This is a genomic window from Janthinobacterium lividum (assembly GCF_034424625.1).
Lineage (GTDB): Bacteria > Pseudomonadota > Gammaproteobacteria > Burkholderiales > Burkholderiaceae_D > Janthinobacterium > Janthinobacterium lividum.
Genome location: NZ_CP139976.1, coordinates 3,080,948 through 3,196,290, shown reverse-complemented (window position 1 = coordinate 3,196,290; position 115,343 = coordinate 3,080,948). Strand labels below are relative to the sequence as shown.

The 115,343-nt window shown below is 65.5% G+C and carries 83 protein-coding genes (2 of these 83 running past the window's edge); 33 read left to right on the top strand and 50 right to left on the bottom strand.

What is annotated here, in order from left to right; translation table 11 throughout:
• On the bottom strand, positions 1-653 hold the beginning of the coding sequence (locus tag U0004_RS14430; RefSeq protein ID WP_070256316.1) for a TonB-dependent siderophore receptor. It extends 1,492 nt beyond the left edge of the window; the window shows 653 of its 2,145 coding nt (coding positions 1-653); the start codon lies at positions 651-653; its stop codon lies off the left edge, out of view.
• 247 nt (positions 654-900) lie between these two features.
• On the opposite strand from U0004_RS14430, the gene U0004_RS14425 reads away from it, so the two are divergent.
• Positions 901-4,389, top strand: a complete 3,489-nt coding sequence (locus U0004_RS14425) for a DUF748 domain-containing protein (RefSeq protein ID WP_231958228.1) — start codon at positions 901-903, stop codon at positions 4,387-4,389.
• Positions 4,390-4,446: 57 nt separating this feature from the next.
• On the opposite strand, the gene U0004_RS14420 is transcribed toward U0004_RS14425, so the two are convergent.
• Positions 4,447-5,115 carry a hypothetical protein gene (locus U0004_RS14420; protein WP_070256319.1) on the bottom strand — a complete coding sequence of 223 codons (669 nt, stop codon included), beginning with the start codon at positions 5,113-5,115 and terminating at the stop codon, positions 4,447-4,449.
• A 149-nt stretch (positions 5,116-5,264) separates the two neighbouring features.
• Positions 5,265-7,715: a membrane-bound PQQ-dependent dehydrogenase, glucose/quinate/shikimate family gene (locus U0004_RS14415; RefSeq protein ID WP_070256322.1), complete on the bottom strand. Its 2,451-nt coding sequence runs from the start codon at positions 7,713-7,715 to the stop codon at positions 5,265-5,267.
• 325 nt (positions 7,716-8,040) lie between these two features.
• On the opposite strand from U0004_RS14415, the gene U0004_RS14410 reads away from it, so the two are divergent.
• From U0004_RS14410 to U0004_RS14390, 5 genes are all read left to right on the top strand, one after another.
• Positions 8,041-8,685, top strand: coding sequence for a hypothetical protein (locus U0004_RS14410; protein WP_070256325.1), 645 nt, complete (start codon positions 8,041-8,043; stop codon positions 8,683-8,685).
• A 128-nt stretch (positions 8,686-8,813) separates the two neighbouring features.
• Positions 8,814-9,440: a response regulator gene (locus U0004_RS14405; RefSeq protein ID WP_070256326.1), complete on the top strand. Its 627-nt coding sequence runs from the start codon at positions 8,814-8,816 to the stop codon at positions 9,438-9,440.
• Between the two features lie 35 nt (positions 9,441-9,475).
• The gene (locus U0004_RS14400; protein ID WP_052140072.1) at positions 9,476-9,838 is read left to right on the top strand and encodes an Hpt domain-containing protein; all 363 of its coding nucleotides are present in this window, start codon (positions 9,476-9,478) and stop codon (positions 9,836-9,838) included.
• The gene (locus tag U0004_RS14395; protein WP_070256328.1) at positions 9,835-11,289 is read left to right on the top strand and encodes a response regulator; all 1,455 of its coding nucleotides are present in this window, start codon (positions 9,835-9,837) and stop codon (positions 11,287-11,289) included. The genes U0004_RS14400 and U0004_RS14395 overlap by 4 nt, the downstream gene beginning before the upstream one ends.
• Before the next feature lie 97 nt (positions 11,290-11,386).
• A complete protein-coding gene (locus tag U0004_RS14390; RefSeq protein WP_081345608.1) occupies positions 11,387-14,827 on the top strand; it encodes a response regulator in 3,441 nt (1,146 codons plus the stop codon).
• Here U0004_RS14390 and U0004_RS14385 read toward each other — a convergent pair.
• The 9 genes from U0004_RS14385 to U0004_RS14345 all read right to left on the bottom strand — a co-directional run bounded on the left by U0004_RS14385 (position 14,824) and on the right by U0004_RS14345 (position 27,267).
• On the bottom strand, positions 14,824-16,035 hold the full coding sequence (locus tag U0004_RS14385) for an NnrS family protein (RefSeq protein ID WP_081345609.1): 1,212 nt from the start codon (positions 16,033-16,035) through the stop codon (positions 14,824-14,826). The two genes, U0004_RS14390 and U0004_RS14385, sit on opposite strands and share 4 nt — an antisense overlap.
• A 133-nt stretch (positions 16,036-16,168) precedes the next feature.
• Positions 16,169-16,831 carry a response regulator gene (locus tag U0004_RS14380; RefSeq protein WP_034781594.1) on the bottom strand — a complete coding sequence of 221 codons (663 nt, stop codon included), beginning with the start codon at positions 16,829-16,831 and terminating at the stop codon, positions 16,169-16,171.
• 23 nt (positions 16,832-16,854) lie between these two features.
• A complete protein-coding gene (locus U0004_RS14375) occupies positions 16,855-18,741 on the bottom strand; it encodes a type IV pili methyl-accepting chemotaxis transducer N-terminal domain-containing protein (RefSeq protein WP_327076237.1) in 1,887 nt (628 codons plus the stop codon).
• A 44-nt stretch (positions 18,742-18,785) separates the two neighbouring features.
• Positions 18,786-19,772 (bottom strand): GTP 3',8-cyclase MoaA, encoded by a 987-nt coding sequence (gene moaA / locus U0004_RS14370; protein ID WP_070256333.1) that lies wholly within the window; start codon positions 19,770-19,772, stop codon positions 18,786-18,788.
• A gap of 102 nt (positions 19,773-19,874) precedes the next feature.
• Positions 19,875-20,621: a peptidylprolyl isomerase gene (locus U0004_RS14365; RefSeq protein WP_034781603.1), complete on the bottom strand. Its 747-nt coding sequence runs from the start codon at positions 20,619-20,621 to the stop codon at positions 19,875-19,877.
• A 15-nt stretch (positions 20,622-20,636) separates the two neighbouring features.
• Complete coding sequence (gene narI / locus U0004_RS14360; RefSeq protein ID WP_070256335.1) at positions 20,637-21,323, bottom strand: respiratory nitrate reductase subunit gamma; 687 nt, start codon at positions 21,321-21,323, stop codon at positions 20,637-20,639.
• 27 nt (positions 21,324-21,350) lie between these two features.
• The gene (gene narJ / locus U0004_RS14355; protein WP_231958226.1) at positions 21,351-22,007 is read right to left on the bottom strand and encodes a nitrate reductase molybdenum cofactor assembly chaperone; all 657 of its coding nucleotides are present in this window, start codon (positions 22,005-22,007) and stop codon (positions 21,351-21,353) included.
• A gap of 9 nt (positions 22,008-22,016) precedes the next feature.
• The gene (narH, locus tag U0004_RS14350; protein WP_070256337.1) at positions 22,017-23,567 is read right to left on the bottom strand and encodes a nitrate reductase subunit beta; all 1,551 of its coding nucleotides are present in this window, start codon (positions 23,565-23,567) and stop codon (positions 22,017-22,019) included.
• Between the two features lies 1 nt (position 23,568).
• Complete coding sequence (locus U0004_RS14345; protein WP_070256339.1) at positions 23,569-27,267, bottom strand: nitrate reductase subunit alpha; 3,699 nt, start codon at positions 27,265-27,267, stop codon at positions 23,569-23,571.
• Between the two features lie 245 nt (positions 27,268-27,512).
• Here U0004_RS14345 and U0004_RS14340 point away from each other — a divergent pair, with 245 nt between their 5' ends.
• Positions 27,513-27,884, top strand: coding sequence for a hypothetical protein (locus tag U0004_RS14340; RefSeq protein WP_034781616.1), 372 nt, complete (start codon positions 27,513-27,515; stop codon positions 27,882-27,884).
• On the opposite strand, the gene U0004_RS14335 is transcribed toward U0004_RS14340, so the two are convergent.
• The 3 genes from U0004_RS14335 to U0004_RS14325 all read right to left on the bottom strand — a co-directional run bounded on the left by U0004_RS14335 (position 27,870) and on the right by U0004_RS14325 (position 31,267).
• Positions 27,870-28,565: a carbonic anhydrase gene (locus tag U0004_RS14335; RefSeq protein ID WP_070256341.1), complete on the bottom strand. Its 696-nt coding sequence runs from the start codon at positions 28,563-28,565 to the stop codon at positions 27,870-27,872. The genes U0004_RS14340 and U0004_RS14335 overlap by 15 nt on opposite strands.
• Positions 28,566-28,628: 63 nt before the next feature.
• Entirely contained in the window at positions 28,629-30,026 is a 1,398-nt protein-coding gene (locus U0004_RS14330; protein WP_070256343.1) for a NarK family nitrate/nitrite MFS transporter, read from the bottom strand.
• Positions 30,023-31,267: an MFS transporter gene (locus tag U0004_RS14325; RefSeq protein ID WP_070256345.1), complete on the bottom strand. Its 1,245-nt coding sequence runs from the start codon at positions 31,265-31,267 to the stop codon at positions 30,023-30,025. Before U0004_RS14325 ends, U0004_RS14330 begins: the two co-directional genes overlap by 4 nt.
• A gap of 283 nt (positions 31,268-31,550) precedes the next feature.
• Between U0004_RS14325 and U0004_RS14320 the strand changes: the two genes are divergently transcribed.
• Together U0004_RS14320 and U0004_RS14315 are read left to right on the top strand one after the other, a co-directional pair.
• A complete protein-coding gene (locus tag U0004_RS14320) occupies positions 31,551-32,006 on the top strand; it encodes a GNAT family N-acetyltransferase (RefSeq protein WP_070256347.1) in 456 nt (151 codons plus the stop codon).
• Between the two features lie 87 nt (positions 32,007-32,093).
• On the top strand, positions 32,094-32,471 hold the full coding sequence (locus U0004_RS14315; protein WP_070256350.1) for a SirB2 family protein: 378 nt from the start codon (positions 32,094-32,096) through the stop codon (positions 32,469-32,471).
• Between the two features lie 4 nt (positions 32,472-32,475).
• On the opposite strand, the gene U0004_RS14310 is transcribed toward U0004_RS14315, so the two are convergent.
• From U0004_RS14310 to U0004_RS14300, 3 genes are all read right to left on the bottom strand, one after another.
• Positions 32,476-34,938 (bottom strand): TonB-dependent siderophore receptor, encoded by a 2,463-nt coding sequence (locus U0004_RS14310; protein WP_070256353.1) that lies wholly within the window; start codon positions 34,936-34,938, stop codon positions 32,476-32,478.
• An 85-nt stretch (positions 34,939-35,023) separates the two neighbouring features.
• On the bottom strand, positions 35,024-35,998 hold the full coding sequence (locus tag U0004_RS14305; protein ID WP_070256356.1) for a FecR domain-containing protein: 975 nt from the start codon (positions 35,996-35,998) through the stop codon (positions 35,024-35,026).
• Positions 35,998-36,510 (bottom strand): sigma-70 family RNA polymerase sigma factor, encoded by a 513-nt coding sequence (locus U0004_RS14300; RefSeq protein WP_070256359.1) that lies wholly within the window; start codon positions 36,508-36,510, stop codon positions 35,998-36,000. The genes U0004_RS14305 and U0004_RS14300 overlap by 1 nt, the downstream gene beginning before the upstream one ends.
• A 150-nt stretch (positions 36,511-36,660) precedes the next feature.
• Between U0004_RS14300 and U0004_RS14295 the strand changes: the two genes are divergently transcribed.
• Positions 36,661-37,173, top strand: coding sequence for a hypothetical protein (locus U0004_RS14295; RefSeq protein ID WP_070256362.1), 513 nt, complete (start codon positions 36,661-36,663; stop codon positions 37,171-37,173).
• A gap of 10 nt (positions 37,174-37,183) precedes the next feature.
• Here the strand turns inward: U0004_RS14295 and U0004_RS14290 are convergent, their stop codons facing one another.
• The 5 genes from U0004_RS14290 to U0004_RS14270 form a co-directional block, all read right to left on the bottom strand.
• Complete coding sequence (locus tag U0004_RS14290) at positions 37,184-38,500, bottom strand: DUF3472 domain-containing protein (RefSeq protein ID WP_070256365.1); 1,317 nt, start codon at positions 38,498-38,500, stop codon at positions 37,184-37,186.
• A 128-nt stretch (positions 38,501-38,628) separates the two neighbouring features.
• Positions 38,629-40,020 (bottom strand): Gfo/Idh/MocA family protein, encoded by a 1,392-nt coding sequence (locus tag U0004_RS14285; RefSeq protein ID WP_205412530.1) that lies wholly within the window; start codon positions 40,018-40,020, stop codon positions 38,629-38,631.
• Positions 40,021-40,086: 66 nt separating this feature from the next.
• On the bottom strand, positions 40,087-43,128 hold the full coding sequence (locus tag U0004_RS14280) for a TonB-dependent receptor (protein WP_034781632.1): 3,042 nt from the start codon (positions 43,126-43,128) through the stop codon (positions 40,087-40,089).
• 502 nt (positions 43,129-43,630) lie between these two features.
• On the bottom strand, positions 43,631-46,591 hold the full coding sequence (locus tag U0004_RS14275) for a TonB-dependent receptor plug domain-containing protein (RefSeq protein ID WP_070256561.1): 2,961 nt from the start codon (positions 46,589-46,591) through the stop codon (positions 43,631-43,633).
• 98 nt (positions 46,592-46,689) lie between these two features.
• Complete coding sequence (locus U0004_RS14270) at positions 46,690-50,040, bottom strand: TIM-barrel domain-containing protein (protein WP_070256368.1); 3,351 nt, start codon at positions 50,038-50,040, stop codon at positions 46,690-46,692.
• Between the two features lie 345 nt (positions 50,041-50,385).
• On the opposite strand from U0004_RS14270, the gene U0004_RS14265 reads away from it, so the two are divergent.
• The 8 genes from U0004_RS14265 (at position 50,386) to U0004_RS14230 (ending at position 60,513) form a co-directional block, all read left to right on the top strand.
• Positions 50,386-51,534, top strand: coding sequence for an SIS domain-containing protein (locus U0004_RS14265; RefSeq protein WP_070256371.1), 1,149 nt, complete (start codon positions 50,386-50,388; stop codon positions 51,532-51,534).
• The gene (locus tag U0004_RS14260; protein WP_070256374.1) at positions 51,521-52,474 is read left to right on the top strand and encodes an ROK family protein; all 954 of its coding nucleotides are present in this window, start codon (positions 51,521-51,523) and stop codon (positions 52,472-52,474) included. Before U0004_RS14265 ends, U0004_RS14260 begins: the two co-directional genes overlap by 14 nt.
• Complete coding sequence (locus tag U0004_RS14255; protein WP_211550961.1) at positions 52,474-53,817, top strand: D-tagatose-bisphosphate aldolase, class II, non-catalytic subunit; 1,344 nt, start codon at positions 52,474-52,476, stop codon at positions 53,815-53,817. Before U0004_RS14260 ends, U0004_RS14255 begins: the two co-directional genes overlap by 1 nt.
• 36 nt (positions 53,818-53,853) lie before the next feature.
• Positions 53,854-54,621 carry a DeoR family transcriptional regulator gene (locus tag U0004_RS14250; protein ID WP_034781637.1) on the top strand — a complete coding sequence of 256 codons (768 nt, stop codon included), beginning with the start codon at positions 53,854-53,856 and terminating at the stop codon, positions 54,619-54,621.
• Between the two features lie 3 nt (positions 54,622-54,624).
• Positions 54,625-55,719: an N-acetylglucosamine-6-phosphate deacetylase gene (locus U0004_RS14245; RefSeq protein ID WP_070256376.1), complete on the top strand. Its 1,095-nt coding sequence runs from the start codon at positions 54,625-54,627 to the stop codon at positions 55,717-55,719.
• Positions 55,720-55,770: 51 nt separating this feature from the next.
• Positions 55,771-57,558, top strand: coding sequence for an MFS transporter (locus U0004_RS14240; protein WP_070256379.1), 1,788 nt, complete (start codon positions 55,771-55,773; stop codon positions 57,556-57,558).
• 211 nt (positions 57,559-57,769) lie between these two features.
• The gene (locus tag U0004_RS14235; protein ID WP_070256382.1) at positions 57,770-59,167 is read left to right on the top strand and encodes an amino acid permease; all 1,398 of its coding nucleotides are present in this window, start codon (positions 57,770-57,772) and stop codon (positions 59,165-59,167) included.
• 59 nt (positions 59,168-59,226) lie between these two features.
• Positions 59,227-60,513, top strand: coding sequence for a DUF445 domain-containing protein (locus U0004_RS14230; RefSeq protein ID WP_070256385.1), 1,287 nt, complete (start codon positions 59,227-59,229; stop codon positions 60,511-60,513).
• A 5-nt stretch (positions 60,514-60,518) separates the two neighbouring features.
• Here U0004_RS14230 and U0004_RS14225 read toward each other — a convergent pair whose 3' ends face one another.
• Genes U0004_RS14225 through U0004_RS14215 form a run of 3 tightly spaced genes read right to left on the bottom strand, consistent with a single transcriptional unit; the run spans position 60,519 to position 63,586 of the window.
• Positions 60,519-61,544, bottom strand: a complete 1,026-nt coding sequence (locus tag U0004_RS14225; RefSeq protein ID WP_070256388.1) for an LLM class oxidoreductase — start codon at positions 61,542-61,544, stop codon at positions 60,519-60,521.
• Between the two features lie 18 nt (positions 61,545-61,562).
• Complete coding sequence (locus U0004_RS14220) at positions 61,563-62,186, bottom strand: glutathione S-transferase family protein (protein ID WP_070256391.1); 624 nt, start codon at positions 62,184-62,186, stop codon at positions 61,563-61,565.
• Positions 62,183-63,586: an MFS transporter gene (locus U0004_RS14215; RefSeq protein WP_070256394.1), complete on the bottom strand. Its 1,404-nt coding sequence runs from the start codon at positions 63,584-63,586 to the stop codon at positions 62,183-62,185. The genes U0004_RS14220 and U0004_RS14215 overlap by 4 nt, the downstream gene beginning before the upstream one ends.
• A gap of 123 nt (positions 63,587-63,709) precedes the next feature.
• On the opposite strand from U0004_RS14215, the gene gcvA reads away from it, so the two are divergent.
• Positions 63,710-64,612 (top strand): transcriptional regulator GcvA, encoded by a 903-nt coding sequence (gene gcvA, locus U0004_RS14210; protein ID WP_070256397.1) that lies wholly within the window; start codon positions 63,710-63,712, stop codon positions 64,610-64,612.
• Here the strand turns inward: gcvA and U0004_RS14205 are convergent.
• The gene (locus U0004_RS14205) at positions 64,609-64,848 is read right to left on the bottom strand and encodes a hypothetical protein (RefSeq protein ID WP_139144139.1); all 240 of its coding nucleotides are present in this window, start codon (positions 64,846-64,848) and stop codon (positions 64,609-64,611) included. The two genes, gcvA and U0004_RS14205, sit on opposite strands and share 4 nt — an antisense overlap.
• Positions 64,849-65,232: 384 nt before the next feature.
• Between U0004_RS14205 and U0004_RS14200 the strand changes: the two genes are divergently transcribed.
• From U0004_RS14200 to U0004_RS14185, 4 genes are all read left to right on the top strand, one after another.
• Complete coding sequence (locus U0004_RS14200) at positions 65,233-67,038, top strand: PHA/PHB synthase family protein (protein WP_081345611.1); 1,806 nt, start codon at positions 65,233-65,235, stop codon at positions 67,036-67,038.
• A 24-nt stretch (positions 67,039-67,062) separates the two neighbouring features.
• Entirely contained in the window at positions 67,063-67,908 is an 846-nt protein-coding gene (locus U0004_RS14195) for a universal stress protein (RefSeq protein WP_070256399.1), read from the top strand.
• Between the two features lie 100 nt (positions 67,909-68,008).
• A complete protein-coding gene (locus U0004_RS14190; protein ID WP_167468657.1) occupies positions 68,009-69,076 on the top strand; it encodes an alpha/beta hydrolase in 1,068 nt (355 codons plus the stop codon).
• Positions 69,077-69,156: 80 nt separating this feature from the next.
• Complete coding sequence (locus U0004_RS14185) at positions 69,157-69,855, top strand: alpha/beta hydrolase (protein WP_070256403.1); 699 nt, start codon at positions 69,157-69,159, stop codon at positions 69,853-69,855.
• Between the two features lie 9 nt (positions 69,856-69,864).
• Here the strand turns inward: U0004_RS14185 and U0004_RS14180 are convergent, their stop codons facing one another.
• Positions 69,865-70,851: a magnesium and cobalt transport protein CorA gene (locus U0004_RS14180; RefSeq protein ID WP_070256405.1), complete on the bottom strand. Its 987-nt coding sequence runs from the start codon at positions 70,849-70,851 to the stop codon at positions 69,865-69,867.
• 188 nt (positions 70,852-71,039) lie between these two features.
• Between U0004_RS14180 and U0004_RS14175 the strand changes: the two genes are divergently transcribed.
• From U0004_RS14175 to U0004_RS14165, 3 genes are all read left to right on the top strand, one after another.
• On the top strand, positions 71,040-71,552 hold the full coding sequence (locus tag U0004_RS14175; protein WP_070256564.1) for a sigma-70 family RNA polymerase sigma factor: 513 nt from the start codon (positions 71,040-71,042) through the stop codon (positions 71,550-71,552).
• Position 71,553: 1 nt separating this feature from the next.
• Complete coding sequence (locus U0004_RS14170; protein ID WP_070256407.1) at positions 71,554-72,522, top strand: FecR domain-containing protein; 969 nt, start codon at positions 71,554-71,556, stop codon at positions 72,520-72,522.
• A 62-nt stretch (positions 72,523-72,584) separates the two neighbouring features.
• Entirely contained in the window at positions 72,585-75,005 is a 2,421-nt protein-coding gene (locus tag U0004_RS14165; RefSeq protein ID WP_231958223.1) for a TonB-dependent siderophore receptor, read from the top strand.
• A 48-nt stretch (positions 75,006-75,053) separates the two neighbouring features.
• Here the strand turns inward: U0004_RS14165 and U0004_RS14160 are convergent, their stop codons facing one another.
• From U0004_RS14160 to U0004_RS14105, 12 genes are all read right to left on the bottom strand, one after another.
• Positions 75,054-77,429 carry a TonB-dependent siderophore receptor gene (locus U0004_RS14160; protein WP_070256409.1) on the bottom strand — a complete coding sequence of 792 codons (2,376 nt, stop codon included), beginning with the start codon at positions 77,427-77,429 and terminating at the stop codon, positions 75,054-75,056.
• Positions 77,430-77,523: 94 nt separating this feature from the next.
• Positions 77,524-78,501, bottom strand: coding sequence for a FecR family protein (locus tag U0004_RS14155; protein ID WP_081345614.1), 978 nt, complete (start codon positions 78,499-78,501; stop codon positions 77,524-77,526).
• On the bottom strand, positions 78,498-79,016 hold the full coding sequence (locus U0004_RS14150) for a sigma-70 family RNA polymerase sigma factor (RefSeq protein WP_052140645.1): 519 nt from the start codon (positions 79,014-79,016) through the stop codon (positions 78,498-78,500). The genes U0004_RS14155 and U0004_RS14150 overlap by 4 nt, the downstream gene beginning before the upstream one ends.
• Before the next feature lie 108 nt (positions 79,017-79,124).
• Positions 79,125-79,844, bottom strand: coding sequence for an SIMPL domain-containing protein (locus tag U0004_RS14145; RefSeq protein WP_081345615.1), 720 nt, complete (start codon positions 79,842-79,844; stop codon positions 79,125-79,127).
• Positions 79,845-79,918: 74 nt separating this feature from the next.
• Positions 79,919-82,126 (bottom strand): aldehyde oxidoreductase molybdenum-binding subunit PaoC, encoded by a 2,208-nt coding sequence (gene paoC, locus U0004_RS14140; RefSeq protein ID WP_070256414.1) that lies wholly within the window; start codon positions 82,124-82,126, stop codon positions 79,919-79,921.
• A gap of 4 nt (positions 82,127-82,130) precedes the next feature.
• The gene (locus tag U0004_RS14135; RefSeq protein ID WP_070256416.1) at positions 82,131-83,090 is read right to left on the bottom strand and encodes an FAD binding domain-containing protein; all 960 of its coding nucleotides are present in this window, start codon (positions 83,088-83,090) and stop codon (positions 82,131-82,133) included.
• Complete coding sequence (paoA, locus tag U0004_RS14130; RefSeq protein ID WP_070256419.1) at positions 83,087-83,746, bottom strand: aldehyde dehydrogenase iron-sulfur subunit PaoA; 660 nt, start codon at positions 83,744-83,746, stop codon at positions 83,087-83,089. The genes U0004_RS14135 and paoA overlap by 4 nt, the downstream gene beginning before the upstream one ends.
• A 119-nt stretch (positions 83,747-83,865) precedes the next feature.
• The gene (locus U0004_RS14125; RefSeq protein ID WP_070256421.1) at positions 83,866-84,582 is read right to left on the bottom strand and encodes an RNA polymerase sigma factor; all 717 of its coding nucleotides are present in this window, start codon (positions 84,580-84,582) and stop codon (positions 83,866-83,868) included.
• Complete coding sequence (locus U0004_RS14120) at positions 84,579-97,199, bottom strand: filamentous haemagglutinin family protein (protein ID WP_081345616.1); 12,621 nt, start codon at positions 97,197-97,199, stop codon at positions 84,579-84,581. The genes U0004_RS14125 and U0004_RS14120 overlap by 4 nt, the downstream gene beginning before the upstream one ends.
• Before the next feature lie 143 nt (positions 97,200-97,342).
• Positions 97,343-98,317 carry a FecR family protein gene (locus U0004_RS14115; protein ID WP_070256423.1) on the bottom strand — a complete coding sequence of 325 codons (975 nt, stop codon included), beginning with the start codon at positions 98,315-98,317 and terminating at the stop codon, positions 97,343-97,345.
• 8 nt (positions 98,318-98,325) lie between these two features.
• Complete coding sequence (locus U0004_RS14110) at positions 98,326-98,901, bottom strand: RNA polymerase sigma factor (protein WP_115057475.1); 576 nt, start codon at positions 98,899-98,901, stop codon at positions 98,326-98,328.
• A complete protein-coding gene (locus tag U0004_RS14105) occupies positions 98,898-99,626 on the bottom strand; it encodes a hypothetical protein (RefSeq protein WP_139144140.1) in 729 nt (242 codons plus the stop codon). The genes U0004_RS14110 and U0004_RS14105 overlap by 4 nt, the downstream gene beginning before the upstream one ends.
• Before the next feature lie 209 nt (positions 99,627-99,835).
• Between U0004_RS14105 and U0004_RS14100 the strand changes: the two genes are divergently transcribed.
• Genes U0004_RS14100 through U0004_RS14090 form a run of 3 tightly spaced genes read left to right on the top strand, consistent with a single transcriptional unit; the run spans position 99,836 to position 102,680 of the window.
• The gene (locus U0004_RS14100; RefSeq protein ID WP_070256426.1) at positions 99,836-100,852 is read left to right on the top strand and encodes a M14 family zinc carboxypeptidase; all 1,017 of its coding nucleotides are present in this window, start codon (positions 99,836-99,838) and stop codon (positions 100,850-100,852) included.
• Positions 100,849-101,655, top strand: coding sequence for an alpha/beta fold hydrolase (locus tag U0004_RS14095; protein ID WP_070256428.1), 807 nt, complete (start codon positions 100,849-100,851; stop codon positions 101,653-101,655). Before U0004_RS14100 ends, U0004_RS14095 begins: the two co-directional genes overlap by 4 nt.
• On the top strand, positions 101,646-102,680 hold the full coding sequence (locus U0004_RS14090; RefSeq protein ID WP_070256430.1) for a serine hydrolase domain-containing protein: 1,035 nt from the start codon (positions 101,646-101,648) through the stop codon (positions 102,678-102,680). The genes U0004_RS14095 and U0004_RS14090 overlap by 10 nt, the downstream gene beginning before the upstream one ends.
• Before the next feature lie 3 nt (positions 102,681-102,683).
• Here U0004_RS14090 and U0004_RS14085 read toward each other — a convergent pair whose 3' ends face one another.
• Positions 102,684-103,814 carry a YbfB/YjiJ family MFS transporter gene (locus U0004_RS14085; protein WP_070256432.1) on the bottom strand — a complete coding sequence of 377 codons (1,131 nt, stop codon included), beginning with the start codon at positions 103,812-103,814 and terminating at the stop codon, positions 102,684-102,686.
• A complete protein-coding gene (locus U0004_RS14080) occupies positions 103,811-104,683 on the bottom strand; it encodes a LysR family transcriptional regulator (RefSeq protein WP_070256434.1) in 873 nt (290 codons plus the stop codon). Before U0004_RS14080 ends, U0004_RS14085 begins: the two co-directional genes overlap by 4 nt.
• 97 nt (positions 104,684-104,780) lie before the next feature.
• On the opposite strand from U0004_RS14080, the gene U0004_RS14075 reads away from it, so the two are divergent.
• The gene (locus U0004_RS14075) at positions 104,781-105,842 is read left to right on the top strand and encodes an NAD(P)H-dependent flavin oxidoreductase (RefSeq protein ID WP_070256436.1); all 1,062 of its coding nucleotides are present in this window, start codon (positions 104,781-104,783) and stop codon (positions 105,840-105,842) included.
• 22 nt (positions 105,843-105,864) lie between these two features.
• Here the strand turns inward: U0004_RS14075 and U0004_RS14070 are convergent, their stop codons facing one another.
• Both U0004_RS14070 and U0004_RS14065 read right to left on the bottom strand, forming a co-directional pair.
• The gene (locus U0004_RS14070) at positions 105,865-106,953 is read right to left on the bottom strand and encodes an agmatine deiminase family protein (RefSeq protein ID WP_070256438.1); all 1,089 of its coding nucleotides are present in this window, start codon (positions 106,951-106,953) and stop codon (positions 105,865-105,867) included.
• 11 nt (positions 106,954-106,964) lie between these two features.
• The gene (locus U0004_RS14065; RefSeq protein ID WP_081345617.1) at positions 106,965-108,131 is read right to left on the bottom strand and encodes an agmatine deiminase family protein; all 1,167 of its coding nucleotides are present in this window, start codon (positions 108,129-108,131) and stop codon (positions 106,965-106,967) included.
• 104 nt (positions 108,132-108,235) lie between these two features.
• Here U0004_RS14065 and U0004_RS14060 point away from each other — a divergent pair, with 104 nt between their 5' ends.
• Positions 108,236-109,132, top strand: a complete 897-nt coding sequence (locus tag U0004_RS14060; protein ID WP_070256439.1) for a LysR family transcriptional regulator — start codon at positions 108,236-108,238, stop codon at positions 109,130-109,132.
• Here the strand turns inward: U0004_RS14060 and U0004_RS14055 are convergent, their stop codons facing one another.
• From U0004_RS14055 to U0004_RS14030, 6 genes are all read right to left on the bottom strand, one after another.
• Positions 109,133-109,684 (bottom strand): phospholipase D family nuclease, encoded by a 552-nt coding sequence (locus U0004_RS14055; RefSeq protein WP_231958221.1) that lies wholly within the window; start codon positions 109,682-109,684, stop codon positions 109,133-109,135.
• Between the two features lie 133 nt (positions 109,685-109,817).
• On the bottom strand, positions 109,818-110,192 hold the full coding sequence (locus U0004_RS14050; protein ID WP_139144141.1) for a hypothetical protein: 375 nt from the start codon (positions 110,190-110,192) through the stop codon (positions 109,818-109,820).
• An 18-nt stretch (positions 110,193-110,210) separates the two neighbouring features.
• Positions 110,211-110,372, bottom strand: a complete 162-nt coding sequence (locus tag U0004_RS14045) for a hypothetical protein (RefSeq protein WP_167468656.1) — start codon at positions 110,370-110,372, stop codon at positions 110,211-110,213.
• Between the two features lie 185 nt (positions 110,373-110,557).
• Positions 110,558-111,607, bottom strand: a complete 1,050-nt coding sequence (locus tag U0004_RS14040; RefSeq protein ID WP_139144142.1) for a hypothetical protein — start codon at positions 111,605-111,607, stop codon at positions 110,558-110,560.
• Between the two features lie 21 nt (positions 111,608-111,628).
• Complete coding sequence (locus U0004_RS14035; RefSeq protein WP_070256445.1) at positions 111,629-112,426, bottom strand: TOTE conflict system archaeo-eukaryotic primase domain-containing protein; 798 nt, start codon at positions 112,424-112,426, stop codon at positions 111,629-111,631.
• 72 nt (positions 112,427-112,498) lie between these two features.
• Positions 112,499-114,037, bottom strand: coding sequence for an MFS transporter (locus U0004_RS14030; protein ID WP_231958219.1), 1,539 nt, complete (start codon positions 114,035-114,037; stop codon positions 112,499-112,501).
• A 118-nt stretch (positions 114,038-114,155) separates the two neighbouring features.
• On the opposite strand from U0004_RS14030, the gene U0004_RS14025 reads away from it, so the two are divergent.
• Complete coding sequence (locus tag U0004_RS14025; protein ID WP_070256447.1) at positions 114,156-115,016, top strand: LysR substrate-binding domain-containing protein; 861 nt, start codon at positions 114,156-114,158, stop codon at positions 115,014-115,016.
• Positions 115,017-115,109: 93 nt separating this feature from the next.
• Positions 115,110-115,343: the start of an SDR family oxidoreductase gene (locus tag U0004_RS14020; protein WP_070256449.1), read on the top strand. 486 nt of this gene lie beyond the right edge of the window; the window shows 234 of its 720 coding nt (coding positions 1-234); it begins with the start codon at positions 115,110-115,112; its stop codon lies off the right edge, out of view.

Here is a 115,343-nt window from a genome sequence, read left to right as displayed (position 1 = left end):
ACGCCGAATTCCTGCTGCGCGCCAAAACGGCGGCCAATGTCGATATTCGCCACGGCACTGCCACGGTCATCGAGGCTCAAGCCCATGCTCGTGACGGGCTTGCTGCCGGCCCGCTTGGTGACGAAGTTGACGACGCCGGCCGGCGAGGTAAACCCGTAATACAGGGCCGAGGCGCCCTTCAGCACTTCCACCCGCTCCTTGTTCTCCATGGGCACTTGCGAAAAGTTCATGATGGGCATGGAACCGTTCAGGCGGTAATTCGTGCGGTTTTCCACGGCGATGCCGCGTATCACCAATTGATCCCAGGTCTCGCCGCCGTTTTGCTGGCGCGTCACGCCCGCCGTATTGCGCACGGCGTCGTACAGGCCGGACACGGCTTGCTGCTCCAGCAATTCGCGCGTGATCACGTTGACGGTCGACGGCACGTCCATGATGCTGGCGCCACGAAAGCTGCCCGCCTCCGTAGTGAGCGGCACCAGGCCCTGCGCGCGGGTGCCCGTCACCTGCACCGCTTGCATGACTTTCTCATCGCCAGCCGTCAGGTCGTCCTGGCCGCTGGCCCCATTGGCCGCCAACACGGCGTGGGAAGCGAAGGCCAGCGACAGGGCTGCGGCGACTGGAAGTAAACGGGTGCGGGGAAAAGCGACAGGCATGACATCGGGCTTTCAATGAGAAAATATGTACAAATGGAAACTTACGGTTAGTGGTCATGATACCGGTAATGGGAATCATTATCAATAAAAGGTGAGTTTGTGTGAGTTTTACAGAAGAAACAAGATCACCGGAGCACCTGTTATCACTTGAACACGTTTGGATTTTGCAGACGAGGCCGCAAAGAGGCATACTGACAGTCACGGCGCGCAGATTGCGCCGCCTAACAAGAATATTAAAGGTAAGTTCGTGAACACAATCGACAACAAAAGCGTGCAGACGAAAACATTTCGCTGGAAACGCTGGCAGCGCTGGGCCGTCGGCACAGGCTGCGCCCTGGCCGCCTACAGCGCGGCCGGCTTCTGGCTGGTGCCCTACGTCATCAAAAACCAGTTACCCAAATTTGCCGAGAAAGAACTCGCGCGCCAGGCCAGCATCGCTGACGTGCGCTTCAACCCGTTTACCTTGCGCCTGGAAGCGGACCAGATCGCTTTCAAGGAAGCGCCCGGCGCGGATGGCAAGAGCGGCGCACCGCTGCTGTCCATCGGTGCCCTGGCCGTGCAGCTGGAATGGAAATCTATCGTGCGCCGCGCCTGGAGCCTGGCGGAAATCCGCATCACGGCGCCGCAAGCGCAGCTGACGATCACGCCGGACGGCAAGTTCAACCTGGCCGAAGTGCTGGCCACCTGGCAACGCAAGCATCCGGAAAAAAGCGACGGCGGCATGCCGCGCCTCGTCATCGCCCACTTTGCGCTGGAACAAGGCAAAGTGGACTGGCAAGATCAGAAGGCCGGCTACGCAGACAACTTCACGCCGATCAATTTTACGCTCGATAATATCTCGACCCTGCCCGACGCCAACGGCAGCTACAGCCTCAGCGCCGACGCGGCGCGCGGCGGCAAGCTGCACTGGCGCGGCACGGCCTCGCTGAGTCCCATCCGTGGCGAAGGCGAACTGATACTGAACGACGCCTCCCTGCCCGGCCTGGCCGCGTATTTGAAGGCGTACACGCGCGCGCAAGTGAGCAGCGGCAAGCTGTCGGCGCGCCTGCCCTACGCCTTTTCGTATGCGGACGGCAAGCTGGAAGCCACCGTCAAAGGCGCGGGCCTGGCCTTGCGCGACCTGGCGCTGGTGCGCGACGGAAAAGGAGAGGCATTCACATCGCTGGATACCTTGGGCATTGCCGGCGTGAACGTGGACCTGGCGCGCCAGAACGTCACGGTGGATAAAATCAATCTGTACGGCGGCACGGTGGCCGTGCGCCGCGACAGCAAGGGCGAGATCGACGTGGCGAACCTGATGCTGCCGGGCAATCCTGCACCGGCGGCCTCCGCCGCGTCGTCCCCACCATCCAAGCCGGGCAAGTGGAAGGTGGACTTGCATCAGCTGGCGCTGGCCAATGTGGACGTGTCCGCCATCGATGAAACCGTCTCGCCGGCTTTGCAGCTGAACGCGAAACAATTGCAACTGCAGCTGCAACTGGGCTTGCAACAAGGTCCAGCGGGCATGGCCACCGTGATCGACGGCGCGAGCTTCAGCCTGGCCGACCTCGCCATGCAGCGGGGCGCGCAAACGCCGTTCAAGCTGGCCCAATTGGGCTTTACGGAAGGCAAGATCGACCTGGCGGCACATACCGTGCACCTGGGCGCCGTGACGGCCAGCGGCGCGCAGATCGACCTGGCGCGCAACCGCCAGGGAGAGTTTGCGATTGCGCAAAAGCTGCCCGTGTTTGCCTCCGGCAAAGCCGACTCTGCCAAGGAGGCACCATCCGCCCCCTGGTCCACCAGGGTGGACAAGGTGGAACTGAGCAAGTTCGGCGCCCGTTTCGACGATGCGGGCACTGGCATCAAGGGCAACCTGCAGGGTGCACGCCTGTCCCTGCAAAACGTCAGCAACGACATGCAACAGGCGCTGCCGTTCGAGCTGGGCGTGGGCCTGCGCGAAGGCGGCTTGCTCACGGCCAATGGCAAGTTCGTGCCGGGCACGGGCGCCGTCGATGCGCAATTGAATTTGAAACAGCTGACCCTGGCGCCCGTGCAACCGTTGCTGGCGCAGCATGTGAAACTGAAGCTGGCGGGCGGCTCGCTCTCCGGCAGCGGCCGCCTGACGACGGGCGGCGGCGTGCCGAAAGCGCCGAAAGCGCCGAAAGTACGCTATGTGGGCGGCGTGGATATCGCCGGCCTCGTGCTCAATGAAACGGATGGCAAGCGCTTTGCCTCGTGGAAGAGCGTGCGCGCCGACAAGCTGACAGCCAGCGTGGGGCCCGATTTTGTCGACATCCCCGAACTGCGCGTGGTGGAACCGAACGCCCAGCTGATCATCGAAAACGACCGCAGCCTGAACGCGCAGCGCCTGCTGGTGAAAGCGCCGGAACCGGCCGCGCCAGCGCCAGCGCCGTCGGCCACCGCCACGCCGGCAGCGGACGCCGCCTTCCCCGTGCGCGTGCGCCGCGTGCGCCTGCAAAACGCCAAGCTGGACTTTGCCGACCTCAGCTTGCGGCCCCAGTTCGCCGCCAAGATCTATGAACTCAATGGCGTCGTCACGGGCCTGTCGACGAAGCGCGATGCGCGCAGCCAGATTGAACTTGACGGCCGCATCGACGAATTCGGCCTGGCCCGCGTGCGTGGCCAACTCAATCCGTTTGCGCCCACCGACAATACGGACTTGAACGTGGTCTTCAAGAATGTCGATATGGTGTCCGCCTCGCCGTACACGATGAAATTCGCCGGCTACAAGGTGGCTGAAGGCAAGATTTCGCTGGACTTGCAATACAAGGTGCGCAACCGCCAGCTCGACGGCACCAACCAGATCGTGCTCGACAAGCTGACCCTGGGCGAGCGCATCGACAGTCCGGACGCATTGAAACTGCCGTTGGAACTGGCGCTGGCCATCCTCAAGGATTCGGACGGACGCATCGACCTCGGTTTGCCCGTGTCGGGCGACATGAACGACCCGCAATTCAGCTATGGCGCCCTGATCTGGAAAGCCGTGGGCAATGTGCTGACGAAAATCGTCACGGCGCCGTTCCGCGCGCTGGGCAATTTGCTGGGCATCAGCGCCGACAAGCTCGAATCCATCGACTTCGATGCGGGCAGCGCCGTGCTGCTGCCGCCGGAACGGGAAAAACTCAAGCAGGTGGCGCAAATCCTGGCCAAGCGCGAACAGCTGAAGCTGGCCGTGCCGGGTCAGTACAGCGACACGGACGCGGCCGCCCTGCGCGCCCAGGCCGTGCGCCGCGCCGTCGCCGCCAAGGCCGGCATCAAGCTGGAAGCGGGCGAGGAACCGGGACCGCTGAACCTGGGCGAGCGCAAGATACGCGGCGCCCTGCGCGACCTGTACGGCGAACGCTTCGGCAAGGCCGAGCTGGACAAGCAGAAAAAGGCGGCGGAATCGGCCGTACCAGCCACAGCGGCCGCAGCGGCGGCATCCGCCAGCGCCTCCGCCCCGGCGGCGGCCAAGATCCCCGTCCTGCAACGCCTGGGCAAACTGATCGAGGGAGAGCCGCAAGTGGCCGACACGGGCGCTTTCTACAACGGCTTGCGCGAGCAGCTGGAAGCGAGGCAGCACCTGCCTGCCGACGCCTTGAGCAAGCTGGGCGCCCAGCGCAGCGCAGCCATCCTGGCAGCCCTGCAGCAGGACGGCACGCCGGCGGCCAGGGTCAGCGCGGGCGCACCGGAAAAAACGGAGGCTGCGCCGGGCAAGCTGGTGGGGTTGAAGCTGGGATTGGCAGCGAAATAAAAAAGGGCGTTGTCTGCAATAAGCTTGCGGACAACGCCCTTTTATCAGGAAGCGAATTTATTTCTTGGGCTGATATTGTTGGCGGTCAAATCCGCTGACATCAAATTCAAATACGGGTGCGCCTTCCTGAAAAATATCCACGGCAATCCGCACTCTTTTCGCTTTTTGCAGTTTTCCCAGGAATTTCTCATAATTGCGCAAGAAAATCGTATCTGAACTATTGTCCGCAGGAGCCACTGCGGAATAATTCACGGGCTTTTCGTCATCAAATCTCACCAGTACCGTGCAATCTTGATAGGAGGGGCACAATATCTGCCCCTTTCTAATGGAAAAAATCACATCTTTACCTTGACGGTATCCTGCCCGCAAAGTCAATTTGGCGTTTTGTAATCCGCTGTAGGGGAAGTCAAAATTAACGCTATTGGTGCTATACACGTTAGCGAAATAGGTCGTGCCGCCATCCATCTTGTCTTCACTCACATCATAATTCCACTGTTTTCCCGTCACAACTGTTTCGGCCACGGCAGCGGCGCTTGCCACTGGCGCAGAGGCTGCGGCACCGGCTACGGGAACTGGAGCGTTTTTCGCCTTTTCAAGCGCCAGCTCGGCTTCCAGCGCGGCGATCTTTTTATTTGCCGCATCCAGTTCGGCATTGGGTGTTTTAGGAGAACAAGCACCAAGGGAAAGTAATGCGGCAGTTATTACTGAGAGGGTCGTCGTTTTCATTAAGTCAGTCACAGATATGCGATATGGGTCCGCTCCTGAGTCTAACAAACGGCATTCCCACAAGCAACATGCAAATTTGAAAACTCGCCAGCCCGACAATGAATGACGCTGCGGCGCCGCCAGCAGTGGCGGCGCCGAAGCGAGCGTAATTATTTCGTTTTCCCCGCCTCCTTCACCGCCTCGTCCGGCAAGGCAAACGCCACCAGGCTATCGCCCATCTTCGTGCCCAATGATCCATGGCCGCCGGCCATGACAACGACATATTGCTTGCCCGTCTTGTCGGAGACATAGCTCATCGGCGTGGCCTGGCCACCGGCCGGCAGGCGGGCTTTCCACACGGTCTTGCCGTTGCGCACGTCGTAGCCGCGGATGTAGTAGTCGAGCGTGCTGCTGAGGAAAGCCACGCCGCCGCCCGTGGTGCTGATGCCGCCCAGGCTGGGCACGCCCAGCGGCAAGGCGATGGGGACTGGGGCGCTGTCGCGCGTGGTGCCATTCTTGTGCATCCACACTTTTTTCATGGTGCGCAAGTCAACCGCGGCGATATAGCCCCACGGCGGCGCCTGGCACGGGAAGCCGAGCGGCGACAAAAAGGGCTTGATTTCCACGGCGAATGGCACGCCTGTCTGCGGCTGCAAGCCCATTTCCGAACCCGTGCCGCCCTTCGCATTGGCTTGCGCGCGCGGCACCAGGCGTTCCAGGAAGCCCATGTAGTCGGGGTTCACCAGCAGCAATTGACGCACCGGATCGACAGCCGCCCCGCCCCACTCGAAGATGCCGAGCGGGCCCGGCGAGATGATGGCACCCTTGATCTTGCCTTCGGCCACCGTCTGCGGCGTGAACGGGCCTTCGTAGCGGTGCTGGCGGAAGATGATGCGGCACGCCAGCTGGTCGAACGGCGTCGTGCCCCACATATCCGTTTCGCTGATGTTTTTCTCGGGCAAGAAAGTGAGGGCCGAGAATGGCTGCGTGGGCGACAAGCGGTCGCCGGGAGCCGGGTTATTCGTCGGCACGGGTTTTTCCGGCGCCGGCACGACCAGGCTGCCATCGCGCCGGTCGATCACATAGATATCGCCCCGCTTGGTTGTGGCCACCACGGACGGTACTTTCCCTTTCGGCGTGTCGATATCGACCAGGGTGGGCTGGCCGCCGATGTCCATGTCCCAGATATCGTGGTGCACGGTCTGGTAAACCCAGCGTACCTTGCCCGTTGCCAGGTCCAGCGCGACGATGGCGCTATTGTATTTCTCGCCATGGGGGTTGCGGTTGCCGCCCCACGTGTCGGGCGTTTCATTGCCCATCGGAATATAGACCATGCCCAGCTTTTCATCCACGCTGGAGACGCCCCAGGAATTGGGCGAGTTGTTCGTGTAGGTCTTGCCATCGGCAATCGGCGCCGTGTCGTCCGGGTTCGAGGCATCCCAGTTCCACATCAGCTTGCCGGTGACGGGATCGTAGCCACGGATCACGCCCGACGGCTCTTCCGTGGAAAAATTATCGGTGACGCTGGCGGCCATCACCACCACGTTTTGCGCCACGGCCGGCGGCGACGTGGGCATCAAAAAGCCCCGCTTCTTCATGCCCATGCCATGGTACAGGCCGATCACGCCGTTTTCGCCAAAGCTTTTGCACGCTTCGCCCGTATCGGCATTCACGGCGATCAGGGTCGCATCCATGGTGGGCGCCAGGATGCGGCGCGGGCATTCCATGGCGGCAGCCTCGGGCGCAGGGTCGCCCTTGGCGCGGCCCGCGTTGACGTCCCAATAGGCCACGCCACGGCAGATCATGTGCTGGTAGCTCGATGCGTCGCGGTTGATCTTCGGATCGTGGCGCCAGATCTCCTTGCCCGTGTCCGGGTCCAGCGCGATGACGATGTTATGCGGCGTGCACAGGTACAGCATGCCGTTCACCTTCAGGGGCGTGACTTCGTTGGCGATCTCGCCCGGATCGTTGGGCCCCTTGAAGTCGCCCGTGTTGTACACCCACGCCTGTTTCAGCTGCGCAGCGTTGGCCGGCGTGATCTGCGCGGCCGGCGCGTAGCGGTCGCCATAGCCGGAGCGGCCATACGCGGCCCAGTCGTTGGGTGCCACGCCGGGCGCGAAATCGCCTTGCGGCGTGGCCGCCATGTTCTCGGCCGGCACTTCGCCATGCAAGGTGTAGTAATCCTGGAACAGCGAGAACACGCCCACGGCGGCCGTCAGCACCACGGCGGCGGCCAGCGCGCTCTTGCCCGCGTCGCGCGGTTTCGCCCCGGCCGTCAACGGCGGATCGAGGCGGCGGTCGATGAACGGCAGCAGCAGCCAGACGGCGGCGGCAAACCAGATATCGAGGCGCGGCAGCAATTGCCACCAGTCGAACTTCACTTCGATCACGGACCAGATCAGGGTGGCGAACAGCAGCAGCGCGAGAAACAGCTGGGCGCTGCGCCGCCCCTTCCACACGAGCGCGCCCGCGATGAGCATGCCAATACCGGCCACGACGTAATACCAGGAACCGCCGAGGCTGACGAGCCAGGCGCCGCCGCCGGCAAGCGCCAGGCCCAGCAAGATGAAGATGACTGCGGTGATGACAAGCAAGGGTCCAGGCCGGGCAGAGGCAGTCATGATGCTCCTTTACAAGAGTCAGTCGGCGGCACGCGCCTGCGCACCGTATTTGATGGCGATCAAGGAAATTGCATTTTTTCACTAATTGGCAAAGCGTGCCACACGCCACAGCGTCCGATGCATGCCGTGTGGCTTTTTATACACGAGCTGAGCGTACAGCCCGCCACAACCATATGATTTTTGATGAAAAAAATGAATAAACTAAATAAACAACAAATTTCTCGAATAAAACGATTTTTTATCGTAAAATGAAAACATCCAAGCCAAGCATTTCAGGTCAGTCATCACGCAGGATCACTTGTATAGACCGCACTGGAGCACTGCCATGAACGCATTCCTTGCCATTCACCCCTTCCTTCGCTGCGAAGACCTGTCGCTGATGCGTCCGGCGCTGGCGCTGGCAGGCCTGCTGTTGCTGCTGGCCGCCCTGCTCTGGCGCCGCACCCGCTGGCGCCAGGCTGGCCGCGCGCCGGGCGCTGGCGGCATGCCGTCCGATCTGCATGCGCTGCTGCAAACGCGCAAGGTCGCGCCGCCGGCCAAAGTGGCTGACAGCGCACCGCCGCCGCAAGCGCCCAAGGCGCCGGACACGCCGCCATTCGAGGCAGCCCGCCTGGACGCCATGTTCGGCCACGACCGGCGCCTGCAGGGCGAGATTCTGGCACTGTTCGTGGCCGAGTCGCGCGACCGCCTGGCCGGCATCGCCCATGCGCTGCGCTGCGAGCGGACGGCCCCGGCAAGAGTGCTGGCGCAGGAAATTCTCGACGGCAGCCACGCCATGGGCTTGCTCCCATTGCAGGCGCTGGCGCGCCAGGCCGTGCATGCGGGCTTTTCCAACGATATCGGCGCGCTGCGCCGCCTGCACGCGGAACTGCTGGTGGCGCTCGATGCGCTGTCGCAAGCCGTCACGGCCCTGCAAACGGCTGGCGCGGCGCAGGCCGATGACTGCGGCGGCGTAGCAAGCCGGCCATGAGCGTGCAGCAGGCCGCGGTCCCCGGCATGCAAGGTTTTTAGTGAATTCATCTAATTCGTTAAAATTGATTTCTTCAGCGCGATTGCGTATCATTCCCTTTAACTTCATCCGCGACCATAGAGCCCATCATGCACACTGCAGACGTTTGCACTACCCAAAAGGCCGCCGAAATCCTCGGCATCTCGGTCACATCGGTGCAGCAACTGGTCGAGGCCGGCGTTATCGAGGCCTGGAAGACCAAGGGTGGCCACCGGCGCATTCCCCTCGCGGCGGTCGAGGCTTACAAGGGCAATCCCGGCCAGCCGGGCCAGGACCAGCGCGCGGCACGGGCCAGCCGCCCCGCCCCATCGGGCCGCCCGCCCTCGATTTTGGTGATCGAAGACAATCCCATCGAACGCGCGCTGTATGAAAAGCAAATCGGCGCATGGGGTTTGCAGGCAAGCTTGCGCTTTTGCGAGAACGGCTACCAGGCGCTGATGGAAATTGCCCGCGACCAGCCCGACATCCTGCTGGCCGACATCATCATGGAAGGCATCGACGGCTACGAGGTGATCCGCACCATCCTGGCCGACCCGCTGCTGGCGGACATGCACATCGCCATGCTGTCGAGCCTGACGTCGGAAGAACTGGAGGAACGGGGCGGCGTACCGCCCGGCGTGGTGTTCTTTGCCAAGCCCGTCAATTACGACGAACTGCGCGGCTATCTGCGCGCCTGCTGCGCCGGCCATGCGCGGCGCAACAGCCTGGCCGCTTAGCCCGCCACCGCCTCCCCTCTCGTCCCGGAGCCGCCATGCCAGCCTATCGCCACATCGATCCTGCCGTGCTGTTCCAGGCCACCGGCCGCGACCTGGAGATGTTCCGCGCCCTGTCGCAGACCTACCTCGATACGTCGCCAGCCATGTTTGCGCGCGTGGAGCAGGCCGTGCGCGGCGGCGCGGCGCAAGCCATCGTGCATAGCTGCCATACCTTGCGCGGCACCGTGGTCCTGCTGGGCGCCAGTACCCTGGTGGCGCGGCTGGCGGAACTGGAGCACCTGGTGCGCCACCGGGGCGTGGCGGCGCCGGGCTGGCTCGCTGAAACGGCAGCGCTGGTCGGCGCAGTGGAGCAGGAGGTACGCCGCAGCATGCTTGAATACACGGGCGCGCAGGCATGAACGCGCGCCAGGCCCTGCTGTGTCTGGCGCACCGCTACCGGCCGCGCACCACGGCGGCCGTCGCGGGCCTGGCGCTGGTGGGCCTGCTGGCGCTGAGCATCGTCGTCTCCGGCGTGCTGCTGCACCGCGAAGCCGTCGATGACTGGAAACAGGACCTGTCCAAGCTGTCGCTGCTGCTGGCGGAAAACACGGCGCAGAGCATGACGGCGGCCAGCCTGGTGCTCGACAGCGTCAGCAACGAAATCGAAGCCGCCGCCCCCGTGGACGCGCAAGCGCTGGCAGCAACCGCCGGCACGCCGGCCATGCACCAGATGCTGTTGCACAAGATCGGCGGCGTGCCGCAAGTGGATGTGGTGTCCATCGTCGGCAGCGATGCCAGCGTGCTGGCCTTCAGCCGCGCCTTTCCCGCGCCCCCCATCCGCCTCGACGAGCGCGACTACTTCGAGTATCACCGGCGCCATCCGGACGGCGGCATGCATGTCAGCGCGCCCGTGCAAAACAAGGGCAATGGCGCCTGGACCTTTTATATCAGCCGGCGCATCAGCGGGCCGGACGGCCGCTTCCTGGGCGTGGTGCTGGTCGGCCTGTCGTGCGACTTCTTCAGCAAATTCTTCCACAGCACCAGCATCGGCGAACACACGGCCTTTTCCCTGTACCGCAGCGACTACACGCTGCTGGCCCGCTGGCCGGCCGTGCCCGCCATGATGGGCAAGCGCAACCTGACGGGCAGCACCTATCGCCTGCTGGAACAGGGCAAGACCGATGGCGTGCTGCAAGTGGACTCGCCGCGCGCGGCTGACCAGGGACGCGCGGTCAACCGCCTGGCCGGCATACGGCTGGTACGCGACTATCCGCTGGCCATCAACGTGACGGTGACGGACGAGGTCTACCTGGCGGGCTGGCGGCGCATGCTGCGCACCATGGGCGGCGCGGCCGTGGTCAGCCTGCTCGTGCTGGCCGCTGCCATCGCCCTGATCATGTCCCTGCTGCGACGCCAGGAGCGCGACGCGGCCATGGCGCCCGCGACAGCGCCGCCATCCGCATCCGAATCTGCACCGGCACCGGCGCCGGCGCCGGGCGCGCGCATCCTGCTGGTCGAGGATACGGCGCTGAATCGCCAACTCGTATGCCTGCAACTGGGCACCTGCGGCTACAGCATCGACACGGCGGAGAACGGCGCGCTGGGCCTGCAGGCGCTGGCCGAACAGCAGTACGACCTGGTCCTGATGGATGGCATGATGCCCGTCATGGACGGCTACCAGGCGTGCCAGGCCCTGCGCGCCCGCGAAGCGGCCAGCGGCGCACCACGCCTGCCCGTCATCGCCCTCACGGCCGGCGTCACCGCAGACGACCGGCAGCGCTGCGTGGCGGCCGGCATGGACGATTATCTGGCCAAGCCCTTCACGGCCGCCCAGCTGCGCGCGATGGTCGAGCGCTGGCTGACGCGCTAGCCGGCGGCGGCAGCCTGGCGGCAAATTGGCCACACTATCACCTGCGTAGTCATGCGTAAAAGTTGTTCTCCGTGCATATCAGGTATAGCATCGCCACATGAGCTATCACACAGATGCGGCGGCGTTGCGCAGGCGACTGATCGAATGGCTGTTCTTGCTCCTCGGGCTGCTGATCGTCGCTGCCGCCCTCGCCTACGCGCACCTGGCCGAGGCGGCGCGGCACGATGCGGCCGAGCGTGAACGGCTGAGCGTGCTGACGGCCCTGCTGGCGAAAAATATCGAAGTCGACCTGGCGGCGACGAATCAGGTGCTCGACGGCGTGATCCGTGATTATCTTGCCGCCGGCGCCGCACCCGACGCCGGGCAAGCCCTGCCACGGCGCCTGGCCGCGCTGGTCGACGCCATGCCGGGCGTGCGCACCATGCTGGTCATCGATGCCAGCGGCAAGCCGGTCGCCACCAACATGCCGGAACTGGCCGGCCAGGATTTTTCGCGCCGCGGCTACTTCCAGACGGCGCGCGACGCGCCCGATGCGCGCATGCTGTATATCTCGGCCCCTTTCCTGTCCTTCAGGCGGGACCTGGTCATCACGGCGTCGCGTATGGTGCAGGACCGGCAAGGCCGCTTTGCCGGCGTCGTGGTGGCCACCTTCGACCGCGAATACTTCACGGCCAAGTTCCGCACCGCCATGTATGCGGCCGATGTCTGGGCCGTGGTGGTGCATGGCGACGGCCGGCAATTCCTGAACTATCCGGCCAAAAGCGCCAATGGCGGCAATGTGGACCTGCCCGGCAGCTTCCTGCGGCGCTTCCGCGACAGCGGCTACCAGGCGGGCGTGCTGAGCGGCGTCGAGATTGCCGGGACCGGTGCCTCCGCCGCCCCCCGCGTCATGGCCATGGCGACCATCGCCCCGCCTGAGCTGCACATGGACCGCGCCCTGATCATCGGCCTGAGCCGCGAAGAAGCGGCCATCGCCGCCCCGCTGCGGCGGCAGGCGCTGGGCTACACCCTCTGCTTTGCCATGCTGGCCCTGGCCGCGGCCAGCCTACTGTTCTGGAGCCAGCGGCGGCGGCGGCAGCAAGCCACCTGGCAGGTGGAGCAGGAAAGGGAGCGCCAGGCCATGCAAGCCGTGTCCGACAGCGAAATGCGCTTTCGCACCTTGATCGAAGATGCGCCCGTGGCGATCGCCATCCTGCGCCATGGGCGCTTCGTGTATTCCAATCCCCGCTACCGCCACCTGCACGGCTACGCCCTCGAGGATGACCTGAGCGGCCTGCCCTGGCGCGCCATGCTCACGCCCGCCTCGCAAGTGGCGCTGACAAGCAACGAAGCGCTGATCGAGGCCGATTCGGCCAGCGAACAGATGTTTGAAGCCGTCGGCGTGGACAAGCAGGGCCGGCCCGTGCCCATCCTCAAGACCAGCACGCGCGTGATGCTCAAGGATGGGCCGGCCACCCTGATCTTTGCCCAGGATATTTCCGCGCAAAAGCAGGCCGAGGCGGCCATGCTGCTGGCGCGCGATGGCGCCGAGGCGGCCAACCGCAGCAAGGCGGAATTCCTCGCCAACATGAGCCATGAAATCCGCTCGCCGCTCAACGCCATCCTCGGCATGGCATGGCTGCTGGAAAGGGGCAGCCAGGATGAAGAAGGACTGCTGATGACGCGCAAGATCCGCGCCGCCGGCCAGTCGCTGCTGGGCATCATCAACGACGTGCTGGACGTCTCGAAAATCGAGGCGGGCCACATGACCATCGAGCAGGCGCCGTTCCGCCTGGCCGAAGTGATCGAGAAGATTGCCGCCAGCATGGGCGTGGCCGCGCATGACAAGCCGGTTGAGGTGCGGATCGGGCCGCTGCCCGATGGCATCGACCACGTGCTGGGCGACGCGCTGCGGCTGGAACAGGTGCTGGTCAACCTGACCAGCAATGCCATCAAGTTCACCGCGCAAGGCACGGTCGAGCTGACGAGTGCGCTGGAGAGCCGGGACGGCGACGCCGCCGTGCTGCGCTTTTGCGTGCGCGACACGGGCATCGGCATCGCCCCCGAAGTGCAGGAAGCGATCTTTTCCGCCTTCGCCCAGGCCGACACTTCCACCACGCGCCGCTTCGGCGGCACGGGCCTGGGCCTGACCATCTGCCGCCAGCTGGTGCGCCTGATGGGCGGCGCCCTGCACCTGAAAAGCGCATTGGGCCAGGGCAGCGCATTCAGTTTCACGGTGCCGCTGCAACTGCTGCCCGCCGGCGCCCTGTCAACGCCCGACATGCAGGGCATGCAGGACCTGCGCGTCTTGCTGGCGGATGGCAACGCTGGCACGCGCGAAGCGGTGGGCGCCGTGGCGCGCGGCCTGGGCTGGCACGTGCATGCCGTGTCCGGCGGCCAGGCGGCACTCGATTATGCGCTGGCCTGCGCCGGGGATGCGCGGCCCGGCGTAGTGCTGCTGGCCGCGCGCATGCAGGGGTTCGATGGCGAAGCCACGGCGCGCGCGCTGCGCGAATACTTGCCGCCGCAGGACTGCCCCGTCGTCATCCTGGCAGCCAGCGGCGCGCCGGCGACAGCACCAACGCGACGGTGCACCGACCCGGCGAATGCCGCCGATGCCATCCTCAACGAACCGGTGACCGCTTCCAGCCTGTACAACGCGACGATGGAGGCGCGCCAGCAGCGCGCCAGGGCCGCCGGCCTGGACGCCAGTCTCGTTCCGCTGGAAGAGCGCCAGCTGGCCGGCGTGCGCGTGCTGGTGGTCGACGACAGCGAGATCAACCGCGACGTGGTCAAGCATATCCTGTGCGACCAGGGAGCCGTGCCCTCTTTCGCCTGCGATGGCCGGCAGGCGCTGGACTGGCTGCTGGCGCACCCCGCCGACGTCGACATCGTGCTGATGGATGTGCAGATGCCCGTCATGGATGGCTTGCAGGCGACGCGCGCGCTGCGCCAGCTGCCGCAATTCCAGGACCTGCCCGTAGTGGCACTGACGGCTGGGGCGTTCCAGACACAGCGCGCGGCGGCGCTGGAAGCGGGCGTGAACCATTTCATCAGCAAACCGTTCGACGTGCCGCAGACCATAGCCCTGATCGCGCGCGCGCACCGGCGCCATGCGCAAGGGCTGCCGTCCCTGCCGCCGTCCATGGCCGAAATGGCGATGCCCGTGCCGCCAAACGGCGCGGCGCCCGCGATCGACCTGGCGCAGGGGATGGCGCAGTGGCTCGATGCAGCGCCCTACCGCCAGCACCTGTCGCGCTTTGGCAGCACTTATCGCAACACGGTGGACGCCATGCGCGCCTTGCTGGCGGCCAATGCCCGCAGCGACGCCGCCGCGCTGGCGCACAAGCTGGCGGGCGTGGCCGGCAGCCTGGCCCTGCCTGCCACCCTGCATGCGGCCCGGCATGCGGAACAGCTGCTGCACGCCGGCGACGATGCGGCCGCCGCCCTCGATGCACTGGAACAGGCGCTGGCGCAGGCCATCGAGGCCGCCGCCGCCTTCGCGGCACAGACGCCGTCCGGCCAGACGCCCGCGCCAATGACAGACTTGCCGGCCTAGCCTTCGCGGCCATCCACCCTGGCGCGCCACAGGTACGGCGCATACACGCACGCATACAGGCCAAAGGCCAGCGACCAGCACGCGCCGGCTGCCAGCAGCAGCGGCATGGAGAGCGAAACGGGGCCGACGGCGGCCAGCAGGCGCGCCAGCGCGCCCAGCTGGATCAGCCAGTACATCGCCGCTTCCGCCCTGCCGCCTTTCAACGGGCGGCCCGTGTGTCCCAGGGTGGTGCGCGTCATCATGCCGATGATCAGGCCCGCCATCGACCCCACCGTCAGCGCGTGAAACGCGGCGCTGGCCGGCAGCAGGTGCAGGCTGGCGGCCGCCAGCAGCGCGAAGCCGATGCCTATCCACGCATACGACAGGTGCAGGATCCACAGCAGCGGCACGCGCAAGGTGCGCTGCGGCTGCCATGCCAGCAGGTTGGCCAGCGACATGCCGGCAGCACAGAAGGCCAGCGCCGCCGTCAGCCAGGCGGGCGCACCAGCCAGCCACGCGATCGCAGCCGCCGCCATGCAGGCCACGGCCACCAGCGCCCGTTTCGGACTGGCCACGGGCGTACTGCCTGGCGCGCCATTACGGGTAAACATGGGGATCACGCGGGCGCCGATCACCGATTCGATCAGCACGATGATGAAGATGGCCGCCTGCACGGGCACAAACAGCGACAGCGGCAGCCAGCCCAGCACGGCCGCGTGGAACAGGCCATTGGCCAGCGCCAGCAAGGCCAGCAAGCCGACGAGGAACAGGTTGCGCGTATTGCCCGAGCGGCGCAGCACCCGATACAGGGGCCAGGCGGCCAGCGGCAGGAACAGCCAGTCGACCAGCGCTGGCACGAGGCCGGGGCCGCACAGCATGGCCACGCGCCCCGCCAGCCACAACGCCGCCAGCGCCATCAGCTGGGCGCCGTGCGGCGTGGGCAAGCCCGTCCAGTTGCGCCCCGCCGTGTACAAAAATCCCACGACGACGGCCAGCGCGAAGCCGAACACCATTTCATGCATATGCCAGCCCAGCCCTACGTGCAGGCCGCCCGCAAGCACGCCGAAATAGCTGGCCAGCCACAGGGGAATGCTGATGGCCGCAAACACGGCCGCCAACAAGTAGAACGGGCGGAAACCCAGTTGCCAGACGGCGTGGCCGGCATGCCAGGGCGCCGCGCCGGGGCGGGCGGCAGAAGGAGATGGTTCGCTGATCGGGGTGATGGCCATGATGGGCTCGCTTTTAAAGATATATTCAATATACTACTTTAAAAGCACAAGGACGGCTATCGGCAAAAAGAACTAGCGAAATAGATGGCAGTGGGCTTGGGTCCGACCCGGCGGGCCAGACCCTTCTACCGGGCTACTTGCCCTGGCGGTGCTCGACCGCATACACGGCCGCCTGCACGCGACTGGTGAGGTTGAGTTTTTTCAGCACGTTCTGCACGTGGATCTTGACCGTGCTTTCGGCCAGGTCGAGGGTGCGGGCGATGCCCTTGTTACTCTCGCCGCGCGACAGGCAGTCGATGATTTCCTTTTCGCGCGGCGTGAGCTTGTCGAGTTCCGACACGGGTTCCTCGCGCCGCGTGCCCGCCTGCAGCTGCGCCACCAGCTTGCCCGTCATGGCTTCGGCGATGACGACTTCGCCGGCGGCCGCGCGGCGGATGGCGCGCACCAAGTAGTCGGCATCGATATTCTTGATCAGGTAACCGCAGGCGCCCGCGCGCAAGGCCGTCGCCAGGTCTTCCGCGTCTTCCGACACGGTCAGCATGACGATGGCCGTGTCGGGGCAGTCATGCTGCATCAGTTGCAGCGCTTCCACGCCGGACATGCCGGCCATGTTCAGGTCCAGCAGCACCACGTCGGGCTGCAGCTGGATGGCGCGCTTGATGCCTTCCACGCCATCGGCCGCCTCGCCCACCACGGAAAAGTCCGTATGCCGCTGCAGCAGCGAGCGTATGCCGCTGCGGAACAGCGCGTGGTCGTCCACCAGCATGACAGTGATCGGTTTATCGGGAGTCTCCATTTTTTGTACTTTCAGGTAGTTACTTAGGCGGCGCGGCGCTGTTCGCGCGACAGGTGCAGTTCGACGGTCGTGCCGCCGCCGGGACAGGCATGCACGTCGAACGTGGCGTCGATGCGCTGTGCGCGCTCGCGCATGATATGGATGCCGACATGGCTGTCGCCCTTTTCCAGCACGGCGGCAGCATCGAAGCCGACGCCATTATCGCTGATCGTCAAGGTAAAGTCCTGGTGATCGGCGAGGCGCACCTCGACGTGGCTGGCCTGGGCGTGCTTGCGGATGTTCGACAGCGCTTCCTGCACGATGAATAATAACTGCAATTGCTGCTCGCGGGGGAATGGCGCGCCGTCGACGTCGGCCAGCAGATCGGCCTCGATGCCTGTCTGGCGGCGGAATTTGTCGACCGCCGCGCGCAGGGAGCCGATCAGGTCATCCTCCATCAGGCGGCTGCGGAAGTTCGCCAGCAGCTCGCGCACGTCCTCGTAGCTTTCCTTCACGCCCGCATGCAGGGCCGGCACGATGCCCGCCACCTCGTCGAAACGGGCGTTGCGCACGGAGTCGTCGAGCATCTGCACTTGCAGGTTGAGGAAATTGAGGCTTTGCGCGATGCTGTCGTGCAGGCCTTGCGCCACCAGGTTGCGCTCTTCGGAAATGGCCATTTCGCGCTCGCGCGCGGCCAGGCGCAGGTTTTCCAGCGCGATGCCCAGCAGCTGGCCCAGGGTTTCCAGCAAGGCCAGCTCGCGCGCGGAAAACACGCGCGCATGGCGGAAATGCAGGTTGAAAAAGCCCAGGTGCTGTTCGTGCGCGTGAATATGGAAGACGGAGACGGTGGCAAAGCCTTCGCGGTGGCAGCGCAGCTCGTGCGCCTTGTCGATGCGGCGCATGTCGTGCACCTTCGCCACCTTCATCTCGACGGCCGTGCCGCACAGGCAGTCGCCCACCTTCAGGCAATGCTCGGACGCCACCAGCTCCTCGGACAGGCCGTGGTGCACCACCATGTGCAGGTTGCCCCGCTCGGCGTCGAGCACGCGCACGGTGGAGCCGTCGGCTTCGAAATAGTCGACGATGCGCTGCATGAAGCCGCCGCAAATATCTTCCAGGGGCTGCGGGCGCTGCAAAAAGGCGGCGCTTTCGTACAGCAGCGCCAGTTCGCGGTTGCGGTATTCGAGGGTGGCCGTCTTGCTGCGCACGCCCTCTTCCAGGTTGCCGTACAGCGCCTGCAGGCGGTCGGCCATCTGGTTGAAGCCACTGGCCAGCTGGCCGAATTCGTCATTGCTTTCCACTGCCAGGCGCACGCTGAAATCGCGCTCCTTCATGCGCTGCATGCCAAGGCGCAGCCGCGTCACCGGTTCGATGATCAGCATGAACATCAGGTAGATCATGCTGACCGTGCCGATGACGGCCATGCCGACGAGGATCAGCTGCGAGGCGCGCAGCCAGAAAGTGCGCTGTTCGCTATCGTGTTCGATCAGGCGCACCAATTGGTCGACCTGCCCCACGAAGGTATCGGCGTCATGCTCGAACTGGCGCGCGCGCGCGATGGAATCGGCGGCCAGCGCGGACGGACGCAGGGCGCCGCGCCAGGCAACGCCGATGCGCTCGAATTCCGATTTGATGGCCGTGCTGGGAGGCAGGAACAAGGGGCGCTGCGGGTCGCCGTGGCCGATCTTGGCCAGGGTCTCGTCGATCAGCATCGCCTGCTGGCGCGCCTGTTCGCGGGCGTCGCTGGCAAGCAGCAGGGTCAGGCGGTAGGTCTGCATGCGCAGCCGGCCCGTCTCGTTGATGGCGGCCGAACTGCCTTCCAGCTGCCACGACAGGAACAGGGTGCAACCGATGGCGCTCAGGGCCAGCACCAGCATGAGCAGCAGCGCACCGACGATCTTGGTCGACAGCTTCTGCCAGGAGGAAAACATCGCCTTGAATTTCATACCGCCCTTGAATGTAAATGCAAACTGCCTCAGCCGCCCGTCTGTGCCATGAACCGGATGATTTTATCGGGCTGCGTATTGAAATCATGCTGCTGCGGCTTGAGTTCGATGGCGGCGCGGATCGCCGCTTCGATCTCCGCATCCGTGGCCCCGCCGCGCAGCATGGGGCCGAAGGCGAATTTCTCTTCCTGGCCCAGGCACAGGTACAGGGTACCATCGACGGACAGGCGCACGCGGTTGCAGGTGGCGCAAAAATGCTGCGACATGGGCGTGATGAAGCCGATGCTCGAGCGCCCGTCGGCTGTCGCCAGGTAGCGCGCCGGCCCGCCACCGAGCTCCATCGCCTGCGGCACCAGGCCAAAGCGGGCCGCCAGGCGCTCGCGCACGGGGCCCAGCGGCATGTAGCAGGCATTGCGGCCCGTGCTGCCCATGGGCATGGCTTCGATCAGGCGCAGGATGAACTGCTGCTCGATGCAGAACGCCGCCATGGCCTCGATCTGGCCGTCATTGACGCCGCGCATGGCCACCATATTGATCTTGATCGGGTCGAAACCGGCCGCCTTGCCCGCCATCAGGCCATCTAAAATCGGTTGCAGGCTGTCGCGCCCCGTGATCTGCTGCATGCAGGCGCGGTCGAGCGAATCCAGGCTGACGTTGATACGGTCCACGCCCGCCGCGCGCAAGGCGACGGCATGCTTGCCCAGTTGGGTGGCATTCGTCGACAGCGACAGGTCCTGCAGGCCAGGCAGCGCCGTCAGCCGCTGCGCCAGTTGCGGCAGGTTGCGCCGCAACAGGGGCTCGCCGCCCGTCAGGCGCACGCGGCGCGTGCCGAGGCGAACGAAGATGCCCAGCAGGCGCTCGATCTCGTCGAACGTCAGCCAGTCCTTCGGTTCCTCGAAGCCGCGAAAGCCCTTGGGCATGCAGTAACTGCAGCGCAAATCGCAACGGTCGGTAACGGACAGCCGCACATAATCGATCGAACGGCCAAAACGGTCCTGCAACTTGACGCTACCCATGACGCTACTCCTGTTTCTTTCTTGATTGTAAAGGCTGGGGCACGATCTGGCTGTGCCCCAGAAGGCCTAGCGGCCTACGCCTTTCGGACTACGCCTTTCAGCCTACTGAACCAGCGGACTGGCTGTGCCTTCCAGCTCGACACCGGCGATCTCCGCGCGCCCCACCAGCAAGTGCAGGTACTGGTGCACGGCGCGCTGCCACGCGGCGCGCGACAGGCGGTCGGCGATCTGCGCCTGCACCGCCTCATAGGCGATGGCCTGGCCTTCGACGCGGCGCAGTACTTGCACGATGTGGTAGCCGAAGCGCGTTTCCAGCAAATGGCCGGCCAGCGCGCCCTCTTCCAGGCGGAACAACAGTGCGTCGAATTCCGGCACGCTCTGGCCCGGCGACAGCTGGCCCAGGTTGCCCCCCAGGGCGCCGGACGGGCAGTTCGAATACTGCGCAGCGAGTTCGCCGAAGCGCTCGGGCGCCAGTTTCAGGGCATCGAGCACGGCTTGCGCCGTCGTGCGCAGCAGCTCCAGCGGCGCCTCGGGCGTCACCTGGAACAGGATGTGGCGCGCCTCGACCAGCGCCCCGCTGCTGAACAGCTGCGGGCGCTGCGCATAAAAGGTGCGGCAAGCCGCATCGTCGGCGGGCGGCACGCGCACTTCCTGCGCAAACAGCGCTTCGATGCGGTCGTCAGTACTGCCACCCTGCACGCCGAGGCGTTCGGCTTCGTCGAGCAGGAGCCGGCGCAGCACCAGTTCATGCACGGCCTGTTTCAGCGGATTGCCGGCGCCGTCGTGATGCGGCAGCTCCTGCGCGATGTCGGCATCGTCGATATCGATGCCATTGACGGAGATTCCCATGATGTAGCTCCTTTCTTAGCGGCGGCGCACCAGTTGATAGGCGCGGCCCAGATATCCAATGGCGCCAAAGCCGCTCCACACGTGCACCAGGCGGGTGAACGGGAAGATGACGAACAGCGACATGCCCATGAACAGGTGCAGCTTGAACACCAGCGGCGCATCGACGATGAAGCTGGCCGCGTCGCCGCGGAAGGTCACGATGTGCTGCGCCCAGTTCATCAGCAAGACCATCATGTGGCCATCCATGTGCGAAGCCGAGACGAAGATCGACGACAGGCCCAGCAGCAAGGTCAGCAAGATCCACACCATCACCAGCTTGTCGCCGGCCGTGGTGACGGCGCGCAGCCGTTCATTGCCGAAGCGGCGCGCCAGCAGGATCAGGATGCCGACCAGGCACAGGCCGCCCATCACGCCGCCGGCCGCCATGGCCACGCCCTGCTTCAGGCTATGCGACACGCCCAGGGTATCCCATACCCAGACAGGGGTCAGCAAGCCGGCCGCATGGCCGAACAGCAGGCCGATGATGCCGATGTGGAACAGGATATTGCCCAGGCGCAGGCTGCCGCGGTGCAGCAGCTGGCTGGAATCGGACTTCCACGTATATTGCTCGCGGTCGAAACGGATCAGGCTACCCAGGAAAAAGATGGCCAGCGCGATGTATGGATAAATGCCATACACAAATTGATGCAAGTAATTACTCATGATGTACTCTCCTCATGCGGACGCGATTCAAGCGGCGCGCCGCGGCTGCGGGTGAAAATGCACGGGATGGACGCCGCCCGGCGCTTGGCGCAGCAACGGCTCGACGCCGTCCGCACCGGGACCGAAGGTTTCCAGCGCTTCGTCCATGTCGCGCACCGGCGGTTCGGCCAGCATTTCTGCCGCCACGGGGCTCAGGCGTTCGAGCAGCGTGAAGACGGGCGCGTACGGGCTGCCGTTGGCCGTCAGCTTGCGGCCGATGTGCGCCAGCACGTGGACGGCATCGCCCAGCAGCGGTGCCGAGACTTCCTCGTCGAGCTGTGCCAGAAACTCCAGGAACAGGGGCACGAAGTCGGGCAAGTCGTCGCCCACCATTTGCAGGCCGTGGCGCTTGTATTCCTCCATCAGGTCGACCATGGCCTGGCCCCGGTCGCGCGATTCGCCGTGGATATGCTCGAACAGGTGCAGCGAGTGCGACGGATTGCGGTCGAAGGTGGCCACGTACTGCTGCTGCAGGTCGATCAGGCTGCTGCTTTCCAGGTGCGCCAGCAAGGGCCGCAGCAGCGCGTGCTGCTCCGGCACGGCCGCCAGCGCGGCGCCGAGCTGCGGCAGGTGCGCGATCAGCTCTGGCTCGGGATACAGCAGCAGGCGAGAAAGGACTTGGTAGTGATGCATAGCGTGTTCCATATGAGCTCCTTAAGCGCCTGGCGCCGTTTTGCGCGACTTCGGCATCTGCATGAAGATGGCCGAACCGTGCTTTTTCTTGCCGAACAAGGTCGGCTCGCTGGTGCCGTCCGAGCAGCCATTGCCGAAGCTGAAGCCGCACGAACCCTTCTCGTTGAAACTGTCCTCGGCCATTTCCTTGTGGCTGCTGGGGATGACGAAGCGGTCTTCGTAATTGGCGATGGCCATGATGTGGTACATGTCCTCCACCTGCGCCTTGGTCAAGCCCACCTGTTTCAGAACCGTGAGGTTCTCCACCTTCTCGACGGTCTTGCTGCGCATGTAGGCACGCATGGCCAGCATGCGGTCCAGTGCCGTGACGATGGGCGGCTGGTCGCCGGCCGTCAGCAGATTGGCCAGGTACTGCACGGGAATGCGCAGGCTTTGCGTGTCCGGCAGCATGCCGTTCACGCCCAGCTTGCCCGATTCGGCGGCCGCCTGGATCGGCGACAGCGGCGGCACGTACCACACCATCGGCAAGGTGCGGTACTCGGGATGCAGCGGGAACGCCACTTTCCACTCGACGGCCATCTTGTAGACGGGCGACTTGACGGCCGCTTCCAGCCAAAGGTCCGGGATGCCCTGGCGGCGCGCCTCGGCGATGATGGCCGGGTCGTGCGGGTCGAGGAACAGATCGAGCTGCGCCTGGTACAGGTCCTGCTCTTGCGGCACGGAGGCGGCAGCCTCGATCCTGTCGGCGTCGTACAGCAGCACGCCCAGGTAGCGGATGCGGCCCACGCACGTTTCCGAGCACACGGTAGGCTGGCCCGCTTCGATGCGCGGGAAGCAGAAGGTGCACTTCTCCGCCTTGCCGGACGACCAATTGTAGTAAATCTTCTTGTACGGGCAACCGGAGATGCACATGCGCCAGCCGCGGCACTTGTCCTGGTCGATCAGCACGATGCCGTCGTCTTCGCGCTTGTACACGGAGCCGGAGGGGCAAGACGCCACGCACGTCGGGTTCAGGCAATGCTCGCACAGGCGCGGCAAGTACATCATGAAGGTGTTTTCGAACGTGCCGTACATCTCCTTCTGCATGTTGTCAAACAGCTTGTCCTTGCTGCGCTGGGCAAACTCGCCGCCCAGGTCATCTTCCCAATTCGGACCCCACTCGATTTTTTCCATCTTTTTCCCCGTCAGCACGGAGATCGGACGGGCCGTCGGCGGCGTCTGCGACAGCGGCGCGCTTTGCAGGTGCTCGTAGTCGTAGGTGAACGGCTCGTAATACTCGTCGATGGCCGGCAGGTTCGGGTTGGCGAAGATGTTGGCCAGGATTTTCAGACGGCTGCCCTGGCGCGGCTCGATCTTGCCCGCGTCCGTGCGGCGCCAGCCGCCATTCCACTTGTCCTGGTTTTCCCACTGCTTCGGATAGCCGATGCCCGGCTTGGTTTCCACGTTGTTGAACCATGCGTACTCGACGCCGTCGCGGCTGGTCCATACGTTCTTGCAGGTGACGGAACAGGTGTGGCAGCCGATGCACTTGTCCAGGTTCAGCACCATGCCGATTTGCGCTCTGATTTTCATACTATGCTCCTTCTTCCTGCAACGGGCCTTCGAGCCAGTCGACCTTGTTCATCTTGCGCACCAATACGAATTCATCGCGGTTGGAGCCCACCGTGCCGTAGTAATTGAAGCCGTACGCCAACTGGGCGTAGCCGCCGATCATGTGCGTCGGCTTGGGCACGGCCCGCGTCACCGAGTTATGGATGCCGCCCCGCTTGCCCGTCATCTCCGCGCCAGGCACGTTGATGATCTTTTCCTGGGCGTGGTACATCATCGTCATGCCGGCCGGGATGCGCTGGCTGACGATGGCGCGCGCCGTCAGGCTGCCGTTCACGTTGAACACTTCGATCCAGTCGTTGTCGACGATGCCGGCCGTCTTCGCGTCGGTCTCCGACAGCCACACGTGCGGTCCGCCGCGCGACAGGGTCAGCATGCGCAGGTTGTCCGAATACGTGGAGTGGATGCCCCACTTCTGGTGCGGCGTCAAAAAGTTCAGCGCCAGTTCCTTGTTGCCGTTCGGCTTGGTGCCCAGCAGCGCTTCCGTCGTCTTCGTATTGATGGCCGGCTTGTACACGCACAGCCCTTCGCCGAAATCGCGCATCCACAAATGATCCTGGTAGAACTGCTGGCGGCCCGTCAGGGTGCGCCATGGGATCAGTTCATGCACGTTGGTATAGCCGGCCGTGTAGCTGACTTCCTCGCTTTCCAGGCCCGACCAGGTGGGCGAGGAAATGATCTTGCGCGGCTGCGCCTGCACGTCGCGGAAGCGGATGCTGTCATGCTCGCGCGGCAGCGCCAGGTGCGTATGCTCGCGTCCCGTGATGGCGGACAGCGCGGCCCAGGCCTTGACGGCCACGTGGCCATTCGTTTCCGGCGCCAGCGACAAAATCATCTCGGCCGCGTCGATGGCCGTATCGAGGCGCGGCTGGCCCTTGGAGACGCCTTCTTCGAGCACCGTGCGGTTGACGCCGCGCAGTACCTCGACTTCATGCCCCGTTTTCCAGGAAATGCCCTTGCCGCCGTTGCCGATGGTTTCCAGCAGCGGGCCGATCGAGGTGAACTTCTTGTACACGTCGCGGTAATTGCGCTCGACCACCGTCATGTTCGGCATGGTCTTGCCGGGAATGGCATCGCATTCGCCGGCGCGCCAATCCTTGGGATCGAAAGGCTGGCCCAGTTCGCCCGGGGTGTCGTGCATCAGCGGCGTGAGGATGATGTCTTGCTGGGTGCCCAGCAGCTCGCCGCCGATTTCCGAGAATTTCTCGGCGATGCCCTTGTAGATTTCCCAGTCCGACTTCGATTGCCACAAGGGCTGCACGGCTTCCGACAGCGGGTGGATGAACGGATGCATGTCCGAGGTATTCAGATCATCCTTTTCGTACCAGGTGGCCGTCGGCAGCACCACGTCGCCATACAGGCAGGTGGTCGACATGCGGAAGTCCAGCACCACCAGCAGATCGAGCTTGCCTTCGGCGGCAGGACGCACTTTCACCTGCTTCGGCGTGATGCAGTCGTCTTCGTCGCTGAGCAAGCCGTTCTGCGTGCCGAGCAGGTATTTCAGGAAGTACTCGTGGCCCTTGCCCGAGCTACCGAGGATATTCGAACGCCAGACAAACATATTGCGCGGGAAGTTGGCCGGGTTGTCCGGGTCGTCGCACGAGAACTGCAGCTGGCCCGCCTTGATCTGGTCGAGCGCATATGCGGCCGGCGCCTGCCCCGCCGCCTTGGCGGCCTTGGCCACTTCCAGCGGATTGGTCTGCAGCTGCGGCGCCGATGGCAGCCAGCCCATGCGCTCGGCCTTGGCGTTGTAGTCGAGCAGGGTCAGGTCGCCCGTGCCGCCGGCCGCCGATGGCGAGGCGATATCGCCCGTTTCCAGCTTTTCATGGCGCCACTGGCTCGTGTGGGCATAGAAGAACGAGGTGCCATTCATCTGGCGCATCGGACGCACCCAGTCCTGGGCGAAGGCCAAAGGCGTCCAACCCGTTTGCGGACGCAGTTTTTCCTGGCCCACGTAATGGGCCCAGCCGCCGCCCGACTGGCCGATACAGCCGCACATCATCAGCATGTTGATGATGCCGCGGTACGTCATGTCCATGTGGTACCAGTGATTCAGGCCGGCGCCCACGATGACCATGCTCTTGCCGCGCGTCTGGTCCGCGTTTTCCGCGAACTGGCGCGCCACGGTGATGACGTCGGCGCGTTTCACGCCCGTGTGCTTCTCCTGCCAGGCGGGGGTGTACGGCACGTCGTCGTCATAGCTTTCCGCCACGTTTTCGCCGCCGAGGCCACGGTCGATGCCATAGTTGGCCAGGGTCAGGTCGAACACGGTGGTGACCAGGCCCGTCGTGCCGTCGGCCAGGCGGATGGTTTTCACCGGCACCTTGCGCAGCAGCATGTCGGACGCATCCTTGCCGCCGAAGTAGGCAAAGCCCACTTCCGTGACGGCATCGCTGTCGTTGATCATGGAGAGCATCGGCACGATAGGTTCGCCGCTGCCGCCCGCTTTTTGCTCCAGGTTCCACTTGCCCGATTCGCCCCAGCGGAAGCCGATGGAGCCTGCCGGCGCCGTGATGGCGCCCGTGGTTTCATCGATGACGAGGGTTTTCCATTCCGGATTGTTGGTTTCGTCGAGGTTGTTGTCCAGGTGCGAAGCGCGCAGGAAGTAGTCGGGCACCAGGGTGCCGTTATGCTCCTTGAGCAGCACCAGCATGGGGAAGTCCGTGTACTGGCGCGCATAGTCGCGGAAGTAGGCGCTCTGCCCTTCCGAGTGGAATTCCTTGAGGATGACGTGGCCCATGGCCAGCGCCAGCGCGGCATCCGTGCCCTGCTTCGGCGCCAGCCAGATGTCGCCGAATTTCACCATTTCGCCGTAGTCGGGCGAGATGGCCACGGTTTTCGTGCCCTTGTAGCGCACTTCCGTGTAGAAGTGGGCGTCGGGCGTGCGCGTCATCGGCACGTTCGAGCCCCACACCATCAGATAGGTCGAGTTGTACCAGTCGGCCGATTCCGGCACGTCCGTCTGCTCGCCCCACACTTGCGGGCTGGCGGGCGGCAAGTCGCAGTACCAGTCATAGAAGCTCAGGGCCACGCCGCCGATCAGTGACAGGTAGCGCGTGCCGGAGGCATAGCTGACCATGGACATGGCGGGAATCGGCGAAAAGCCGACGACGCGGTCCGGGCCGTATTTCTTGATCGTCAGCGCATTCGCGGCGGCGATGATTTCATTCGATTCGTCCCAGGTGGCGCGCACGAAGCCGCCCAGGCCGCGGATGGACTTGTACTGCTGCGAGCGCACGGGATCCTGGCTGATCCAGTCCCAGGCCGTGACGGGGTCCATGGTCTTGCGCGCTTCGCGCCACATTTCCATCAGGCGGCCGCGCACCATCGGGTATTTCACGCGCTGCGCCGAATACACGTACCAGGAATAGCTGGCGCCGCGCGGGCAGCCGCGCGGTTCGTGGTTCGGCAAGTCAGGCCGCGTGCGCGGATAATCGGTTTGCTGGGTTTCCCAGGTGATCAGGCCATTCTTGACGTATACCTTCCAGCTGCATGAACCGGTGCAGTTCACACCATGCGTGGAGCGCACGATCTTGTCGTGCTGCCAGCGCTGGCGGTAGGCGTTTTCCCAGGTACGGTCTTCATCGACCACGGTGCCGTGGCCGTTTGAAAACGGCTCGGCGGGCTTGCTAAAAAATTTCAGGCGGTCCAGAAAGTGACTCATGCTACCTCCACATTGCGCCGCGGACAGCGGCGCCAGGTCTTAAAAAACGCTGCAAGCAGGATGGCTCAAGCGTCGATACAAACAGTCTATCGATGTGACGTGCCCGGCGGTATTGGCAAGAAGTCGGTTTCCGGCACCAGGAATGCATAGACGGGTAGTCACCCGGATAGTCACTATTGCCTATGGGCGGCAAGGCGGCGCTGCGGTATACCTGTCGTCATCGTTCAACCCAGAGAAAGAGCACCATGCCGATTACCGATTACGCCAGCCTGCTGCGCAGCGCCCGCAACCAGGAGCAGCCGCAACGCCTGCTGTTCACCTTTACCCAGGCGCAGGCCCAGCCTGGCGGCCAGGGCAAGTCCCTCACGCCCGTGATGTGCGCCGACAAGCTGCCCGAGGAACTGGACAGCTTCGAGACATTGAAAGAGGAGTCGAAACAGATGCAGACGCACTGGGACGTGGTCTTCGTGGCGGGACTGGCGGGCCAGGACGGCCAGCCGCCCGCGGCGCAGGAATGCGAGGCGCCCCTGCGCGCCATGGTGACGGCCATCGAGCAAGGCCGCATCGACAGCCTGCTGGCGTTTGACCGCAGCGGGGATTTGTTACGTTTTAGCTGAATCCGGCCAAGGGCGCTCGTGCAGATGACGCGCCCGTTCGATCGGGCAGACCAGCGGCAAAAACTGCTGCTGGCGCGCCGAATATGCCATCAGGGCCCCGCTGTCGATGTCGAAATACCATCCATGCAGCTTCAACACCCCCTGCTCCACCCGCCGCTTCAGCCACGGGTAGGTGAGCAGGTTGTCCAGCGACTGCAGGATGCTGGCCAGCTCGCACGCGTGGTGCTGTTCCGCCGACGAGCGGTGCGCCAGCTCGCGCCGCACCCTTTGCGCCACCGGTTCGGCGATGCGCATCCACTGTCCCACGAAGTCCGTTTCCTGGCCTTCCGTGCGCGGCTGCGGTTCCAGCAGCGCGCGGATGCCGCCGCAGCGCGCATGTCCGAGCACGATGACCCTGGCCACTTCCAGCTTGCAGACGGCGAACTCGATGGCCGAGCTGACGCCGGGCGGCGCGTCGGGCGTGCACGGTGGCACCAGGTTGGCGATATTACGCACGACGAACATGTCGCCCGGGTCGCTGCCCGTCAGCAGCATGGGATCGACGCGCGAATCGCAGCAGCCGATCAGCAAGGTCGAGGGCCGCTGCCCGTCGCGCAGGCTGTCGTACAAGGTTTGCGGTTCGCTGAAGTACTGCTGCTGAAACAGGCTGAAGCCGTTGACAAATTTTTCCAGTTCTTCCATGACTACCTCGAATACTCTATACGGCGCCCGGCAAGCAGGACTTGCCAGGCGTTCTGACGCCAACTAGCAAGGCATCGGCGCATTCTTGCGCGCATAGCACCACCAGGTGATCGCGATGCAGCTCACATAAAAGCCGATGAAGCACCACAAGGCCGCGTCGGGGCTGCCCGTCAGCGCAATCGAGGTGCCATAGCTTTTCGGGATGAAGAAGGCGCCATACGCGGCCACGGCCGACGTAAAGCCCAGGACGGCCGCGCCTTCCTTGTTGGCGTCGACGATGGCTTGCTCCTGCTCCGCCTTGCCCTTGCCGGCGGCCGCGCGCTGGTGCTCCGTCAGGAAGATCACGGGGATCATGCGGAAGGTCGACGCATTGCCAACGCCCGTGCCGGCGAACAGCAGCATGAACATCCAGAAGAAACCATTGAAGCTGCCCGCAGTGTGCACACCTTCGCCCGCTTGCGGCATGAAGTACAGCACGCCCAGCACGGCGCCGATCATCAGCAGGAACGACCACTGGGTGACGCGGGCGCCGCCCAGTTTATCGGAAATCACGCCGCCGGCCACGCGCGCCAGCGCACCGACCAGGGGGCCGAGGAAGGCATAATCGAGCGGATTCACGTCGGGGAACTGGATCTTGATCAGCAGCGGAAAGGCGGCCGAATAACCGATGAAGGAGCCGAAGGTGCCCGTGTACAGCCAGCACATGAGCCAGTTGTGCTTGCGCTTGAAGATCACGGCCTGCTCGGAAAACGAAGCCTTCGCCGACGCCAGGTCATTCATGCCGAACCAGGCCAGCAAGGTGCTCAAGGCGATGAACGGCACCCAGATGAAGCCCGCGTTCTGCAGCCACATGTCCTTGCTCACGCCATTCTTGACCCAGGTGAGCGAATCGCCGCCCCAGGCGCCGAAGACGGCGAACGTGATCACCAGCGGCACGACGAACTGCACCACCGACACGCCCAGGTTGCCCAGGCCCGCATTCATGCCCAGCGCGAAGCCCTTGCTGGCCTTGGGATAGAAAAAGCTGATGTTGGCCATCGACGAGGCGAAATTGCCGCCGCCGAAGCCGCACAGCAGCGCCAGGATCAGCATGGTCGGATAGCCCGTGTTCACGTCCTGCACGGCCAGGCCGATACCGATGGCGGGAATCAGGAGCGAGCCAGTGGAAATGGCCGTCCAGCGGCGGCCGCCGAAGATCGGCACCATGAACGAATAAAAGATGCGCAAGGTGGCGCCGGACAGGCCCGGCAAGGCCGTCAGCCAGAACAGCTGGTTGTTACTGTAGGTGAAGCCGATGTTGGGCAGGTTGACCACCACCACGCTCCACACCATCCACACGGCGAATGCCAGCAGCAGCGCGGGAATCGATATCCACAGATTGCGCGCGGCCGTGGCCTTGCCCGTGTTTTGCCAGAAGCTCGGGGTTTCCGGCTCCCACGTATTGATCATGTAGCGGCTCATGCTTTAGCTCCTGCAGGTTGATTGATAGTGGCCGCGCGCAGCGGCTTGAACGAGAAATGCATCCAGACGAGGGAAACGCAGACGGTGCCGTACAGGAGCATGAAGGAGCTCGAACGCACGCCGGTAAAGTCCACCAGGGCGCCGAACATCACGGGCAGGATGAAGCCTCCCAGGCCGCCGGCCAGGCCTACCACGCCCGAGACGGCGCCGATATTGTCGGAAAAATCATCGCCGATGAACTTGAAGACGGACGCCTTGCCCACGGCCATGGCGATGCCGACGATGAACAGCAGCACGGTGAACCACAGCGGCGACAGGCCGATATGGAAAGCCATCGGACCCGTGACGGTTTCCACGACCATCTGCGTTTGCGGATACGACAGCAGGAAGAAGCACACCCAGCACACCCACATCACGGCCCAGGTGACTTTCGCCGCACCGTATTTGTCGGAGATCCAGCCGCCCACGGCGCGCAGCACGCCGCCCGGCAGCGAGAAGCACGCGGCCAGCAGCGCCGCGTGCTTCAGGTCGAAGCCGTATTCGGCCACGTAGTACTTGGTCATCCACAGCGCCAGCGCCACATAGCCGCCAAACACCACCGAGTAGTACTGGCAGTAGCGCCACACGCGGGGATCCTTCAGCACCTTCATCTGCGCCGAAAAGCTCTCGCCCGATGGCGCCAGATGCGATTTGTCCGTGTACGAAAACAGCCAGAAGATGATGGCCGTGGCCAGCATGGCCACCGCATACACCTTGGGCAGCATTTGCCAGCCGAAGGCGGCGACGATACCCGGCGCGACGAACTTGGTCAGCGCGGAACCGGAGTTGCCGGCGCCGAAGATGCCCATCGCCAGGCCGCGGCGCTCCTTTTCATACCAGCGCGCCACGTACGGCGTGCCGACGGAAAACGAGCCGCCCGCCAGGCCGACGAACATGCCCAGCACGAGGAAATGCCAGTAGGCGGTGGCGTAGGAGATCAGGTAGATCGGCACCACGCTGGCCAGCATCAGCCAGAAGAAGACGCGGCGTCCGCCGTATTTGTCCGTCCAGATGCCCAGCGGCACGCGCACGAGGGAGCCCGTCAGCACGGGCATGGCGGCCAGCAGGCCGAATTGTGTTTCAGTCAAACCCAGGCTGGTCTTGATGGGGATGCCCAGTACGGCAAACATCATCCAGACTGCAAAGCAGATGGTAAACGCGAAGGTGCTGCTAATCAGCACGGACGCCTGCTTGCGCCGCATGCCGGGTTCGACTGCCTTGTTACTACTGTTGTTCTTAGTGCCATCTAGGGTAGCCACGATGTTTCTCCATGAATGCACTGGCCGTCTGGCCAGCCGTCCCGACCAGCTTACGTGGCAGAGGGGAAAGGCACTATCGGCCACAGGGTGATTCTGGAAAGGCAATCTGGATAGCCGTATCGGCAAAAGTGACTAGATGGCGGAGGATGGACCTAGCCTGAATGGCGGGTGTTTTACAAACGCAGCTATTTTTGGCACACTCGGCGCCTGGAGAAAAAGGAGCGGCATGCAGAACAAACACGACAGGCACGAAACAGAGCCCATCATCACCCGCCTGGCCCAGGCTGGCGATGTGGCAGCCATGCTGGCCTGCGACGCGTATGCGCAGGTGCACGCCAGCCGGGGCGATGCCGTGCGCGCCGCCGTAGGCAAGGGGCACTGCCAGGTGGCCATGCGGGCGGGCCAGGTCGCCGGCTATGTCCTCACGCACGACGACTTCTTCGGCTACGGCTTCGTCTCGCTGGTGATAGTCGCTCCCGGACAGCAGCGGCGCGGCGTGGGCTTGCGCCTGCTGGCCGCCGCCGAAGCCGCGTGCCAGACAGGCAAGCTGTTCACCTCGACGAACCAGTCCAACCTGGCCGCGCAACGGCTGTTCGCCAGAGCGGGCTTCGTGCGCAGCGGCCAGATCGACCATCTCGACGAGGGAGACCCCGAGCTGGTGTACGTGAAATGGTGCCGCTGATCGCGCCTCATCCCGACGACGTATGGCGCGGCGCGCCAAAGGCGGCTATGCTGGCGCCACCATCAATCAACGCCCACCACCTCACGCATGGATTATCTGAGCCTCAAGCATTTCCACATGGGATGCGCCGCCGCCAGCGGCTTTCTTTTCCTCTTGCGCGGCATCTGGATGCTGCGCGCCTCGCCAGCCTTGCAGCAACGCTGGGTAAAAATCCTGCCGCACCTGGTCGACACGGCCTTGCTGGCCAGCGCCATCACGCTGGCCGTGTGGAGCGGCCAGTCGCCGGGCAGCCACCCCTGGCTGGCTGCCAAGCTGTGTGCGCTGGTGGCTTACATCGTGCTGGGCACCATCGCGCTAAAACGCGGCAAGACGCCGGCCGTGCGCGGCGCAGCCTTCGCGCTCGCCGTGCTGGTATTCGCCTACATCGTCGCGGTGGCCGTCACCAAGCAGGTCTGGCCGCTCTGATGCATCAGAACATGTAGCGCAGGGTGACGCTGGCGTTGCGCGGGGCGCCCCAGTAAGCCTGGTTATACATGCCAAGCTGGCTGTAGTAATGCTTGTCGAACAGGTTGTTGACGTTCGCCTGCAGCGACAACTGGCGCGACAGCGCGTATTTCGCCATCAGGCTGGCCACGGCATAACCGCCCTGCTCCACGCGCTGCGTGCCCGTCGGCCCGGTGGCGTCACGGTAGGCGCCGCTCTGCCAGTTCACGCCGCCGCCCACCGATAACGCCCGCAAGCCGCCAGGCAGCTGGTATGTGGAAAACACGCGCGCCAGGGTCTGCGGCACATAGCTGTTCAGGCGCGCGCCCTTGTTGTCCTCGGCCGCCGCGTGCGACACGCTGGCCGAGACGTTCCAGCCCTGCGCCAGCTCGCCCGACACATCCAGCTCCACGCCCTTGCTGGTGGTGCCCGATGCCGCGAAATACGCCTGCGTCAGCGAATTGCCGACAAAATGGCCCGTATCCTCCTGCGCCAGGCCATCTTGCGCGATGCGGAACACGGCCAGCGCCGCATTCAATCGGCCGCCGAAATACTCGCCCTTCACGCCCGCCTCCAGATTCTTTCCCTGTACGGGATCCAGATAGCGGCCGAACCGGTCCTGGTAGCCCTGCGGCTTGAAGATCTTGCTATAGCTGGTGTACAGCGCATGCTGCGCATCGATATCCCACACCAGGCCCGCATACGGCGTGACGGCATGCTTGGCATAGGCGTAGCTGCCGCCCCAGTCATCGACATGGTCCGCCTTGTAGCGGCTGTAGCGCGCGCCGACGATCAGTTTCAAGGGATCGGCCAGCGAAAAGCGCGCCGTGCCGTAGATGCCGCGCTGCTGCACCGTATCGAGCAGCTGCCAGCGCGAGAAATTCGGGTCATTCCAGTCCGGCTCCGGCGTCACGCCCTGCCATTGATGGAAATTGCCGTAATCGACGCTGCCACCCGAGATGCCCGGGTTGCTGGAGAACTGGTTGCTGCCCGAAACGCCGAACGCCAGATCGTGCGTGCGCCCCAGCAGCTGCAGCGGCCCTTGCACATAGGCGTCGACGCTGTCCTGGCGCCGCGTGCCCGAGTAAAACCCGGTGTAGCCCGTCACGCCCTGGCCCGTGGCCTTGTCCGGCCAGGTATTGGCGAAAAGCTCGGCCGCCGAATAATTGCCCCAGCCGTGATTCAGCATGGCCGTCAGGTTCCAGCCCTTGCCCAGGTCCTGCTCCAGGCGCAAGAACGCCGTCTGGCTGGTGCTGAACCAGCGGCTCCAGGTGGTCGCCGTCGTAGCGGAACGGGGCAAGGTGGCCCGTTCGCCATCCGCATACCACAGCGGCAAGCCGCCATACATGCCGCCGCGCGGGCGGTTGTCCTGGTATTCATAGCCGGCGATCAGCACGCTGCCGGGCGCCAGGTCCGCTTCCACGGTGGCGTAGGCCATGGCTTTCCTGCCGTGATACAGGTGCACATACGATTCGCTGTCCTGGTAGCTGGCCACCACTCTGCCGCGCACCTTGCCATCGCTGCTCAAGGGCGTGGACAGGTCCGCGCTGGCGCGCGCATTGTTCCAGGAACCGAGGCTCAGGGCGGCATTCCCGGCCATCTGCTTCGATGACGCGCGCTTGCGCACCAGGTTGATGGTGGCCGACGGCTCCCCGGCGCCAGTGAGCAAGCCCGTGGCGCCGCGCACGATCTCGACCCTGTCGTAGGCCGTCATGTCCAGGGTGCTGTCACCCACGTTGTAGGCATTGTCGACCGTGGTGGGAATGCCGTCGTACTGGTAACTGGCGATGGAAAAGCCGCGCGCGAAGAACGAGGTACGGTCGCTGTCGTAGCGGTTGATGGCCACGCCGGCCGCGTTTTGCAGCACCTCTTCCACCGTTTGCAGGTTCTGGTCATCCATCTGCTGGCGCGTGACCACGCTGACGGCTTGCGGCGTCTCGCGCACGGACAGGCCCAGGCGCGTGGCCGAACGCATGGTCTGCGTCGTATACAAGCCGCTGCCTTCCGTCGCGCCATTCGCATCAAAGCTGGCGCTGACCTTCATCTCCGGCATGGTCTGGGCGCCCTCGGCCGCTGCCACGTCGAGCACATAGCCGCCATTCGCCTGCGGCACGGCGCGCAAGCCCGAGCCGGCGACGATGGTGCCCAGCGCCTCGGGCACGCTGTAGCTGCCCGTCAGTCCGGCGCTGCGCTTGCCGGCCACGGTGGCGGCCTGGTAGGAGATCATGGTGCCCGTCTCCTGGCCGAAGCGCACCAGCACCTGTTCCAGGGTGCCGCCGGGTATCGCCAGCTCGATGCGCGCCCCATTGGCTGCCTGGGCAATAGGTGCGGCGGCCAATGCGCCGCCGGCGGCGAGCAGCCACAGGGCGTGGCTGACGGTCAGCGCCGCCACGCTGCGGCGGCATGTGCGGGAAGCGGAAGATGGGTAAGTAGGTGCTGTGCTGGGCATGCGGACTGTTTTCCTGAAAGTGAATGAGGGGTTCACTCGCTATGTCACGCGAAAATCGAAAAACCCTCACATTTTCAGAAAATAATCATGGATGCTTCCGATGCGGCACCACGCTCACCCAGAAGCGCGTGCTCTGGCGCACGTCGACGGGCAAGGTACGCGTCAGCATGTCCAGCACTTGCGTCGTGTCGGCCAGCGGATAGATGCCCGACACGCGCAGGTGGGCGACGGCCGGATCGCAGGCCAGGCGGCCATGCCGGTAGCGTGCCAGCTCGCCGACAAAATCGGCCAGCGGCATGTCGTGCGCCACCAGCATGCCGGCCGTCCACGCATCGGCGCCGGCAGGCAGAAGCTCGATGGAGCCAACGCTGCCCGCCGTGAAAGTCGCTTGTTCACCCGCCTGCAGCCTGCGCGCCGCATCGGGCGCTTGTTCCGGCACGATGTCGACGGCGCCCGCAAATACGCCCAGGCGCGTGGCTTCGCTACCGGCTCGCACGGCAAAGCGCGTGCCCACGGGTTGCAAGCGGCCCTGGCCCGTGCGCACGAAAAAAGGCCGGCCCGCCACGTCGCGTGCCGTGGCGACCATGATCTCGCCTTTTAACAGGGTCACCAGGCGCTGGCCCGCATCGAAACGCACGTCGATGGAGGTGGCCGTGTTGAGGGCGATGCGCGTGCCGTCTGCCAGCACGATGTGGCGCAATTCGCCCGTGCCAGTGCGGTAATCGGCCAGCCAGAAGCGCGCCTGCTCATTGCCACCCGCCAGCCAGGCGCCGCCGCCCACGACCAGCAGCGCCAGGAGTTTCAAAGACTGGCGCCGCGCCGCATTCGCTTGCGCGTGCAGCGGCTTGCGGGCCAGCGTGCCGTGCGCCAGCGGCGCGGGCAAGGCGCGCATGCGCGCCATGCAGCCTTCCACATGCTGCCAGGCTTGCTCGTTTTCCGGGTCGCTGCCGCGCCAGGCGCGCCATGCCTGCTCCACTTCCGGCGTGGCGTCACCGGCCTGCAGGCGCACCAGCCATTCGACAGCCTGCAAGCTGGCCGCTTCCGGCGTGAGGGCGCCCATCACGGCGCCAGCGGGGAAAAGAAGCACTGGTGCATGGCTTTGACCAGGTAGCGCTGCACGGTGGCCAGCGAGACATTCAGCTCCAGCGCGATGGCCGCCTGCGGCATGCCATCGAGCTGCGACAGCAGAAAGGCACGGCGCACGGCAGGCGCCAGGCTATCGAGGCGGCGGTCGATGTCGAGCAGGGCTTCGAGCAGGATCGCCTGCGCCTCCGGGTCGGGCGCGCATTGCGCCGGCAGGCTGGCCAGGGTTTCCAGGTAGGCCGCCTCCAGGTCGCGCCGGCGGTACAGATTGCCCAGCACGCCCTTGGCCACCGTCGTCAGGAAGGCACGCGGCTCGCGCGCGACGATGGTCTCGTCGCGATTGAGCAGGCGCATGAAGGTATCGTGCGCCACGTCGGCCGCGTCAAACGCATTGCCCAGTTTGTGCCTGAGCCAGCCTTGCAGCCAGCGGTGATGTTCGTGATACAGGCTGCCCACCTCCTGGTGGACGCCGGATTGGGCAGGCGGCACGGAAAATCCTCACACGCAAACAATAATGATTCGCATTCTAACTGGCATGACACGGCTGGCGCAACCGCCACGTAGCACGTAGAAATGATAGTATTTACAACGTCTTGCACATGCCTCTCCCCTGGCCGTGCCCTACCCTGAAAGCCAAACATGCTCTTGTCTGAACTGCTGACCAAACTGACCTGCGGTGACCTGGAAGGAGAGGAACTCGACGCGGCCGTCGCCGCCATCACCGATGCGCCCTCCGCGCCACGCGACGAGTGGATCGACAGCGATGCGCAAGCCTACGCGGTGGCGATCCTCTGGCACCTGGGCGGCTATATGGCGTCGAGCGACAAGCTCGACGAACTGCACGAACAGATACAGGACATGTTCGACGCATTCCCCGACTTCCCGTACGAGCTGCTCAAGGACAGCGACGGTAGCGCGCTGCCCTATTTCGAGTGGCTGGACAAAGAACTGGCACAGCGCGCCGTGGACGAAGGCGGCTATGACCTGATCCAGATCGATGGCAACGGCAGCGACGAAATGGATGCGCTGGTCGTGTACCGGCGCGATACCAACGACATCATCCAGGCGGCGGCATTGATGGGAGTGACGATAGGCCGGCCGCTCACCTACTATCGCGGCATCGAAGCGATGGTGGGCAAGCGGCCGGGGTAAGGATCAACGCCTATTGCATTGGCAAGGCCGCCACATCGACAGCCGGTGCCTGGCCAGTGGCCGGACGCGTGAAGTTCTGGCTGGTTTGCACGTAATCGGCAAAGAAGCCGCCGTTATGCAGGTAGAACTTGCCGTTTTCCAGCCCGCCCGCATAATCCATGCGCTGCGCATTCGTGGCCGTGGCGTCGCCGGTGAACCTCCCGGCCGTCACTTCCGACCAGGTACCCGATGCATTCCTTGCCCACTGGTTGCCGAACTGGACGCGGCGTTCAGTGTAGCCCAGGGTATCGATGAAGTTCTCGAGGAAGGAATGCACGCCCGTCAGATACGTGGAAATCGCCGGCCGCTTCCAGGTGGCGATGTAGCGCCATTTGCCCGTCTCGGGCGCGAAGAACCAGGCCGAGTAATCGCTGCCGCCATTGCCGTCGGGCCGCGCGCGCGTGATGAAGCGGTACGTCGTGCCGGCTGCCCAGTTATACGACAGATAGGTCTGGCCTCCCGTGCCCTCGCCGCCGAAGGCGTTATCGACCACGCCGGCGCCCTTGCTGACCAAGGTGGTCTTGGCGCCATTGTCGGCGTCCCACACGGAAAACAGTATCCAGCGCTCGCTCGGTGATTTCACCTGGATGCCCATGTAGCCCTGGCCAAAGCCGTTGGCCATGAAATAGGAGCCGATGGCGTCCTGCCCCTTGGGTATCGTCATCTCGTTATAAAAATACTCGGTATTGGCCGGCACCGTGTAACCCATGTGCACGGACGGGCCGCGCCGCGACCAGTAGTAATTGGCGGGGTCATTGGCGTACGTGAGCGCGGCGTTCGACGTCACCTTCAGCGCGGTGACGTCGCCGAACGTGGCCTTCACGCGCGACAGCCCCTGCAAGTCCACCTTCACATAGCCGGCCGCCGCCACGTTCACCGTGCCCACGGCATAGGTCTTGCGCGCCTTGCCGGCCAGCTTCACGTCGAAGGGCTTGCCGTTGATCTTCACGCGGATGTTGCTGTTGCCGCCATCGGCCAGACTGGCGTCAAGCGCCACCTGGACAGGGCCCGCCCCGGAGACGCGGAAATACGTACTGGCGACGGCAGCCGGATTGCTCCAGCCGGCCAGGCCATGTTCGCCGATGACGGCGCCCTCGTTCCCGCCCGTGATGAAGGCGTTGCCGGCCAGTTCCACGGTGGCGGTGGTGGCCGGCGCGGCCACGCTGGCAGCCAGCAAGGCGGTGCCGCCCATGTCGGGGGTAGCGGTGGCAGTGGCGCCGCCGCATGCGGCCAGCAGCAATGGCATGGCGGGAAGGACTGCGTAGAGTAATGAACTTCTGTGTTTCATCAACGTCTCCTGGTGGTACGGCGTGCAACAGGCGCAAGAAGTCCTGCGGCGTGCGCCGCGGTTTGAAAAGCTGGGATGGCTGGAAAAAACCCGCTACGGCGGCAGGCGCGGTAGCGGGTCGTGAAGGCTTAGTACTTGCCGTCGAGAGCGAAGATAGGCTTGCGCGCTTTCCACTGGCCGCCCGTGAAGTCCGGGAAGTCCAGGGTCTGGAAGTTGGCGGCGATCGACTGCTCGGACAGCGGCGTGATGGCGCTCCACGTCACGGCATCGTAGATATCGATCGGCATCGGCGCGTTGGCCTTCAGCGCTTCGACAAAGGCGTGGATGACGAAGAAGTCCATGCCGCCGTGGCCCGCGCCTTCGGCTTGCGCCGCATATTTGCGCCAGACCGGGTGCTCATACTTGTCCTGGTAGGTCTTGAAATCGTCCCACTGGTGCGGCTTGCTGACGCCCTCGATATGGATGGAATTGTTCAGGTCCATCCACAGGCCGTCCGTGCCTTGCACGCGGAAGCCCAACGAGTACGGGCGCGGCAGGCTCGTATCGTGCTGCAGGATGATGGTTTCGCCGTTCTCGCACGCCAGGGTGGTGGTGACCACGTCGCCCAGCTTGAACTTGACCTTGGCGTTCGCATGCTGTGCGCCGCCCGGCTGCTTGACGATGTAGTCGTGCAAGCCGCGCGCCTTGGTGGCGAAGGCGTTGATGCGCGTAAAACGGTTGCCGCGGTTGATGTTGGTGTACATGGCGCATGGGCCGATGCCGTGGCTAGGATACAGTTCGCCATTGCGTTCGACCGAGTGCTGCGTGCGCCAATGGGCTTCCGACCAGCCCTTTTCGCCGAATTCCACGCCGCCGCCATACGGCTTGGCAGGATTGCCGCTGTTGAATTTCACGGCGCGCAGATCGTGCTGGTAGCCGCCCTGCAGGTGCAGCAGTTCGCCGAACAGGCCCGCGCGCACCATCTGCAGCGCAGCCATCACGTCGCGGCGGTAGCACACGTTTTCCAGCAACATGTATGGCGTGCCCGTTTTCAGCTGGGTATTCAGGACGTCCCAGTGGTCTTGCAGGGTAATGCCGGCCACCACTTCGCAACCGACGGGTATCTTCGCCTGCATGGCGGCGATCGCCATCGGCGCGTGGAATTCCCACGGCGTGGCGATGATCACGCCATCGAGGCCGCCCGCGTCCAGCATGCGCTTGTAGGCTTTCTGGTCGCGGTCTTCGCCATACGTGCGGGGACGGGGCTTGCCGGCTTTGGCCACCTGGCCCAGCGCGTGTTTCAGCATGATCGGCTCGATATCGCACAGCGCAACCACTTCCACGTCATCGCGGCGCACCAGTTCAGCCAGCAGCACCTGGCCGCGCATGCCCGTGCCGATCAGGCCCAGGCGGACTTTGTCGCGGCCGGCCGCAGGGGCGGCGCTGGCGTCGCCAGGCAGCAAGGCGCTGCCGGCCATGGCGCCACCGGCCAGCGCGGCGCTGGCGGACAGGAAATTGCGTCGATTGATTTGTGTTGTCATTGGTCTCTTCTCGCTTCCATTGGTAATGTTCGTCACCGGCCCGCCTTGCAGCGGGCCGGCTGCAGTTTAATAGGTGTATTCCGCCGTGAATCGCACCGAACGCGGTGCCGTGCGGCCAGCCACCTGCAGGTAGTTGCGGGCGATGGCGCCATGGTCTTCGCGCGTTTCGTTATAGCGGGTCACGGTCTGGCTGTTGAACACATTGAAGACGTCCACTTTCAGGCTCAGGCCCTTGACGGCGCTGGGAGTATAGGCCAGATTCATGTCCAGCTGGGCTTGCCAAGGCAGGCGACCCTGGCTACCGCGCGGCGCCGGCTTGCCATTGCAATAGAAGTAGGAATCGCCGTAATCGTTCTCGAACCGCAGGTTATCGGGCAGCGCGCCGATGCAGTTGCGCGGCGCGCCGGAGGTCAGCGACAGGTTGGCGCCGACCATCACGTCCGGGATGACCTGCATGAAACCGTAGGCCTTGAACGCGTGGCGATGGTCGCCTGGCAGGTAGCCATAGGCGTTGTACATCAGTTCCTTGTGGTCGTCGCTGACGGTCAGACCCACGTCGCCGCCGCCGATGCTGTCCGTCTGGCCTTCCATATTGCCCTTCAGCGCAGACAGGGTGTAGGTCAGCTTGCCGTACCAGCCGTTCGTATACGGGTGCTCGACGAACAGGTTCAAGGCGCGGTAGGTGCGCGATGGCAGCGGATTTCCCCACTCCGCCGCCGAAATATCCACGCGGCGCAAGCCTTTGCCATCGTCAAAGTCCACCATCAGGCTGTTGTCGCGGCCAGGGTTGATGATGGCGCACTGGAAGCCACCCCAGTTGCTCGTGTCGACGCTGTTGCGCGTGGCCCAGGCTTGCAGCGGACGCGCATCGCAGACGTCGTCGTTGGTGTCGTTCAGCTTGCGGTACAGGACGCTGGCGCCCACCACCAGTTTCTTGCTCAGGGCGCGTTCGAAGCCCAGCGAGAATTCATCCTGCGACAGCGGTTTCAAGCCGATGGCCGTCACTTCGCGCGCATCGCGGCTCTGGCCGTACGCGTTGTTGGCCGAATACGGCTTGCTGATCGCGTGCAGGCCCGTCGGCGCGCCCGTGACGGGATCGACACCCGTGTAGGTGTACATCTCGCTGGTGGCCAGGAAGGGGCTGGCCATGTTGCTCGACAAATTCGACGGCACCGGCAAGTGGTAACGGCCGCCGTTGGCGAAGAATTTCAGGGTGCCGTCACCCAGGTAATCCCAGGTGGCGCCCACGCGCGGGGCGATCATGTTGCGCTGCGAAATGAAGGCCACGCCATCGGTGCTGTAGTTGGTGAACTGCTCGCGGCGCAGGCCCAGGTCCAGCAGCACCCGTTCCGTGACCTGGTAGTGATCCTGGATGTATTGCGCCGACTGCACGCTGGTCGGACGCGCCAGGTTGGCATTCAAGTCCTTGCTGACGTAATAGCCCTGCGCGCCGTAGCCGCCACCCTGTGCCGGCGTCTCGAACGCGCCGTTGATGGCCCGGTTCGGATCGTCCGCTTTCAGATAGCTCCAGCGGTAGCCGCCCGCCAGGCTCAGGCCCACCTTCGATTCCACGTCGATGCGGTCGATGCCGCCACGCAGCGAGTGCTTGCCCAACTTGTATTCGAGGTCCAGACGCTTGGCCTTCTGGCGGTCTTCCGACGATGGGTCGACCAGAGTGCCCGTCACCGTTTGCGGATTGGCGTACGTCAGGCCAGGCACCTGGGTCGAGGTATTCGACGACGTTTGCGCCAGCAGCGGATTGTAGCCATTCGGCGTGCGGGTGTGCGACGTGCGCGATTCGCCCATCATGGCCGTCACGGTCAGGTTGTCCGTCAGGTAGCCCGTGTACTTGAAGATGTCGATGTTGGCGCCCGGCGCGGCCGATGATCCGCAGCAGTTGACCGTCGTCTCGCCCTTGCCCGCCTGTACGCCATTGCTCGCATGCGTGGCGTAGCTGTAGCCATACGCCTGGCTATCCGTTTTCGTGCGGTCATACAGCTTGGTGTATTCGAAGTGATGGTCGTCCGTCAGGTTGTAATCCAGCTTGGCCATCATGCGGTTCACCTTGCTCTGGCTGGTGCTCCAGCCGCGCGCCAGGGCCGTGCCCGAGTCGGCGGTGGCGGCAACGGCCTGGCTGTCCGTGCGCGTCTGTTCCAGCGCCACGAAGGCGAACAGCTTGTTCTTGATCAGCGGGCCGCTGCCATACAGGCCCACCACCTTGCTGGTGCTGCCATTGTCGCGGTTCCAGTACAGCAGATTGCCATCCGTCTTCGGATTGGCGCCCGTGTTCGGGTAATAGGTGTTTTCCGGCTCGCCTTTCAGCGAACGGGGGATGATGGACACCTTGCCGCCGAATTCGACCTTGTTGCCGCCACTCTTGGTGGTGATGTTGATCACCCCGCCCGTGGAGCGGCCAAACTCCGAGCCATAGCCGCCCGACAGCACCTGCAGGTTCGAGATCGCGCCGAACGGCAGCTCCGATGCGCCCACCTGGGTCAGGATATTCGTGATCGGGAAGCCGTTGACGTAAAAGGCGTTTTCGGACTGGCCCGAGCCGCCGATCGATGGCGCATTGCCATACACGCTGTTGGTGCCGCGCGACACGCCCGGCGTCAGCTGCACGATGGAGGCGACGTCGTTCCCGACCGGCAGCGCTTTCAATTCCTTGGCCGTGAAGATCACGCCATTGTTGGTGTTCGACACGTCGATCGGATTGCGCGACGCCTTCACCACGACGGTCTGCTCCTGGCCCACCGTGCCGGCGGCGCTGGCCGGGCCGAAGTTCGCTTCCGCGCCCGCGCCGATCAGGGCTTCGACTTCCTGCGACGCTTCCACCGAACCGGCACGCAGCACGCGCACCGCATAGCGACCTGGCGGCATGGAGTTGGCCACATAGCGGCCCGACGTATCGGGCGTCAGGCTGCGCTGCACGCCCGTCGCCAGGTTTTCCAGCACCACGGTGGCGCCGGCCGGCGCGCTCACTTCACCGAAAATGGTGCTGGTGGCGTTCGACTGTGCCCAGGCCTGGCCTGGCACGCCGGCCGCCAGTGCGATCACGATCGCTGCGGCGCGGCTGATGTCGCGCAATTTGAGTCGGGTGGTATGCATGCTGTCTCTCCGTCTATATCGAGGGTTATGCGCGCCCTCCCCGCTCCAGGGCGAAGTCGGGGGGATGCAATTTTTATGGTGGTCGTCGGCCGGTGCAGCCAGGCAGTTGCACCTTCCGGGAAATCAGTCCGCATCGGCTGATTTTCTTTTCTTGGGATTACTTTAAAAAGAAAAATAAGTATCGTCAACAAAAAGAAAGTTATAACGTAAATTTATCGCTAAATTGAGCAAATAAAGAGTATTTATCTTTCGATTTAATCAGATTCGCGGCAGATAACTTTCGTTATCGTGGTATGGCAGATACACGCGCAGGCAAGGAGTCGTCCGGCAGAGGATAATCCGCGTGGCAATCCGGGAAGAGCAACGCGAAAGAAGACATGCCTACCCTCTTTCACTTACGTTTATCTTTCGTATTGTGCATATTGGAGTATTGTATTTTCTTTTTCATGGCAATACCCCGGCCCGCACCATGCCAGCTGACGTACCGGGGCATCGTCACGCTTTAAAAGAACTTGTAGCTGGCCGACAGGGCAAACTGGCGGCCGAACAGGTCCTGGCTATGGTTGTAGCCTTCCCAGCCATTCGGGTCGTAGTACGGCTGCTTGTTGAACGCGTTCTTCACGTTCAGGCCCACGTCCAGGTTCTTCAGCGGCTTCCAGCTGAAGGCCAGGTTCACCGTGGTGTATGACGGCGCGCCCTTGCACTGGCCGGCCGGCAAGGCCACCGAGGCGGCAGTGCAGTTTTCCGGCGTGTTGTCCTTGTCCCAGGGACCATACGCCCAGCGCGTCTTGCCCGAATAGTTGATAAAGACGCTGCTGACGAAGTTGCGGTAGCTCCAGTCGGCGTTGACGGTAGCGCGGTAGCGCGGCGAATCGTAATAGCCGACGGTGTTGCCCTTGATGTCGCTGCCGTCTTCGCTGTCATGGGTGTCGCGCTTGCGGATGGTGGCCGCGATGCCAGTGCTCAGCTTGCCCCAGTCGCCGAGCGCAAAGCGCGTGCGCGCATCGATGTCCACGCCATCCATCAGGGTGCGGCCACGGTTCGAATACGAGTTGATCAAGCCGCCCAGGTTGCCCACCGAGTAGCCGGGCACGCCGCCCGCGCACACGCCCGCATTGGCGGGATTGGCGCACATGGCCGCCACGGCCGCGACGTTGCCCCGGTCCGTATCCGTCAGGTCGTTGCGGATGGCGCTGGGCGTGCCGGCCAGGGTCGGGCCGTACTTGGCCACCAACTCCGTAAACAGCTCGTTGAAGTCCTGGCGCACGATTTCGTCGCGGCGGTTGATGAACCAGTAATCGATGGAGATGCTCACGTCCTTGGCCGGCTGCAGAACCAGGCCCACGGTCGATATCTTCGCCTTTTCCGGACGTAGATTCTGGTTCGGCGGCGTCAGGCCACCCACCGTCGTGGAGCAGTTCGAATTGAGCAAACTCTTGCCCAGGTCCGCATCCGTCGCGACCGCGGACTTCATCAAGGCGCGCGCCATGGCATTCGTTTCGTCGCAGCGCACGGTGTCGCGGATGCCGCCCACCTGCGCAAAGACGCCACCCGTGCCCGATTCGGCCAGGTTGGGTGCGCGGAAGCCTTCCGAATACGTCCCGCGCAGCATCAGCTCGGGCCGCGCGCGCCAGATCACGCCCAGCTTGGGCGCCAGGTTGGCGGCGAAGTGCGGGTATTTGTCCAGGCGCGCGGCCGCGTTGACTTCCAGGGTGTCGCTGAGCGGCACCACCACTTCGCCAAACACGGCCGCGATGGTGCGCCGGCCATCGAACCAGGAACCGCCCTGCTGCGTAATCAAGCCATTCGCCGCATCCGTATTGCCGGGCGTGAGGAAGCTCTCGCGCATGATGTTGGTGCCCACGGCAGCGCGCACTTCGCGCTCGCCCAGCTTGAACAGGGTGCCTTCCAGCTTCGCATCCCACGTCATCAGCTTGGTCCACGATTCGATGGCGAAGGTCGGGTAAGCCGCGCGCACCAGCGCCGCATTGGCCTCGCTGATTTCGCCGAACTTGTAGGCGGGATTGTCGGAGATATAGGTGCGGCCGCTGACGGGGTCTTTCGTGAACGGCCCGAACGCCTGCTCGAATCCCTTGATGTTGATGTTCGCCGTCTGGAACAGGGTCGAATGGCTGCCCGCCACGCTGAGCGCCGTTTCAAAATCCCAGCCGCCGCCGATGCTGCCGCGCAGGCCGACGAGCGCGCGGTAGTTTTCATCGACATTCTTCTGCCCGAAGTGGCCCGTCGCATCCTGCAGCAGGTAATTCAAGCCGGCCGCGCCGCCCATCTTCGCCACCATATCGGCATCGAGCTTGCCTTTCAGGTAGACGTTGTTCGGGCTCAGGAAAGGCGTGGCGAAGGTATTCAGGGTATTGCCCGTATTGCGCGCGAACCAGTTATTCGTGCTGCCGCTATTGAAGCTGGACGGACCATTCTCGCCGCGCATCTTGATGTGGGTGAAGGCGCCTTCCGCGAACGCTTCCATGTCGCCGCCGAGTTTCAGCCGGCCGCTCAGGTAAGCCGTGGCGCGCTCCGAGGTAGGCCCCGTGTCAAGCTGGTTGGGCAGCGCATTCCACACGCAGCGCGTGCCCGACGCTTCGGTGATGCTGTTGTTGCAGCCATTGACGGCGCGCTGGGTGCGCGCATTGTTCTTCGCCTTGTCGAAGACAAAAAAGGTCCCGGGATTCATCGTGCCCGGTTCGCTGCCCACGCCCACACGCATGTTCGGGATGAAATTGGGATTGTTCGCATAAAAATACGCGGGACGCTTGCGCCAGGTATCGGCCAGCGCGATGCGGTCGCGCTGGTAGACGTTCACGGAACCGTAGATGTTGTAGCCGTCGCTGGCCAGGTCGCCCAGGCCATACAGCACGCTGGCCTGGCGCTCGCCATAGGCTTTCACGCTGGGCGAAAATTCGCCATTGGCGCGCGCTTCCAGGCCTTGATACGACTTCTTGGTGATCACGTTGATGACGCCGGCCACGGCATCGGAGCCATATACGGCCGACGCACCGTCCGTCAAAATCTCCATGCGCTCGATGGCGGCGGCGGGAATGGCGTCGATATTGACGAACATGGTCTGGAAACCGGCCGGCGCGCCATAGAACGACAGGCGGCGGCCATTCAGCAACACCAGGGTGCCCTGCGCACCGAGGCCGCGCAAGTTCGCTTGCGAGCCGCCATCGGAACCCGTGAACATCGAGCGGAAGTCCTGCTGCGCCGGACGGGCCGCAGGCAGGTTGTCCAGCACTTGCAGCAAGGTGAGCGCGCCCATGTTTTCGATCTGCTTGGCGTTGATCACCTGTACCGGCGACGCCGTTTCCGCGTTGATGCGCTTCAGGCTGGAACCCGTCACTTCGACGCGCGCCAGTTTCTCCTCCTCCGCTGCCAGCGCCGTTGATGCCAGCGCAGTTGAGCCCAATCCTACCGCCGCCATGGCGGCCATCAGTTTTTTCAAGTGCATTCCCATCTCCCTTTTTATAAGTGATTTGTTTTCGTCAGGCTGCAAGAGCCCCTCCCCGGTCCGAAGAGGGGCTCGTTTTTAGTGAAATGATTGAGTGCCTAGCGCGGCTTGACCGTCGCGCCCTCCGTGCCGGTCAGCACGGCATTGGCCCAGTTGCCGCAGACCTGGGCCGCTCGGGCGCCGCGCGCGCCCAGGGTGCGCAAACTGAGCTGGCTCAGGCCGCGCACGTCGATTTCGGGTTTGACCACCCCGGGAGCCGTGACCAGGCCGCTGTCGTACAGCAGCCGCTCACCGCTCCAGACCTGGAATTGCAAGCCGCCCGCGCTGCGGCAGCTATCGTCCACGCCCAGGTCGGCGCGCAGCAGATTCCAGTTGCCAGCCAGCTGCAAGTCAATGCGGCTGGCAGGTCCCACGCCGAGGCCCTTGCGGAACCACAGCCCGTTCATGCGCATCTCGACCGCCTTGCCGGCTGGCCGGTCTTTCGCGATATTCTTCGGCAGCGCCAGGTCCGACAGATAGCGCTGCACCTCCGCGCCTTCGGCCACGCGGTGCTCGAGCACGCGGAATTCGGACAAGGTAACGGGCGCCACGTCGGTCGCCAGCGCCGCATCGAACGCGCGCGCCACCGGCGCGCCTTGCGCCGCCGTCACCATCGGGTCCAGGGACGCCGCGCCATCGCCTTCCGGATTTTGCGTGCTCATCACGCGGAAGCGCAGCAGGCGCCCGGCCGTGGCGGGGAAGCTGATGGTCTGCGTTCCCTCTTGCAGTTTCAGTGTGCCGCGTGCCAGCGGAGCGCCCCACTCGCCGTTGTTGTCGCCGATGTAGATTTCATAATCGCGCACCTGGCCATGCTTCCAGTGCTGGTCGTTGCGCGGCGCCAGTTCGATGCCGTCCACCAGGCGCCGTTCCGTAAAGCCGACCACCCATTCGTGCGGACCGCTTTTCACGGACGGGCTGCGCACGGTGCGGAACCACGTCTCCGGCTTGCCATCGAAGGCGTTTTCCAGCGGGTAGCCGCTTTCTTCCGCAGGACGCGCCACCACCTGCATGGCGTCGGCCGGCAAGGCGCGGCCCGGCACGGGGGCGGCCGGGAAATCGGCGTCGGCTCGCGCCACGGCCAGCGCGCCGGCGACTTGCAGCATCAAAGGCTGGCGGATGTCCTGCGCCGCCACTTTCACGTGCAGGGTGCCTTTTCTATCGGCCGCATCGAAGAACCAGCCTTCTGCCGCCTTGTCGTAGACGGCACGGTCGGCGAATGCCGCGATCAGCCGTTCGCCGGCGCGCACGGCGGCCGGGGCCTGGCCGGCCAGCATGCGCAGCGCATAGCCGCGGCGCCCTTCCTGGCCCTGGTACTTTCCATCGACGGCGCCGATGTCGACCTGCACGTCGGCGCCCGCCTGGCGCATGCGGATGACTTGCTGGCTGAAGGCGCCGCCCTGGTACTGGCGCGTGTTGCCGTCGTCTTCATACAGGGTGTAGTCGGAATCGCCTTGCGGATAGATATCGAGCGTGAGCTGGTCCTTCGGCTTCTGGCCGTCGTACAGCATTTCCGGATACATGGGCAGGATGGCGCCGGCGCGCACGAACACGGGCAGCTTGTCCAGCGTGACCTGCATGTCCAGGTCGCGCCCTTGCGCGTCCGCCGTGGCCTGGCGGCCATCCCAGTAGTCGTACCACGTACCCTGCGGCAGATGGATGCCCTTGCGCCAGCCGCCGCTGACGGCCTGGCTGCGGTAGACAGGTGCCACCAGCACATCGCGGCCCAGCAGGAATTGATATTTATAGGCTTCCGTGTAGGCGGCCGGGTCTTGCGGATAATCCCACATCAGGCCGCGCACCAGCGGCGCGCCCGATTGTTCGGCTTCGCGCACGAGGGTATACATATAGGGAGTGAGGCGCATCTTGAGCTTCAGATAGCGGCGGTTGATGTCGCGGTACGGCTGCTCGAACCACCACGGATGCTTGCGCTCGGCCGCGGCCCAGCCGGACATGCCCATCAGGACGGGCGTAAAACTTTTCCACTGCAAGTCGCGCAGATAGGTTTCCGGGCTGCCGCCAAAGATGGCGTCCACGTCGCCGGACGCATACGCCTGGCCGGACAGGCCCGAACCGATCAGGGTCGGGATGTGCCAGCGGATGTAATCCCAGCTGGCGCTCTGGTCGCCCGTCCATGCCACGGCGTAGCGCTGGATGCCGGCCCAGCCCATCACCGTCCACAGGAACGGGCGGCTGTCGGAGTTGTTCAGGATGCCGTCGTAGGCCGACTTGTTCGCATCCATGGCGAACTGGTAACCCTTGCCCGTCCACGCCACGTCCAGCTTTTGCACGCGGCTGCCCGCCTGGCCCACTTCCCAGGCGATCTTGTCGACGCCGTTTTCCGTCCACAGGCCCGTGCGGAAGCCATAGCCTGCCAGGCCCTTCACCGTTTCCGGCAAGTTCGTGTAGCCGCAGCCATAACCGTCGTTGGGCAGGATCCAGCCGCCCGGCATGTCGTGTTCGCGGTACTGGCGCGCCACGCTTTCCACCACGTCCGGCGTCTTGCCCGTGGGGCCGTCCGTCCAGCCCTTCGGCACGGAGCCCGGCTTTTTCACGTTGTCGCCATCGTTGTAGCAATCGGCGTCGCCGTATTCCAGCGCCCAGCGGGGCAGCATGCGCGCGCGGCCCGTCAAGTCCGTGTAGCGGGCGACGACGTCGCGCAGATCCTTGCCGACGAAGAAATACGCATCGAAGCGGCCTTCCGCGTGCTGCAGCGAGATCTGTTCCTGGTCGCGCAAGTCGTAATTGCCGTCGGCCCAGGTATTGCGCAGCATGCCCCAGCCCCGTGAACTCATCAAGAATGGCGCGGGATTCGGCCGGTCGCCCTCTTCCCAGCCGCCCGAATACGACACGGGCACCTGCTTGCCCTTGAATTCGAAGCGGCCATTCTGCTGGCCGCCGCCAAAGTACCGCTCGCCCGGCAGGCTCGATAACACTTGCACGCCCTGTTTGTCGTCGAGCGACAGCGGCTGCACCTCGCGCCACAGGGGCACCGCGTCGCCCTTGCGCAGCAGGGTAAAGCGCAACGGTTTGCGGTCGATGCGCAGGCTCAAGGCATCAGTGCTGATCAGGATATGGTCGGGCTGTTCATTGATCCGGTACGCCACCTGCGCGGCAGGCTGGCCCACGACGATGGGCGCGGCCTTGTCGCCTGGCCCCGTCAAGCCGCCCTTGCCGCCCGCCTGGATGCGCAGCACGTCCGCCTGCGGCAGGCTGATACGCAGCTGCATGCCCGTATCGCTGCGCACATCCCAGCCCACTGCCTCGCCCTTGGCCACATCGGCCGCGCGCACGGCGGAGAGCGACTGCAGATTGCCGATGGTCGCGGCATGCAGGCCGGGAGCAGCCAGGGTGGCAAGGGCGGCGAGGACACAGGCGGCAAGGACGCGGCGGGGAAGCGGGAGAGGGTTCATCTGCTGGCTTTCAGAAGTGATTCAATGAAATTACTTTAAGAAGAAAAATAAATATCGTCAACCAAAAGAAAGTTATGGCGCCAATTTATTAATAAAATGCCTAAAATAAGCCAATTTATCTTACGTTTCACTCAAACTCCATAGCGCAATCTTTCGTTATCGTAGCATTTCAGCGACATGCCGCGCCGCCACACGCTTTTGCGCTGCACCGCAGCATGTTTCACGGCCTTTAAAACGACATTATTTCGCAAGGCATACAACTATTTACTTTCGTTTTACTTTCGTATTTGACTTTTCGAAATTTAGTATTTATGCTTTCTCCAACAAACACTTTACTGACACTCCATGACTACCCTTCTTCAGCGTGACATTCAAACCTGGCGCGACATCGGCGGCCTGCACACGGCCGAGGAAATCGCGCACCAGCCAGCCATCTGGCTCGCGCTGGCCACTATTTTGCGCAACGAACAAGCGGCCCTGGCCGCCTTCCTCGGCGACGCGCTGTCCAATCCCGCGCAGCGCGTCATCCTGACGGGCGCCGGCAGCTCGGCCTATGTGGGCGAAATCGTCGTCGATACCCTGAATGCGGCCTGGCCCGCGCAGATCCGCGCCATCGCCACCACGACTTTGCTGACGCACCATGAGCTGTATCTGGAAGCGCACGCCCCCACCCTGCTCGTCTCGTTTGCCCGCAGCGGCGACAGCCCGGAAAGCCTGGCGGCCGTGGAACTGCTGCGCCAGGTCGTGCCCGGCGCGCGCTTCCTGAACATCACCTGCAACGCGGACGGCAAGCTGGCGCGCCAGGGCGCGAACGACAGCAATACGTATAACCTGCTGATGCCGGAAGGCAGCTGCGACCGCGGCTTCGCCATGACCAGCAGCTTTAGCAGTATGCTGCTGGCAGCCCTGTCGGTACTGGGCAAGGACACGGATTTGTCTCGCCTGGAGACCCTGGCGCAGCTGGGCGGGCAAGCCTTGCGCGACTGGTCGGCCCCCGTGGCGGACCTGGGATCAACACCCGTACAGCGCGTGGTCTACCTGGGCAGCGGCCCGCTGGAAGCGCTGGCCAAGGAAGCGGCATTGAAGATCCTGGAATTGACGGGTGGCCGCGTGATGGCGATGGCGAATACGCCGCTCGGTTTCCGCCACGGCCCGAAATCGGCCGTCACCACGGAGTCGCTGGTGATCCTGCTGCGTAGCAGCAAGCCGCTGGCGCGCCAGTACGAAGACGATTTACTGAAAGAGCTGCAGCGCGACAGCGTGGCGCAGACGTGCCTGACCGTGGGCATCGGCGGCGACTTATCTGCCAACTTAGCGGCCGATGCGCCGGTCTGGCCCGACGCCTGGCTGGCTCCGCTGTGGCTGCTGATGGCGCAGCAATATGCGCTGCACCAGTCCGCGCTGCTGCAACTGCGCCCCGACAATCCATTTGCTGGCGGCATCGTCAACCGTGTCGTGCAGGGCGTCACCATCTATGGCCATGACCAATTCTAATCACACAGCCGGCTACCACGGCATCGACATCGGCGGCAGCAAGATGGAGCTGGTCGCTTTTGCCGACCGCGACGGCGCGCTGACGGAAGTGTTCCGCGAACGGGTGGCCACGCCGGGCGACGATTTTACCGCCTTCGTGCAAGCCATCGTCGACCTGGTGGCGCGCGGTGACGCCGCCCTGGGCACGACGGCGCCTGTCGGCATCGGCCTGCCCGGCGTGATCGACAGCGCCAGCGGCCGGCAACTGAGCTCCAACGTGCCGGCCCTGAACGGCCGCCTGGTGGCGCAAACCCTGCAGCAGGCCTTGAAACGTCCTGTCGCCATCGGCAACGATTGCCAGTGCTTCGCCCTGTCGGAAGCGCAAGGCGGCGCGGCCGACAATGCCGCCAGCATGTTCGGCGCCATCCTCGGCACGGGTGCAGGCGGCGGCTATTGCGTGGGCGGCCAACTGCTGCGCGGCTTTAACGGCGTGGCCGGCGAATGGGGCCACTGGAGCCTGCCCGCCACCCTGCTGGCGCAGCATGGCTTGGCCGATTACCCCTGCCCGTGCGGCAAGGCGGGCTGCCTGGAGCGCTATGTCTCCGGCCCCGCCATGCGCAAAATCCACGCGCACTTTGGCGGCGACGGCGCAGAGCCTTTGGCCATCGTGGCGCGCGCCAACATGGGCGATGCCGTGGCCCAGCGCACGGTGGCCGTGCACCTCGATGTGCTGGGCCACGCGCTGGCCGGCCTGGTGCTGGCCTATGACCCGCACGTCATCGTGCTCGGCGGCGGCCTGTCCAAGCTGCCGCACCTGTACGACAAGCTGCCGGCCGCCGTCAAGCGCCACCTGTTCCCCGGCGTGCACGTGCCGCCTATCCTGCCGCCCCGCTTTGGCGATGCCGGCGGCGCGCGCGGCGCGGCCCTTTTGATACGACAACATACAAAGGCGTCAACATGATGAAGCAAGCGGAAAACCCGACTTTTACCCTGTCCCCGATCCAGCAAGTGATCAAGGCGCACCGCCGCGGCGAGCGCGTGGGACTGTACGCCGTCTGCTGCAGCCACCCGAGCGTGCTGCGCGCCGCCATGCGCGTGGCCAGCGAATACGACACCGTGCTGCTGGTCGAAGCGACGTCGAACCAGGTCGACCAGTTCGGCGGCTACACTGGCATGACGCCGGCCGTTTTCCGCGACACCATGCTGGCACTGGCCCGCGAACAGGGTTTTCCCGCCAGCCGCCTCGTGCTGGGCGGCGACCATCTGGGCCCGAACGCCTGGCAGCACCTCGATGCGGCCACCGCGATGAATCACGCCGAAACCCTGATCGCCGCGTATGCGTCGGCCGGTTTCCACAAGATCCACCTCGATTGCAGCATGCGCTGCATTGATGACCCCTTGCAGCTCGACGATGAAACCGTGGCCGCCCGTTCGGCGCGCCTGTGCATCGTCGCCGAGGAAGCGGCGGCCGCCGCCGGCTTCGCGCCCCCCGTCTACGTGATCGGCACGGAAGTGCCGATTCCCGGCGGCGAAGCGTCGCTGGCGCAGGCCGGCGCCGTCACCAGCCCGCAAGCGGCGCGCCGCACCCTCGACGTGCACCGCCGCGCGTTTCTCGAGAACGACCTGCATGGCGCCTGGCGCCGGGTCATCGCCATGGTGGTGCAGCCGGGCGTCGATTTCGACCAGAGCAGCATCCAGCATTACGACGCGGACGCCGCCACCGAGCTGTCGGCCTTTGTCGCCGAGCAGCCTGGCCTCGTGTTCGAAGCCCATTCCACCGACTACCAGCGCGAGTCGGCCCTGCATGCCATGGTGCGCGACCACTTCGCCATCCTGAAAGTGGGGCCTGCCGCCACCTTCGCCCTGCGCGAGGCGCTGTTCGCCCTGTGCCAGATCGAGGAAGAACTGCTGCCGGCACACGCCACCTCGCAACTGATGCAGGTGCTCGACGACGTGATGGTGGCCAAGCCGAAGAACTGGATCAAGCATTACCTGGGCACGCCGGAAGAACAGCGATTGATGCGCCGCTACGGCTTGAGCGACCGTTGCCGCTACTACTGGGGCGAGCCGGAAGTGGCGGCCGCCGTCGGCAAGCTGCTGGCCAACCTGGACACCGTGGCCATTCCGCTGCCGCTGCTGAGCCAGCATTTGCCGGAACAGTACCTGGCCGTGGTGCAGGGCAGCTTGCCAGCGCAGGCGCCAGCCCTGATCGAGCACAAGATCGGCAGCTTGCTGGCGCAATATGCGCGCGCCTGCAACCGCAATGCGGCAGTGGCCGTCATTGCCGAAGCGGCAATCTGTTAAGCTCGGTATTTTTCATTTTTTACTGAGCCCGCCACCATGCGAAATACCAGCCAACGCCGTGAATCCATCCTCCAAATGCTTGCCCAGCAGGGCTCGGTGCAGGTGACCGATCTGGTGGAAAAGCTCGGCGTGTCCGCGGTCACCATCCGCAGCGACTTGAATGCGCTGGAAGCGCAAGGCATGGCCACGCGCAGCCACGGCGGCGCGACCCTGACGCGCACGCCGCCGCCCGAGCACACGATACGCCAGAAGGATGCCATCAACCACGAGCAGAAGGAGCGCATCGGCGCCTATGCGGCGCGGCTGGTGGAACCGGGCGACAACATCATCATCGACTCGGGCACCACCACCATCTCGCTGGCGCGCCATCTGCGCGATGCGACGGGCGTGACGGTGGCCACGAATGGCCTGAACATCGCGTGGGAACTGGCCGACGCGCCGGGCGTGGACCTGATCCTGACCGGCGGCCTGCTGCGCAAGCAGTCGCTGTCGATCCAGGGCAGCCAGGCGGAAACCTGCCTGCAGGCGTACAGCTTCGACAAGCTGTTCCTGGGCGTGGACGGCTTCGACCTGCAATTTGGCGTGACCACCCACCACGAAGCGGAAGCAAGCCTGAACCACAAGATGGTGGAACGGGCCAAGAAAATCATCGTCCTCACGGACGCCTCCAAGTTCGGCCGCGTCAGCCTGCACCGCATCGTGCAGCTGGACCGGGTCGATACCGTCATCACAGATGCCAGCATCAGCCAGGAGTACCGCGAAGGGCTGCAAAAGCTGGGCATCGAACTTTTTATAGCGGAATAACACATGCTGAGCGGCAGAATCCTTACCCCATCTGGCTGGATCACGGGCACCATCACTTTTGACCAGCGCATCGTCCAGATACAAGAAGACCCTGCCGCCGACAGCGCGCTGACCATCCTGCCCGGCTTCATCGACCTGCACGTGCATGGCGCGGCCGGCGTCGACATCATGGAGGGCGGCGACGCCGGCGCCACCGTGGCGCAGGTGCATGCGCGCCACGGCACCACGGCCCTCCTGGGCACGACCCTGACAGCCAAGGAGCCATCGATCCTGCGCGCCCTGCAAGGCCTGGCCGGCGTCATCGCCGAGCGCCCCGCCAACGGCGCGCGCATGCTGGGCGTGCACCTGGAGGGCCCGTTCCTGAATTTGCACCGCCTGGGCGCGCAGCCGCCCGACGTGGTGCAGGCCAGCCTGGCGCTGGTGCAGCGCTTTCACGCCATCGCCCCCATCAAGGTCTTGACCATGGCGCCGGAAATCCCCGGCCACCTGGAACTGATCCCGCAACTGGCGGCGATGGGCATCCGCGTGCAGATCGGCCACAGCGCCGGCACGTATGACGAAGGCGTGGCGGCGTTGCAGGCCGGCGTCTCCGGCTTTACGCACCTGTACAACGGCATGACGGGCATGACGCATTACGACCCCGGCATGGTGGGCGCGGCGCTGGCGCATGCGGAATACGCGGAAATCATCCCCGACCTGCAGCACGTGGCCAAGGGCGCCCTGCGCGCGGCCCTGCGCGCCATCCCGCGCCTGTACGGCGTGACGGACGCCACCTCGGCCACCGGCATGCCCGATGGCGAATACGGCCTGGGCACGCAGCGCGTCTACAAATGCCTGGGCTGCGTGCGCCTGGCAACGGGCTCGCTGGCCGGCAGCGTGCTGACCATGGACCAGGCCCTGCGCAATTTCGTCGACCTGGGCCTGGACCTGGCCGACGCCTCGAACCGCCTGTCGCTGTACCCGGCCGATTACCTGGGCGAATCCGAACGAGGCCGCCTGACGCCCGGCGCCTGGGCCGATATCGTCGTCCTCGATGCCAACTTGCAGCCAGTGTCCGTCTTCGTCGAAGGCGCGGCCATCGATCTTTCCACCCGCTAGATTCAGTCTCTAGACCCAGCCCCCCAACCTCAACCCCGTCCCGGAGTTTTCATGCACGACACGTCACACAAGGCCCCCGTGTGGGCCATGCGCTACCTGCTATTTATTGCCGGCATGGGGGGATTGCTGTACGGCATAGACATCGGCATCATCGCCGGTGCCCTGCCCTACCTGGAATCGACGGCCTCCGTGGCCTGGAAACTGACGGCCCAGCAGCTGAGCTTTATCGTCGCCGCCGTGCTGCTGGGCTCCGTCCTGTCATCGCTGTTCGCCGGCGCCCTGGCCGACCTGCTCGGCCGGCGCTGGGTGATGTTCCTGGCCGGCGCCCTGTTCAGCGCCAGCATCCCGCTGATCGCCCTGGCCGACGGCTACACGCCGCTGCTGCTGGGCCGTCTGCTGCAAGGCATCAGCGGCGGCTTGATCGGCGTCGTCGTGCCCCTGTACCTGGCCGAATGCCTGCCCGCGCAACAGCGCGGGCGCGGTGCCGCCCTGTTCCAGCTGCTGCTGACCATCGGCCTGGTGGCCGCCGCCCTGATCGGCCTGCTGCAAGCGCAGACGGTGGAAACGGCCACGCAGGCGGCGCAAGCCTTGCCGGAAGCGGGCCGCATCGCCGCCATCTTCACGGCCAAGGACCACGCCTGGCGCAGCATCTTCTGGGTCTGCCTGACGCCGGGCCTCGTATTTACCATCGGCGCCCTGCTGCTGGCCGAATCGCCGCGCTGGCTGGCGCAACGGGGCCGCATCGAGCAGGCGCGCCAGTCGCTGCTGCGCACGCGCTTGCCAGCCGCCGCTGACATTGAACTGCGCGAGATGCAGGACACGCCGGAGAATACGGCCAAGGCCAGCGGCAAGGCCAGGGATCCGCTGCTGAGCCGCCGCTACGTGCTGCCCTTCCTGCTGGCCTGCCTGATCCTCGCCTGCACGCAGGCGACGGGCATCAATTCCATCCTCGCCTATGTCGTCAATATCCTGAACCAGGCGGGCCTGTCGGGCGCCTCGGCCAATATGGCGGACGTGTTATTGAAAGTACTGAACGCCGTGATGACGGTGGTGGCCGTGCTGCTGGTGGACCGCAAGGGCCGCAAATTCCTGCTGATGCTGGGCACGGGCGGCATCGTCGTCTCGCTGCTGGCGGCCGGCCTGCTGTTCCGCAGCGCCGAAGCGCACCTGGCCGACGTGCGCCCCGCCATCGCGGCGCAAGTGCAAGCGGACAGCCTGTCCTTGCACCTCGATGCGGCTACCTTGACGGCCCTGGGCGCGGCGGCCGACGGCACGCCGCAACAGCTGACCATCGCCTACGCCTACGGCCCGTTCACCAACGTGAAAAGCCTGCGCAGCGACGATCCCGTGCTGCGCCAGGTGTCCATCGCCCGCGAAGACGCCGTGCAGGCCGACAGCGTGATCGGCGTGTTCTTCCGCAAGCTGCACCTGAACCCGTTCGCCGACCCGGCCGCCGGACGCGAAGCGCCGCTGCGCATCGAGAAGGCCAGCCTGGGCCCCGTGCCTTCGTCCACGCACGGCTGGCTGGTGGCCATTGCCATCTGCGTGTTCGTTTCCAGCTTTGCCGTGGGACCGGGCGTGTGCGTGTGGCTGGCCCTGTCCGAGCTGATGCCGACCCGCATCCGCTCGAACGGCATGAGCATCGCCCTGCTCGTCAACCAGTTCGTCTCGACGGTGATCGCCGCCATCTTCCTGCCCACCGTGGGCTTGCATGGTTACTCGACGCTGTTCTTCTTTGGCGCCGGCTGCACCGTGCTGTACTTCCTGGCGGCCGCGTTTTTGCTCCCTGAAACGAAGGGCAAGACCCTGGAAGAGATCGAGGCGCATTTTTCAAAGTAAACCCACGTAACCATTTGTAGCAGTCTCCTTTCCAGCCCCGGTTCATCATCCCGGGGCTTTTTTTTGCCTGCCAGGCAAGTTTACAGGGCTGGCGCGCGCGGCACCGTACGGTTTTTCTTCAGGAATCACGGGCGCCTGGGCTAGAATCTGGCTGCGTCGTGCTACTCACGAGGCGGCAATGGCGCCATGACAAAAACCACCAGGAGACACAGTGAGCTTATTTAGAACCAAGAATTTGGATGACATGATCGCCCACAGCAAGAAGCCAGGAGGATTGGCCAAGGTGCTGGGGCCCTTCGACCTTGTCCTCATGGGCATTGGCGCCATCGTCGGCACCGGCATTTTCGTGCTCACCGGCACGGGCGCGCTGACGGCCGGCCCCGCCCTGTCGCTGTCGTTCGTCGTGGCGGCCGTCGCCTGCTGCTTCGCCGCCCTGTGTTACGCGGAATTCGCCTCCACGGTGCCCGTGGCCGGCTCCATCTACACCTACAGCTATGCCACCCTGGGCGAGCTGGCCGCCTGGATGATAGGCTGGGACTTGCTGCTCGAGTACGGCCTGGCCGCTGCCGCCGTCTCCGTCGGCTGGTCCGGCTACTTCCAGTCGCTGCTGTCGGGCTTTGGCATCGCCCTGCCCGTCGCACTCACCGCCGCACCGGGCGCGCTGCCCGGCGTGACGACCATCATCAACCTGCCGGCCCTCGTCATCATGCTGCTGCTGACGGCCATGCTGGGCTGGGGCGTGCGCGAATCGGCGCGCCTGAACAACGTCATGGTGGCCATCAAGGTCGGCGTGGTGCTGCTGTTTATTATCTTCGGCGCGCGCCACGTGCAGCCGGCCAACTGGCAGCCCTACATGCCGTTTGGCTACCACGGCATGCTGAGCGCCGCCGCCCTCGTCTTCTTTGCCTTCATCGGCTTTGACGCCGTCACCTCGGCCGCCGAGGAAGTCAAGAAGCCGTCGCGCGACCTGCCTATCGGGATCATCGGTTCGCTGGCCGTGTGCGCCGTGCTGTACGTGGTGGTGTCGGCCATCATGACGGGCATCGTGCCATACCAGAAATTCCTCGGCGTCGACCATCCCGTCTCGCTGGCCCTGCAATACGCGGGCGAAAACTGGATCGCCGGCTTCGTCGACCTGGGCGCCATCCTCGGCATGACCACCGTGATCCTCGTGATGGCCTTCGGCCAGACGCGCATCATCTTCGCCATGTCGCGCGACGGCTTGCTGCCAAAGCGCCTGTCGACCGTGCACCCGCGCTTCCACACGCCGTTCTTCGCCACCTGGCTGGTCGGCATCGTCTTCGGCCTGATCGCCGCCGTGATCCCGCTCAACATCCTCGCCGAGCTGATCAACATCGGCACGCTGGCCGCCTTCACCATGGTGTCGATAGCTGTCGTGGTGCTGCGCAAGAAGCGTCCCGACCTGCCGCGCGCCTTCCGCTGCCCCGGCGTGCCGTATGTGCCGGCGCTGGCCGTGATCCTGTGCGTGGGCCTGATGAGCTTCCTCAGCTGGGTCACCTGGGTGGCCTTTTCCATCTGGCTGGTGATCGGCCTGGTCATCTACTTCGGCTACGCGCGCCGCCGTTCGCTGCTGCATCCGCAACAGTAATCCCGTCACTGCGCCATCGCAGTAAGATGGCGGTCTCGCAACCCTGCAGGCCGCCATCCATGCAACCTTCCCCCGACCTCATCGCACAGCTGGACCAGAGCACGGACCAGCTCAAGCGCGCGCGCCTGCGCAACATGCAGTGGCTGGCCGTTGGCTTGCTGCTGCTGGCCGCGCTGGTCTTCGCCGTGGCCCGTTCGCAGCGGGGCGGCCACTCCGCCTGGGGCTATGTGGAAGCGTTCGCCGAAGCGGCCATGGTGGGGGCGATTGCCGACTGGTTCGCCGTCGTGGCCCTGTTCCGCCACCCGCTGGGCATCCCCCTGTGGCATACGGCCATCATCCCGAACAGCAAGGCGGACATCGGCCGCAGCCTGGGCGCCTTCGTGGAAAACCATTTCATTACCGAACAAGGCATCGCCGAGCGCATCGTGCAGGCCGACCCCGCCGCGCGGTTGGGCGCATGGCTCGGTGACGAGGTCCACGCGCAACGGCTGGGCATGGCCAGCGCCAGTGTCGCCAGGCAGCTGCTGGCGATGGCCGATCACGATCAGCTGGGCCGACTGCTGCGTGTACAGGCCAGCAGCTATCTTGGGCAATTGAATCTGTCGGACGTGGCGGCCGACTGCATCGATGCGCTGATCGCCGACGGCAAGCCGCAGGAACTGCTGGACTTCATGCTCGACCGCAGCGCCGCCTACCTGGACGACGAAGGTCACCACGCCGCCATTGGCGACTTCGTGCTGGGCGCTTTCCAGATCGAGAACGCGCTGGTGAAAAAAGCCGTGAAAGCGTACGAGCCCCGCATGATCGCCTCGCTGCAAAAATTCGCCCTCGCCGTGCGCGTCGATCCGCAGCACCCGCTGCGCCAGCGCATCGCCGGCTGGATCGCCGACAGCGCCTTGCACCTGAAGGCCGACCCGCAGTGGCAGGCAACGGTGCGCCGCTACCAGTTGCAGCTGGTCGCCAGCGACACGGTGCAAGCCATGCTGGGCGACGTCTGGAAGCACATCAGCACGCGCCTGCTGGCCGACCTGCACGCCGACCAGCCCGTGCTGGCGCAAGCCATCGCCAGCCTGGCACGCAACACGGGCAAGGTGCTGGAGACGGACAAAGCTGCGCGGGAATGGCTGAACGACGCCATCGTCGCCGGCAGCGGCTCGCTGGTACGCCGCTACCGGGGCGAAGTGGGCGCCTTCATCGCCGCCCGCCTGGACCTGTGGAGCAAGGATGAAATGAGCGAACGCATCGAACTGGCCATCGGACGCGACCTGCAATTCATCCGCATCAACGGCACCATCGTGGGCGGCCTGGCCGGCTTGCTGATTTATTCAGTCAGCCAGGCGTTTTAGCGCCACTACCAGCGAAGAATATCCCCGCACGGCGCCGCATGCGACGGAAAGTGCGGCAGCACCTCCTCGGCCAGTTCCTGCAGCACCTCCGCAGCCGGGCGCCGGCCATGCTGGATGCCCAGCGCCGCATGGTTGACGCCCGCTTCGCGCCACTCACCGAGCAAATCGATCAAGCCCTTGCGCCCCGTGCGCAGCACATAGCCGCTGCGCACGGGCGTGCGCGGATAATCGGGGTCGTCCACCAGGTCCAGCCACTCATTGCACATGTGCGGACGAAAGCCGCCATCGGGTATGCAGGCGCGCCAGGCGCGTATCCTTTCCGCCAGCCGGCGCGGCCCGTCCGGCGTATCCGTCGCTTCCGGATACGTCAGCCAGCCGTCGGCGTGGCGCCCTATCCACTCCAGCGGCTGGCCCGAGGAACTGGTGACGACCAGGGGAATGACGCCTGCCACGGGCTTGGGCAGCAGTTCGAGGCCAGCCAGGCTGCCCAGCGGGCCGTCGATGCTGGCGGGGCCTGCCTGCAGCAACTGGCGGAACATGTGCACGGCCTGCGCATAGCGCGCGCCGCGCGTGGCATGCGGCACGCCATACGCGGGAAATTCGCTGGCGCGGTCGCCCGACGCCGTGCCCAGCACCAGGCGCCCGCCCGACAGCTGGTCGATGCTGGCGGCCGCCTTGGCCAGGTCGATGGGATGGCGCAGGGTAAAAATGGCGCTGCCCGTGGCCAGGGCCAGCGCATCCGTGCGCGCCGCCAGATACGCCAGATAGGTCCATGGATCGAACAGCTGGCCCGCATCGCCGAAGCGCGGGTCGAACAGGGGAATGTCGCGCACCCAGGCGGCTGCAAAGCCTTGCCGGTCCATGGCGGCGACCAGGTCGGCCTGGCCGGCCAGCGCCCGCATGTCGCCCTGGTAAAAACGCAGCGGCAGATAAATGCCGAGGGTGAGCGCGCCGGGTGCGAACATGCGGCGGTAGCCGCGGTGCTGCGTGAAAGCCTGCGACGAAGCGCCTTCTATGATGTCTATGCTCATGTTGTTCCTTGATCAAAATCAGGCGCCCGTGGCGGGCGCGGGAATGGAGATGCCCAGCTGCACGGCCGGACGGGCCGCCACGCGGGCGTACCAGGCGGCCACGTGCGGCCAGTCATCGAGTTCGAAGCCGACGATGCGGGCGATATGCAGCCAGCCGAAGCTGGCGATGTCGGCGATGGAATAGCCGTCGCCGGCCAGGTAGGCGTTGTCCGCCAGGCGGCCATCCATGGTGGCCAGCGCGGCGGTGCACAGCTGGCGAAAGTGCGCCGTGGCGGCCGCATTCGCGCCTCCGCCTGCGATCTCGAAATGCACGCGCTGGCCCAGCATCGGCCCCATGCTGGCCGCGTGGAATTGCAGCCAGGTGATGGCGGCCCAGCGCTGCGCGGGAGCCTTCGGCAGCAGCCGCCCCGTTTTTTCGGCCAGGTACAGCAATATGGCGGCCGATTCAAACACGGTGATGCCCGTCTCGTGGTCGACCAGCACGGGAATGCGCCCGTGCGGATTGAGGGCCAGGAAAGCGGGCAGCCGGTGTTCGCCCTGTTCGATGCGCACATGGCGCAGCCGGTATGGCAAGCCCAGTTCGGCCAGCGCAATCGTGGCTTTGAAACCGTTCGGCGAGCTGTCGGTGTAGAGTTCCATCATGGCGCCGCCTCCTGGCGCGCGGCCTTGCCGGGCAGGATGGCGATGGCGCACGCCAGGCCTGCCACGACCAGGCAGGCGGAAACGAGGATGGCGCTGCTGTAGCCTTGCGCGGCCGTGCCGCCGCCGGCCAGCACGGCGATGCTGACAGCCACGCCCACGGCCAAGCCCACGGCGGACCCGACCTCCTGCGTGGTGGTCAGCATGCCGCCCGCCAGGCCATGGTCCGCTTCCGGCACGCCATCGATGCCGGCCACGGTCCAGGCGGGAAACGCCAGGCCATAGCCGATGCCGGCCAGTACGGTGCCGGGCAGGATGGAGGCGCCCCAGGCAGCCAGCGTGGCCAGCGAACTGCCCAGCATGGCCAGCCCGCCGATGAACAGCAGCATGCCGCCGATGATGACGGGCTTGGTGCCGCAGCGGGCGATCAGGGCCGGGCCGGCCCAGGCGCTGGCCAGGGTAAAGGCGGAGGCCATCGGCAGCAGTCCCAGCCCCGTGCGCGTGGCACTGAAGCCCAGCACTTCCTGCATGGCCAGCGCCACCACGACAAAGGTGGGGCCCAGGGCCGTATTGGCCAGCAGGGAGACGATATTCGCGCCGCCCGTGGAGCGGCGCCGGAAGACGGCCAGCGGCATCAGCGGCGCGGCCACCCGTCCCTCCACCCAGACGAACAGCGCCAGCAGGGCCAGCGCCAGCGCGACCAGGGCAAACGTGAGCGGATGCGCCAGTCCCACATGCTCGCTATTGGCAAAGGCAAACACCAGCGTCGCCGCGCCCGACGCCACCAGCAGCGCACCCCACACATCGAGCGTGCCGCCAGCCGCAGCGCTATCCGCATCGGGCCGGCCCAGGGGCAAGGCCGGCGACAGGGCCAGCACCAGCAAGCCGACGGGCACGTTAATCCACAGCACCCAGCGCCAGCCCAGCATATCCGTGATGAAGCCGCCCAGGATCAGTCCCGCGACAAAGCCGCTGGCCGCCACGGCCGTCCAGGCCCCCAGCGCCCGGTTGCGCTGCGCCGGCTCGGGAAAGACGGCCAGCAGCAGCGAGAACGCGGCCGGCGAAAACATGGCGGCGCCGAAGCCCTGCAGCGCGCGCGTGGCCACCAGCATGGCCGGGCTGTGCGAAAAACCACCGAGCAGCGAGGCGGCCGTGAACAGCAGCAGCCCCGTGATGAAGACGCGGCGGCGGCCAAACATGTCGGCCGCGCGCCCGCCCAGCAGCAGGAAGCCGGCGATGGCCACGCCATACGCATTGATCACCCATTGCAGCCCGCCGGACGTAAAGCCCAGACTCTGCTGGATTTGCGGCAAGGGAATCATGGTGATGGAAAAGTCGAGCAAGGCAACGAATTGCGTGGTGCACAGCAACACCAGGCAAAGTTGCCGATGTGAAAGTAACATGGAGATCCTATCGATATAGTTTTACTCGACGTCAAAAGAACGTCGCATGCCCCTATAATGCGTTTTTCCAGAGCGAAAATGAAACGATGATTTTTCGCGGATAACTATAGAAAAACTATATCGATGAAGCATCCTTTACCGCTCCAGGCGCTGCGCGCCTTTGTCGAAGTGGGCCAGCGCGGCAGCATCAAGGCAGCAGCCGAGGCGCTGCACGTGACGTCCGGCGCCGTCAGCCAGCAGATCCGCCTGCTGGAAGAGCGGGTCGGCATGCCCCTGTTTACGCGCGAACGCCAGGGCTTGCGCCTGACCGAGGCGGGCGCCATGGTCCACCCCGCCCTGCTGGGCGCCTTCGCGCAGATCGCCGGCGCCAGCCAGGCGCTGGAAGACATGGGCGCGCGCCAGACGCTGACCGTCAGTACGGTCGCCACCTTTGCCGCCGCGTGGCTGGTGCCGCGCCTGGGTCGCTTCAACCAGCGCCATCCGCATATCGAGGTGCGCGTGGAAGCGACATCCGCGCTGGTCGACTTGCGCCGCGACCGGGTCGACGTGGCCTTGCGCCACGGCCTGGGCGACTATCCGGGCCTGCAGGTGACGCGATTGATGGCGCCCGTGCTGGTGCCCGTCGCCAGCCCCGCCCTGATGGCGGGCCAGCCGCCCATCGCCACACCGGCCGATTGCCTGCGCTACCCGCTGCTGCACGATACGGACCGCGCCGACTGGCCATTGTGGCTGGCCGCGCATGGCGCCCCGGACGACAGCACGGATGCGGCGCGGGCGCGGCGCGGCTCGGCCTTCGAAGATGATTTTCTATTGATACGCGCGGCCGAGGCGGGCCAGGGCCTGGCCCTGGTGCCGCAGCTGTACGCGCAGGAGGAAATCGCCGCCGGGCGACTGGTGCAAGTGCTGGACTTGCCCTGGCCCGCGCGCTTTGCCTACTACCTGGTGGCGCGGCCCGACGCGGCCACGCGCCCCGCCGTGCAGGCATTCATGGCATGGATCTGCGAGGAAGCGCAGGCAGTGTGCTAGAGCGCATGGCCTGCGGCCACGCACGACACCACGCCGCAGGCGGTGCTGAACGGCGCCGGTACGCCGGCGCGCCCCATGGCGATGCACGTTGCGGCCGGCAGTATGGCCAGCAACAGGGCCAGGTAGCCAATGGCTTTCAGGCGCCGCACGGACGCATTGCCGGCACCCGCGCCAGCCCCGTGTGGATAGCCCTTGCCCGCCTCTTCGCTGCCGCTTGCCGACATTTTCGTATGCATGTCCATCTCCTCTATCCACCGTGAGCGGTCTTGCTTCACTTCTTGCTTAACTACATCTTGCTACATAAATTTATCAAATACAACAAATAAATTCACGAAAAAATCGTTTTTCTTATTCCGCGACCGGCAGAACGATGGGTAAAATAGGTCCCACCATAGTGAAAAATGGTTCACAGCAAGCTTTTCACGCCATCCAGGCCCGAACCCGTATGGATTAAAATTCAATATAATCATTTTAATCGCAATATTCGTTTAAATGACTTTTATTCGAACTGCCATCCAGGTGGCAAGCCGCCTGCCGCACGCATCCGGCCAAACTTGATGTAGATCATAATTTTTTGAACAAGCTCTTGCTACCCTGTAAAAAAATGACAGGAGCCCTGGATGAGCAAGACGCAGCCGAGCGACGCGGAACACAACATTGAACATGAGCGCCTGGGCAGCGCCTGGCAAGGCGTGCCAGTGCCCGACTATCCGGAAAGCGCACCGGAAGGCGCCACCCTGGACCTGCTGCTGAGCGCCTGGCTGGGCAAGTTCACGGGCGGCATTTCGCCTGCCGCGCTGGGCAACGCCTATGCCGACTGGCTCAGCCACCTGGCGCTGGCGCCGTCGAAGCAGCAAACCCTGCTGCAGGAAGCGTGGAAGAAGATCGGCCACTGGCAGCAGTACGCGCTGCAATCGGCGCTGGCCGGCAGCGCCACTGAGCCGCCGTGCATCGCGCCGCTGCCGCAGGACCGGCGCTTCGACGACCCTGCCTGGCGGCGCTGGCCGTACAACCTCGTCTACCAGGGCTTCTTGCTGCAGCAGCAATGGTGGCACCGTGCCACCACGGGCGTGCGCGGCGTCTCGCCGCACCACGAGGACGTCGTCACGTTCACCGTGCGCCAGTGGCTCGACATGCTGGCGCCGTCGAACTTCCTGCTGACCAATCCCGTGGTACAGCAAGCCACCCTCGAGAGCGGCGGCGCCAGCCTGGCGCGCGGCATGGTCCACGCGGCCGACGACTGGCAGCGCGCCGCCATGGGAGCGCATGCCCCCGATGCGCACCGCTACAAGGTGGGCCAGAACCTGGCCGTCACGCCGGGCAAGGTGGTCTACCGCAATGACTTGATCGAATTGATCCAGTACGCTCCCGCCACCGCCAAGGTGCATGCGACGCCGCTGCTGTTCGTGCCCGCCTGGATCATGAAGTTCTATATTCTCGACCTGTCGCCGCACAATTCGCTGGTGCGCTACCTGGTGGGCCAGGGCCACACGGTATTCATGATTTCCTGGAAAAACCCGCTGGAAGAAGACCGCGAGTTGTCGCTGGAAGACTACCGCCAGCTGGGCGTGATGGATGCGCTCGACGCCGTTGCCCGCATCACGGGCGCGCCGCAGGTGCATGCGGCCGGCTACTGCCTGGGCGGCACCCTGCTGGCGATCGCCGCCGCGACGATGGCGCGCGATGGCGATGCGCGCCTGGCCAGCCTCACCATGCTGGCCTCGCAGGTCGACTTCAAGGAGCCGGGCGAACTGTCGCTGTTCATCGACGATAGCCAGGTCAGCTTCCTGGAAGCGGCCATGTGGAAGCAGGGCTACCTCGATACGAAGCAGATGGCGGGCGCCTTCCAGCTGCTGCGCTCGAACGATTTGATCTGGTCGCGCCGCTTGAACCACTACCTGCTGGGACAAGATGAACAGGACAGCGACCTGATGGCCTGGAACGGGGACGCCACGCGCATGCCCTGCCGCATGCATGCGGAATACCTGCGCCGCCTGTTCCTGCACAACGACCTGGCCGAAGGCCGCTACCGCACGGCGGGCCGCCACATCGCCCTGCGCGACATCGACGCGCCCATCTTTGCCGTCGGCACCCTGACGGATCACGTGGCGCCGTGGCGCTCCGTGTATAAACTGCAGCTGCTGACCGACACGGACGTCACCTTTTTGCTCACTTCGGGCGGCCACAATGCGGGCGTCGTCTCGCCGCCGGGCCAGCCGCGCCGCAGCTACCAGCTGGCCACGCACCGCCACGATGCGCCCTATGTCGACGCGGACAGCTGGCAGCGCGACGTGCCGCACCATGACGGTTCGTGGTGGCCCGCCTGGCAAGCGTGGCTGGAAGAACGCGCGGGCGCGCAAGTGGCGCCACCGTCCATGGGGATTGCCCTGGGCGATGCACCGGGCAGCTACGTGCTGCAAACCTGACAACCGACAACCGAGGAAAACGCCATGCCCTATACCACCCTGCTGGTCCACGTCGACAATTCCCGCCACTGCGCCCAGCGCATCCGCCTGGCCGTGCGCCTGGCCGTCGCCGAAGGGGCCCACCTGATCGGTTCGGCCATGAGCGGCATCTCGCGCTACGCGTATGGCGGCGGCGTGAACGCGCTGCAGTTTGCGCCGGCGCAGATGCAGGCGCTGCGCACCCAGGCCAGCGAAGCCTTGCACGACTTCGAGCGCATCGCCCGCGAAGAAGGCCTGGGCGCCTACGAAACGCGCTTCGTCGACGACGATGCGCAAGGCGCGCTGCTGCTGCAGGCGCGCTATTGCGACTTGCTGATCCTGGGCCAGACGGATGCGCAGGATACGCCGTCGCGCGTCATCGCCGGCACGGCCGAATACCTGATGCTGCATTGCGGCCGGCCCGTGCTGATGGTGCCGCACGCGCCTTGCGCCGCGCCAGCGGGCATCGCGCAGCATCCGCTGCTGGCCTGGAACGGCAGCGCCGAAGCGCTGCGCGCCATCACCGATGCGCTGCCGCTGCTGCAACGGGCACAACAAGTCACCCTGGCCGTCGTCAATTCGCACGCCCAGGCGGCCGCGCACGGCGAGCAGCCGGGCGCCGACCTGGCCCTGTATCTGGCGCGCCACGGCGTCAACGTCGAGGTGCTGCAGCACGACACGCCGCCGGGCCAGGACGTGGGAACGGCCCTGCTGGCCATGGCCGCGCAGCGGCGCTGCGATCTGGTCGTGATGGGCTGTTACGGCCACATGCGCCTGCGCGAAGCGCTGCTGGGCGGCGTCACGCGCACCGTGCTGCAGGAGATGACGTTGCCGGTGCTGGTGTCGCACTAGCGCGCAGGCGGGTCCTTCAGCCTTCCTTCACCCGCCCCTCATCTGTACTTCATGCGCGGCGCCGATACTGGCCATGTCCCCGTCCAGCAAGGAGTACCGCATGACCAGAACCACCGATGCCATCCCCCGTTTCCACGCCCGCAGGCGCTTGCTGTTCGGCATGGGCGCCCTGGCGGGCCTGGCTGCCTGTGGCGGCGGCAGCGGGCCGCGCGCTGCGGCGGTGATCGACCGGCAGATCGGCGTCGCCCCCGGCGTCAGCCTGCACGTGCGCGACTGGCGCAGCGCGACCGACAGCGAGACCGATGTCATCGTCCTGCAGGCCGGCCTGGGCGCCAATGCGCACGCCTTTGACAGCCTGGCGCCCGCGCTGGCGCGCCGCCACCGCGTGCTGGCCGTCACGCGGCGCGGCTATGGCGCCTCCAGCAAGCCGCTGCCCGTCAACGACGCCAACGATATGACGTATGCCCCCGCCACCCTGGTGGCCGACCTGCTGGCCGTGCTGGACGCACTGAAGGTTCAACGCATCATCCTGGCCGGCCATTCCATCGCCGGCAACGAACTGACCCTGTTCGCCGGCAGCCACCCGCAGCGCGTGCGGGGACTCGTCTATATGGACACGACCTTCGATTACCTGGCCAGCGGCGGCTATGAGGAACCCCAGCCCACGCCCTTCGACGAACCGCCACCTGGCCCGGCCGACCTGGCATCGCTGGACGCCTCGATCGCCTATGCCAGGCGCATCAACAAGCAATGGTGGCCGGCGTTGGAAGCGAACTGGCGCGACGCCCTGGAAGTGCTGCCCGGCGGCGCCGTGCGGCCGAATACCCCGCCCGCCATCGCCAGGGCCATGGACATGGCCGCGCACAATTTTTCGCCCGACTACCGCCGCGTGCGCGCGCCGGCGCTGGTCGTCACCGTCGATCCCGGCACCTTGCGCAACCTGTTTCCATGGCTGCTGCAAGCCGATCCCGCCACCCAGGCCGACGCGCAAGCGCTGCTGGACTTTATCCGCCCGCTGCGCCTGGCCGACGGCGACCGCCTGGCCGCCGCCCTGCCCGGCAGCAGCCATCTGGTGATACGCAACGGCTTCCACAGCGATTTCTTCATCGAATACGAGAGCACGGTGGTCGGCGCCATCGAGGCCATGCGCTGGGAAGGTCTACAATGAGCGTGCACCTGCCCGCCGCGCGCTTGCCTTGAGGCACGCACGCGGCCTACGCTGTTTTCCTACACCACAAGGAGTTCCGCATGAGCCAGCAAGCCACCATCGTCCTCGTCCACGGTTTCTGGGGCGGCGCCGCCCACTGGAGCCGCGTCATCCTCGAATTGCGGCGCCAGGGCCACACGGCCATCCGCGCCGTCGAACTGCCCCTGACGTCGCTGGCCGACGACGCCGAGCGCACGCGCAAGATGGTGGCGCAGGTCGATGGCCCGGTATTACTGGTAGGACACTCCTACGGCGGCGCCGTCATCAGCGTGGCCGGCAATGCGCCGAATGTGGTCGGCCTCGTGTACATCGCCGCCTTCGCGCCTGACGCGGGCGAAAGCCCGGGCAGCATCACGCAGGAACACCCGCCCATCGGCGCGGCCAATCTGGAAGGCGACAGCGACGGCTACCTGTGGGTCAAGCCCGGGCAATACCATGACAGCTTTTGCCAGGACCTCGACGCGGAAGAAGGTGCCGTGCTGGGCGTGGTGCAGAAAGCGCCGCTGGCCAGCACCTTCGGCGACACCGTCAGCGACCCGGCCTGGAAGCATAAACCCAGCTGGTACCAGATTTCCACTGCCGACCGCATGATTGCCCCCGTCAACCAGGAGCGCATGGCGGCGCGCCTGCAGGCGCGCAAAGTCATCACGCTCAACGCCAGCCACGCCTCGCTGGCCTCGCGTCCCGTGGAAGTGGCGGCGCTGATACTGGAGGCGGCAAGCGCGCTGGCCGCAGCGTAAGCCTGCCGGCTACAGCCAGCCTTCGCGCTTCAGGCGCCGGTGCAGCCAGTAGCAGCCGGCGATGATGACGACGATCACGGCCGGATAGCTGCCGCGCCACTTCAGTTCCGGCATGAATTCGAAGTTCATGCCGTACAGGCTGAAGACCATGGTGGGCACGGCCAGGATGGCGGCCCAGGCGGCCAGGCGCTTGACGACCTCGTTCTGGCGGATCGAAATTTGCCCCAGCGCCACCTGCATGGCTGAATTGACCAGTTCGCGCATCTGCCCCGCCGTGTGCGTGACCCGTTTGACGTGGTCGAGAATGTCGCGGTAATAGATGCGGTTTTCCTTGGGCACGATGTCGCCATGGAAACGGATCAGCTGGGTGCAGATGTCATGCAGGGGATTGACGGCCGCGTCGAGCTTCAGCAGTTCCGTCTTGAGCTGGTAGAAATCCTGCAGCTTGTCTTCGCTCAAGCTGGGCTTGAAGAGCTGCAGCTCATGGTGCTGGAAGCGGGCCTGCAAATGGTCGATGCAGGGCTGGTACTGGTCGACGATGAAATCGATGATGGAATACAGCACGTAGCCAGGGCCGCTAGCCAGCTTCTCGGGCATGCTTTCCTTGCGCTCACGCAACTTCGCATAGCCGGCAGAGGCGCCGTGGCGCACCGTGATGATGAAGCGGGGGCCGAGAAAGACGTGGGTTTCGCCATAGACGATGGCCTCGCCGTCCAGGGTCGCCGTGTGCATCACCATGAACAGGGTGTCGCCGTATTCTTCCAGCTTGGGCCGCTCGTGCGCGCCCTGCGCATCTTCGACGGCCAGTTCGTGCAAGCCGAAAGCCGTTTGCAGCGCCTGCATGGCCGTGACGTCGGGGCTGGCCAGGCCGATCCACACGAAACAATCGGGATCGCCGAGGAAGTCGCCCACCTTGTCGATATCGAAATGGGCGATCTTCCTGCCATCGCGATAGGCTTCGCCATTGACGACGGCGGCGTGGGTACTCAAGTCCATGGTGATTTTCAAAGAATGGCGGCAGTGCCGGGGGGCCAGTATAGCGGAAAGAGCATGATTGCCATGCCAATCCGGCTGCCGCATTGACATTCAGGCACGCCAATGTAAAATGAGAACCATTCGCATTCAAGAAGAACCTGCACTTGCCGGCGGCCTGGGGGAACTTCAGCGCCAACCTGGAGTGTATCGTGACGTCTGCCGTATCCCCCGCCGCCGATCCTGTCGCACTGCTGTATGGCCAGCACCATCCGTGGCTGCTGCGCTGGCTGCGCGGCAAATTGTCCTGTACGGATCACGCGGCCGACCTGGCGCAGGATACCTTCGTCAAGCTGCTGGCCACGCCCGGCGAGCGCGCCGTCACCCTGCGCGAGCCGCGCGCCTACCTGACCACCGTGGCGCGCCGCCTGCTGATCGACCATTACCGCCGCCAGTCGCTGGAACAGGCATGGCTGGCCACCCTGGCGCAGCTGCCCGCCCCCGTCACGCCGTCGGCGGAAGACCGCTTGCTGATCCTGGAAACCCTGCACCAGATCGACGCCATGCTCGACGGCCTGGGGGCAAAGGTGCGCACGGCCTTCCTGCTGTCGCAGCTGGAAGGCATGGCGTATGCGGACATCGCCGCGCGCCTGAACGTCAGCGAGCGCACCGTCAAGCGCTACATGGTGCAGGCGTTCGAACAATGCATCCTGCTGCTGGCCTGACATGAGCGCGGCCCTCGATGCGCGCGCCGCGCGCGAAGCGGCGCACTGGATGATGCGCCTGCAAGGCGGCGAACTGGACGCTGCCGCGCAACAGGGGCTGGCCCGCTGGCGCGCCGCCCACCCCGACCATGAAACGGCGTGGCAGCGCGCCGAGCAAGTGTGCCGCACCTTTGGCATGCTGCCTCCGCCGCTGGCCATGCCCTTGTCCAGGCAAGTGCTGGACCGTCCGGCCCGCGCGCAGCGCCGCGCCATCCTGAAGACCCTGGCCGTGCTGATCGTCGCCGGCCCAGCCGGCTGGGCCATGCTGCGCGTGGCGCCATGGCAAGCCTGGACGGCCGAGCTGCGCACGGCGACAGGCGAAATCCGCCACCTCACCCTGGCCGATGGCAGCGAACTCAGCCTGAATACGGCCAGCGCCGCCGACATCGTTTTCAGCGACGCGCTGCGCCTGGTCCAGCTGCGCGGCGGAGAGATACACGTGGCGACCAGCCCCGATCCCCTCGGGCGTCCCTTCATCGTGCGCACCAGCAACGGCAGCGTCCGCGCCCTCGGCACGCGCTTCACGGTGCGCCAGGAGGACCGTCTGCTGGGCGCGCGTACCCACGTGGCCGTCTCGCAGGGCGCCGTGGAAGTGCGGCCCGCCGAAGGCCAGCCCGTCATCGTGCAGGCGGGCTGGCAAGCCAGTTTCGATGAAACGGCCGCCGGCGCGCCGCAGCCGCTGGCGCCGCATGCGTCCGCGTGGCTCAAGGGCCTGCTGTACGCGGACGACACGCCGCTGGACCAGGTGCTGGCGCAGCTGGCCCGCTACCGCCACGGCGTGGTGCGCTGCGATCCGGCCGTGGCGCGGCTGAGGGTGTCGGGCGTGTACCAGCTGCGCGACACGGACGCCCTGCTGGCCCTGCTGCAAGCGTCGCTGCCCATCCGCGTAAGGCGCCACAGCCGTTGGTGGATTTCCGTCGGGCCCGCATAAAAATTTTTGAGAACAATGTCCCTTTCCGTCATGTGCCCCGTCAATCCACACAGGACCAACACATGAACGAAGGGAAACAAGCAATGAAGCACTACCGCCACACCAGCATTACCCTGGCCCTGCTGGGCAGCCTGGCCTTGAGCGCGCCCGCATCCGCCCAGCAGCAACCGCAGCAGGCGCCCGCGCGCCACTACCAGGTGGCCGCCGGCCCCCTCGGCGCCGTCCTGTCCGCGTTTGCGTCCGACGCCGGGGTCAGCATTTCCGGCGCCGCCAGCCTGTATGCGGGCTTGAACAGCCGCGGCTTGAACGGCAACTACCAGGTGGCCGACGGTTTCGCCCGCCTGCTCGATGGCAGCGGCCTATACGCTGTCGACCAGGGCGGTGGCCACTACGCCGTGCGCAGGCTGCCATCGGCGGCCGACGCGGCCACCCTGCCCGGCATCGCCGTGCGCGCCACGGCCGAGCGCAGCACGAGCACGGAAGGCACGGGCTCGTACACGACGCCGGCCACGGCCAGCGCCACGGGCCTGGTGCTGTCGCTGCGCGAGACGCCGCAATCGGTCAGCGTCATCACGCGCCAGCGCATGGACGACCAGGACTTGCTGACGGTGCGCGACGTGCTGCGCAATACGCCCGGCATCGCCGTCAACCAGTTCGACACGGAACGCAGCACGTTTTCCGCGCGCGGCTTCGACGTCGACAATTTCCAGTACGACGGCGTGCCCACCACCTATAAGGTGCAGTATTCGGGCGGCGAATCGGAAATGGATTCGCTGATCTATGACCGCGTGGAGGTGACGCGCGGCGCCACGGGCTTGCTGACGGGCGCCGGCTACCCGTCGGCCTCGATCAACCTGCTGCGCAAGCGGGCCAGCGCCAGGCAATTCGAAGGGCAATGGTCGCTGGCGGCCGGCTCGTGGCGCGATTACCGGGGCACGCTCGACCTGGCCACGCCGCTGAACGGGGACGGCTCCGTGCGCGGCCGGGTGGCGGGCGCCTGGCAAGACCGCAAGTCGTTTACCAATGGCTATTCGAACCAGCGCCAGCTCGTCTACGCCACCGTCGAGGCGGACCTGGCGCCCGGCACCGTGGCCATGCTGGGCGCCAGCTACCAGAAGAACGACCCGAAAGGCAGCAACTGGGGCGGCTTCCCCCTGTGGTACAGCGACGGCTCGCGCACCGATTTCGACCGTTCCGTAACGACGGCGCCCCGCTGGGCCGCCTGGGCCACGGAACAGACGAATGTGCACGCCACGCTGGAACACGCGCTGGGCCAGGGTTGGAAAGCGCAGGCGCAAGCCATGTACAGCAAGCATACGGAAGACACGCCGCTGGTATTCCTGGCGGAACGGCCCGATAGAATCACGGGCCTGGGCATGCTCGGCTATCCGAACCGCTACATCGGCGCGCGCGACCAAAGCAGCGCCGACGTGAAGCTGTCCGGGCCATTTACCCTGGGCGGACGCCAGCATGAAATCATCGTCGGCGCCAATTACACGGTGCAGCACGCCGAGTTCAGCGTCAAGGAAGCGCTCGACCCTGAACCGATCGGCAATTTCCTCGCCTGGGATGGCAGCTACCCGCAGCCGGCCTGGGGCGAACTCGTGCTGTCGGAAAAATACACGACCAAGCAATATGGCGCCTACGGCGCGGCGCGGCTGAATCTTGCCGAGCACACCAGGCTGATCCTCGGCGGGCGTTTGAGCCGCTGGGACAAGGACCGCATCGGCTTTGACGGCAGCGCCCGCTTTGCCTTCGCCAAGAGCAAGTTCGTGCCCTACGCGGGCGTGGTGATCGATCTCAATGAGACGTATTCGGCATATGCCAGCTACACGGACATCTTCCGCCCGCAGGAAAACCAGGACCGCGCGGGCGCCTGGCTGGACCCGCTGACGGGGCAAAGCATGGAAGTGGGCTTGAAGGGCGAACTGGCCGGGGGCCGGGCCAACGGTTCCATCGGCATCTTTGAAATCAAGCAGGACAAGCTGGCCCAGCCGGACGGCGCGCACCGGGTTCCCGGCACCACCACGCAAGCATATTATGCGGCACGGGGCGCCACCAGCCGCGGCATCGAGGGGGAATTGTCGGGCCGCCTGGCGCCGGGCTGGAACGTGACTGCCAGCGCCAGCCACTTCCGCGCCAGGGACCGCGAGCAGCAGGACATCAACACCCTGTCTCCACGCTCGACGGCGCGATTATTTACCACGTGGAAAGTACGCCCCGACCTCACCGTGGGCGGCGGCGTCAACTGGCAAAGCAAGTTCTACTTTGACGACGAGGGCCCGAACGGCAAGGAAAGAGTGACGCAGGAAGCCTACAGCACGGTGAGCCTGATGGCCACGTACCAGCTGTCGCGCCAGCTGACGGCCCAGCTGAACGTGGAAAACGCGCTGGACAAGAAATACATCAACATCAACACCTATGCGCAAGGCACGTATGGCGTGCCGCGCAGTGTCAGGGGGACGTTGACCTACCGCTTCTAATGCGCATGCAGGCCGGGCGGCATGCGCCCGGTCTGCGCTGACTACACATCAATAGCGGTAACTCAAGCTCAGCATCGCATTGCGCGGATCGCCATAGCTGACCCGGCGACCCGTGCTGATGCCATAGTAAGTGCGGTCGCCCAGATTATTGAGGTTGAGCGACACGGCCAGGCGGTCGGAGATCTGGTAGCGCGCCATGGCGTCGAAGACGGCATACGAGCCCTGGTGCACAGTGGTGGTGCCGCCGCGCACGGCCCGGGTTTTCTGCCAGGTGTGCGATTGCCAGCGGGCGCCGCCGCCCACCGTCAGGCGCGGCATCGGCTGCCAGGTGCTGTACAGGCTGAGCTGGTCTTCCGGCGCCAGCGTGTTGACCTTGCCGCTGGCGTCGCGCGCGATCTTGTGCGTGTAGCCGGCCTGCAACTGCCAGCCCGGCATGAGCTGGCCCGACACTTCCAGTTCCACGCCGCGCGAACGCACGCCGTCGATGGCGCGGTAGGCATCCATGCCCGTCACCTTGTTGACCTCGTCAACGTATTCCGCGTAGTTATCCTGGCGCACCTCGAAGGCGGCCGCGCTGGCGTTCAGGCGGCCATTCAGGAACACGCCCTTCACGCCCGCCTCGATATTCTTGCCCAGCATCGGGTCCAGAGTCTTGTTGTCGACGTCGCGGCTGTTTTGCGGACTGAAGATATCGCTGTAGCTGGCAAACGCCGTCAGATCCGGCGCAAAATCCCAGGTCAGGCCCGCATACGGCGTGAAGATCGACGACTCATCGATGTCGGCCGTGGGATTGACGTAGGACGACAGGCGCCCGCCCACGATCACGTGCACGCCCTGCGGCAGCGAAAAGCGGCCCGTCGCATACACGGCCTTCTGACGGATGACTTCGCGGGCCGTGTCCAGCTCCCATTTTGGCTCAGCCACGATGCCCCGGTAGGTATAAATATTGTCGACCTTGATGAAGGAATACGGGCTGAAGACGTCGTCCGACTGCTTGCGGTAGGCGTTCGCGCCCACCACCAGCTCATGCGTGCGGCCCAGCAGGGTGAACGGGCCCTTGGCGTACATGTCCAGGCCATTGCTGGTGGCGTCGCTGTTGTACTGGCGCGCCGTGACGGACGTGCCGCTGCCGTCCGCCTTCGGGAAGCCGTCAAGATAGGCGACGGGCGCATACAGCGCATTGGCCTGGTGGATCAGGCGCAAATTGGCCAGCCAGCCATTGTCAAACGTGTGCTCGAGCGAGGCGAAGACGGATTTGGCTTCCGTCTGCTGCGTGCTCCAGGTGGGCGCGCCGTTGAACGAACGGGGCATGGTGAAGCGCTTGCCGTCCGCGTCGAACAGGGGCGCGCCACCCCAGTCGCTATTGCGCGGCACCGTGTGCTGATAGTCGGCGCCCACGGTCAGCAAAGTGCGCGGCGACAGATCCGCTTCCAGCGTGCCATACGCCAGTTCGGAGCGGCGCTGGTAGCGGTCGACAAAGGAATGCTTGTCCTGGTACGAAGCCACGGCGCGCGCGCGCACGCTGCCGCTGTCGTTCAGGGGGCCGCCCACATCGACCATGCCGCGGTAATTGCTCCACGATCCAGCCGACAGGTCGGCCAGCGCGCGCAGTTCGCGCGTGGGCTTCTTGCGGATCAGGTTGACGGTGGCGCCCGGCGTGCCGGCACCGCTCATCAGCGCATTCGCGCCTTTCAGCACCTCGACCCGGTCGTACAGATCCATGTTGGCCAGGGACTCGCCCAGGTTCAGCGAGGCGTCGCGCGTCCACGGCAAGCCGTCGTAGCTGAAATTGTCGAGCGAAAAACCGCGCGCATAATAGATCGTGCGCTCGCTGTCGATGTGCTGCACGTACACGCCGGGCGTGTGGCTGAGCACCTCGCTGAGCTGCACCAGGCCGAAATCGTCCATCTGCTGGCGCGTGACGACGCTGACCGCGTGCGGCGTCTCGCGCGGCGACAGCACCAGGCGGTTGGCCGTGCTGACCGCGCCCGTCGTGTACGAGCCCGTGTCTTCCGTCACCTGGCCCAGGTAATTGGTGGTGATGAGCACTTCCGGCATGGTCGCTTCCGGCTGGGCGGCGGAAGCTTGTGGTGCGGCTGCTTGTACCGTATAGACGCCGCTACCGGTCTTGAGCAGGGCCAGCTGCGTGCCCTGCAAGGCGCGGCGCAAGGCTTGCTCTGCCGTGAAATCGCCCTGCACGGCCGCCCCGCTGACGCCGCGCGCCAGGTCCGCATCGATGGAGATGCGCACGCCGCCACGGCTGGCAATGGCGATCAGGCTGGCGTTCAGGGGCTGGGACGGCACGTCATAGCGCACGGTGGCTGGCGCGATCTGGACCGATGGCGTCTGCGCCAGGACGGCAGGCACGGCGCAGGAAAGTAACATTACAGCCAGGGGAATCTGGCGCATCAACAATGGTGGCATGCTGGGACTCTATCTTGGTGGTGAAGGAAAAGTGGGGCTACACCAGGTATGAGCCGCGACGCGCCAAAAGTGACAGTGCTGGCGCAAAAATATTTCAGCTTGCCTTCAGATCCAGCCCCGTCCACCAGCCGCCGGGGCCCTGGCGCAAGGTCACGGGCAGGGTTTCGGCCAGCGCCAGCAAGGTGGCACCGCTGTCGTCGAGCGAGTAATTACCCGACACGCGCAGCGCCGCGGCCGCCGGCGTGATGTCGATATAGCCGTGGCGGTAGGGACGCAAGGCGGCCACCACTTCGCCCAGCGGCTGGTCGACGGCCAGCAGCATGCCCTGCTCCCACGCCGTCGCCGGCCCTGCCGCCATGCCGGGCAACATGGTCAGGCGGTCCTCGTCAAACCGCGCCGCCTGGCCCTGACGCAGCACGCGCGCCAGGCCTTTGCCGGCCGGGCGCACTTCGAGCTCTCCCTGCACGGCCAGCGCGACGGTGCCCAGCGCTTCGCGCCGCAACATCAGTTCGCTGCCCAGCGCCGTCACCGTGCCGTGCGTGCTGCGCAGCAGGAAGGGATGGGCGCTTGCCGGCTGCGCCACGCGGGCCAGCAGCTGTCCCTGGCGCAAGGTGACTTGCCGGTGTTCATGGGTAACGTCCGTGTCGGCAGAAGAACGGGCATCCAAGGTCAGCACACTGCCGTCGGCCAGCGCAAAGCGGCCCCGTTTGGCCGTGGCCGTATGCAGGTCCGCGCTCCAGTCCGGCAAAAACGGGCTGCCGCGCAGCAGCCAGGCGCCGCCGAATGCCGCGCCCGCCAGGCACAGGGCGCCCTGCAGCAGCTGGCGCCGCTTGTTGTCGTGTTGCGCGGCGCGCGCCAGGGTTTGCCCGACGGTCCCCGCCCCGCCCGCCGCCTGCAGCGGGCCGACGCTATGCTCGACGGCGCGTCCCAGGGTATGCCACGCGGCTGCATGGCGCGCATCGGCGGCCAGCCAGTGGATGAAGGCCTGGCGCTGGCCCTCGTCCGCCTCGCCCGAGCTGAGCTCGACCAGCCAGCCGATGGCCGCATCCTGTACCGCAGGGGACATGCTCATGCCGCATCCGCCGCGGCCAGGCAGCAGCGCAAGCCTTGCGCCATATACTGGCGCACCATGCTGGCCGACACGCCCAGTTCAACAGCGATCTGCGCATACGTGAGGCCATCGAGCTGGCTCATCAGGAAAGCGCTGCGCGCCTTGCTAGACAAGGTATCGAGGGCGCGCGACAGGCGCTCCAGCGCTTCGAGCAGCACGGCACGCTCTTCCGGCGATGGCTGGACCGCGTCCGGCAGCTGCGCCAGGGTGTCGATGTACGCCTGCTCGATATCGCGCCGCCGCCATTGCTGCAGCAAGATGCTTTTCGCCACCGTCGTCAGGTAGGCGCGCGGCTCGCGGATGGCGGCCAGGCGCCCCGCATGCAATACGCGCAGAAACGTTTCAGAAGTGACATCTTCCGCCTCGGCCCGGTTACGCAAGCGCAACAGCAAGCGCTGCAGCAGCCAGCCCTGGTGGCCCGTGAAGAGGCTGGCGGCCAGGGTCGTGTCATTCGAAGGGAAAGGCAAGGCAGACAAGAGCGGATCCGGCGACTTTAATGATAATGATTCTCATTATATTGCAGAGACCGGAAGATGTCGCGCAATTTTGCTATGCTTATTGACCTGCCATGCCGCCAGCTGCGCCTATTCCAGCTTGAACAGGACATTCACGCTTTTCTCCAATGCGATGCTGCCCGGCGCGCGGACGGCCGACGAAGGCTCCGTGGGAGGAATAAAGGGCGGCGGCGCGAAACCCTCATTGCCGGAACGCATCAGCGCGCGCTCGATCGATTGAAACGACACTTCCGATATGGCCATGACGGACGCGATCTTCCGGTTGAACGATTTGGCAATGCGCGCCGCCTTCGTCTCCGCATCCCTGGCAGCCTTCAGGTCCAGTTCGGCGACCAGCGCGTCGTGCGCGCTGGTCTTGAATTCCGTATCCATCCGGGTGATATTTTTCATGGCGGCCAGCTCCGACACCAGTGGCGTCCATGCCGCCAAGTCCCGGACCCAGACGCGCAGGTTGCGGTTGATGACGTACATGGGCGGCGAATCGCGTTTTTCCCTGCCTGAATAATCGAGCGTGCGCATGATTTCGGAGGCCTGGATATCCGCTTGCGCAATTTTCACCTTGCCCAGCAACTGGAAGACCTCCGCGGCACCAGCATTGACCACGCCCAGCGTCTTTGCCGCATCGGCGCCCCGGCTGGCAACGGTGATCTCCATGACGGCCATGTCCGGCGGCACTTCCACCTGCGCCGTCCCTGTCTGGAAAATGAAGGGGTAATCGGGCAAGGACGAGGCCTGGGCGGCCATATTCAAGTTAAACAGACCCACCACCAGCAACAGTGCGCGCTTCATGCCTCTCCCATACGATCGAATAATGTTTCGACAATATAGCAGTGCAGATACGAAAAACCAATAGCCCACCCCGTTCAGGCAATACGGGCCGATTCCGGCAACTTCGCCAGCAGCTTGTCCAGGGTCACCGGATAGTCGCGCACGCGCACGCCGGTGGCGTTGTAGACGGCATTGGCGATGGCCGCCGCCACGCCGCAGATACCCAGCTCGCCCACGCCCTTGGCTTTCATGGGCGAGGACATGGGGTCGGTTTCATCGAGGAAGATGACGTCCTGGTGCGGGATGTCGGCGTGCACGGGCACTTCGTAGCCGGCCAGGTCGTGGTTGACGAAGAAGCCGCGGCGCTGGTCAACCACCAGTTCTTCCATCAGGGCCGCGCCCACGCCCATGGTCATGGCGCCGATCACCTGGCTGCGGGCCGCTTTCGGGTTCAGGATGCGGCCGGCCGCGCACACGGCCAGCATGCGGCGCACGCGCACTTCGCCCGTGTCGCTGTCCACGCCCACTTCGACGAAATGGGCGCCGAACGTCGATTGCTGGAATTTTTTATCGAGGTCGCCGTATTCCATATGGTCTTCCGCGACGACATCGCCATGGTAGGCGGCGGCCGCGAGCGGCACGCTGCGCTCGCCCTGGCTCACTTGCCCATCGGAAAAGCGCGCTTCTTTTTCATCGAAGCCCAGCTTGCCGGCGATGGCCTGGCGCAGGCGCACGCAGGCCGCGTAGACGCCGGCCGTGGAACTGTTGCCGCCCCATTGCCCGCCTGAACCGGCCGAGACGGGAAAATCCGAATCGCCCAGGCGCACGACCACTTTGTTCAACGTCACGCCCAGCATTTCCGCCGCCGTCTGGGCAATGATGGTATAGCTGCCCGTGCCGATGTCCGTCATGTCCGTTTCCACCGTGATCACGCCATTGCCATCGAGGCGCACGCGCGCGGCGGACTTCATGACGAGGTTGTTGCGGAAGGCGGCGGCAACGCCCATGCCGACGAGCCAGCGGCCGTCGCGCCGCGCACCCGGCTGCGTTGATCTCTCCTTCCAGCCGAATTCCACGGCGCCTGTGCGCAGGCAGTCGATCAGGCGGCGCTGGGAAAACGGCCTGCTCGGCTTTTCCGGGTCCACTTTCGTGTCGTTCAGGATGCGGAAAACGATGGGATCCATTTTCAGCTTGTCGGCCATCTCGTCCATGGCAATTTCCAGCGCCATCAGCCCCGGCGCCTCGCCCGGCGCGCGCATGGCATTGCCTTCCGGCAAGTCAAGCACGGCCAGGCGCATGGCCGTCATGCGGTTCGGCCCCGCATACAGCAGCCGCGTCTGCATCACGGCCGTTTCCGGCTGGCCACCTTTCAAGTCGCCGGACCACGATTCATGGCCGATGGCCGTGATCTTGCCGTCGCGCGTGGCGCCGATGCGCAGGCGCTGGATGGTGGCTGGCCGGTGCGTCGTGTTGTTGAACATCAGGGGCCGCGTCAGGGCCACCTTGACGGGACGCTGCGCCGCGCGCGCCCCCAGGGCAGCCAGCAAGGCTTCCGCGCGCACGAACAGCTTGCCGCCGAAGCCACCGCCGATGTAGGGCGAAACGATGCGCACCTTGTCTTTCGGTATGCCCAAGGTACGGGCCAAGTCGCCCCGGCCCCAGTCCACCATCTGGTTCGCCGTCCACAGCGTCACCTTGTCCCCTTCCCAGGCGGCAATCGAGGCGTGCGGCTCCATCATGGCGTGCGACTGGTCAGGCGTCGTATAGGTGGCGTCCAGGCGCACGGGCGCATTCGCAAAGGCGCCGGCGAAGTTGCCCGTCTTGCTGTCGGGCTTGCCGTCCTTCGGCTTGGCCGCCGTGCCCTTGGCTTTCGCCAAGTCGAAGGCGCCCTTCTGCTCGACATATTTAACGTCGAGCAACTGCGCGGCCGAACGGGCCTGTTCGAAAGTTTCCGCCACTACCAGCGCGATGGCCTGATGGTAATGTTCAATGTCCGGACCACCGAGCAGGTTTGCCGTGTTCATCTTGCCTTTGCCTAATTTTCCCGCCGATTCCGCCGTCACCACGGCCAGCACGCCAGGCGCGCGCCGCGCGGCGCTGGTGTCGATGGACGCGATGCGGCCCCTGGCAATGGCCGCGCCGACGACATGGCCATAGGCGGCGTGCGGCGCGGCCTGGTTCTGTTCATACGCATATGGCGCCGTGCCCGTGGTTTTCAGGGGGCCGTCGATGCGGTCCGTGGGACGGCCCACGACTTTCAGCTGGTCGATGGGATTGGTGGTCGCAGGTATCGTGAATTTCATGGCCCTAGCCTTTCTTCGCTTGCGCTTCAGCCAGCACCGCGGCAATCGTGCGCTGCGCCAGGGTCACCTTGAAGGCGTTGTCGTCAGTCGGTTTGGCGCCGGCCAGCAACTGCTGGACCACGGCGGCGGCGCCATTCGGTATCGCCTGCTCGGCGCCAGAAATTCTCCACGGCTGCGGCGCGACGCCGCCCAGGGCCAGCCTGCCCGTGCCATTGGGCAAGATGATGGCCGCCACGGACACCAGCGCGAACGCGTACGAGGCGCGGTCGCGCACCTTGCGGTAGACATGCGTGCCGCCGGCGGGCCGGGGCAAGGTCACGCTGGTGATCAGTTCGCCCGGCTGCAGTACTGTTTCCAGCTGTGGCGTGTTGCCCGGCAAGCGGTAGAAATCGGCGATGGGGATAGTGCGCACGGCGCCGTCGGCCCGCACCGTGTCGATGGCAGCGTCAAGCACGCGCATGGCCACGGCCATGTCGCTGGGATGCGTGGCGATGCAAGCCTCGCTGCCGCCCAGAATCGCCAGCGGCCGGCTGAAGCCGGCGATGGCCGAGCAGCCGCTGCCCGGCAGGCGCTTGTTGCACGCCTGGTTGATATCATAAAAGTAAGGGCAGCGCGTGCGCTGCAGCAGGTTGCCGGCCGTCGTCGCCTTGTTGCGCAGTTGCGCCGAGGCGCCGGCCAGCAAGGCGCGCGACAGCACGGCATAATCGCGGCGCACGGTGGCGTGGGCTGCCAGGGCCGTATTGCGCACGAGGGCGCCGATGCGCAAGCCGCCGTCCCTTGTTGCTTCCACTTTATCCAGCGCGAGGCCATTGACGTCGATCAAATGCGTGGGCGTTTCGATCTCCAGTTTCATCAGATCGAGCAGATTCGTGCCGCCCGCGATGAAGCGGGCGCCCGGCGTGTGCAGGGCGGCGGCCGCCGCTTCGGCCGGCGTGGCGGCCTTCTGGTAGCTGAACACTCTCATGCCGGCCTCCCCGCCACCTCGGTGATGGCCTCGATGATGTTGGAGTAGGCGCCGCAGCGGCAGATATTGCCGCTCATACGCTCGCGCAATTCTTCCGGCGTCACCGAGGGGGCCGCATTCAAGTCGGTGCTGACGTGGCTGGGGATGCCCTGGCGGATCTCTGATAGCGCGGCAACGGCCGAGCAGATCTGCCCCGGGGTACAGTAGCCGCATTGATAACCGTCATGCGCGACGAAGGCGGCTTGCATCGGGTGCAGCTTGTCGGGCGTGCCCAGTCCCTCGATGGTGGTGACCTTGGCCCCGTCATGCATCACAGCAAGAGTCAAGCAGGCATTGATGCGCTGGCCATCGAGCATGACGGTGCAGGCGCCGCACTGGCCGTGGTCGCAACCCTTTTTGGTGCCCGTCAGGTGCAGCTGTTCGCGCAAGGCGTCGAGCAAGGTGGTGCGCGTGTCGAGTTCCAGGCTGTGGCGCTGGCCATTGACGTCCAGGCTGACTTGCATCAGGACGGGTGGCGGAGAAATACCGGCCTGGGTGGCCGTATTCACCGCTTCCGCCGCTCCCGCCACGCCGGGCACGGCCGCTGCCGTGGCAGACAGCGCGCCGGCGATCAGCAAACCGCGCCTGCCGGCATTGATGTGATTACACTCTGTCATCTCGCGCTTCCTCCTGGCTGTGGACTGGCTGGGTGGGCGCATGCAGGCCCGAAGCACCAGTCTGACGGCCGGATTCCTACGCGTCTGTACGCGAACGAACGTAAGACATCGGTGAGCGCCTATCCCTGGCGCAAGCGCAGGCTGCGCCGGGTGGTGCCGACGCCCCCCTGCGCCGCGTAACCGGTGTGGCGGGCGCAATGGTCAAGCGCCTGGCGCAGGGCCGTATCGACATTCCGCAAGGACATGTCGTGCCGCTCGGCCACTTCCTGGCGGGTCAGCTCATCCACGCGCAACGCTTCCAGCACTTGCCGGTGGCGCCGCGGCAGCAAGTCGACGGCCTGCGCCAGCCGCCGCACGTCGGCCTGCAGCTCGGCCAGGCGTTCCGGCCCGGCCGCAGTATCGGCGAGGAAATCGACGAGGCCGGCAGCGCCGTCCCCATCGCCCTCGTCCGCATACAGCCAGGCGCGGTTGCGGCGCAGGCTGTCCATGGCCGCATTGCACGCCACGCGGAAGACATAGGCGACGGGGCTGTGCGCCAGCGCCGCGCCGTCCCCGGCCGCCAGCGCGCCCAGCCGCAGCCAGGCGTCGTGCAGGCTGTCGCTGGCCAGCTCGGCGCAGCCCAGGTGGCGCGCCAGGCGCCGGTGCAGGGCCGCGTAATTGCTTTCCAGCACAGCCTGCAGGCGGGCGCCCTGCCCTGGCGGCAGAACTGACAGGGGCGCCACGTCGTTGGCCGCCTGCAGACGGGGCCGGATGGCAGGCCGGCACCAGGCCATGCCGGTATGCCCCGCCGCGCGCAAGGGCAAGACAGCAGCCACGTGGGTCATGCCGGCCATCATGGCGACAACCTGCTGCGCTCTTGCGCCGTCAGCTGGCGCGTGGCCGATTCCGGCAGCGGCCCCAGGCCCAGCACGCGCACGGCGCTGCGCGGGTTGTAATCGGCCGCCTCGATGCGCGCGCCGTCGGCCGGAGTGGCTTGCGCGCTGTCGGGCGGCGCTTCGCTGCCAAAGCCCAGCACGCGCACCGTGAACACGGAGGGCTGCGCCGAACGGGTGGCGGCGCGCTCGCGCTGTACCACTTCCTGCGCCGCCGCCGTGGCCTGTGTCGCCGCCGCGCTGGCGTTCGTCATGGCCGCCACGTTGACGGACGCCACCGTCGGCATGCCCTTCGCTTCGCCCTTGACCTGGATATTCGCCGCGTTCATCACCTTCAGCGCAGCCAGGTTGACGTTGCCCGAGACGCGGATGCCCGCCTCGCCCGCATCGATGGTGCCCAGTGGGGCCAGCAAGTCCACGTCGCCGGCCGGCACTTCCGCGATCGGCGCCAGGGTGGCGATGCCGGCGCCCGTGCTCGGCACGTCGGACGACAGGGTCACGTTGCCCCAGTTGTCATACACGCGCTTGGGCGGCGTGTAGACGATGGTCGACTTCGAACCGCGCCCCGCGTTGATGTCGCCCTGCGACGACCAGCCCAGAATGTCGCCGCCAAACGTCGTCATGATGCGGCTCTGGCCCAACAGGATACTGCCGTGCGAAAACAGGTCGATATTGCCGCCGCCCTTGGTGATGACGCCCGAGGTGGCCGGCGGCGCCTCGCCTTCGATGCCGAACACCTGCCTGCCGCCCGGCGTCAGCAGCTGGATGTCGCCGCCGAAGTTCGTGTGCACGTAGCCGCTGCGGGCAACCATGCGGTCGTTTTTTCCCGAGTCCGAGTTGAAGAGACCAACCGTGCCGCGGTACATGGTGATGTCGCCCGCATACGAAATCGCCTTGCCGCTGGCGTCCGTGGCCGGCGCCAGGCCTGCGATGGCATTGCGGCTGCGCAGGAAACTGCCGTAGCGGGCGCTGTCGGCATCGTTGAACTCGCGCCCGCCCGCCTTCAGTTCCGCGAAATACACCTGGCGGGCGAACACGCGCTGCTGCGGCTCGGCCAAGGCGAGATAAAAGGCCTGCGCCTCGGCGGCCGTGCCCTTGAAGCCGTAGCGTTCATTCAGCCAGCCGGCCAGCTCGGCCGCGTACGACTTCACCACCTTGCCGGCCTGGTCGGCCAGCGGCACGCCCGTCTGCGCCACGTTCGCCGGGTCAAGATACGGCTTGACGAAGCGCAGATAGTCGAGACCGGCCGCGCCCACGCCGGCCTGCATGGCGATGCCGGCGCCCGGACGCTTGTCGCCAGGAACGATGGGGCCGAGGCTGACGATGCTGCCCTTGTCCTGCATCAATATGTTGCGTCCGGCGCTGATATCGAGGGTGCCAGGACCGGCCACGTTGAAGGAGCTGCCCAGGATGTCGCGCCCGGCCGACACCAGCGACACGTCATACGCATTGTTATGCACGAATAAATTGCTGAGATTCCTGAAGCGCATATCGTTGCCGCTGGCGGTGCCGTCGATGGATTCCAGCAGCGCCGTGCCGCTGCTGACGATATCGCGGCCCGCCTTCATCCAGACCGGTTGCGCCCCCTCGTACCAGGTGATGCCCGCGTGCGCGGCATCGGTGAACTCGACGATACGGCCGCTATTGACGCCGATCAAATCGCCGTGGACGGCATAGATGCGCGCCACTTGCGTGCCGCTGTTGGCCGGACCGCTGGCGGAATCGGGGCCGAAGGCGAAGAGCGGATAGCTCGTCCGCGTCGCCGGCGCCCCCGTGCTCGAGACATTGCCGGCCTTTGGCGTGAAATCGGCCTGATTGGCGTTCCATCCCACGAAGGCCGGCTTGAACGGCGTCGCCATGCTGTCCGCGCCGGCGCCGGACTGGCTGATGGCATAGCCGCCCGCATAGATGGAATCGCCGGCCAGCCATTCCAGCTGGGCACTCGGCGATGGCGCCAGCACCAGCGGATCGGCATAGCTGGTGGCGCTATTCCAGCTGGCGGTTGCCTTGCCGTAATACAAGCTGCCATTCGGCGCCGCGACCCGCACGATGGACGGGTAGACGACGGCCAGGTCGGTGGCCGTGCCGACCGGCGCGGTCAGCGGCGTCATGTTGCCGCCGGCGGAGAACAGGTCGAGCGCCGTGCGCGGCGTCCACAGGCTGAACCAGCTGTAGCCGACGCCCGCCTCGCCCTTGGCGCTGGTGAACGCCGATGCGCTGAACAGGGGCACGCGACCGGGGTCGGCCACATCCTGCAGCACCTGGTCGCCCAGCGTCGCCACGGTGAAGGTGGCGTCGCCCGGCACCAGGGTCATGCCGCCCTGCGGCGTGGCGCGCGTGGCCGTGAAGGCATCGTAGGCCCGCGTTTCCAGCGGCACGTGCTGGGTCGGCTGCGAACCGTATTGCAGCGCCAGGCTGCCCAGTTGCGTGGCCGACGTTTCCGCGTGGCCGCGCAAATCGATCAGCGCGCCATTTATGTGACTGAGGCCTGCCGTACCGGCCGGATTGAGGACGCCACCCACGCGCAGGTCGAGATCGCCGCCGCCCGTCAGCAGCAAGCTGCCGTCGGCCTGCACGCGGCCCGTGCCGCCGACAGCCAGCAGCAAGCCCTGCGAACGGGGATTGATGCTGCCGTTATAGGAGCTGCCAGTGAGCAAGGTCTGTACGCCCGCGTCGCCCGCCACCTCCGCACGCAGATTGCCGCCGCCCAGGGTGCCGAAGCCCGTAAAGCCCAGCACGGTGTCGGCCAGGGTATCGCGGCGCACATAGCTGCCGAAATTGATCCACCACGCCGTCGGCTGGGCCGGGCCGCCCGTGGCCACGCTGCCGCTGCCCTGGCGCCACAGCCAGTTGCCCACTGCCGCCGAATCGGCCATGGCATCCTTGCTGACGGGACGCTCGTTGCTGGCGGAAGGCGCGTCGACCAGCGAGCCGCTCAGGTTACCGGCCACCTTCAGCAGCAGATTGCCGCCCTGGTCCGGATACCATGCCCGGTAAATGCTGTCGGCGCCGCCGTCGACCAGGCGCTCATGCGCGCCATCAGGGTTGGCCAGCACCGTGCCGTCCGCATTGCGCGAGCGTGGCAGGTTGAACGGGTCACTTGCGGAGGTCGGCACAGACGACATGCCGGCCGTGTACACGCCGTACAGGCTGTCCACGCGCAGGTCGCCGCCGCTGACCATATCCAGGTCGCCCGTACCCGTGCGCAGCACGCTGTGGCGCAGGCTGGACGGCTTGTAATTGTAGCTGGGGCTGGAGGTACCGCACCAGGTGGGGTTTTCCTCGCACATGGTTGGCCAGCCCAGGCCGTCCAGGTCGACCACGTCGCCCGCCTTCACGCTGGGGTCGGCGAACTCTTCCGCACCGGCCTTGGTCCACACGTATGCCAACTTCAGCACGCACAGGGTCGGGTCGTTGGCGCAAAATACCTCGACAGTCTGGCCGAACTGGCTGGTGAATTCCTCGGTGATGGGCTCGCCCGCCACGATGCCGGGGATGCCCTCGCGCTCGCCCAGTTCCTGCGCTTCCCTGGTCCAGTACTGCACCCCTTTCGGCGGCACGAGCACGCCATACACGCCGTAATGGCTGTCGGCCAGGCGCAAGGTGGCATGCTCGGGATGCGCCTGCACGCTGCGCGTATCGGCCGCCTCCAGGTCGGCGCCCGCCACCAGGCGCAGGCCCCACGCTTGCGAACCTTCGGCCAGCATGGGCGCGATGGCCCACAGCTTGCCCTGGCTGCCCGCCACTTCCGGGCGCAGCTGGATAGACTCCACATTGGGCATCAGCTTGACGTCCATGCCGGACGGAATCAATGCACCCACGGCCAGCGCCAGGTTGCCATCAAGTACGAAGACGCCGCGTTCACCGGCCACGCCAGGCAGCGGCACGCCCTTGGGCCAGGTCATGGCGCGCACCTTGACCGCATGCGCCAGCACGCTGCCCGCGTCGAGGCGCATGCCAGGCGTAAACACTTGTTCCGTCGCCAGCAGGCTGCCGGCCGCGTGGACGATATTGCCGGCGCTGTCGCGCACGGCGGCGGCCAGCACGGTGCCGGCCCGCACCGTCATAGGCTGGTCGAGGGTGACGGCCACGGGCAGGCGCGTATTGGCGGGCAGATTGAAGCCCTTGACGGGCAAGTCGTAATTGAGCGCGATACCGCCCGGAAACAAGGTGCCATCGGCCACGGTCACGCCCTGGCCCGGCACGATGACGTCGCTGCCGTTGATATCGCGCCCTGGCAGCAAGATCCAGCCCTTGTCATCCTGGGTGGCGGGCGGCGGCGCGAAGCCGTCGTTGATGCTGCCGTAGATACTCAGGTCGCCGCCGGCGCGCAGCAGCAGGCTGCCGACCTCGCCCGAACCGCGCACAGCCGTTTGCGGGAAGCGCGGGTTCAGGCTGGCGTAGCGCATGCCCGACAAATCCAGGTCGCCCCGCACCACCAGGTCGCCATCGGGCGTCTTGCTGACGATGTCGACGCCGGGACGCAAGTGCAGCGCCTCGGCATACGCGGCCGTGGTCAAGCCCGCCAGCTTGATATTGCGCAAGTTCGTGTTCGCCAGCGCCGCGTCGATGAAGGCCGTGCTGTCCGCATGCTTGCTGTCGAGATATGCCTGGTTGATCACCTGGTACGGCCGGCCGCTGGCCGACAGGTCCGTGGCGTAGGCCGCGTCGTCGTAGCGCTGCATGGCGTTGACGGCGATCGATTTCGCGCCGCGCACGGTAAAACCGCCACCGGTGGCGATGGCGATATCGCCGAAGGTGGCCGCGTCTGCGTCCGTGCGGGAACCGCCGCTGCCCAGGCGCGGCGCGCTCAGTTCCAGCGTGCCGCGCGCGGCGCCGTCGTGTTCGCCCTTGCCCTTGCCGGCCACGGCCGCCGTGCCGTGGCGCACGTCGATCTGCGCGCCGCCCGCCAGGCTCAACAGGCCCTCGCCCCCGTTCAATTCCACCATGGCCCGGTTCGGGCTGTCGATGATCTTGCCATAGCTGTCGACGCGCAAGAGCGTGCCATGCGCGTCGAGCACGGCGTTATCGGCCAAGGTAATGCCATGCTTGCCGGCCAGGCGGATGCTGCCCACGCGCTCGCCGCTGGCGTCGATCACGCCGGCCACCGTCAGGCGGCCATTGTCAAGCGATACCTGCACCTCGCCCGCCTTGAGTTCATTGCCGATGGTCAAGTCGCCCTGTTTCAGCTGGAAGCTGCGCCCGCCCGTCACGCCGCCCTCGTTCAAACGCCCGTTCAGCGAAGCGAACTGGCTGTCCAGGCTGCCGCCCTCGCCCAGGGTTTGCGCGCGCACGTCCACGCTGCCCTTCTTGTACGGCACCACTGTACCGCCCGCGTCGTAGCTGCCGCTGGCGCCGCCCAGGATCTTGCCCTGCAAGTTCACCATGCCGGCCGCGCCATCGAGCGCCACGGCCTTCAGGCTGCCGGCGCGGTTGTTCACGGCCGACAGGTCGATCACGCTACCCGCGCCCTGGCGGATGTCGCCGGCGCGGCTGTCCAGCGTCACGTCGCCGCCCCAACTGTATTTGTCCACGTCAAAGAAGGTGCTCTTGCGGCCCGCCATGTCGATGCGCGCGCCGTCGGCCACGGTGATGTCGTGCTGCGCGCTGACCGTGAGCTTGCCGCTTGGCAACACCACGGCCGTCGCCACGCTCACGCTGTCGCCGTGCAACGCCAGCTGGGCGCCCAGTCCATCGTTACTCTTGACGGGCGCGGCCGGCGCCGCGCCCGCCGGCGCCGCCACCGTCAGCGCGCCGCCCGCCGTGTAGCTGTGCGCGGAACCGGCGTCGCCCGTCAGCAGCGGGGTGCTGATGTTCAAATTGCCGCCGCTGTACTGGTAGCCCTTGCCCGTTTCATAGGCGCCCTGCGCCTGGTAGACGGACAGGCTGCCCTTGTGATTGGCCGTGACCTGGCCCGACGCTTTCAGGTTGACGTAGCCAAAACCCAGCGCCAGGCGGTCGAACGAGTCGACACCGGCCGGCTGCGTGAACGGGCCGAAGCCGAAATCGATGCGCTCCGCTTCCAGGTTCAAGGTGCCGCTGCCCGTTCCGGCGCCGCGCGTAATCACATTGCCGGCCGGCGACAAGGCGCCGCCCCAGATCAGGTTAGCCGTGCGGATGGTCGCCACGGCATCGGCGCCGCCCTGGCCATACATGGCGGGCGTGGTCAGCACCAGGCGTTCCAGCGTCGATTTGCCGCTCGTCTTGTCGTAGGTGTCGAGCACCACGTCGCCATAGAAATTGACGCTGTCGGCCGCGCTCAGCATCAGCGCCTGCAGGGCCGGCGCGCCCGTGCTGGTGTCGCCGCGCAGCAGGCGGTCCAGCACGCCCTGGTTCATGGCCAGGCCGCTCGAACGCGTGCCGTTGGCCTGGGCCGCCGCCAGCGCCTCGCTGCTGCCCATGTTGATGGCGCCCACGGCCAGGCTCAGGTTGCGCGTGCCGTAGCGGGCCGAGTTATCGAGTTCGAAACTGCCGTTCGTCGACATCAGCAAGGTGCCTTCCGAATACAGGCTGGCTGTTCCTTTGTCCGTGCAGGCGTCGCCGCACACGCCGACGCTGATGCCGCCGCGCGCCGAACCGCCGACCGGCGCCACATTCATCAAGCCGTTCGAGGCGGCCAGCATGTGGATGCCCGCATTGCTCTGGTAAACAAAGCCGTCGTTGGCGTCATAGGCCACCTTGCCGCGTCCCAAGGTGTTGATGCCCGCGCCGGGCGCGATATCGATCAGGCCGGCCGTCCATTCGATATTCCACGGGTCGCGCGCCAGCAGCAGCACTTCCGGCGCCGACAGGACGGCGCCGCTACGCAGATAGATGTTATGCGCCTGCGCCGTGCCAAAACTGATGTAGTTGCCGCCCTGACCATAGATGACGATGGGGGTGGAACCGACGACGATGCGCGCCGCACCGATCGCGTTCAGGCTGGCAGCGTGCAGCGTCACGCCGCCGAAGTCCGGCGTGGCCGATGCGCCGTCGGCGACGATTTCAATGTCTTCGGGGCCGCCCGGGATCACCGACACGGTGCCGCCAAAGCCGCCCGTGGCGGCAGCGAACTTGCCCGTGCCGTCGAACTGGAAGGCGTCGATGCCGGCGCCTGGCGCCAGCTGCAGCTTGAGCGTCTTCGCATCGGCCGGCAGCAGCGGACGGGGTATGCCGCGCGTTTGCGCATCGGCCAGGGCAAACGCGGCATAGCCGGTCTCGTTGTACTGGGAATACGTGCGCAAGACCTTGGCCGGCGTGAGTATCAGCTGGCTGGCCAGCGGCGCGCGGATATCCGTGCCGGCGATCGACAGCGTGCCGGGCGCGGCCCAGGAACCGTTGCGCAGCGGCTGCGCCAGGGTGGCGCTTGCCCCCTGGCCCGCCAAGCCGTTCAACTCCACGCGGAAGGCGCCTGGCAACAAGGCATAGGTCGAGGGCATCAGGGTATAGGTGCCGGCAGGCAAGCCCGGCACGCCCTTGCCTATCGTTACCTGCCGGCCGATGGCCGGATCGGCAGCGCCCTTTTCGCCGCCGGCGGGCGCCTGCGGCGCTTGCGCGCCGGGCACGATGGCGTACACGGGGTTGGTCGCCAGGCCCGGCAAGACGAAGCCGCCATTCGCGCCCACCTGCAGCAGCGGATGATAGCGCGCATCGGTGGAGCCGCCGCGCCCGGAAATGAAGCCGGCGCCCGTCAGTTCGCCGCCGCCGGACAGGTCGAGCAGCGCGCCCGGCTTGACGGCCACCTCCACGCTGGCGATATCGATGCCGACGCGCATGGCGCCGTTGACGGCGGCGCCGCCGACGCCGATAAACTCCGTCTTCTTGCCATCGACATTCCAGCTCTGCCCATCAGCGGTGCCGCCATACGGCATGACCATGCCGGCTGCGCTGACGGAAGTAATACTTCCAGGCAACAAATTGATGCTCAGGCTATTCTCGCTCGCAAAAGTGCCGACGCCCAGATTGATGAGGCCCAGCGGCGCGCGCACGATGCCGCCCTGCTCGATGTGCGCGGCGCCGAACTGCAGCATGCCAAAGGCCGAATACGGCACGGCGGGGATGGTGTCCGTGCTGCGCGCGATGGTCAGCGTGCGCTTCGGATCGTAGCTGATATTGCCCAGCGTTGTGCCCACGCCCGCGCGCACGGCGGCGCCGGCGCCCGTTTCCGGATACAACTGGGCCGCGCTGAGGGTCATGTCGCCCTGCGTGGACAGCACCGTCGTCGGCTGGTTGCCATCCCAGCCCAGCGGGGACAGCAGGAAACGCAGGTCGCCGCGGCTGGTCAGGCGCACGTCGTCGGCGACGATATTGACCAGGCCGCGCACATCGATCAGGTCGCCTTCAAAGCCGATCTGCCTGGCGACCGGCGTTTGCCCCGCCGTGCCTGGTCTGACATAGAAATCGCGTCCGACCGGCTTGATGCTGGCCAGGCGCACATACGGCGCCGCCACCTTGACGCGCGCGTCGGGCGAACTGCCGGGGGCCAGCGCCGGCGCGCCATACAGCTGGAAGCTCTGCTGCATTTTCAGCGTCACGTCGCCGCCAAAGGTGACGGCGCCAAGCAGGGCCAGGTTGCCGAAGCCGCCAGCGTCCACCTGCTCCACCGACAAGCGGCCATGGCCGTACTGGAGTGCCTGCTCGCCGTCCTGCGCACTGATACCTTCGGCCAGGTCGCTGGCAAGCTGGCGCTGCGTGAGGATCAGCTGGCGTCCCTGCAATACCCTGGCCTGCGCCAGCTCCTTGCGGTATTCGGGCGAACCCGTGGCCACGGACAGGCTGCCGCCCGCCGCGCCCGCGCCGCCCGCCCTGGCCAGCAGCTGGCCATCGAGGTACAAGCCATTGTTCGATGCCAGCGCGATACTGCCGCCCGCGCTGGCCACGTCGATGGCGTCGCCATTGATGTCGAGCACGGCGTGCGCGCCGGACGCATCGAGCACGGCGCCGTCGCGCACGACGACAAACAGGCTGGCCGCCGAGGTGCTGCCCTGCGCATGGTCGATCTCGCCGCCGACGACGATGCTGCCGCCATCGACCACCTTGCCGTAGCGCCGGCCCTGCGCATCCGTGGCGCTGACGGCGCGCGCGGCCACGTCGAGCACGGCATGCTCGCCGATCCAGATGGAGCGGCCATGGCCGGCCGCCTCCACCGCTTCGGACACAGGCCGGTCGACGCCGACGCCGCCCAGGCTGATCTTGCCGCCCCAGGCGTTCAGGCGCCCGTCCACCGTCAGCTGGCCCACGCTGGACAGCTTGATGGACTGGCCCGCATCGACGCTGACCACAGCATTCTTGCCCACCAGCAGCTCGGCGATGGCCATGTCGGCCGCGCCGGACTGGATATCGCCCACCTGCACGGCCAGGCTGGCGCCCTTGCGCTGCGTCAAAGTGCCCTTGAGCGGGTTTTCCGTGACCTGTTCCGGCGTCCACAGGGCCAGTTTTTCATTCTCCACCACGCGCAGCACGGGCATGCGCACGTCCACCTGCGTGCCGTCCGCCACCGTCACGCCCTGCTTGCCGACCAGGCTATAGCTGGAAAAACCCTTGTCGAAGAAGCCGCCATCCAGCTGCACGGTGCCTGCCTCGGGTTTTTCAATGTGGCCGATCATGATCTTGTTGGCCTGCAATTCCAGCTTGCCGCCGCCCTGCACGCCATGGCCGCGCACTTGCGCGCCTTCGCCCAGCGCCAGGTCGGCCGTCGCGCCATAGCTGGCCAGGGTGACGTTGCCGCCCTTGCCGCCCTGCTGTTTCGCCTGCGCCAGGATGGCCGCGCCCGAGCTCACGTCGATCAGGCTGCCATTGCCGATGCGCACGTCGCCGTACGTCCGCAACGATACGCTGCCGCCGTTCAGGTATGGCAGGCCGGCGGCGGCCAGCGGATCGCGCAGCACGTTACTGAGCAGACCGCTGGTATCGAGGCTGACGCCATCGGCCAGCACCAGTTTGCCCGGGGGGACGCCCGGATTGACGAAGGTATCGAGCATGCCCAGCGCACCGATCTGGTTCAGCACGTTGCCGGCCGCGATGCTGCCGCCACGGCTGCGCAAGCTGGCGTTGATGGCCACTTCCTTGCCGAACAGGGTGATATTGCCGCCATCGGCCACCTGCAGCGCGCTGTCGACGGTGATCGCGCCTTTCGCGGCAATGCGGACGGCGCCCAGTTGCTGGCTGTTGAGCAAGTTGGTGTCGAGCAGCAGCTTGCCCTGACGCTCTGCAGCCAACACGTCGGCCACGTCGAGGCCGGCGGCGATGCCGTCCTGCACGCGCGTCAGGCGCACCTCGTCCATGACGGCCGACAACGCATGCTGCAGCACGCCCGTGCGCTTGTCGAACATCGGCTGATACTGGCCGACGATCAATTGCCCCCGCTGCGCGGCCGCCAGCTGCGACTGCTGGTAGCCGTCGAGCACCGCTTGCGGCGCCTGTGCCTGGCGCTCGCCCTGGAAAACGTCGCCCGCGATGCTGCCTTCCAGCACGGCCGAACCGGTAGCGACCACCAGCTTGCCTGCGTCGCGGCCCACCGTATAGCCGTTTTCCAGGCGTTTTTGCGCGGCGATCAAAGGATTGGCATAGAAGGCGCTGGCATCCTTGCCCCAGCGCGCATGCTCTTCCTCGTAACCCTTGTACACGCCCGCATACGCCAGGTCGGCGGGCGCGCTGCCCGCTTCATACAGCTTGCCGTCCGCGCCCTTCAGCCAGGTCTGGCGCAGCGCGCCCGTCTGCACGTCAAGCGTGCCGCCCGACAGGTTGATGCTGGAGCCAAGCTGCGTGACGACATCCTTGCCGCCAAAGCTCACCGTGCCGCCCTGCGCCATCCATTCGCTGACGGAATGCCCCTGCGTGCCCAGGTAGCCGGCCACTTCCAGCAAGCCGCCGGCCGTGTACCAGCGGTCGCTGTCGTAGCCGTTCGTGCCTTTCGGTACGAACACGAGCTTGCGGCGGTCCACCCAGATATTGTTGTTGATCAAGGCCTTGCCGTCGCGGTTGACGGGCGCGTCGCGCTGCTCGTTGCCCTGCACATTGATGTCGATATTGTTCGCCTCCATCGCCACCTTCACGCCGACGGCGCCGGAAACGTCGAGCTGCGCCCCGTCGCGCACGAGGCTGCGGCCGGCCGCATTGACGGCGATCTGGCCGCCCGTGGCCAGGGTCAGCGAGTCGCCGAGGAATTCCACCGTGCCGGCGCTGCCGATCTCGATGCGCGACTGGTCGCGGCGGTCGTTCACGGCGAGGATGTTTTCCGTGGACGTCACGGCGGGGCCGCGCATGGCGTCGCGCTGGCTGTCGAGCGCCGTCGTCTTGCCGTCATCCTCGACCAGGATGGCCGTGGCGGCGCCGCGTCCCACGGTAACGGCAGCGTCGCTGCCCAGGGCATTCAGGTGGATGGTGCCGCGCGTGGCCGTGGTGGTGGTGGCGAGCAGCACGCCGTCCTGCTGCACCGTGCGCCCGGCCAGGGTGACGTCGCCTTCGCGCGCCTGGATCAGGCCCGTGTTGACGACCTTGCCCGCCGTGCTGCCGGCCGCGAACTGCGGCACGACTTCGCTGCCGCGCGTGGTCGACAGCGGATTGCCATCCGTGCCCACGCCTTTTTTAATGCTAAAGCTGTCGCCGGCAGCCAGCAGGGCCTGGCCCTTGGGTGTGCTGATCTCGCCCCCGTTGTGCACTTCCTTGCCCAGCAGCATCACATAGCCGCCCCCTTCCGTGCTGCCCTTGGGCGCATTGCTGGCGATGCGCGCCCCTGCCTGCACCTGCACCTTGCCGGCCGCATCCGTGAACGTCGAGGCGCCGGCCGTGCCGGGACTGTAGATGCCGTTTTTCTGGAATTGCGTATCGCTGACGCGGGCCGCGGCCGCCACCAGGCTGCGCGTGTCGACCTGGCTCGTGCCCGTAAACACGATGCCGTTGCGGTTGACGAGCAGCACCGTGCCATCGGCCTTGATCTGGCCCTGGATCTGGCTGGGTCGCGCTTGCGGATCGTTGACCCGGTTCAATACGGCCCAGTCCTTCTGCTGCTGGAACGTCAGGGTCGTATCCTTGCCCACATTGAATGTTTCCCAGTTCAGGATGGCCTTGTCCGCCGTCTGCTGCACCACCACGGCCGTCTTGCCGTTCGCCACTGTCTGCACGGGGCCCTGGGCATTGAGCCATCCTACCGTCAGGCTGTTGGTGTCGACCTGCAAGCCGCCTTTCACGAGACCATCGGGTGCGCCGGGCAGCCCGGCTGCCGCCTGGCGCGCCTGCGCCTGGGCCGATTGCTGCGCGGCGATGGCGCGCGCAGCCAGGTTCAGGTTGTTGAGCGAGCGCTGCAATTGCTGGTTCGCCTGCTGTTGTTGCCCCTCGGGACGGCTGCCCAGCGGCAGCGGCTGGCCATTCGGCAGGCGGCCCGAGGTGGCCGCCGTATTTTGCGCCGCGCCCTTGGCCGCGAACCAGCCGCCGCTGAATGCCTGCTGCGCGCGCGCCGGCGTGGTAAAGGCGCCCGCCATCAGCATGGTGGTCAATGCGTAAGCGAGCGGCGTGAGCCGCAAGCGGCTGCCCAGCGTGGAGGACCGCTGCGCGCCCGTGTCAACGGTGGGGACTGGGCGCTGGGCAGTGTGAAGCTTGGTCATGGCAATGGTTTCCTGGCTAGAGAGAAGGGAACGGAGCCTGGCGGTAGCGCAAGCGTCCATGCCTCCATGACGTAGCTGGGCGGCGGAAGGGATAATGTTTTTTGAAAAATATTTTCAATCCCCTGCCGCTGGGAAAACCGGGATCAGCTGAGCAGCACGATGCCGCCTGGCAGACTGGTCATTTGCGCGCCGTACAGGTCGCGTATCATCGCCAGCGCGCCATCGGTTTGCCCGATGGAAAAACGCATGCGCACGAGGCGGCGCCCCAGCTCGGCATTGCGCAGCACCACCCGGCCCGGCCGGTAGCGGTTGATTTCATCGACGACTTCGGCCAGCGGCTTGCCGACAAACGACAGCGCGCCCGTGCGCCACGCGCTGGCCTCGCCCTTTGGCGCGGCCGTGGCCGCCTGCACGCCCCGCTCGTCGTAGACCAGTTGCTGCCCAGCATCGAGGGTCTGGCGGCGCTGCTGCCAGACGACTTCCACGGCGCCCGCCAGGCAGGTGACGCAGACGGCGTCGTCCGTGTGGCGCACGTTGAAGCGGGCCGACTGCGCCAGCAAGCGCCCCGCGCCCGCCAGCACCGTGACGGGCTGGCGCGCGCCGCTGGCAAGGATTTCCGCCTCGCCGCCCAGCAACTCGATCGCTTCCGGCGCCCGCACATTGATGCGCGTCTGCGTATTCATCTGCACCGTCATCTGCTGCGACAGGGCCACTTGCCGCTGCTCGCCCGTGCCCGTGCGGTAGTCGGCGCTCCATTCCTGCAGCGAAGGCCAGGCGCCCAGCGGCGGGCGCAAGGCCAGCACGGCCACGCCGGCCGCCAGCGCGCCGCCCAGAAAAGCCCGCCGCCCGGGGCGCGCCGGGAACGCCAGCACGTTCTCCCGCTGTGGCGCGGCGGCGGCGCGGCTCAAGGCGGGATCGAGCGCCTGCCACAGCTGTTGCAGTTCGCGCCAGGCGCGCGCATGCGCAGGGCTGCGCGCGCACCAGGCGCGCAAGGCGTCGGCGTCGGCCTGCGTAAAATCGTCGGCACGCAGCCGCGCCCACCAGGCCGCGGCTTGCTGGCCGATGGCCGTGTCGGCAGGTTCAAAAACGTCGCGTGGATCGCGGTCAGGAGCAGTCATGGGATTCATCAATATTTACGGCGGCCCGACACATCGCTGCGCTGGGCGGCATCGGCGTCGGCCATGCACGTTTTACAGTGTTGCATGGCGGCCTGCAATTCTTTCTTCACCATCGCCACGGAAATGCCGAAGCGCTCGGCGACTTCCGCATTGAGCATGCCGTCGATGCGCGCCGCCGTCAGGATGGCGCGGCGGCGCGGCGACAGGCCCGCCAGCGCCGCGTCGAGCGCCTGCACGTCGAGTCGCGCCGAGACGATGCGCGCCGGGTCGCTGATGTCGTCGCCGGCCTCGTCGGCCATGTGCATCAGCTCTTCGCGTTCGCGCTCGGTGACGATGATGCGGTCGCGGCGGTAGGCATCGGTGGCGATATTGGCCGCCATACGCAGCAGATAGGCGTCGGGATTGTGGACGGGCGCGGCAGCGGGGCCAGGCGCCACCATCGCTTCGAGGCGCAGCCAGGTTTCCTGCAGCGCATCGGCCGCATGATGCTTGCAGCCGACCACCCGTTCGAGGCGCCAGCGCAGCACGGCATAGCGCGAACTGAGATGGCGTTTCAGCTTGGTGCGCAGGTCGGGCATGCTCATGGCGCGTTGCTGCCCGGCATGCTGGAGGCGCAATCGACTTCGCTGCCCGGCCCTTGCGGCAGCAGCAGGATGGAAACGGGCTGCGGCATCGACGGCAGCGGCGCCACGCCCACGCGCATGCCCAGCACCACGCGAGCGATCGCCGTGTCGCGCGCGCGCAAGCCGGTGCTGTCGAGCAGGTGCACGCGGTCCACCACGCCGGCACGGTTCAGATACAGCTGCAGCGCCAGGCGGTAGCCGCCGGGACGCGTCTGCGCCGCGCGGCACAGCAGCCCCAGCAGTACGTGCTGCAAGCGGCTCACATAGACAGCATGGTCGCCGCCGCCCTGCGTGGCACCCGGTATGTCGGCGGCGGCCACGACGGCGGCCTGCGGCAGCTCGGCTGCGCCTGCCGGGGCATACACGATGACGGCTTGCGCATCGGACAGGCGCGATTGCAGCCCAGTACCCTCCAGCAAGGATTGCAGGGCCGCGCCGGCCGCATGCGCGCCGCGCACGGCGGCTGACTGGCGCTGCGCATAGCGCTGGTCCATCAGCACGGCGATGCCCGTGCGGCGGCTGTAGATATCCAGCGCGTCGCCGAGGTTTTGCGCGGCGATATCGAACTGCAGCACGGGGCCATCGGCCGGCTGCGCCCGTACGGGTCCCACCGCGGCCAGGAAACCCAGCAGTACCAGGTATCCGGCCAGCGCTAGCACATGAACGGATGCCGGGCTGCCTGTCATATCGCTATCGTGTCGCTATCGTGTGAGGGTGAAAATATGCGGAAACGAGGTATTGCCAAGTGATAATTCTTGTATCAACTGCAATAGCCTACACACAAAAAATGACGGCTTCGTGACATGGCCAGCGTGCGCAAATTTCGCCATGCGGGACGTCTGGCGCGGCAGTGATTTCGGCTACACTGGCTGTCACTTTCCCTTTCAGACGCCTGATGATCGAAAAGAATCTGCCCGAGCTGGTCATGCTGAAGCGCCTCATCGACGAGGGCGGCAGCCACCTGGAAGTGGCCGCGCCCTGCAGCATCGCCATGGATGGACGCGAGTTTCCCGTGTACACAATTGCGCTGGGCAATCCGAGTCCCGACGTGCCCGTGCTGGGCTTTTTCGGCGGCATTCACGGCCTCGAACGCATCGGCACGCAAGTCATCCTGTCTTTCCTGGAAAGCCTGGTCGCGCGCCTGCGCTGGGACGCCACCCTGCACCAGCAGCTGGAAAGCATGCGCCTCGTATTCATGCCGCTGGTCAACCCGGGCGGCATGTGGCAAGCCACGCGCAGCAATCCGCGCGGCGTGGACCTGATGCGCAACGCGCCGCTGAGTGCGCGCGAAAAAGTGCCGTTCATGCTCGGTGGACAGCGCTACAGCGCCCGCCTGCCCTGGTACCGGGGCGCGGCGCACGGCCTCATGGAGCTGGAAAGCCAGGCCGTGTGCGACCTGGTCGAGCGCGAACTGCTGTCGCGCCAGTTCAGCATCGCCCTCGATTGCCATTCCGGTTTCGGCTTGCGCGACCGCATCTGGTTTCCCCATGCGCACACCAAGGTGCCGATAGCCCACCTGGCCGAGATCGGCGCGCTGGAAGAACTGTTCAGCCAGAGCTACCCGAACCACAACTATGTGTTCGAGCCGCAAAGCCGGCAATACCGCACGCATGGCGACCTGTGGGACTATCTGTACCTGAACGGCACCAGCTACAGCGGGCGCGTGTTCCTGCCGCTGACCCTGGAAATGGGTTCGTGGCTGTGGGTCAAGAAAAACCCGCGCCAGCTGTTCAACCGGGTCAGCATCTTCAACCCCACGGCCGCGCACCGCTTGCAGCGCGTGCTGCGGCGGCACCTGGTCTGGTTCGATTTCCTCATGCGCGCCGCCAGCAGCCACGGCCGCTGGATGCCGGAAGGCTTGCTGCGCAAGGCGCAGCGCCGGCGCGCCCTGGCGCAATGGTACGAATCATGAGCGGATCGTCCACCTGGGTCCTGCTGCGGGGCCTGATGCGCGAACAGCGCCACTGGGGAAGCTTTCCCGCCACCCTCGCGCGCGCCCTGCCCGGCGCCAGCATTGTCACGCCCGACTTGCCCGGCAATGGCACGCGCCACGCGCACGACAGCGCCATCCGCGTGGCCGCCATGGTGGAAGACTGCCGCCGGGAGTTGCTGGCGCGGGGCATCCCGGCGCCCTACCACTTGCTGGCCCTGTCGCTGGGCGGCATGGTGGCCGTGGAATGGGCTCACCGCTACCCGCAGGAAATCGCCCGCTGCGTGCTCATCAACACCAGCATGCGGCCATACAGCCCGTTTTACCGGCGCCTGCGCTGGCAAAACTACGGCGCCCTGCTGCGCCAGCTGCTGGCCGGCGACGCAGCCAGCCAGGAAGCGCTGATCTTGCGCCTGACGAGCCGCCGGCATGCTGGCGGCAACCCCGCGCTGCTGGCCGGCTGGCTCCGTTTCCAGCAGGAATACCCCGTCAGCCGCCGCAACGCCTTGCGCCAGCTGCTGTCGGCCGCCCGCTACCGCGCGCCCCTCATCCACCCGCCCATGCCCGTGCTGGTGATGGCCGGCGCGCAAGACCAATTGGTCGACCACTGCTGTTCGCAGCGCCTGGCGCGGGCCTGGCAGGCCGATTGCCTGATCCACGGCGACGCGGGCCACGATTTGCCGCTGGACGAGGGCGAATGGGTGGCGCAGTCGGTGGCGCGCTGGCTGGGCGTGGAAACGACAAGCCATGACAGCACACACACAGCGCAATCATCATGCAGATAACGGAACAGCTGGCAGAACTGGTGCAAGCCGGCGTGCACGAACAGATTTTTCCAGGTGCGGCCTGGGCCATGGGCACCGTCCACCACGGCGAGGCGGGCGCGGCCGGGCGGCTCACGCCCGAGCCCGCCAGCGCCGCGATGCAGATCGGCACCCTGTTCGACATCGCTTCGCTGACCAAGATCATCAGCGTCTGGTCGCTGATCGGCAGGCTGGTGGGCCAGAAACGCCTGCGCCTGGACAGCCAGCTGGCCGACGTGCTGCCCGGCACGCAGGGGCATGCACTGGCGCCCATCACGATTTTCCAGCTGCTGACCCATACGGCCGGCTTGCCGCTGCGCGCCCGCCTGCGCGCCAGCTATGGCGAGGTGTACGACGATATCGTGCGCGGCGTGCTGCGCGAACCGCTGGAAGGCACGCCGGGCCAGGCTGTCGAATACACGGACCGCGCGGCCCTGATCCTCGGCTTTGTCATCGAACGGCTGCTGGGCATGCCCCTGGACCAGGCCCTGGAAGAACATGTGCTGCGGCCGCTGGGCATGGACGCCACGCGCTTTGGCCCGCTGCCGGCTGCGCATGGCAAGCTGGTCGCGCCGACCGAGTATTGCGAGCAGGCGGGCGCCCACCTTGCCGGCGTGACGCATGATTTTTCGACCCGGCTGCTGGGCGGCGTGTGCGGCATTTCCGGGCTGTTTTCCAACGTCCCGGACCTGCAGCGCTTCCTGCGGGCCATGCTGGCACCGGACCGGCATGGCGAGGTGTTCGATGCCGGCTGGGTGCGTGATTCGCTGACCGTGCAAACGGGTTCCTTGAACCCGTCGCGCGGCCTGTTCTGGCACCCGGCGGCGGGCACCGGGCCGCAAGACGACATCTGGTGCCACCAGGGTTTCACCGGCACGGCCCTGTGGCTCAGCCCCCGGCGCGGCCGCTATGCGGTACTGCTGACGAACAAGCTGTACTACACGCGCGATTCCACACGGGTCAACCAGCTGCGGCGCGACTTCATGTGTTGCGCATTCGGTCTCTGAGTTTTACAACCGCAAGCTCACGGCAATGGCCAGCAGCAGCGCGCCGGCGGCCGCCAACAGCGAACTGTTGAAACTGTGCGACTGCGCATACAAGCTGCCGGCCAGCACCGGGCCGATGATCTGTCCGATGCCATACACCACCGTCATGATCGCCATCATGTTGCTACCTGCCTTGACTGCTGCCCGCTGCGCGGCCGGCATGGCGATGGTCACCGTGCCGACAAACGTGCCGCCGACGAGGATGGCACTGAGCAGATAGCCGGCGGCCGATGGGGCCAGCACGGGCAAGGCCACGCCCAGCGCCTGAAACAGCAAATTGAGCCGCAGCGCCTGGCGCGTGCCCAGGCGCTCGTGCAGCCGGTGCCACAGGAAGCACGAGGGCGCCGCACCGAGGCCGAACACGGCCCACACGTGGGCGGAATTGAGATTGGGCAAGGCCACGCCCACCAGCACGGGCAAATACGTGGCCGTGACGATGTAGCCGAGCCCTGCCAATCCATAGATCAGCACCAGCGGCCACGGCGCCACGGACGCCAAGACCGATGCGGCCGGTTGCGCCGGCGCATCCGGCGTTGCCTGGCCGCCGGCGGCAATGACGGGCGCGGCCGCCAGCCCCGCCAGCACGGTGACGCCGGCCAGCAGCAGCCACATGCCCGCGCTGTGCCAGCCCAGGTGCGAAGCCAGCACCAGCAACTCGGCCGAGACGGCGATGCCGGCACCCACGCCAGCGTACAGCAGCGGCGCGCCGCGCGCCTGCCGTCGTTGTTCCAGCAGCCACAGCGAGGCGGCCACCATGGCCAGGGCGCTGAACACGCCCGCCACGCCGCGCACCGTCACGAAGAGCCAGACGGGCATCGGCAAGGCCAGCACGCCCAGGCACAATGCCGTGCCGGCCACCGACCACAAACACAGCCGGTGCGCGCCGTGCGCCCGCGCGCGCATGGCCAGGATGGCGCCCAGCAAGTAACCGGCATAGTTGGCCGAGGCGGCCAGGCTGCCGTCGCGCAAGCTCAACACGCCTTCCGCGAGCATGTGCGGGTAGATGGCCGTGAAGGCGAAGCGGCCGAAGCCCATGCCGATGGCGAGGATGGCCGCTGCGGCGATGGCCGCGCGCAGCCTGGCCGGCGCGCTCACGCCGCCTCGCCCAACTGCGCCAGCAAGTGCTGGAACGCGGGCAGGTCGAAGCCCGCGCGCCACACCAGCAAGGTGTCTGCTTGCCCAACTGACAGTATTTTCAGGGTGGCCGGCGCATCGGACAGCGCCAGCACGCTGGCCGGCAGCAGGGTCACGCAGGCGCCGGCCGCCACGCAGGCGATCATGCAGTGATACGAACTCAGCTCCTGCACCCGCCACTGCGTGCTGCCGGCCACGCCGAGCACCTCTTCCGCGATGCCGCGGTAGGTGCAGCCCTGCGGAAACGCCGCCAGCGAGCGCGTGCGCACATCGACGGCGCGGCGCGCCTGCGCTTCGCTGGCAGGCAGGAGCAGACACAGTTCCTCGCGCCACACGGGCCTCGACGCCAGGCCCAGCTCCGCCAGGGCAGCCGCGCCGCCGAACGACGGCGGCAAGGCCACGAAAGCGCAGTCGAGCAAGCCCGTGCGCACCTGCTCGATCAGGGGCCGCGACGGCCCCGTGCTCAACTCCAGGCGCGTCGCCGGATAGCGCGCGTGATACGCGGCCAGCAAGGCCGGCAAGCGGCTGGCCGCCGTGCTTTCCATGCTGCCGACGCGCAAGGTGCCGCCCTCGCGCCCGCCCGTGACGACGTGGCGGGCTTCTTCCGCCAGCGCCAGCAAACGCTGCGCATACTCGAGAAAGCGCTCGCCCGCCGCCGTCAGGGCCATGCGTTTATTGGTGCGCACGAACAGTTCGGCGCCGATATCGGCTTCCAGCTGCTGGATGCGCGTGGTGACGCTGGACGGCGCGCGGCCCAGTCGGGCGGCGGCCTGGGTAACGCTCAGTTCACTGGCGACCGAGCAAAAAATCCGCAATGATTCTGACTCCATCGTATTCTCTTTTTAAAAATGATTATGATATTATATTCTTCAAATACGAATAATGCACAGCATCCTCAAGCGTCCTCAACTTCGTGAAGGAAACACCATGACCTCGTCCCAGCCCTTCCTCGACCGCCTCGGCTTGCAGCACCCCATCATCCAGGCGCCGATGGCGGGCGTCTCCACGCCTCGCATGGCCGCCGCCGTCTCGAACGCGGGCGGCCTGGGATCCCTGGCCATCGGCGCCGGCACGGTGGCGCAGGCGCGCCAGATGATCGCCGACACGCGCGCGCTGACGGACAAGCCCTTCAATGTGAATGTGTTCTGCCATGCGCCGGCGGCACGGGATGCGCAGCGCGAAGCGGCCTGGCTGGCCCACCTGGCGCCCCTGTTTGCGGAGCTGGGCGCGACCGTGCCAGTGCAACTCGACGAGATATATCAAACGTTCATCGGCAATGAGGCGGCGTTTGCCCTGTTGCTGGAACAGCGTCCCGCCGTCGTCAGCTTCCATTTCGGCTTGCCGACGCAGCAGCAGATTGCCGCCCTGCGCCAAGCCGGCATCTACACGCTGGCCACGGCCACCAATATGGGCGAAGCGCTGCTCATCGAACAGGCGGGCATCGACGCCATCGTGGCGCAAGGCGTGGAAGCGGGCGGACATCGCGGCGTCTTCGACCCGCAGGCGCCGGACGAGCGCCACAGCACCACCGTGCTGCTGCGCCTGCTGGCGGGCCGCACCGCCCTGCCCCTGATCGCCGCCGGCGGCATCATGGATGGACAAGGCATCCGCGCGGCGCTGGACCTGGGCGCCGTGGCCGCCCAGCTGGGCACGGCGTTCGTGCTGTGCCCGGAATCCTCGGCCAACGCCAGCTACCGGGCCAACCTGAAAAGCGAACGGGCGGCGGCCACGCGTTTGACGGCGGCCCTCTCGGGACGCCTGGCGCGCGGCATGGTGAACCGCCTGATCGAACATGGCGAAGCGCCGGGCAGCCCGCCGCCGGCCGACTATCCCGTCGCCTACGATGCCGCCAAACAATTGAACGCGGCAGCCAGCCAGCACGGCAACAGCGAATTCGCCGCCCAATGGGCCGGCCAGGGCGCGCCGCTGGCACGCGAAATGGGGGCGGCGCAGCTGGTGGCCGCGCTGATCCGGGAAATGGCGGATTGAGTCGTCCGCCGGACAGGCATGCCTATGCCGGCTGCTGCTGCGTGGTGCAGTGGATGCCGCCGCCACCGGCCGCGATGGCGTCGATATTCAGCTGCACGATGTCGCGCCTGGGGAAGTGTTCGCGCAGGATAGCTTTGGTGTTGCGGTCGGCTGTCGCATCGCCGAATTCCGGGCATAGCACGGCGCCGTTGCAGACATAGAAATTGATGTAGCCGGCGGCGAAGTCCTTGTTTTCATAGCGCGGACGAACTGAACCAGGTCCGGGCAAGACTACCACCTGCAGCGCACGGCCGCGCGCATCCGTGGCCTTGCGCAGGATGTCGAGGTGGCGCTGGGTGACGGCGTGCTCGGGCGAGGATGGGTCGCTGTCGAAGCCAGCCGCGACGACGCCGGGAGCGCAGAAGCGCGCATAAAAGTCCGTGTGGCCATCGGTGATGTCCTGGCCGGCGATGCCGGGCAGCCAGATGACCTTGTCGATGCCCAGCAGCCGGCGCAGTTCCTGCTCGCACTGTGCCTTGCCGACGCCGGGGTTGCGGTTGGCGTTCAGCACGCAGCTTTCCGTGATGATGGCCGTGCCCTGACCATCGACTTCGATGCCGCCCCCTTCCAGCACCAGGCTGCTCTCCAGCACGGCCACGCCGGCGCGTCCGGCCACGAAAGTGGCCACCAGCGCATCGTCGTCATAGTCCTGCTTTTCGCCCCAGCCATTGAAATTGAAATTCACGCCGACCAGCGCCCCGCCCGCCTTTTTCACGAAGACGGGCCCCGTGTCGCGCATCCACAGGTCGTCGATGGGCTGCACCAGCAGCTTGACCTTGTTGCCGCACAGGCGAGCCGCCACGTCGTAGTCTTCCTCGTTGACCAGCATGTGTACGGGCTCGACGCTGGCAATGGCCTGCGCGATGCGCGCCAGGTCCGCCTGCGCGCCCGCCTTCAGGCGCTTGCCCCAGACCTCGTCATTCGCGCCGAAGGCCATCCAGGTGGCGGCGTGGCGCTCGCCTTCGTCGGGCATGCGCCAGCCCGCGCCCGCCGCCAGCGCGGGCAAGGCCGGCAAGCCCGCGGCGGCCGCCGCCAGGCCCATGGTGCCAGTGAGGAACTGTCGTCGTTGCATGCTGATCTCCTTTATGCAATTTCCTGCTGCGTGGTGCAATGGATGCCGCCGCCACCGGCCGCGATGGGATCGATATTGATCTGGATCACGGCGCGCCCCGGATACAGTTGCGCGTACTGCGCCCTGGCGCTGGCGTCCGCCTGCGCGTCGCCGAATTCCGGCAGGAAAATGGCGCTGCTGGTGGCATAGTAATTGATGTAACCGGCGGCGAAGGTGTTCGGGTTGTTTCCAGGCCGAATTTTTTCGGGGCCGTCGATGACGACGATCTGCAGCGGCTGGCCGTCCGCATCGGTAGCACCGCGCAAGATCTCCAGGTGGCGCCGGGTCAGCGCGTAATCGTACGATTCCGGGTCCATCTCGCGGTGCGCCGCCACCACGCCGGGGCGCACGAAGCGCGCGTAAAAGTCCGTGTGGGCATCCGTGATGTCCTGGTTCTTGATGCCAGGCAGCCAGATCACCTTGCGGATGCCCAGCAGGCGCAGCAATTCCGCTTCGCAATCGGCCTTGCTCCAGCCCGGGTTGCGGTTATTATTCAGCACGCAACTTTCCGCGATGATGGCCGTGCCCTTGCCATCGACTTCCAGCGCCCCGCCCTCGAGCACCAGCCGCGTGGCCAGCAGCGGCACCCGGGCCTGGGCGGCGACCACGTCGGCCACCTGCCCATCCTTGCCGGACTGCTGCTTGTTGCCCCAGCCATTGAAGTTGAACTTCACGCCGGCCCGCTCGCCGTTCGGCTTGCGCACGAAGACGGGGCCCGTGTCGCGCATCCACACATCATCCATCTCGGCGGGAATCAGGTTCACGCGGGCGTCGAAGAATGGCCGCGCACTGGCCAGCTCGTCCGGGCGCACCAGCATGTTGACGGGTTCATACGCGGCGATGGCATTGGCGATGCGCACCAGCGCCAGCTGCACCTGCGGCACTTGGGCGCGCGTCCAGACGGCGCTTGAAGCGCCATACGCCATCCACGTGGCCTTGTGGGCTTCGGCCTCGTCGGGCATGCGCCAGCCATCGGCCTGCTGGGCGCCAGCGCCACTATTGATCGGTGGCGGCGGCGCAACGGGGCCGGTTTCCAACCCGCCATCGGCGCCACCGCCGCAGCCGGCCAGCAAGCCGCCCAGGGCCAGCGCGCTGCCACCAGTCATGCAATGGCGCAAGAAATAACGACGTGTGTTCATGATTCATCCTTATAAATAAGCCACTTGGCATGCACGGCATTGTGGCGGGATCAAGACATGAAAACAAATGATATGATTTACCTTAATTCATTAGGTTTTCTCATATGTCAGAACATCGCATTCCTTCGCTGAAGTTGTTAATGGGCTTCGAGGCAGCGGCCCGCCACGGCAATTTCTCGCGCGCGGCCGACGAGCTGCACGTGACGCAGTCGGCCATCAGCCACCAGGTGCAATTGCTGGAAGAACAAGTCAAGCAGCCGCTGTTCCGCCGCGCGGGACGGGGCGTGGAGCTGACGGTGGCCGGCGAAGTGCTGCTGCGCAGCGTGCAGCGCTCGATGACCGTGCTGCGCAGCGGCCTGGGGCGCATCGCCACCTATCTCGATCCCGGTCTCGTGGTGCTGGTGTGCCCGGCGCCCGTGCTGCACGGCTGGCTGCAGCCCCGGCTGCGCGCGCTGGAAGCGCAGCTGCCCGAATTGTGTTTGCTGCTGTCGGTGGATGAAAGCGCCCGCTTCGTCGATGAGATCGACGTCGATATCGCCATCAGCGACCGCCCCCTCCTGCAAGCGGACTTGCAGGAAATCCCCCTGCTGCACGATGAATGGCTACTGGTGGCCAACAGCGAGCTGGCGGCGCGGCTGGCCGGCGTGCCGCAGGATGCGCATCACCTGCACGCGGATCTGGTTTGCCTGGAAGAAAGCCTGACGGGCGACGCCACGGCGCCCCTGTTCCTGGGGCCGCTGGCGCGCTTTCGCAAGCGGGCCATCTATGACGATGCGCGCCTCTTGCTCGACGCCACCCTGGATGGACGCGGCATCGCCTGCCTGCCCCGCTTGCTGGCCGATGCCAGCCTGGCGCGTGGCCAGTTGCACATCCTGCCAGCTTACCCGCGCGTGCCCGGCGCCACCTGGTGGCTGTCGGGCGTGGCGGAGCACCCGCGTTCGCCCATCGTCGGGCAAGTGTTCGACTGGCTGCGCGTGCAGGGTGCGGCGCAGGGGCAATGATCAGGGCCGCGGCACGCGCGCATAGTCGATGCCGCTGGCCCAGCGGTTTTCCCAGTGCGCCAGGTACGATTGCGCCAGGCGCTCGCTATTCAACACGACGAGCACATTTTCGCTGTTGGCAGTGGCCGCATCGGCCGTGTAATTGAAGCTGCCGTTCTGCACGGTCACGCCATCGGCCACGATGTACTTGTCGTGATGCAAGGCATAGCGGGAAATCAGGCGCGTGGGAATGCCCGCGCCGACGAGCCGGTCCAGCGCGGCCCGGCTATTCTTGCGCGCGTTGCGCCGCGTATCGGCCAGCACCCTGACATCCACGCCCCGCTGCCGCGCCCGCAGCAAGGCCTCGACCACATGGGGCGAGCTGAACGAATAGGCGGCCAGCCGTATGCTCGACGCCGCGCTATCGATGACCTTGAGCACCAGCGCCTCCGCCCCGCCATCGGGAGAAAACGCGTTCTCGATGGTGACCACGGGCGCGGCATCGGCGGCAAGCGCCGCTGGCGGAACGCCGTTAGCCAGGCACAGCGCAACGGCAAGTACAAGATTTTTCATCGCAGGCATTTCCCTGTTTCAATAATCGAGTGTGGACGAACAAAAAATGTGGACACAGCGTGCAGGCAGACTTGTCACCTGGGCGACTGTCCGCTGTCGTCTGCGGATTCAATCGGTGGTCGCAACACTCTAACTAAACGCCTCGCTTTCCGTAGTTGCTGGCTTCAAAATCAAACGATTCAATGCGTCCGAAGATTCTTTGCATACCCCATGCTGGCTTTACCCACTCATCGCGGGAGTAGACCGATTTGAGTTTAGGCGCCATAGATGCGTAAACGCCATCGAGTTCATTTTGCGCAAGCTGTTTTGCAGTCTGATCAGCGAGAGCACGGATTGCGACATCCGCAACTTTGCCCGAGGCCTGAAACGCAAATGTCGGCTGTACTGTTAGCAACGGCGTTACGACAAGCAGTATTGCTTTTAAAAAATACATCGTGTCTCTAAAATATAAAACATTATTTTTCTTGTGCGATTCTTTAAACTGTAATGCTGTGGCATTAGTTGCCATAGAGTATATGATTAAAAATCAATCCATAAAAACAAGAGAGGCCACTATAACAATCACAATGCCAAAAACAAAAACATAATGAATAATTTTCTCGCTTTTTGGTGCCTCAGAAAGACGCTGAGCATTGGTTTTTATCAAGACATCTTTGAGTGTAAATCTGCTGTTTTTCTTATGATCCACGGCTTTTCTCCTTGGAAATTTTTTCATTCTTAAACTAAAAGGTAAAATTCCACGGTGGGTGCATGTTTTCTTATTTAAATAATTGCCAACAAAAAGTCCGCTTCTGGCCGCCTGCTGTCGTTGGCAGCTTCCTCCCCATTACTGCCGCTTGAAATCACATTCAACGTCAAAGTAATCGCTGCGCCTCAGTCCGTCAAATGCACCATGGTGTGATCCATTTGCTTCAACTTTGCTTCGATCTGATTCAAGGCATCCAGCTTTTCTTCGCGATGAGACCAGTCCCCCGCGGCCAGCGCCTGGGCTCTTTGCTGCCCGATAGCGTCCAATGCCAGTTGTCGCGCCTGTTGGTTGCATGCCGCTCTTAACTTTATCTCCGCAAATGCGAGAGCAATCGACGCTTCGCAGCGCACATCATCGTCCATGGCGCGTATGTCGGCATATCCCCACTGCTTTGCCAGTTTCTCGAGGAATCGAATTGGCGTGACATCCTTGTGCGTCTTGTGCCACTCGCGATAGCTCTCCAGAAGATCAGCTCCAGTATCATTGCCGTTCGGCGAGAAATCATCCGCGCAATTCCAAAAAAATGGATCATCCAGCATCTCGCGTGCCTTGGGATGAAAGTCTTCCCAGTCGATTCCCAACTGCTCCCAGGCTGACATTCCATCACGCTTGGCTTGTGCCGCTGCCTTCAGCCCGGATGCCAGGAGTTGAAGAGCTTCCTCGGAATCCGGGACGCGATTCCTGGCAGCGTCACAGTGGTCCAGAAATTTCTCCAGGCTAAAATCATCAGTGCGCTTCAATCGCTTGCTCAATAGCCCTAATGCATGGATGACTTCATCCACACCTGCTTTAAAAAGTGGCAAAGATAATGTTGAAGAATGCGTCCAGTCCCGGCCTTCCATCAATTCGCTGGCGATGGCAATCTCGACCTTGCCCTTTGCTCTTCGATAAGTGACCTTGGGCAGCGTTGCGCGGAAATTGTTGTGCGTCTCCAACAGAGATTCCAGCGTCTTCTTTGCCGGACCAGAGTCCCTGAAGTGAAGCGTGACTGCAATTTCCTGAATCGCGCCGCCAAAATTGCCGCTGCCCGCGAGAAGAAAATCCCCGATCGGAGACAACGTTGTGTGACCACCGTAGCAATTATAGGAATTTGCGACTACATGGAAATCCATTGAATGCTGCCTTTCATCCGAAATTTCAATTGTTCTGAATGTCGATATATATTGCTTGTTCACCTCAAGCCAGCCATGCCGTGGCTACGGCAGCCGGTGCCGGAACGTCGGTTCGATGTTGCGCGCATGCAACCAGCGCACGATGTCTTCCAGCGTGGCGTCCTGCAACAGCAAGCCTGGCGCGGTGGCGGAAGATGCAACAGGCGATGCGGCCACGGGAACAGGCGCTGGCGAAGACTCCGAAAGGCCCGCATGTCCCTGCAACTGCGCCAGCGCCTGCGCGAATTGTCCCGGGTTGATGCTGCGCAAGCTTTCCAGGAAACCCAGCTGGGCCGCTGGCGGCGGTGGCATGTCCAGGCCCGGTTCGTCGACGAAGGCGGCACCCATGCTGGGGTGGATGAAGGCGGCCCACTTGCTGGACGGCTGCAGGCTTGGCGGCAGCGCCACCTGCTCCACGTAAGCGGGCGGCGCCACGGCGAGAATGTCGGTCGAGGCAGGCAAAAAAGTGGAACGCAGCAGCTGCACGAACTGGCGCGCCTGGGCGGCGGGCACGGGCGTGGCCAGTGACAACCACAACTGGAACGCCGTGCCCGAGATGCTGACTGCGGGCGCTGGCAAATCCAGCTCGTGCTGCACGGCATTGGCGATCGTGCACAGCGCGCTCCAGTGCGCTTCGCCGCCGCCCTTGCCGCCAAACTCCAGCACCAGCGCGCGCGCCAGGCCACTGCCGGTCACGAGTTGCACCGCTACTGTCTGCTCGCCCGACAGATGGCGCGCCAGCACGGCCGGCGTCAGCGGCTGCGCGCCGCCGTCCGCATCGACGTATTGCTGCTGTTCATCGAACAGATACAAACGGGTGAGTTCAGAAATCAGTTTATGCATGGGCGGCCTCGTAATGACGTTGAGCAACACTTGTCAACGTGCCCAGATTATAGCCTCCCCTGCCCCTGTATCTCAGCGCGCCGGCATGCCGGCAGCCTGCCGCGACCGTCCGGCGCCAAACACCAGCCAGCTGGCCACGGCGAACAGGCAGGCAGCCACGCCTCCGTACAGCATCACGGCGCCAAAGCCTTGTGCCAGCGCAAGCTTCGCCACGCCATCCGGCAGCGCGGCGGCGCCCTTGCCTGCCGACAAATTCTCCGCCATGGCGCGCAAGGCGGCCGCGTCCAGCCCACCGGGCAGCTGCTGCCGCAAGGCGGACTGCATGGCTTCGACGAGGATAAAGCCCATCAGCGCGATATTGATGGACAGGCTGACCATGCGCGCGCTGATGTCGATGCTGGAAGCCATACCAGCCCGTTCGCCGGGCACGGCCCCCGTCGTCGTGTTGGTAACGGGCGTATTGGTCAAGCCCAGGCCCGTGCCCGCCAGCAGGCAGCCGGGCAGGATCGTCAGCCAGCTGGCGGCGTCCGCATGGCTGCCCCAGCACATCAGCAGCAAGCCCGTGCCGATGGCCAGCAAGCCGGCAGGGATCACCGTATCGGCCAGGTAGCGCAGCGCCAGCCGCTCGGCCAGCGGCGGCACGAGCAAGGTGGGCAAGGTGTAGGCCAGCAAGGTCAGGCCCGTGCCCAGGCTGCCGTAGCCGAGGCCATATTGCACGTACAGGGGCAGATAAATCATGAAAGGCCAGAAACTGCAATTCATGCCCGCCGAACCGAGCAAGGCGCCCGAGAAACGGCGGATGCGAAAGACGGAAAAATCGATCATCGGCTCAGGCTGGCGCCGTTCGATGACGGCAAACGCGGCAAAACCGGCCAGCGCCACGGCCAGGCTGGCCAGCGTACGGGGATCGCTGAAACCCAGCGCCGGCCCCTGCGTGATGCACCACGCCAGACTGAACACGGCCAGCGACAGGGTGGCGATGCCCGCCACGTCCAGCTTGCGCCGCTGCGGGTCGCGCGACTCGCTCACGCCCAGGCCCGCCAGCAGCAGCGCAACGACAGCCAGCGGGCCGTGCACGAGAAATACCCACTGCCAGTTTGACAGCGCGACGATAGCCGCGCCGATGATGGGGCCGAAGCCCAGGCCCAGGCCAAACACGATACCCCAGGCGCCGAACGCCCTGCCCCGCGCCGCGCCGGCCGGGAACTGCTGCGACAGCACGGCCACCTGGCAAATCAGCATGGCGCCGCCAGCCATGCCCTGCAGCGCACGCGCGGCGATCAGCACGCCCGTGCTGCCGGCCCAGCCGCACGCCAGCGAACTGAGGCCGAACAGGACCAGGCTGGCCAGCAGCAAGCGCTTGCGGCCATAGCGGTCGGCCAGGGTACCTGTTGCCATCAGCACGGTGGTGCAAGCCAGCGTGTAGGCGTTCATAATCCATTGCAAGTCCTTGAAACCGCCATGCAGCACGGTTTCCAGGGTGGGCAGGATGACGGGCACGCTGGAAATTTCCAGGCCGAACATGAGCGAGGCCAGGCAGACGGCGGCCAGGGTCAGTGCATTTTGTTGCGAATTAGTCAGGTGCATCGAAGCCTTGATGTCGGTGGTCATGGAGGTGCGCGTGGAGACGGCGCACTGCGAGCCGCCATTCTAGAAAGCCAGGACTCATGAGGGAAATGATAAAATTTTGTACAATTCATTCATTTTCATCATGAATCACGGGAACCCCATGGACTTCGACACAGCCCTGCTGCGCGCCTTTGTGGCCGTCCAGGACACGGGCGGCTTTACGCGTGCCGCCGAACGGCTGCACCTGAGCCAGTCCGCCATCAGCCACCAGATCCGCCGCCTGGAAGAGCAAGCGGGCGCCGCGCTGCTGGTGCGCACGACGCGCAGCCTGCGCCTGACGGAAGATGGTGCAGATTTTCTGCGCCACGCGCGGCAGATTCTGGCTGCCCAGGATGCGCTGTCGCGGCGCTTCCAGCGTTCCTCGATTGCGGGCGCCGTGCGCTTTGGCGTACCGGAAAATTTCATGGGCGCGCGCCTGCCTGCCCTGCTGGCGCAGTTCGCGCACCTGTTTCCGTCCGTTCGACTGGATGTCACGGTCGGCACCTATCTTGACTTGCAAAAACTGGTCGCGGCCGATGCGCTGGACCTGGCCGTCGTCATGGTCCTGGCGGACGGGCAAGATGAGGCGGCCGTGTTGCGCCGCACGCGCTTCGTCTGGGCCGCGGCGCATGACTTCCGGCATGACGACGCGCTGCCCCTGCCGCTGGCGTTTTCACCGGCGCCCTGCATGCACCGGCAAGTGGGCGTCGACGCCCTCGATGGCGCCGGACTCGACTGGCGCGTGGCGTTCACCTCGCCCAGCCAGCAGGGCTTGCGCGCCGCCGTGCTGGCCGGGCTGGCCATCACGGCCTTGCCACAGGGCGACCTGGAGGCGGGCATGGTGGTCATCGATGGACAGCATGGCTTGCCCGCCCTGCCCGCCGCCCAGTTCCAGCTGTTGTGGCGCGCCGCCGGCAGCATGGCGGCGGCCGATGCTTTCGGACAATTGCTGCGCGAGTGGTCAGGCGCTGCGGCGACATGACAGCGCAGACAGCAAGCCCGGCAGCGAAGCATGCAATGGCAAAAAAGTGTACCCTTTCAAGCTGCATTTTCTGGCCTAAGGAAATCCTCCCCCATGCAACCTCGTACTTTTCTCGTCACTGGCGCGACACGCGGCATCGGTTATGCCATCAGCACCTTGCTGCATCAGCAAGGCCATCGGGTCGTCGGCATCGCGCGGCACATCGAAGACATGGACTTTCCAGGCACGCTGGTGGCCTGCGATCTTGCCGACCTGGCGCAGACGGAGGCAGTGCTCAAGACGCTTGAACAACAGTTTGATATCGATGGCATCGTGAACAATGCAGGC

Bases quoted from the DNA above. Each gene is read 5' to 3' on its own strand.
- U0004_RS14345 (WP_070256339.1), bottom strand. From the start codon at position 27,267: ATGAGTCACTTTCTGGACCGCCTGAAATTTTTTAGCAAGCCCGCCGAG.
- U0004_RS14165 (WP_231958223.1), top strand. From the start codon at position 72,585: ATGAACGAAGGGAAACAAGCAATGAAGCACTACCGCCACACCAGCATT.
- gcvA (WP_070256397.1), top strand. From the start codon at position 63,710: ATGAAGCATCCTTTACCGCTCCAGGCGCTGCGCGCCTTTGTCGAAGTG.
- U0004_RS14080 (WP_070256434.1), bottom strand. From the start codon at position 104,683: ATGGAGTCAGAATCATTGCGGATTTTTTGCTCGGTCGCCAGTGAACTG.
- U0004_RS14095 (WP_070256428.1), top strand. From the start codon at position 100,849: ATGAGCGGATCGTCCACCTGGGTCCTGCTGCGGGGCCTGATGCGCGAA.
- U0004_RS14255 (WP_211550961.1), top strand. From the start codon at position 52,474: ATGAAGCAAGCGGAAAACCCGACTTTTACCCTGTCCCCGATCCAGCAA.
- U0004_RS14290 (WP_070256365.1), bottom strand. From the start codon at position 38,500: ATGAAACACAGAAGTTCATTACTCTACGCAGTCCTTCCCGCCATGCCA.
- U0004_RS14055 (WP_231958221.1), bottom strand. From the start codon at position 109,684: ATGAAAAATCTTGTACTTGCCGTTGCGCTGTGCCTGGCTAACGGCGTT.
- U0004_RS14160 (WP_070256409.1), bottom strand. From the start codon at position 77,429: ATGCCACCATTGTTGATGCGCCAGATTCCCCTGGCTGTAATGTTACTT.
- U0004_RS14280 (WP_034781632.1), bottom strand. From the start codon at position 43,128: ATGCATACCACCCGACTCAAATTGCGCGACATCAGCCGCGCCGCAGCG.
- U0004_RS14155 (WP_081345614.1), bottom strand. From the start codon at position 78,501: ATGAGCATGTCCCCTGCGGTACAGGATGCGGCCATCGGCTGGCTGGTC.
- U0004_RS14410 (WP_070256325.1), top strand. From the start codon at position 8,041: ATGAACGCATTCCTTGCCATTCACCCCTTCCTTCGCTGCGAAGACCTG.
- U0004_RS14325 (WP_070256345.1), bottom strand. From the start codon at position 31,267: ATGCGGCGCAAGCAGGCGTCCGTGCTGATTAGCAGCACCTTCGCGTTT.
- U0004_RS14195 (WP_070256399.1), top strand. From the start codon at position 67,063: ATGCCCTATACCACCCTGCTGGTCCACGTCGACAATTCCCGCCACTGC.
- U0004_RS14090 (WP_070256430.1), top strand. From the start codon at position 101,646: ATGCAGATAACGGAACAGCTGGCAGAACTGGTGCAAGCCGGCGTGCAC.
- U0004_RS14135 (WP_070256416.1), bottom strand. From the start codon at position 83,090: ATGAGAGTGTTCAGCTACCAGAAGGCCGCCACGCCGGCCGAAGCGGCG.
- U0004_RS14330 (WP_070256343.1), bottom strand. From the start codon at position 30,026: ATGAGCCGCTACATGATCAATACGTGGGAGCCGGAAACCCCGAGCTTC.
- U0004_RS14225 (WP_070256388.1), bottom strand. From the start codon at position 61,544: ATGAGCATAGACATCATAGAAGGCGCTTCGTCGCAGGCTTTCACGCAG.
- U0004_RS14415 (WP_070256322.1), bottom strand. From the start codon at position 7,715: ATGACTGCCTCTGCCCGGCCTGGACCCTTGCTTGTCATCACCGCAGTC.
- U0004_RS14030 (WP_231958219.1), bottom strand. From the start codon at position 114,037: ATGACCACCGACATCAAGGCTTCGATGCACCTGACTAATTCGCAACAA.
- U0004_RS14170 (WP_070256407.1), top strand. From the start codon at position 71,554: ATGAGCGCGGCCCTCGATGCGCGCGCCGCGCGCGAAGCGGCGCACTGG.
- U0004_RS14395 (WP_070256328.1), top strand. From the start codon at position 9,835: ATGAACGCGCGCCAGGCCCTGCTGTGTCTGGCGCACCGCTACCGGCCG.
- U0004_RS14050 (WP_139144141.1), bottom strand. From the start codon at position 110,192: ATGGCAACTAATGCCACAGCATTACAGTTTAAAGAATCGCACAAGAAA.
- U0004_RS14390 (WP_081345608.1), top strand. From the start codon at position 11,387: ATGAGCTATCACACAGATGCGGCGGCGTTGCGCAGGCGACTGATCGAA.
- U0004_RS14185 (WP_070256403.1), top strand. From the start codon at position 69,157: ATGAGCCAGCAAGCCACCATCGTCCTCGTCCACGGTTTCTGGGGCGGC.
- paoA (WP_070256419.1), bottom strand. From the start codon at position 83,746: ATGACAGAGTGTAATCACATCAATGCCGGCAGGCGCGGTTTGCTGATC.
- U0004_RS14260 (WP_070256374.1), top strand. From the start codon at position 51,521: ATGACCAATTCTAATCACACAGCCGGCTACCACGGCATCGACATCGGC.
- U0004_RS14400 (WP_052140072.1), top strand. From the start codon at position 9,476: ATGCCAGCCTATCGCCACATCGATCCTGCCGTGCTGTTCCAGGCCACC.
- U0004_RS14275 (WP_070256561.1), bottom strand. From the start codon at position 46,591: ATGCACTTGAAAAAACTGATGGCCGCCATGGCGGCGGTAGGATTGGGC.
- U0004_RS14295 (WP_070256362.1), top strand. From the start codon at position 36,661: ATGCTCTTGTCTGAACTGCTGACCAAACTGACCTGCGGTGACCTGGAA.
- U0004_RS14215 (WP_070256394.1), bottom strand. From the start codon at position 63,586: ATGTTACTTTCACATCGGCAACTTTGCCTGGTGTTGCTGTGCACCACG.
- U0004_RS14270 (WP_070256368.1), bottom strand. From the start codon at position 50,040: ATGAACCCTCTCCCGCTTCCCCGCCGCGTCCTTGCCGCCTGTGTCCTC.
- U0004_RS14365 (WP_034781603.1), bottom strand. From the start codon at position 20,621: ATGGGAATCTCCGTCAATGGCATCGATATCGACGATGCCGACATCGCG.
- U0004_RS14340 (WP_034781616.1), top strand. From the start codon at position 27,513: ATGCCGATTACCGATTACGCCAGCCTGCTGCGCAGCGCCCGCAACCAG.
- U0004_RS14035 (WP_070256445.1), bottom strand. From the start codon at position 112,426: ATGCATAAACTGATTTCTGAACTCACCCGTTTGTATCTGTTCGATGAA.
- U0004_RS14405 (WP_070256326.1), top strand. From the start codon at position 8,814: ATGCACACTGCAGACGTTTGCACTACCCAAAAGGCCGCCGAAATCCTC.
- U0004_RS14285 (WP_205412530.1), bottom strand. From the start codon at position 40,020: ATGACAACACAAATCAATCGACGCAATTTCCTGTCCGCCAGCGCCGCG.
- U0004_RS14315 (WP_070256350.1), top strand. From the start codon at position 32,094: ATGGATTATCTGAGCCTCAAGCATTTCCACATGGGATGCGCCGCCGCC.
- U0004_RS14265 (WP_070256371.1), top strand. From the start codon at position 50,386: ATGACTACCCTTCTTCAGCGTGACATTCAAACCTGGCGCGACATCGGC.
- narI (WP_070256335.1), bottom strand. From the start codon at position 21,323: ATGAGTAATTACTTGCATCAATTTGTGTATGGCATTTATCCATACATC.
- U0004_RS14220 (WP_070256391.1), bottom strand. From the start codon at position 62,186: ATGATGGAACTCTACACCGACAGCTCGCCGAACGGTTTCAAAGCCACG.
- U0004_RS14240 (WP_070256379.1), top strand. From the start codon at position 55,771: ATGCACGACACGTCACACAAGGCCCCCGTGTGGGCCATGCGCTACCTG.
- U0004_RS14105 (WP_139144140.1), bottom strand. From the start codon at position 99,626: ATGACAGGCAGCCCGGCATCCGTTCATGTGCTAGCGCTGGCCGGATAC.
- U0004_RS14380 (WP_034781594.1), bottom strand. From the start codon at position 16,831: ATGGAGACTCCCGATAAACCGATCACTGTCATGCTGGTGGACGACCAC.
- U0004_RS14145 (WP_081345615.1), bottom strand. From the start codon at position 79,844: ATGAAGCGCGCACTGTTGCTGGTGGTGGGTCTGTTTAACTTGAATATG.
- U0004_RS14335 (WP_070256341.1), bottom strand. From the start codon at position 28,565: ATGGAAGAACTGGAAAAATTTGTCAACGGCTTCAGCCTGTTTCAGCAG.
- narJ (WP_231958226.1), bottom strand. From the start codon at position 22,007: ATGGAACACGCTATGCATCACTACCAAGTCCTTTCTCGCCTGCTGCTG.
- U0004_RS14200 (WP_081345611.1), top strand. From the start codon at position 65,233: ATGAGCAAGACGCAGCCGAGCGACGCGGAACACAACATTGAACATGAG.
- moaA (WP_070256333.1), bottom strand. From the start codon at position 19,772: ATGGGTAGCGTCAAGTTGCAGGACCGTTTTGGCCGTTCGATCGATTAT.
- U0004_RS14230 (WP_070256385.1), top strand. From the start codon at position 59,227: ATGCAACCTTCCCCCGACCTCATCGCACAGCTGGACCAGAGCACGGAC.
- U0004_RS14075 (WP_070256436.1), top strand. From the start codon at position 104,781: ATGACCTCGTCCCAGCCCTTCCTCGACCGCCTCGGCTTGCAGCACCCC.
- U0004_RS14385 (WP_081345609.1), bottom strand. From the start codon at position 16,035: ATGGCCATCACCCCGATCAGCGAACCATCTCCTTCTGCCGCCCGCCCC.
- U0004_RS14065 (WP_081345617.1), bottom strand. From the start codon at position 108,131: ATGAACACACGTCGTTATTTCTTGCGCCATTGCATGACTGGTGGCAGC.
- U0004_RS14305 (WP_070256356.1), bottom strand. From the start codon at position 35,998: ATGGGCGCCCTCACGCCGGAAGCGGCCAGCTTGCAGGCTGTCGAATGG.
- U0004_RS14375 (WP_327076237.1), bottom strand. From the start codon at position 18,741: ATGTTTTCCTCCTGGCAGAAGCTGTCGACCAAGATCGTCGGTGCGCTG.
- U0004_RS14320 (WP_070256347.1), top strand. From the start codon at position 31,551: ATGCAGAACAAACACGACAGGCACGAAACAGAGCCCATCATCACCCGC.
- U0004_RS14190 (WP_167468657.1), top strand. From the start codon at position 68,009: ATGACCAGAACCACCGATGCCATCCCCCGTTTCCACGCCCGCAGGCGC.
- paoC (WP_070256414.1), bottom strand. From the start codon at position 82,126: ATGAAATTCACGATACCTGCGACCACCAATCCCATCGACCAGCTGAAA.
- U0004_RS14245 (WP_070256376.1), top strand. From the start codon at position 54,625: ATGCTGAGCGGCAGAATCCTTACCCCATCTGGCTGGATCACGGGCACC.
- U0004_RS14060 (WP_070256439.1), top strand. From the start codon at position 108,236: ATGTCAGAACATCGCATTCCTTCGCTGAAGTTGTTAATGGGCTTCGAG.
- U0004_RS14070 (WP_070256438.1), bottom strand. From the start codon at position 106,953: ATGCAACGACGACAGTTCCTCACTGGCACCATGGGCCTGGCGGCGGCC.
- narH (WP_070256337.1), bottom strand. From the start codon at position 23,567: ATGAAAATCAGAGCGCAAATCGGCATGGTGCTGAACCTGGACAAGTGC.
- U0004_RS14115 (WP_070256423.1), bottom strand. From the start codon at position 98,317: ATGACTGCTCCTGACCGCGATCCACGCGACGTTTTTGAACCTGCCGAC.
- U0004_RS14205 (WP_139144139.1), bottom strand. From the start codon at position 64,848: ATGCATACGAAAATGTCGGCAAGCGGCAGCGAAGAGGCGGGCAAGGGC.
- U0004_RS14110 (WP_115057475.1), bottom strand. From the start codon at position 98,901: ATGAGCATGCCCGACCTGCGCACCAAGCTGAAACGCCATCTCAGTTCG.
- U0004_RS14025 (WP_070256447.1), top strand. From the start codon at position 114,156: ATGGACTTCGACACAGCCCTGCTGCGCGCCTTTGTGGCCGTCCAGGAC.
- U0004_RS14125 (WP_070256421.1), bottom strand. From the start codon at position 84,582: ATGATGGCCGGCATGACCCACGTGGCTGCTGTCTTGCCCTTGCGCGCG.
- U0004_RS14180 (WP_070256405.1), bottom strand. From the start codon at position 70,851: ATGGACTTGAGTACCCACGCCGCCGTCGTCAATGGCGAAGCCTATCGC.
- U0004_RS14420 (WP_070256319.1), bottom strand. From the start codon at position 5,115: ATGAAAACGACGACCCTCTCAGTAATAACTGCCGCATTACTTTCCCTT.
- U0004_RS14310 (WP_070256353.1), bottom strand. From the start codon at position 34,938: ATGCCCAGCACAGCACCTACTTACCCATCTTCCGCTTCCCGCACATGC.
- U0004_RS14100 (WP_070256426.1), top strand. From the start codon at position 99,836: ATGATCGAAAAGAATCTGCCCGAGCTGGTCATGCTGAAGCGCCTCATC.
- U0004_RS14120 (WP_081345616.1), bottom strand. From the start codon at position 97,199: ATGACCAAGCTTCACACTGCCCAGCGCCCAGTCCCCACCGTTGACACG.
- U0004_RS14250 (WP_034781637.1), top strand. From the start codon at position 53,854: ATGCGAAATACCAGCCAACGCCGTGAATCCATCCTCCAAATGCTTGCC.